Source organism: Roseburia sp. AF22-2LB (genome assembly GCF_003461125.1).
Classification (GTDB): Bacteria; Bacillota; Clostridia; order Lachnospirales; family Lachnospiraceae; genus Roseburia_C; species Roseburia_C amylophila.
The window spans coordinates 288356-403698 of sequence record NZ_QTWM01000001.1; the positions used below are offsets into that span (position 1 = coordinate 288356).

The 115343-nt window shown below is 38.5% G+C and carries 95 protein-coding genes and 3 pseudogenes (1 of these 98 cut by a window edge); 87 read left to right on the forward strand and 11 right to left on the reverse strand.

The annotated features are described in order from the left end of the window. The first annotated feature begins 364 nt into the window (after positions 1-364). From DWX96_RS14335 to DWX96_RS14210, 15 genes and pseudogenes are all read left to right on the forward strand, one after another. Complete coding sequence (locus tag DWX96_RS14335; RefSeq protein ID WP_197420790.1) at positions 365-637, forward strand: hypothetical protein; 273 nt, start codon at positions 365-367, stop codon at positions 635-637. Positions 638-1490: 853 nt separating this feature from the next. Next, positions 1491-2471 (forward strand): Cthe_2314 family HEPN domain-containing protein, encoded by a 981-nt coding sequence (locus tag DWX96_RS01320; RefSeq protein ID WP_118056558.1) that lies wholly within the window; start codon positions 1491-1493, stop codon positions 2469-2471. Positions 2472-2560: 89 nt separating this feature from the next. Then, positions 2561-3913 carry a hypothetical protein gene (locus DWX96_RS01325; RefSeq protein ID WP_118056557.1) on the forward strand — a complete coding sequence of 451 codons (1353 nt, stop codon included), beginning with the start codon at positions 2561-2563 and terminating at the stop codon, positions 3911-3913. 474 nt (positions 3914-4387) lie between these two features. Next, a complete protein-coding gene (locus tag DWX96_RS01330; RefSeq protein WP_118056556.1) occupies positions 4388-4792 on the forward strand; it encodes a transposase in 405 nt (134 codons plus the stop codon). 81 nt (positions 4793-4873) lie between these two features. Continuing rightward, positions 4874-5908 carry a hypothetical protein gene (locus DWX96_RS01335; protein ID WP_199535164.1) on the forward strand — a complete coding sequence of 345 codons (1035 nt, stop codon included), beginning with the start codon at positions 4874-4876 and terminating at the stop codon, positions 5906-5908. Between the two features lie 21 nt (positions 5909-5929). Next, a complete protein-coding gene (locus DWX96_RS01340; protein WP_118056555.1) occupies positions 5930-6268 on the forward strand; it encodes a DUF6061 family protein in 339 nt (112 codons plus the stop codon). A 105-nt stretch (positions 6269-6373) separates the two neighbouring features. Next, positions 6374-7180, forward strand: coding sequence for a hypothetical protein (locus tag DWX96_RS01345; protein ID WP_118056554.1), 807 nt, complete (start codon positions 6374-6376; stop codon positions 7178-7180). Continuing rightward, positions 7180-7797, forward strand: coding sequence for a ribonuclease D (locus DWX96_RS01350; protein ID WP_118056553.1), 618 nt, complete (start codon positions 7180-7182; stop codon positions 7795-7797). The genes DWX96_RS01345 and DWX96_RS01350 overlap by 1 nt, the downstream gene beginning before the upstream one ends. A gap of 580 nt (positions 7798-8377) precedes the next feature. Next, positions 8378-8815, forward strand: a pseudogene (locus tag DWX96_RS01355) (helix-turn-helix domain-containing protein); the annotation flags it as partial. Positions 8816-9429: 614 nt separating this feature from the next. Continuing rightward, positions 9430-9606 carry a hypothetical protein gene (locus tag DWX96_RS14340; RefSeq protein ID WP_181968100.1) on the forward strand — a complete coding sequence of 59 codons (177 nt, stop codon included), beginning with the start codon at positions 9430-9432 and terminating at the stop codon, positions 9604-9606. 94 nt (positions 9607-9700) lie between these two features. Then, the gene (locus DWX96_RS01365) at positions 9701-10825 is read left to right on the forward strand and encodes a hypothetical protein (RefSeq protein ID WP_118056550.1); all 1125 of its coding nucleotides are present in this window, start codon (positions 9701-9703) and stop codon (positions 10823-10825) included. Between the two features lie 531 nt (positions 10826-11356). Beyond that, entirely contained in the window at positions 11357-12208 is an 852-nt protein-coding gene (locus DWX96_RS01370) for a PRD domain-containing protein (protein WP_118056549.1), read from the forward strand. Positions 12209-12331: 123 nt separating this feature from the next. Continuing rightward, the gene (locus tag DWX96_RS01375; RefSeq protein ID WP_118056548.1) at positions 12332-14218 is read left to right on the forward strand and encodes a beta-glucoside-specific PTS transporter subunit IIABC; all 1887 of its coding nucleotides are present in this window, start codon (positions 12332-12334) and stop codon (positions 14216-14218) included. A gap of 70 nt (positions 14219-14288) precedes the next feature. Beyond that, on the forward strand, positions 14289-15716 hold the full coding sequence (locus tag DWX96_RS01380; protein ID WP_118056547.1) for a glycoside hydrolase family 1 protein: 1428 nt from the start codon (positions 14289-14291) through the stop codon (positions 15714-15716). Positions 15717-15897: 181 nt separating this feature from the next. Then, positions 15898-16725: a hypothetical protein gene (locus DWX96_RS14210; RefSeq protein ID WP_158561800.1), complete on the forward strand. Its 828-nt coding sequence runs from the start codon at positions 15898-15900 to the stop codon at positions 16723-16725. Here DWX96_RS14210 and DWX96_RS14860 read toward each other — a convergent pair. Beyond that, positions 16682-17068, reverse strand: a pseudogene (locus tag DWX96_RS14860) (plasmid mobilization protein); the annotation flags it as partial. The gene DWX96_RS14210 and the pseudogene DWX96_RS14860 overlap by 44 nt on opposite strands. Positions 17069-17091: 23 nt before the next feature. Between DWX96_RS14860 and DWX96_RS01390 the strand changes: the two are divergent. The 18 genes and pseudogenes from DWX96_RS01390 to DWX96_RS01470 all read left to right on the forward strand — a co-directional run bounded on the left by DWX96_RS01390 (position 17092) and on the right by DWX96_RS01470 (position 39087). Continuing rightward, positions 17092-17445, forward strand: a complete 354-nt coding sequence (locus tag DWX96_RS01390; RefSeq protein WP_118056546.1) for a hypothetical protein — start codon at positions 17092-17094, stop codon at positions 17443-17445. Between the two features lie 384 nt (positions 17446-17829). After that, positions 17830-17925, forward strand: a pseudogene (locus DWX96_RS14470) (IS200/IS605 family transposase); the annotation flags it as partial. A gap of 433 nt (positions 17926-18358) precedes the next feature. Then, positions 18359-18850: a GNAT family N-acetyltransferase gene (locus DWX96_RS01395; protein ID WP_117841274.1), complete on the forward strand. Its 492-nt coding sequence runs from the start codon at positions 18359-18361 to the stop codon at positions 18848-18850. Between the two features lie 27 nt (positions 18851-18877). After that, positions 18878-19624, forward strand: coding sequence for a nucleoside phosphorylase (locus DWX96_RS01400; RefSeq protein WP_118056545.1), 747 nt, complete (start codon positions 18878-18880; stop codon positions 19622-19624). Positions 19625-19925: 301 nt separating this feature from the next. After that, positions 19926-21131, forward strand: a complete 1206-nt coding sequence (locus DWX96_RS01405) for an ABC-three component system protein (RefSeq protein ID WP_118056544.1) — start codon at positions 19926-19928, stop codon at positions 21129-21131. Continuing rightward, positions 21124-21612, forward strand: coding sequence for a three component ABC system middle component (locus tag DWX96_RS01410; RefSeq protein WP_118056543.1), 489 nt, complete (start codon positions 21124-21126; stop codon positions 21610-21612). The genes DWX96_RS01405 and DWX96_RS01410 overlap by 8 nt, the downstream gene beginning before the upstream one ends. A 1-nt stretch (position 21613) precedes the next feature. Continuing rightward, entirely contained in the window at positions 21614-23566 is a 1953-nt protein-coding gene (locus tag DWX96_RS01415; RefSeq protein WP_118056542.1) for a DUF3732 domain-containing protein, read from the forward strand. A gap of 177 nt (positions 23567-23743) precedes the next feature. Further along, entirely contained in the window at positions 23744-24907 is a 1164-nt protein-coding gene (locus DWX96_RS01420; RefSeq protein ID WP_118056541.1) for a DUF3800 domain-containing protein, read from the forward strand. A 250-nt stretch (positions 24908-25157) separates the two neighbouring features. Then, a complete protein-coding gene (locus DWX96_RS01425; RefSeq protein WP_118056540.1) occupies positions 25158-26651 on the forward strand; it encodes a DNA/RNA helicase domain-containing protein in 1494 nt (497 codons plus the stop codon). A 158-nt stretch (positions 26652-26809) separates the two neighbouring features. Next, a complete protein-coding gene (locus DWX96_RS01430) occupies positions 26810-29821 on the forward strand; it encodes an AAA domain-containing protein (protein ID WP_118056539.1) in 3012 nt (1003 codons plus the stop codon). Between the two features lie 86 nt (positions 29822-29907). Beyond that, the gene (locus tag DWX96_RS01435) at positions 29908-30531 is read left to right on the forward strand and encodes a TetR/AcrR family transcriptional regulator (RefSeq protein ID WP_118056538.1); all 624 of its coding nucleotides are present in this window, start codon (positions 29908-29910) and stop codon (positions 30529-30531) included. 125 nt (positions 30532-30656) lie between these two features. Next, positions 30657-31244 (forward strand): MptD family putative ECF transporter S component, encoded by a 588-nt coding sequence (locus DWX96_RS01440; protein WP_118056537.1) that lies wholly within the window; start codon positions 30657-30659, stop codon positions 31242-31244. Further along, a complete protein-coding gene (locus tag DWX96_RS01445) occupies positions 31244-31975 on the forward strand; it encodes an energy-coupling factor transporter transmembrane component T (protein ID WP_118056536.1) in 732 nt (243 codons plus the stop codon). Before DWX96_RS01440 ends, DWX96_RS01445 begins: the two co-directional genes overlap by 1 nt. A 17-nt stretch (positions 31976-31992) precedes the next feature. After that, the gene (locus DWX96_RS01450) at positions 31993-33537 is read left to right on the forward strand and encodes an ABC transporter ATP-binding protein (RefSeq protein WP_118056535.1); all 1545 of its coding nucleotides are present in this window, start codon (positions 31993-31995) and stop codon (positions 33535-33537) included. Between the two features lie 40 nt (positions 33538-33577). Beyond that, positions 33578-35344, forward strand: a complete 1767-nt coding sequence (locus tag DWX96_RS01455; RefSeq protein WP_118056534.1) for an ABC transporter ATP-binding protein — start codon at positions 33578-33580, stop codon at positions 35342-35344. 1 nt (position 35345) lies between these two features. Further along, a complete protein-coding gene (locus DWX96_RS01460) occupies positions 35346-37079 on the forward strand; it encodes an ABC transporter ATP-binding protein (protein ID WP_118056533.1) in 1734 nt (577 codons plus the stop codon). A 126-nt stretch (positions 37080-37205) separates the two neighbouring features. After that, complete coding sequence (locus DWX96_RS01465; protein ID WP_118056716.1) at positions 37206-38537, forward strand: uracil-xanthine permease family protein; 1332 nt, start codon at positions 37206-37208, stop codon at positions 38535-38537. A gap of 13 nt (positions 38538-38550) precedes the next feature. Further along, positions 38551-39087: a TIGR00730 family Rossman fold protein gene (locus tag DWX96_RS01470; protein WP_118056532.1), complete on the forward strand. Its 537-nt coding sequence runs from the start codon at positions 38551-38553 to the stop codon at positions 39085-39087. A gap of 117 nt (positions 39088-39204) precedes the next feature. Here DWX96_RS01470 and DWX96_RS01475 read toward each other — a convergent pair whose 3' ends face one another. Further along, positions 39205-41289, reverse strand: a complete 2085-nt coding sequence (locus DWX96_RS01475) for a methyl-accepting chemotaxis protein (RefSeq protein ID WP_118056531.1) — start codon at positions 41287-41289, stop codon at positions 39205-39207. A gap of 320 nt (positions 41290-41609) precedes the next feature. Here DWX96_RS01475 and thiE point away from each other — a divergent pair, with 320 nt between their 5' ends. The 5 genes from thiE to thiM all read left to right on the forward strand — a co-directional run bounded on the left by thiE (position 41610) and on the right by thiM (position 46000). After that, a complete protein-coding gene (gene thiE / locus DWX96_RS01480; protein ID WP_117698462.1) occupies positions 41610-42257 on the forward strand; it encodes a thiamine phosphate synthase in 648 nt (215 codons plus the stop codon). A gap of 400 nt (positions 42258-42657) precedes the next feature. After that, on the forward strand, positions 42658-43461 hold the full coding sequence (gene thiD, locus DWX96_RS01490; protein WP_117841259.1) for a bifunctional hydroxymethylpyrimidine kinase/phosphomethylpyrimidine kinase: 804 nt from the start codon (positions 42658-42660) through the stop codon (positions 43459-43461). Next, complete coding sequence (gene cytX / locus DWX96_RS01495; protein ID WP_117698459.1) at positions 43454-44638, forward strand: putative hydroxymethylpyrimidine transporter CytX; 1185 nt, start codon at positions 43454-43456, stop codon at positions 44636-44638. Before thiD ends, cytX begins: the two co-directional genes overlap by 8 nt. Positions 44639-44680: 42 nt before the next feature. Beyond that, on the forward strand, positions 44681-45196 hold the full coding sequence (gene thiW / locus DWX96_RS01500; RefSeq protein WP_118056529.1) for an energy coupling factor transporter S component ThiW: 516 nt from the start codon (positions 44681-44683) through the stop codon (positions 45194-45196). A gap of 3 nt (positions 45197-45199) precedes the next feature. After that, a complete protein-coding gene (gene thiM, locus DWX96_RS01505) occupies positions 45200-46000 on the forward strand; it encodes a hydroxyethylthiazole kinase (RefSeq protein ID WP_117946333.1) in 801 nt (266 codons plus the stop codon). A gap of 21 nt (positions 46001-46021) precedes the next feature. Here the strand turns inward: thiM and DWX96_RS01510 are convergent, their stop codons facing one another. Together DWX96_RS01510 and DWX96_RS01515 are read right to left on the reverse strand one after the other, a co-directional pair. After that, entirely contained in the window at positions 46022-46900 is an 879-nt protein-coding gene (locus tag DWX96_RS01510) for a YitT family protein (RefSeq protein ID WP_118056528.1), read from the reverse strand. Between the two features lie 18 nt (positions 46901-46918). Continuing rightward, positions 46919-48871: a helicase-related protein gene (locus DWX96_RS01515; RefSeq protein ID WP_118056527.1), complete on the reverse strand. Its 1953-nt coding sequence runs from the start codon at positions 48869-48871 to the stop codon at positions 46919-46921. 793 nt (positions 48872-49664) lie between these two features. Here DWX96_RS01515 and DWX96_RS01520 point away from each other — a divergent pair. Further along, entirely contained in the window at positions 49665-51050 is a 1386-nt protein-coding gene (locus DWX96_RS01520) for an MATE family efflux transporter (RefSeq protein WP_330416122.1), read from the forward strand. A 160-nt stretch (positions 51051-51210) separates the two neighbouring features. On the opposite strand, the gene DWX96_RS14215 is transcribed toward DWX96_RS01520, so the two are convergent. Both DWX96_RS14215 and DWX96_RS01530 read right to left on the reverse strand, forming a co-directional pair. Further along, positions 51211-52035 (reverse strand): TPM domain-containing protein, encoded by an 825-nt coding sequence (locus tag DWX96_RS14215; RefSeq protein ID WP_158561564.1) that lies wholly within the window; start codon positions 52033-52035, stop codon positions 51211-51213. Beyond that, the gene (locus DWX96_RS01530) at positions 52028-53623 is read right to left on the reverse strand and encodes a zinc ribbon domain-containing protein (RefSeq protein WP_118056525.1); all 1596 of its coding nucleotides are present in this window, start codon (positions 53621-53623) and stop codon (positions 52028-52030) included. The genes DWX96_RS14215 and DWX96_RS01530 overlap by 8 nt, the downstream gene beginning before the upstream one ends. Positions 53624-53781: 158 nt before the next feature. On the opposite strand from DWX96_RS01530, the gene DWX96_RS01535 reads away from it, so the two are divergent. Continuing rightward, positions 53782-54048, forward strand: coding sequence for an RDAC family protein (locus tag DWX96_RS01535; RefSeq protein WP_117698453.1), 267 nt, complete (start codon positions 53782-53784; stop codon positions 54046-54048). A gap of 50 nt (positions 54049-54098) precedes the next feature. Here DWX96_RS01535 and DWX96_RS01540 read toward each other — a convergent pair whose 3' ends face one another. After that, a complete protein-coding gene (locus DWX96_RS01540) occupies positions 54099-55217 on the reverse strand; it encodes a DUF4422 domain-containing protein (protein ID WP_118056524.1) in 1119 nt (372 codons plus the stop codon). Positions 55218-55352: 135 nt separating this feature from the next. On the opposite strand from DWX96_RS01540, the gene DWX96_RS01545 reads away from it, so the two are divergent. Together DWX96_RS01545 and DWX96_RS01550 are read left to right on the forward strand one after the other, a co-directional pair. Beyond that, complete coding sequence (locus tag DWX96_RS01545) at positions 55353-56114, forward strand: LysM peptidoglycan-binding domain-containing protein (protein WP_118056523.1); 762 nt, start codon at positions 55353-55355, stop codon at positions 56112-56114. Between the two features lie 168 nt (positions 56115-56282). Further along, complete coding sequence (locus DWX96_RS01550) at positions 56283-56711, forward strand: hypothetical protein (protein WP_118056522.1); 429 nt, start codon at positions 56283-56285, stop codon at positions 56709-56711. A 784-nt stretch (positions 56712-57495) separates the two neighbouring features. On the opposite strand, the gene DWX96_RS01555 is transcribed toward DWX96_RS01550, so the two are convergent. After that, on the reverse strand, positions 57496-57759 hold the full coding sequence (locus DWX96_RS01555) for a TIGR03905 family TSCPD domain-containing protein (RefSeq protein WP_022244527.1): 264 nt from the start codon (positions 57757-57759) through the stop codon (positions 57496-57498). 709 nt (positions 57760-58468) lie between these two features. On the opposite strand from DWX96_RS01555, the gene secA reads away from it, so the two are divergent. From secA to recD2, 9 genes are all read left to right on the forward strand, one after another. After that, entirely contained in the window at positions 58469-61039 is a 2571-nt protein-coding gene (gene secA / locus DWX96_RS01560; protein ID WP_118056521.1) for a preprotein translocase subunit SecA, read from the forward strand. A gap of 82 nt (positions 61040-61121) precedes the next feature. After that, a complete protein-coding gene (locus DWX96_RS01565) occupies positions 61122-62321 on the forward strand; it encodes an FprA family A-type flavoprotein (RefSeq protein ID WP_118056520.1) in 1200 nt (399 codons plus the stop codon). A 173-nt stretch (positions 62322-62494) separates the two neighbouring features. Next, complete coding sequence (gene uvrB / locus DWX96_RS01570) at positions 62495-64477, forward strand: excinuclease ABC subunit UvrB (protein WP_118056519.1); 1983 nt, start codon at positions 62495-62497, stop codon at positions 64475-64477. Positions 64478-64499: 22 nt separating this feature from the next. Continuing rightward, positions 64500-67337, forward strand: a complete 2838-nt coding sequence (uvrA, locus tag DWX96_RS01575; RefSeq protein ID WP_118056518.1) for an excinuclease ABC subunit UvrA — start codon at positions 64500-64502, stop codon at positions 67335-67337. Positions 67338-67815: 478 nt separating this feature from the next. Further along, entirely contained in the window at positions 67816-68811 is a 996-nt protein-coding gene (locus tag DWX96_RS01580; RefSeq protein ID WP_022244522.1) for a rod shape-determining protein, read from the forward strand. A gap of 19 nt (positions 68812-68830) precedes the next feature. Continuing rightward, positions 68831-69631: a flagellar hook-basal body protein gene (locus DWX96_RS01585; protein ID WP_118056517.1), complete on the forward strand. Its 801-nt coding sequence runs from the start codon at positions 68831-68833 to the stop codon at positions 69629-69631. A gap of 111 nt (positions 69632-69742) precedes the next feature. Continuing rightward, positions 69743-70558, forward strand: coding sequence for a flagellar hook-basal body protein (locus DWX96_RS01590; protein ID WP_117698443.1), 816 nt, complete (start codon positions 69743-69745; stop codon positions 70556-70558). Between the two features lie 20 nt (positions 70559-70578). Next, positions 70579-70938 carry a rod-binding protein gene (locus DWX96_RS01595; RefSeq protein WP_118056516.1) on the forward strand — a complete coding sequence of 120 codons (360 nt, stop codon included), beginning with the start codon at positions 70579-70581 and terminating at the stop codon, positions 70936-70938. 197 nt (positions 70939-71135) lie between these two features. Continuing rightward, positions 71136-73340 carry an SF1B family DNA helicase RecD2 gene (gene recD2, locus DWX96_RS01600; protein ID WP_117946354.1) on the forward strand — a complete coding sequence of 735 codons (2205 nt, stop codon included), beginning with the start codon at positions 71136-71138 and terminating at the stop codon, positions 73338-73340. Between the two features lie 180 nt (positions 73341-73520). Here the strand turns inward: recD2 and DWX96_RS01605 are convergent, their stop codons facing one another. From DWX96_RS01605 to DWX96_RS01615, 3 genes are read right to left on the reverse strand one after another with little or no spacing between them, the layout of a single operon-like run. Continuing rightward, entirely contained in the window at positions 73521-74318 is a 798-nt protein-coding gene (locus tag DWX96_RS01605) for an ABC transporter ATP-binding protein (RefSeq protein WP_118056515.1), read from the reverse strand. Beyond that, positions 74311-75240 (reverse strand): ABC transporter permease, encoded by a 930-nt coding sequence (locus DWX96_RS01610; RefSeq protein WP_117698468.1) that lies wholly within the window; start codon positions 75238-75240, stop codon positions 74311-74313. The genes DWX96_RS01605 and DWX96_RS01610 overlap by 8 nt, the downstream gene beginning before the upstream one ends. Before the next feature lie 50 nt (positions 75241-75290). Further along, positions 75291-76301: an ABC transporter substrate-binding protein gene (locus DWX96_RS01615; RefSeq protein ID WP_330415642.1), complete on the reverse strand. Its 1011-nt coding sequence runs from the start codon at positions 76299-76301 to the stop codon at positions 75291-75293. Positions 76302-76526: 225 nt separating this feature from the next. Between DWX96_RS01615 and DWX96_RS01620 the strand changes: the two genes are divergently transcribed. The 36 genes from DWX96_RS01620 to DWX96_RS01795 form a co-directional block, all read left to right on the forward strand. Then, positions 76527-77225, forward strand: coding sequence for a ComF family protein (locus DWX96_RS01620; RefSeq protein ID WP_242988681.1), 699 nt, complete (start codon positions 76527-76529; stop codon positions 77223-77225). 11 nt (positions 77226-77236) lie between these two features. Beyond that, positions 77237-77638, forward strand: coding sequence for a flagellar protein (locus DWX96_RS01625; protein ID WP_117698439.1), 402 nt, complete (start codon positions 77237-77239; stop codon positions 77636-77638). A gap of 98 nt (positions 77639-77736) precedes the next feature. Continuing rightward, positions 77737-78159 carry a hypothetical protein gene (locus DWX96_RS01630; protein WP_117842149.1) on the forward strand — a complete coding sequence of 141 codons (423 nt, stop codon included), beginning with the start codon at positions 77737-77739 and terminating at the stop codon, positions 78157-78159. A gap of 1 nt (position 78160) precedes the next feature. Further along, positions 78161-79162 carry a hypothetical protein gene (locus tag DWX96_RS01635; RefSeq protein ID WP_117698437.1) on the forward strand — a complete coding sequence of 334 codons (1002 nt, stop codon included), beginning with the start codon at positions 78161-78163 and terminating at the stop codon, positions 79160-79162. A gap of 21 nt (positions 79163-79183) precedes the next feature. Further along, positions 79184-80095 (forward strand): diadenylate cyclase CdaA, encoded by a 912-nt coding sequence (cdaA, locus tag DWX96_RS01640; RefSeq protein WP_330416121.1) that lies wholly within the window; start codon positions 79184-79186, stop codon positions 80093-80095. Then, on the forward strand, positions 80061-81443 hold the full coding sequence (locus DWX96_RS01645) for a CdaR family protein (RefSeq protein ID WP_118056512.1): 1383 nt from the start codon (positions 80061-80063) through the stop codon (positions 81441-81443). The genes cdaA and DWX96_RS01645 overlap by 35 nt, the downstream gene beginning before the upstream one ends. Before the next feature lie 3 nt (positions 81444-81446). Continuing rightward, the gene (glmM, locus tag DWX96_RS01650; protein WP_118056511.1) at positions 81447-82796 is read left to right on the forward strand and encodes a phosphoglucosamine mutase; all 1350 of its coding nucleotides are present in this window, start codon (positions 81447-81449) and stop codon (positions 82794-82796) included. Positions 82797-82813: 17 nt separating this feature from the next. Then, entirely contained in the window at positions 82814-83077 is a 264-nt protein-coding gene (locus DWX96_RS01655; protein ID WP_022244507.1) for an HPr family phosphocarrier protein, read from the forward strand. 3 nt (positions 83078-83080) lie between these two features. Continuing rightward, a complete protein-coding gene (gene rfbD / locus DWX96_RS01660; RefSeq protein WP_022244506.1) occupies positions 83081-83956 on the forward strand; it encodes a dTDP-4-dehydrorhamnose reductase in 876 nt (291 codons plus the stop codon). A gap of 11 nt (positions 83957-83967) precedes the next feature. Next, positions 83968-84798, forward strand: a complete 831-nt coding sequence (locus tag DWX96_RS01665; RefSeq protein ID WP_118056510.1) for a glycosyltransferase family 2 protein — start codon at positions 83968-83970, stop codon at positions 84796-84798. A gap of 16 nt (positions 84799-84814) precedes the next feature. Beyond that, positions 84815-85756 carry a glycosyltransferase family 2 protein gene (locus tag DWX96_RS01670; protein WP_117842154.1) on the forward strand — a complete coding sequence of 314 codons (942 nt, stop codon included), beginning with the start codon at positions 84815-84817 and terminating at the stop codon, positions 85754-85756. 105 nt (positions 85757-85861) lie between these two features. Then, positions 85862-86947: a dTDP-glucose 4,6-dehydratase gene (gene rfbB, locus DWX96_RS01675; RefSeq protein WP_022244503.1), complete on the forward strand. Its 1086-nt coding sequence runs from the start codon at positions 85862-85864 to the stop codon at positions 86945-86947. Between the two features lie 210 nt (positions 86948-87157). Then, positions 87158-88036: a glucose-1-phosphate thymidylyltransferase RfbA gene (rfbA, locus tag DWX96_RS01680; protein ID WP_118056509.1), complete on the forward strand. Its 879-nt coding sequence runs from the start codon at positions 87158-87160 to the stop codon at positions 88034-88036. 42 nt (positions 88037-88078) lie between these two features. Then, positions 88079-88669 carry a dTDP-4-dehydrorhamnose 3,5-epimerase gene (gene rfbC, locus DWX96_RS01685; RefSeq protein ID WP_118056508.1) on the forward strand — a complete coding sequence of 197 codons (591 nt, stop codon included), beginning with the start codon at positions 88079-88081 and terminating at the stop codon, positions 88667-88669. Between the two features lie 33 nt (positions 88670-88702). Further along, positions 88703-90115, forward strand: coding sequence for an ABC transporter permease (locus DWX96_RS01690; protein WP_242988682.1), 1413 nt, complete (start codon positions 88703-88705; stop codon positions 90113-90115). A gap of 13 nt (positions 90116-90128) precedes the next feature. Next, positions 90129-91439, forward strand: a complete 1311-nt coding sequence (locus DWX96_RS01695; RefSeq protein ID WP_118056507.1) for an ABC transporter ATP-binding protein — start codon at positions 90129-90131, stop codon at positions 91437-91439. Between the two features lie 22 nt (positions 91440-91461). Next, complete coding sequence (locus DWX96_RS01700) at positions 91462-92361, forward strand: class I SAM-dependent methyltransferase (protein WP_118056506.1); 900 nt, start codon at positions 91462-91464, stop codon at positions 92359-92361. A gap of 6 nt (positions 92362-92367) precedes the next feature. Continuing rightward, positions 92368-93801, forward strand: a complete 1434-nt coding sequence (locus tag DWX96_RS01705) for a hypothetical protein (protein ID WP_118056505.1) — start codon at positions 92368-92370, stop codon at positions 93799-93801. Positions 93802-94010: 209 nt separating this feature from the next. Then, entirely contained in the window at positions 94011-96368 is a 2358-nt protein-coding gene (locus tag DWX96_RS01710; RefSeq protein WP_158561799.1) for a glycosyltransferase family 2 protein, read from the forward strand. Then, entirely contained in the window at positions 96365-97924 is a 1560-nt protein-coding gene (locus tag DWX96_RS01715) for a glucosaminidase domain-containing protein (RefSeq protein WP_118056503.1), read from the forward strand. The genes DWX96_RS01710 and DWX96_RS01715 overlap by 4 nt, the downstream gene beginning before the upstream one ends. Positions 97925-97951: 27 nt before the next feature. Beyond that, positions 97952-98950, forward strand: coding sequence for a metallophosphoesterase family protein (locus DWX96_RS01720; RefSeq protein ID WP_158561798.1), 999 nt, complete (start codon positions 97952-97954; stop codon positions 98948-98950). A 19-nt stretch (positions 98951-98969) separates the two neighbouring features. Further along, positions 98970-100694, forward strand: a complete 1725-nt coding sequence (locus DWX96_RS01725) for a hypothetical protein (protein ID WP_118056501.1) — start codon at positions 98970-98972, stop codon at positions 100692-100694. Between the two features lie 16 nt (positions 100695-100710). Next, complete coding sequence (locus DWX96_RS01730; RefSeq protein ID WP_118056500.1) at positions 100711-101706, forward strand: glycosyltransferase family 2 protein; 996 nt, start codon at positions 100711-100713, stop codon at positions 101704-101706. A gap of 63 nt (positions 101707-101769) precedes the next feature. Continuing rightward, positions 101770-102897 carry a glycosyltransferase gene (locus DWX96_RS01735; RefSeq protein WP_118056499.1) on the forward strand — a complete coding sequence of 376 codons (1128 nt, stop codon included), beginning with the start codon at positions 101770-101772 and terminating at the stop codon, positions 102895-102897. Beyond that, positions 102897-103898 carry a GHMP family kinase ATP-binding protein gene (locus tag DWX96_RS01740; RefSeq protein ID WP_118056498.1) on the forward strand — a complete coding sequence of 334 codons (1002 nt, stop codon included), beginning with the start codon at positions 102897-102899 and terminating at the stop codon, positions 103896-103898. Before DWX96_RS01735 ends, DWX96_RS01740 begins: the two co-directional genes overlap by 1 nt. A 3-nt stretch (positions 103899-103901) precedes the next feature. Continuing rightward, a complete protein-coding gene (locus tag DWX96_RS01745) occupies positions 103902-104759 on the forward strand; it encodes an NAD-dependent epimerase/dehydratase family protein (RefSeq protein WP_118056497.1) in 858 nt (285 codons plus the stop codon). A 2-nt stretch (positions 104760-104761) separates the two neighbouring features. Continuing rightward, on the forward strand, positions 104762-105799 hold the full coding sequence (locus DWX96_RS01750) for a GDP-mannose 4,6-dehydratase (protein ID WP_118056496.1): 1038 nt from the start codon (positions 104762-104764) through the stop codon (positions 105797-105799). A gap of 12 nt (positions 105800-105811) precedes the next feature. Beyond that, positions 105812-106681 carry a glycosyltransferase gene (locus DWX96_RS01755; protein WP_118056495.1) on the forward strand — a complete coding sequence of 290 codons (870 nt, stop codon included), beginning with the start codon at positions 105812-105814 and terminating at the stop codon, positions 106679-106681. Positions 106682-106702: 21 nt separating this feature from the next. After that, complete coding sequence (locus DWX96_RS01760; RefSeq protein WP_118056494.1) at positions 106703-107914, forward strand: glycosyltransferase; 1212 nt, start codon at positions 106703-106705, stop codon at positions 107912-107914. A gap of 8 nt (positions 107915-107922) precedes the next feature. After that, positions 107923-109743: a hypothetical protein gene (locus DWX96_RS01765; protein ID WP_118056493.1), complete on the forward strand. Its 1821-nt coding sequence runs from the start codon at positions 107923-107925 to the stop codon at positions 109741-109743. Continuing rightward, entirely contained in the window at positions 109744-110796 is a 1053-nt protein-coding gene (locus tag DWX96_RS01770; RefSeq protein WP_118056492.1) for a polysaccharide pyruvyl transferase family protein, read from the forward strand. Further along, positions 110793-111551, forward strand: coding sequence for an acyltransferase (locus DWX96_RS14475; RefSeq protein WP_242988684.1), 759 nt, complete (start codon positions 110793-110795; stop codon positions 111549-111551). The genes DWX96_RS01770 and DWX96_RS14475 overlap by 4 nt, the downstream gene beginning before the upstream one ends. A 24-nt stretch (positions 111552-111575) precedes the next feature. After that, positions 111576-112769 carry a Coenzyme F420 hydrogenase/dehydrogenase, beta subunit C-terminal domain gene (locus DWX96_RS01780; protein ID WP_118056491.1) on the forward strand — a complete coding sequence of 398 codons (1194 nt, stop codon included), beginning with the start codon at positions 111576-111578 and terminating at the stop codon, positions 112767-112769. Further along, positions 112759-114267: an oligosaccharide flippase family protein gene (locus tag DWX96_RS01785; RefSeq protein ID WP_158561796.1), complete on the forward strand. Its 1509-nt coding sequence runs from the start codon at positions 112759-112761 to the stop codon at positions 114265-114267. The genes DWX96_RS01780 and DWX96_RS01785 overlap by 11 nt, the downstream gene beginning before the upstream one ends. Positions 114268-114284: 17 nt before the next feature. Then, positions 114285-115247: a hypothetical protein gene (locus tag DWX96_RS01790; protein WP_118056489.1), complete on the forward strand. Its 963-nt coding sequence runs from the start codon at positions 114285-114287 to the stop codon at positions 115245-115247. Continuing rightward, positions 115244-115343, forward strand: the beginning of a protein-coding gene (locus DWX96_RS01795) for an SDR family NAD(P)-dependent oxidoreductase (protein ID WP_118056488.1). It continues 725 nt past the right edge of the window; only the first 100 of its 825 coding nucleotides appear in the window; it begins with the start codon at positions 115244-115246; its stop codon lies beyond the right edge, outside the window. Before DWX96_RS01790 ends, DWX96_RS01795 begins: the two co-directional genes overlap by 4 nt.

Below are 115343 nucleotides of genomic sequence, written 5' to 3' on the forward strand. Positions count from 1 at the left end.
CTAAACTCGGAGCATCCACCTTTGGAGAGGGTCTCTTTCATATTTTGAAAACTACTTGATACTCCATTTTCTACACTCTTACTCATTGTGTAAGTAATTGTTGTTGTAGAGAAATCTTTGCTATAAGAAACTTTAATTTTTAAAATTCCAATCCATTCTTGCATATTTATCTGGAACAGGGATATTGTGTGCCTTGCAATCATCTTTCATCTTTTGAAAGAAGCGGTAGAAAGCACAAGCAAAGGCATCTGCCATGTGGTTGTTGTAGAGGAGCTTTTCATCCTTAGGCAAGAAAGAGATAATCCAATGTGGGATGACCGCAGCTAGAGAGTTCCTTAAGAAAATAAATCATGAGGGACTGCCATTGTTTAATCCTTTGCATGGAGAGGGAGGAACAGGGAAGAAAGGCAGTAAGACCTCTGGAGGTAATGAATCCAAAGAAGTGAAGTGGAATCCAATTGCAAAACAGCTATATAATGCAATCATGTGGGTGATTGTAATTATATATGCTAAGCCAAACACAGCAATATATGAGGTCAGGGAAAAGGTGTGGAAATTTAAAAGCTATGAGCCATTTCCAAGTCAGGTGAAAGCTGTAAATACTATAATAAGTAAGAATATAGTTGGAAAACGTTGACCGAAGCAATTGATGAGCTTAGACATGATAATGACATTAGAGATGGAATGTGTGATTTTGATAAGCTGGTAGACATTATCGGTAACTATAAAGATAAAGAAGGAAACCCTGTTGTAATAGAAGCCAAGTTTTAAAGCAGGCAAGCAGACTTTAGATATGCAATATCCTTGATGCATATTCTTGTCGATTTAGAGTGATATTACATTGAAAATGCCAAGGGGCTATGATAAAATTTCATTGGGTGCCACCATAACGGTAGGCGGTTGGCCTTCTACGGAGGGACTGTGACCCTCCGATTACATAGAAACCCGCAAGGGAATCGAAAGAAGTCATTGATTTCTTGGAAAGGAGGGCTAAGCCATATGAGTATTGTTGATTTTATCGCAGTGGTAAGCTTCGGCTTAACCTGCTTTGGATTAGGGTATTCCTTTGGTAAGGATAATAATAAGACACAAAAATAGCCGCCCCGACCTAGCAAGTTGAGCGACTATTTTTAGTTAATTGATTTAATGGGTCAGCCGTCTATCGGTGGCACCCTTTTTGTATTATTAATATATCACGTATTGGTTTAAAATTCAACTCAAAAATGACTTTTGGGAATATGTGAGTCAATCTGATTTTTCCTTTAGAAGCTTTGGTGTTGGAATTGTGGTATAGACAAAAGAATACGATATGACATCTATGCAGTAAAAACATGTTTCGATAAAATCTAAATTTCGAGCGTGAACGTCATTAAGAAAGTTTCTATGATATAATAAACTTATACTATGAGAGACTCTTGTTGTTGACAAATAAGAACGGTAGAGATGGTGCCAGTTTATTTATATCACTATTATTAAAGGATGGGGATTGTGTGAAACAGTTTAATTCAGATAACGAGATTAAGGATTATATTGAAAAAAGTATTGATTCCATTAAAGTTTTAGATGAGTGTCGATTATATAGAGAAGAACAACTACAGATTACAGAAGAAGTAATGAGAGCAAGAAATTCAATAGAATGGCTTATCAGAATTAACAAGGTCATTAATAATTTTATCTATGCAATATCCAGGTCTTATGCATATGCAGTTAAAATGAATTGGCCATTGGAAGAAACGGAAAATTCTCAGATGTATGCGTATTATTTGGAGGATGCTGTGTATAGAGATATTGTATTATGGGACTTACTTCGGCAGTTTATAAACGAGTTTTTTAAGTGTGGATATGATAAGGATAGGGAAATAAGTATATTTTCTTTTTTGAATGATGCTACTGTTAGAAGAAAACTTGGTAATTCTGAAGTGAAAAAAATAAGAAAGTATTTAAACAGCGCAGACCATCAAGAAGTTAGGACAAAGTTAAGGAATCAATTTACGCATTCATTGGATGGAACATCTTCATATCTTTTTCATAGAAATAATAATGGAAAAATACAAGCGGATATGGGAAATGTATTTCCAAAACATCCATATGAAAATATTGTATATGTATTGGATGACATAAAGAAATATTTAAGGTTTGCGGAGCTGTATGTAAGTAAATTAGAAAATTTTTTGATTGAAAATATTATGATGGTTACAGTTGAGTGTAATATGAAGTGTGGTAAGGTGGCAGAAGATACAGAACCATGGAGCATAAATATTTTAAAAGATAAGGCGGAGCAGATTTTAGTTCCATGTGAAAATTCATGTGAATATGCAATAGATTATAAGGCGTGTAAAGTATGTAAACCTATGTTTGTTAAATATTGTAGGATAAATGAAGAAGATAAAAAGTATAAAGGTAAGATTGAATTACATATGAGCTATGAAAAAATGAGGGAAAAGTTTGGAGAAGATGCAACTATTTCTTGATGATTACATAGTTGGGTATTAAGAACTGATGGGTGACCAAAACAGATATAGTTATAAAGAAAGGGTGTATAATAATGGAAAGTTTGATAATGATTAATAATGAAACTGGAGACGAATTAAATCCATATACGTTGAGTAAGACTCAGAAGGAATCTGCATATAAGAAGGGGACAATTTATATATGTAAATGTTGTTATCCTGAGAAACAATTGAAATATCATTTTTCGGCAGATTTAAGACTAATACCATGTCATCCAGAATTTGCTAGACAACATGATGAGGCCTGTAGGAAAAATGAGGACTATCAAAAAAGAATAGCATATGCTAATCCGTTGCAGCAGGATGAAGATGGAAAATTAGTTGCAAGAGTTTATGAAAATTTATTTGCTAGACCCAAAAGAAGAGAAGTAGAAGCAGGAGAAGAACATAAAAAAAGAAGAGATATTGTACATACAGAACAACAAAAGATGAGATTGTCTGCTTTAGTAAAGAAGATTAACTTAGAAGTTTCGTATCGCCAAGCATGCAGATTTACTTTGAAAGAAGGCGATGCAGATGAAACGAAAATAAAGTTAAAATTGGAAAAAGAGTTTAGCAAAGAAGTCTATGGACAAGCAAAGGATGTAAGGATTTCCAATAGAGGAGGAACTGTTGCAGGATGTTCATTGGATAAAAATGGAGTTCAATTTTTTTATAATAGACTAACAAGTATTAAAATTGTATCTTATTCTATTAATGAAAAAAAATCTAATTATGAAGAATATACAAGTATATCATATCAAGAACTAGTAAATATAAAGACTAACAATGACAATAATGATATAAGGAGTTATTTTTCAGTAAAAATTAATGGTTACTATGTTAAAATAACATATGATGCGTTAAGAATTGCCATGAATCAATATGAAAGCACTTATAATAATAAAATCCTTGATTTGGAGAATGATATTATCATCGGAGCCGGATATCAATATGAAAGTGAAAAAACGTATAAAGATAAAAACAATAATATACGAAAAGAGGGAGAAATAGATAGGCTCACGTTGTTGCTTGTTAATAAATATGGCATTTTTTGTGAAAGTTCATATGAAGTAAAGTGTTTTGATGTAATTATGGATTATATTATGAATGGAAAACTATACCAAGAAGTTAAATTTTACAAACCATATTCATTTACTAAAAATGCATATGGTGATGCTGAATGGTTGGAAGATGGAATCATAACAGTTAAAGGATGTAAAAAAGTTGGCATTGTTGAAGTTTTTGGCATGATGAGAAATGAGGAATATCAAGAGAAAACAAGATTGAAAGAACAATACGCAAAAGAAAATGAAGATAAGTTTGTTTTTTTAACATGGAAACCACAAAATGAATCGGAGGAAGACCTGTTAAATAGGCTTATTAGATGTATTGCAGATATTAGAAAATCAGCATATGCATAATTTTATAACTCGACAAAACATAGTGAACACGTTATAATGCTCATACAAGGTCAAATTCTCCTTATCCCAAGGCAACGCCCTTTATCCTCAAGGGGCAAAAATCTTTAGCCTAGGGAATGAATAAAATAACGAGAAAATAAAGACCTTGTAGAGCGGAAAAACCGTTCTATGAGGTCTTTTTCTTTTACTTAAAACCATGGAGAAAGCCTTGAAAATAGAGGAATATCGAGAGATAAGAGAGAAGAAAGAGAGAGTAAGCCAAGAACTTGAAGGAAGTCCTAAGAAGCCTTGAAAGAGAAAATAGGTGAGGATAAAGGATTTTGCCTTTTGAGGATAAAGAGGGTTGCCTGAATATAGATTAGAATGCCGAAAGCCTGTATTTATGCGGGCTTCCGGCATTTGTTTTATCAAATGGCTCTAGTTTGGCTCTATTTGTGGGGAGAGTAATTGAAATTGATTGGAAGGGAGATAAAAATGAAACAGTTATCCGAGAATGATGCATATGAAAATTATTATCAATTTGTAGGTGCTACAAAATACAGAAAACCTCTTTTTTATGACAATGAGATTCGTGATAGATTAAGTTGCATTATAGCAGACATTTTTAATAAAAAAGAAGAGATAGAGTTAGTTGAAAGTACAGTTGCATATAATCATATTCATGTTTTGATAAAAACGCAAGTAGATCCTTCTAAAGTAGGACAACTTTTATTTGGGGCTTCGTCAAGAATATTGAGAAAAGAATTTCCTGTTCTTGTAGAACAAATACCAAAAGGTTTATGGGGTGGTAAGTCATTTGAACCTATTGTTGATAAAAAACACCTTGATAATTGCATTTCATATATTAGAAGACATCAACCTGATAACACAAAGATATAAACAGGTTTATTGCAGAATGAAAAGAGGAAAATGTTATTGTGCCATTAGGATTAAAAAGAGAAGCAGGAACTTGCTGCAGTCATGGAGCGATATGGTGTGGAATGGCTGCAAAAGGGTACACATGAGAAGCATTTGTCAGTGCTTGAATTTGAAAAGAAAGAACGATCAAAGGAAGTAGCAGAATTGGATAGCCAGAAGCAGGAAATATCTTCGGTAGTTGCACAGCTTGGAAAAGCGGTTTCTGCAAAGAAACAGGAATTGCAAAATGTTACTATAGAAAAGGAACTGGCTGAGAAAGCTATACAGAGGGCAAACGAAGAGAGAACTACAGTACAACAGGAGAAGGGAGTATTGCTTGCAAGTAATCAGAATTTGAGAATGGAAAACTCAAGACTTGAAAGCTACAAGGACAGACTTCGCATGGAAAATCATGATTTGAAGCAGAAACAGTTACAGTTGCAGACAGATAATGAAGAACTGGAACAACGGCATGAAGATTTACAATATACGAATAGTGAATTAAAGAATGTGAATGATCAGTTGTCTATTGATAATTATTCCTTGGAGCAAAGGAATGATGCGTTGCAATCGGATAATCAGGCATTAAGACAGAAATACAATGATTTGCAACAGAATAATGTTCAACTTGAAAGGCAACAGAATGAGCTTAAGAACAATATAGAGCAGATGGTGCAGTCAGAGCAGTTATTACAGCGTGATGTAAGGAAGTATGATGAAGCACCTGAATGGCAGTTGCCGGAACCGGGAGCATTTGCAAGTGCTAAGTCATTTCGGGATAAGGTAGTGATGCCATTTATGAATAAGCTTAAGACATTGATAAAGAATCTGACAATCCAGTGCGTAAGGTTGAAAGAGGAAGTAATACAGCTTCGGAAGGAAAAGAAGAGATTGTCAGATGATGTGGAGTTTTTCAAGGGCAAGATTAAGGATATGAGTGATAGGACAGAGCTGTTGCAGGAAAAGGCTGATGATCTGGAGCGTGTGAAGAGATATGCTGGCGCAGAGCAGATTGATACGATTATTCGTAAGGTAAGGGAACAGGAGCGTGCAGAACAGCAAATAAGGCGGTATGACAGGTCTTATGGAACAAGATAATGGGAAGGATGGATTGATGAGATGAAAGATAATCGAATGGATAATATCGTGGAATGTGCTTATAACATGGATAACGGCTATGTTGAGGTGTGGTTTACAGATGGAAATATGTTGCGGATAAAGTGCGAAGAAGTAGAGGCTGCTCTGAGGACAACAGAGCAGTCACTGGCGAAGCTACATAAGCTGTTAGATAACAAGCCAATAGAGTATGTGGCAATGGCTTTGTCAGGGGAGATGCAGGCATATTGTGATATTGAGGATGATATGGTTAAGGGAATGCTCGGGACGATTGTGCAGGGGTATCTGAAGAAAGGGTATAATAGGGCTACGGCGGAAATGATGGCTAGGGAGTTTTTTTAGGTATGAGAGTTGGGAAATCTATTACGAAAATTGCCTATATAATTTTGGGTGATAATATGTTAAAATTAAGTATCATACTAGATTTTATGAAGGAGAGGAGAAAATATGAAAGAAGAGAATAAATTTTCATTGAGACATATAGTAGTAGCACTTGTTTGTGCAATTGTTGGAATTTTGTGTATGTGGTGTGGAAATCCATTAATTAGCAATGTTGGGTCTGTATTATTAGTATCCGGTATATACACGATTATTGATAATATGTACCTAAAAAAAACGTTAATAGAATTGGTAATACAAAAGGTTAGCCTTGATAAGGAAATAGATGATACTGGGTTAATAAAAATTGATTCTACTTTAACAGATATAAACTATAAAGAACAATTTGAAAATGCAAAGACCAATATTGATATTGTTCATAATTATGCAAGGACATGGACAACAAATAATTTTGATTTTATAAAGCAAACGGTACTAAATACTGAATGCCAATTACGGGTTGTTTTGTTGAATCCAAAATCACCTTTTGTACCAGCATTGGAGAAACATTATAACTATTCAGAAGGACATTTAGTCGAACTCATCAATGAAGTTTCGGATAAATGGAAATCTCTATATGATGAAGTGGAAGAAAAAAGACAAAAGTGTTCAAAAAGAAGTAATAGTTCATATAAAAATAAGAAATGTGGTACAGTGGAATTGTATTATTTTAATGGTCAACCAACAAATTCTTTGTATCGAATAGATAATAAAATGATAGTGGTAAGTTGTAAAAGTTCAAAGGAAAAAAGTGTATTTTTACCATATTCAATATATCAGAATAACGGAGAAAAAGGCTTATATAAAGTGTATTTGGAAGAAATCGAAACTATTATAAAAGAAGCTGAAAAAGTTGAATTCAAGGAGGCTGACTGATGTTACAAATAATTGAAAAAGAGTGTGATATATCACAAAAAGAGAAGGATTTTTTTGCTTCAGCGGGGTATGTTTGCATTGATACTGAAACAACAGGATTGGATTATTTGAGAGATGAACTTTGTACTATACAGCTTTTTTGTGATGGATGCAGCATAATTATTAGATACAATTGCAACTTTGAATATTTGAACTTAAAAGAACTGTTATATTCAAAAGATGTGCTTAAAGTTTTCCATAATGCAGTTTTTGATGTATCGTTTTTAATGAAAAATCTTAATATGAATTGTTTTGGAAAATTAGTATGTACAAAAATTGCTTCGAAAATTGTGAACGGTTTAGAGCATAATAATTCATTGAAACCGCTATTAAAGGAATATTTGAATGTTGATATTGATAAATCAGAGCAGTTGTCTGATTGGTCTCAAGAGATATTAACCGAGAGACAAAAACAATATGCAGTTAATGATGTTCAATACTTGTATTGTTTATGGAAAAAATTGAAAAAAGAACTTATTGATAAGGAATTGGAGGAAGTGGCAGTAAATTGTTTTCAATTTATTCCCTGCTACAAGAAAATAACAGATTTGGGAATAGATAATATATTTAAATACTAAAATATGATGGTTTTAGATTATTATTTTATTTGGCTCTATATTGGCTCTAAAAATTTTAGACGAGGTACACAAAAATACAAATTAGGATGAATATGAAGAATAAAACATACAAATGTGTACAAAAAAACAGCTAGATAAATCTTTTCGCCCAAGAGTTTGAATAATTTGATATCCCAGGGCAATCCCCTTTATCCTCAAGGGGCAAAAATCTTTAGCTTAGGGAATGAATAAAATAACGAGAAAATAAAGACCTTGTAGAGCGGAAAAACCGTTGATATGAGGTCTTTTTCTTTTACTTGAAACCATGGAGAAAGCCTTGAAAATAGAGGAATATCGAGAGATAAGAGAGAGCAAGCCAAGACCTTGAAGGAAGTCCTAAGAAGCCTTGAAAGAGAAATAAGGGCTGAGAAAAGTGATTTCTTTGGTGAATTGGAAAATTAAATTCCAGTCCATTCACCCAAAAACTGGAACTTAGTATTGCAAAATATATCCTAGAAGTTAGTGTTGCAACCCTCTTGATATCTGGTTATAGTTGTGGCTCAGCAATAGAGTCCGGATGGCGTTATCCAAGGAGAATACCATGGCTAAGAATGCACATCTGGTTCTTGATGAAAGAGCCACAATAGAAGTTCGCTTAAGAGAACGAGCTTCATTTACTGAGATAGGTAGGGAACTTGGCAAGGACCCTTCTACTATCTCAAAAGAAGTCAAACTCCATAGTCAGACTGTACGTAAAGATTCCTTCAATCCCTGCAGCAAGCGAAGTACCTGTGATGAATACGGAACAGCATGTTCAAAGTGCAAACTACAGTATTCAAAAAGCTGCAAGAGATGTCCTCGTGTAAAGTGCTACGAGCATTGCAAGCAGTTTGAGGTATTGGTTTGTAACAAACTGAAGAAACCACCATACGTTTGCAACGGCTGTATCCAACGGCAATCCTGTAAGCTAGAGAAGCATATTTATTCTGCCAAATCAGCTCAGAAGAATTATGAGACTATGGTAAAAAGTTCCATCCAGTTAAGAAGTATGCAATTGATTTAGCTGATATGACCCCGTCAAATCGCGATAAGTGGTTGCCATCTACACGCAAGTGGTATCTGAAGATAGAAGGTTTATATCGCGATTTTATTGAAAAGGAAGCTGTGAAAAAGGATTTTCAGTTAAGTCAGGAATACTGTATGATTTTAACTATTCGAGATCCAGAACATACAGCTCCGGTTTATGATGAAGTGACGCAACAACTTACAAATCGCAACTTTATTCATCATGATGTGAGAGTAAGAAATGTAGTTCATGTAACCAATGAATAAAAGTATGTTTAGGGCTCGAATAATAGAGCTTTAAATATAAATGCGGTATTGCTCTGCAAAGCAATACCGCAACATCGGATACACAGTTGGTATTCCGAATCTTGATAGTTCAAATAAATTATAGCGAAACTGTACTTCTATTTCAAGATATAATTCCCAACTGAGAAAGGTATGGTATTGAAAATGGGAAAGACAATTTGAGTAAGAGTCACTGCAAAACCAATATCAAACAGAAGAGTAAGAGTTAAGACTTCGTTGAGTAGCGGTGGGACAACCAGAACAAAACACAAACAATCAAAATGAAATAGGAGGGCTATTTTTATGGCAACAAACAGACCAGTTGGAGATAATTCTCGAGTGGGAGCAGTTAGAGGTAGATCGCAGGTATATAATCCGACAACGGGATTATGGACTAAGCGAGATGCACAAACAGGAAAATTCATGGATGTAAAAACATCTAGTAACACACCTTTTAAAGGGGTAAGAAAAGAGAAGTAATATAGTAAAGTATCAGGCAAGGAAGTAATATGGCAAAGTCATTTTGCTTCCTTGCTATGTTATAATGAAAACTGTTGTTTTTATGGAGGAATATATGAGAAAAAAGAAACACAAGAAGAAAAATAAAAATATGAAAAAAAGAGAAATACAAAAAATGCAGGTAGAAAATCAGCAGGAGGTGTTGGGTGCTGATGTTGATAAAAATCAGGTAGAAAACCAGCAAGAGATATTGGTAGATGCTGCTGAGAAAGAGCAAAGAAGAACAACCCGATTAGGAGCAATTATAGCTATTGTTGCGGTGATAGGAACGTTGTGTGCTTTTTTATTTAAGATGACGATTAGTTTTTTAAATGTGTGGTCGGAGCAGGGGGTAATGTATTGGTATTTGCAAGCACTTTTTTCATTTGCATTATCAACATCAGTTATTATATTTATTGACATAGTGTTGTATGTAATAAGTGATCTAAAAAGGTACAATACGCTGGATCAAAATTATAAGCAGTATGATCAGGAATCAGACAACAGATACATGTACTTACTAAGTGATTTTAGAATATATACAATAATGATTATTTTTGTATTCATTTTATCTATTCCATTATCTGCAATTTATGGAGAGGAGAGTCAAAAATGGAGTGGGATTTTGGTCTCTTGTCTGTGTGCAGTTGTTGGAATTGTTCTTGTTGTGCATTGGGTAAAACATAAGAGTAAAGAGGAAATTAAGAGAATTCTTCTGAAGGTAGGAGGAAAAATTGCAGAATGGATGTTTGTAGCATTATTATGTTTTACTATAAGTGCTATATTTATTGTGAATAATAAAGCAACAATTAGTGTAAGTTATAATGCTGATGGTATAGTGGAAATTTGTAATACATCAGCAGAAAACTATAATGGACTGGATATAGAAATATGGAATATGGATGGAGAAAAAATTTACACAGAGTCTGTTGAAAAGGAAAAATTGTTGTTTGCACGAGAAGATAAGTACGTTAATAATGAAGTTGAAGGTGAAAAGGTGGCAGAAGGAATATTAATAAACAGTGAATGTTTACATTGGAAATATATGTTTGATTTGAAAGAAGTAATAAATGAATCGGGTGAGTATTGTGTTTCAATAACAGTATATCAAGATGGTAAAAGTGCTTTTTTGATTAATTCATTATCTGTAGAGAATAAAGAATATATTTTTGCAAAAGACAGTATGGAAAAAGACTATTAAAAATGGTGCTGGGTACAATTTGGGTACAGTAGTTTAGAAATCACATTGACGAGATGTAAAAATGTATCAAAATGATACGACTTCAACACCTGATAACATTAGATTAATATGAAAAATCAAACCCGAAAAAGAGTTTGAGTAGTAAACTGTAAATTAGCAAACTCTATTATCCTGAAATTAGTAAACTTCATTATCCCGTCATAGGTAGAGTCCTAAACATATTTTTTGGTATGTTTGGGGCTCTTTTTTTAATGGAGAAAGTGGGTACATATCAATCCGTATGGCAGGATCATCAGGGGATTTTGTCAAAGTTAACAAAAATATTATAAATATTTTATTAAATATTCCAGATAGACAACATATATTTTTTCTGATACTATTACATGCAGTTATTAAATAGTTACGAATCAGAAGGATTGTTACTGAAATATTTATTTATCGTCAGGCAAGACCTTATAGTAGTATAGGAATAGGTTTTCTATATACTGTAATGGCCTTTTTTTATTTGTCTGGCAGCGGGGGAACAGGAATATGGTTATCTATAAGATTTTGAATAATAATCTGATACTGTCCAGGGATGGACAGGGACATGAAGTTATTGTAAAGGGCTGCGGAATTGCCTTTCAGAAAAAGAAAGGACAGCAAGTGGAGGAGTCCAGGATCGAGAAGATCTTTACTGCGGAAAATGCCCAGATCAGCAAGGAGATACAGGGTTATCTGACTGCTATTCCGGAAAAATATCTGGATTTTGTGGGAGCTTTTGTAAATGAAGTGAAGGAAAAAGAGGGGATGAAATTAAATGACAGTATTTATTTTTCCCTTAGCGACCATATCATGGGTGCAATCTCCAGACTTGAAAACGGGATCCGCCTTCAGAATATGCTGCTTCTGGATATCAAGCAGCTTTATCATAAGGAATATGAGATCGGCTTGGAATTACTGAAAAAGGTAAATGAGATGTTCGAGGTAGATCTTTCTGCAGATGAAGCAGGATTTTTTGCATTGCATTTTGTGAATGCGGAAGATGGCGGCAAGACGGACAGCTATCAGATTTCCATTATTGTACATCATATCCTGGACATCGTGGAGAAGTATTATGACAATATGGAATTTCAGGAGGATAATCTGTATTATCAGCGGTTTCTCACGCATCTGAAATATTTTGCCCAGAGATTCCTTCATAAAGAGTTTCACTATGATGAGAATCAGGAGCTTTTCAAGATCATCAAGGAGCAGTACAGAGAAGCTTATGGCTGTGTAAAAATGATCTATCTTATGATGGAAGAGGAATATAAATACGCTATGACTGAGGACGAAATGCTGTATCTGACGATTCATATCCAGAAGATCACAGAAGACCATAAACGTCTGAAAAATCTGTGAAAAGAGATTGTTTTATAAATTAGGTGTTAATGGATTGTTACTGAAATACGTGCCATGTGCGTATCTTTTCAGGCAAGACCTTTAATATAAATTTCAATATTTATTATTAAAGGAGGTCCCCAAATGAAAAAGGACTATGCAAAAACTGCAGACACACTGATTGCAGCGCTGGGCGGAAAAGATAATATCACCCGTCTATTCCACTGCATGACAAGGCTTCGTTTCTATGTGAAAGACAGATCGAAGATCAACGAGAAAGAGATCTTAAAGCTTTCTGAGATCTCCGGCGTTAACTGGCATGAAGATCAGTTCCAGGTTATCGCAGGAAACGAAGTAAACGCTGTTTACAAGGCATTGGAAGACAAAGGCGTTCCTACCGATGATGCACCGGCAGCGAACTCTGACAGCTCAAAGAGTGTTGTTTCAAAAGTTATCGATGCCATCACCGGATGTATGACCCCGATGATCCCTGCCCTGACTGCAGCCGGTATGATCAAAGTTGTACTTACCCTGCTGACAACTTTTCATCTGGTATCAGAAACAAGCAGTACCTACCAGGTGATCAGTTTTATCGGAGATGTTACTTTCTACTTCATGCCGTTCCTGATCGCAGCAAATGCTGCCAAGGTTTTCCGCGTGAACCAGTCACTGGCGCTGTTTATTGCCGGTGTTTACTTAAGCCCTACCTTTGTAACTATGGTAGCTGGTGATGCGGCCATCACACTGTTTGGTCTGCCGATCACAAAAGCAACTTATTCTTATTCCGTTATTCCGGTTATCCTGATGGTATGGATCACACATTATATTGAGATTCTGGTTGATAAGATCACACCGAAAATGGTAAAACTGATCCTGAACCCGACACTGGTAATTCTGATCAGTGCACCAATCGCCCTGATCGTAGTTGGACCGATCGGAACAATTATTGGTAATGGACTTGCGGTAGCCATCAACTTCCTGTCCGTAAAACTTGGTTTCATTATTGTAGGTATCCTTGCAGCAACCTTCCCGTTCATCGTTATGACCGGTATGCACCATGCGCTGACACCGATCGGACTGAATGCCATTGCAACCGGTGGTAGCGATACACTGATCTTTGTATCTCAGGTATGCTCTAACCTTGCACAGTCCGGAGCTTCTCTTGCAGTAGCTGTAAGATCCAAGGACAGCAACATGAAACAGCTGGCAAGTGCAGCCGGTGTTTCCGCTCTTATGGGTATCACAGAGCCTGCTCTGTATGGTGTTACACTGAAACTGAAAAGACCGGTTGTAGCAGCTTCCATCGCAGCCGGAATCGGTGGTATCGTAGGAGGACTTCTTCAGGTTTCTCTTTACATTGCACAGAATTGTATCATGGCAATCCCGGCGTTTATCGGCGAGAAGGGATTAAGCAATCTGATTTATGGAATCATTATGATCGTGGTATCTTTTGTAGCTGCTTTTGTTCTTACACTTATCTTCGGATTTGAGGATGTAAAGGCTGAGACAGAGGATGAAGTACAGAACACAGATACAGAAAAACAGCCGGCACAGCAGAACGCTCCGCTTGTAGATAAGATCGAGCTTTGTGCACCGGTAGCAGGAACTGTAAAAGCACTTTCCGATGTTCCGGATAAAACTTTTGCTGATAAGGTTTTAGGTGACGGAGCAGCGATCGTTCCATCAGAAGGAAAGGTTTATGCACCGGCAGATGGTACGGTGGCAAATATCATGGAGAGCAAACATGGAATCATGTTTGTGACAGAAAGTGGAGCAGAAATTCTGATCCACATCGGACTTGATACTGTAAATTTAAATGGTAAATATTTTAAATCCCATGTTTCTGAGGGAGATAAGGTAAAAAAAGGAAAGCTTCTTGTGGAATTCGATATGGATGCCATTAAGAAAGAAGGATATGATCTGATCACACCGGTTGTTGTGACCAATATTTCTGATTATATCAAAGCAGTATGCATGGAAAAAGAAGATGCAGCTGTAAATGCAGGAGATAAATTTCTGACTATTGTATAAGAATAACAACGAAATATCAGGCGGAGATAACAGATCCGCCTGATGTTTGTAAAAAGGAGAAAATTAAAAAATGAAAAATTATAACCGTATGCCGGAAAAATTTCTCTGGGGCGGAGCAACTGCTGCAAACCAGTATGAAGGCGGTTGGGATGAGGATGGCAGAGGCCCGTCCATTGCAGATGTCCTGACAGGAGGAAGTGTGGATAAGGAACGTCGTCTTACACCGCCGGCACCGTTACCGGAAGAATTTTATCCCAATCACCAGGCAACTGATTTTTATCATCACTGGAAAGAGGATATTGCTCTTTTTGCAGAGATGGGATTTAAGGTATATCGTTTTTCTATTTCCTGGTCCAGAGTGTTCCCAAATGGGGATGAGGAAACTCCAAATGAGAAAGGCCTTAAGTTCTACGACAATGTGATCGATGAGTTGAGAAAATATAACATTGAGCCGCTGATAACGATCTCTCATTATGAGAATCCCCTTCATCTTTCTCTGGAGTATGGCGGATGGAAAAACCGTAAGATGATCGATTTCTATCTTCGATTTGCAAAGGTCTTATTTGAGAGATATAAAGGTAAGGTAAAATATTGGCTGACTTTTAATGAGATCAATATGCTGACGCAGGACTTTGGTGCGGTATTCTGTGCAGGAATGCTGGACCCGAAGGATGTATGTGAGCAGAGCCGTTATCAGGCAATGCATCACCAGCTGGTAGCAAGTGCACTTGCAGTTTCCATGGCTCATGAGATCAATCCGGAGTTTATGCTTGGCTGTATGCTTGCTTATCACAATGGTTATCCATATACCTGCCATCCGGATGATATCTTATATGCACAGCAGTTTGGGCAGATCCACAATTCCATTGCCGGTGATGTTCATGTAAGAGGATATTATCCGGGATTTGCAGCGAGATACTTTGAGGAGCACGGAATCCAGCTGGAGGTTCTTCAGGAGGATAAAGAGATCCTCAAGAAGGGTACGGTGGACTTTTTCACCATCAGCTATTATTCCAGTAGCTGTGTCAGCGTGACAAAGGACGGAGAGAAAACGGCCGGAAATGGAAGTGACAATCTGAAAAATCCATATCTGAAAGCTTCCGACTGGGGCTGGCAGATCGATGCAACTGGTCTTCGCTATGTTCTGAACCAGATCTATGACCGCTATCAGATTCCAATCATGATCGTGGAAAATGGTCTTGGGGCGGTGGATCAGCTGACAGAGGATGGAAAGATTCACGATGATTACCGTATTGAATATATGCGCCGCCATATAGAGCAGATGAAGGAAGCAATCCATGACGGAGTAGATCTGATCGGCTACACCTGCTGGGGCTGTACAGATCTTGTCAGTGCCTCCACCGGAGAATTCAAGAAGCGTTATGGTCTTATCTATGTAAATAAAAATGATGACGGGACCGGAGACTTTTCCAGAATCCGCAAAGATTCTTTTTACTGGTACAAAAAAGTGATTGAATCCTGCGGGGAAGAGTTTTAACTGAATCAACTGCGAAGCAGTTATCTGGTGTAGAATTATGTAGCGAATGCGGTTGCTTTTATCCGGTTGACGATAAAATCCTGGAGTATGACAATGTACTCCGGGATTTTTTGGGAAGGTTGACTTTTACACGGTAAAGTGTAATACTTATTGTAAGTGACGAATGTGATGAGTGTTTTTTATGCCGGATGAAAAAGTACTGCAGGTAGCGATACTTATATGGGGATGTGTATTTTGTGCCATAGTTGCATTATGTATATTTCTGAGCAGTAATTATGACAGGGAAAAGCGTCGGTATCTTATCCTGATGGAGAGTTTTGCTTCCCTGTTATTGCTGATGGATGCCATGGCACATATTTTCAGCGGATATCCCGGAGTTCCGGGCAGTGTGATGGTCTGTATTTCGAGTTTTCTCGTATTCCTTTTAAGTGACGTATTCCTGCTGTGTTTTCACATTTATGTGTGTGTTTATCTGTTTTCGAAGAAAGAGCGGAGAACATTAAAAAGAGTAAAAGCCGGATATGTTATTGCTGCCGCAGGGGCTGCTTTTGTGGTGATCTCGCAGTTTACTCACTGGTATTATTACATAGATGGGGATAATTGTTATCATCGGGCATCGTTATATATTATGTCAATTCTTCTTCCGGCAGCAGGCTTGCTCATTGATCTTACGCTTCTGTTCCAGTACAAAAAGAGAGTCAGTCGGAAGCTCCTGTTCTCTATGCTGTCATGCGTTGTACTTCCGGCAGTGGCGGCAGCTGTGCAGGCATTCTGGTATGGAATGTCGCTGATCGAGTTTTCTGTTGGTATCTCCATGATCATTATGTTTATCGTGACGATGACGGAGCTGAATCAGGAAATGTATCAGCTGATAAGCAGAGAGGGCAAGATAAAGGAAAGACTTGAGATCGCAACGATACTGAATAAATGTATTGCTGAGCTGATATCAGGAGAAGATGAAGATGCGGCGATTTTGTTTCATGGTGTTCTCCTTCCCAAAGATACTTAGCACCATCAAGCAGATCAATGATAGCTGTAAGCATATTGTTATAGTCGGTCTGTAGTTCCTTAATTTCATCATTGGTAGGAAGATTGCTTAAATTTTGTTGATTACAGCAATTAGTAAATGCTTTCTGTATTTCAAGTAATTGCAGATATAATGCATTAACAGTCTGCACAAGAGGATATATAGTTTCTTTCTTGCCGACAACGCAGATGCGGTTATAGATGCAGGAACGGACAAAGTAATCTTTCTTCATCATGCCACTGGCAAGAATGCGGGCTTCGATTTATTTGCGTTCAGCATCGCTGATTCTAAAACTTATAGTTGGATGTTTGTGTTGATTGCTCATGGTAAAGCTCCTTTCATAGTGGGGTGACAGCAGGTACAGTTAAGCACCCGCAAGCCATATTTGATTATTCTGAAACGCTTGAAAGGATATATGGGGTATGCAAACATAATATCTGTCATATACATGGGATAAGAGAGATAAATTATGAAGAGCAAAAACGTAAGGATATGGTTTCAATTGGCAAGGATTATAGTAAACTGATTATTGGATATGAGGAAAAATTATTAAATTTAAAAGAGCATAATTTACTTTATAATGATGAAAACATAAGAAATGCTATTCATATTGCTAAAACGGGATTAATAAACGATACGAATCAAAATATATTTCATGAAAAAGAATTTTTTGAAGATATCGAAAAAGCAGATATTCAGTAGGTTTATCGTATTCAGATGTAGATATGCCATATGTTAAGGAAATATGTGATAGACTTAGAAAATCGAAAAAAATGAGAGCGAGTAGGTGGTATCTTGAAGAATATGATTCAGTTGAACGCAGAAATGAATTTAAAAGAAAAATTACAAAAGTAGGATATAGTGGTAATTTCGCAGAATTTAAAATGTAGATGTATTAGAGTATATGTTAAGACTTTAAACCAGTCTCTTATGTAAAAGTGAGACTGGTTTATTCGTATAAGATATAATTGAATCATCAGCTGTGCAGGTGTGCCAACAAACGTTTTAACTTACAATAAAAAATCGCCAATGTTATACTAAGTATAGGTTTGCCAACTATATTAAAGACAAAGGAGACTATCATAAATGAATGTTAATAGTTTGGCACATACAAAGTGGAATTGTAAGTATTATATTGTATTTGTGCCCAAATACAAGAAGTCATATCTATACAGCAGAGTAGTATGCATGGAAGAAAAACAGAGTATGGTGAAATAATATTTAAAAATATATTGTTGCCTATTGTTGACATGAATTGCCAATAATGGTATATTTACCAACAAAAAAAGGAGAACATACACATGAATCAGAACTTATATTCAAGACGTTATATGTACATGTATTACGGACGTACACAGCTATAAATATGCAAGGTTAGTGCATTAGTTTATGGCGTGTAGGTCTTTTAGTCTAGTGCATAAAACCAGAATATAAGAGATGATTTAACACATTTTATATCTTAGATTGGAAATATCGCACTGGACTTTGAGGGTTTAGTGCGATTTTTTTTATGCTACCAGGCATCTGGAAGGAGCTGCCGGTGGCAGGTTTTGTAGGTGAAAGAGCATTTGTAAAGAACTGTTGGAAATAGGTTTACAAGAAGGAGAGATAAAAAATGAATGATGTAATAGAATTGGAACTCATAACAAGTGGAGAAGCAGAAGGTTTGCGTAAATTGCAGGTAGAAGCATTTATAGCGTTATATGAAAAATATCGGGATGATATTACAAGCCCGGCAAAAGAAAGTCTTGAAAAAATAACACAGAAGATAATTGAAGACAATTCGGATTTCTATTTTATTTTGTTTAATGGTAAGAGAGTAGGTGGTGTAAGAGTTAAATGGCATAATGGGAGAAATGTAAAATGGATTTCCCCTATTTTTGTTATTCCGCAATTTCAAAATAAAGGAATAGCAAGTGCTGTAATAGAACGATTATTTGAAATGTATTCTTCTGATACAATAGAATGGCGGTTAGATACTATTAAGCAAGAAGAAAAAAATTGCTATTTATATGAAAAATGTGGATTTGTCAGAGTCGGCGATGAAACAGTTATAAACGAAAAAATGACTTTAGTTGAGTATACAAAAACTTGTAAAAAATCATGAGGCAGAGTGACCTAAGGAGCCAGAAAAATGATAACAGAGGCATTTGATAATTCAGAGGCAATAATTAGACCGAAGGATTTTTATGGGGAGAAAAGGCAGTTGTGTGATAAGTGTATTATTGTTTTTTCAGAGCAGATATTTGACTATATACTGAAAACATATGCACATGAGCAGGCTGGTACAATAAAGTGTTGCAATGGAATTACAAAGGTATATGTTTTTGAAATAGATAATATGAAAATTGCGGCATACTTAAGCCATATAGGTTCTTCAATGGCAGGGAGTGATGTGATAGATGCAAATTGGCTGACGGACGCAAGCAGGTTTATTATGTTTGGTTTAGCAGGTTCGCTGGATAGTGACAAGACAACAGGAAAGTTTGTTATTCCAATAGAAAGTTACCGGGAAGAAGGAATGAGTTATCACTATGCAGAACCATCAAATTATATGAAAATTAGAAATTATCAGATTGTGAAATTCATATTTGATAATTTAGGACTTCCTAATGTGGCAGGAAAAGTCTGGACAACGGATGCAATATATCGGGAAACGAAAGCGAAGCTTGATGCAAGGAAAAAGGAAGGATGTATTGCCGTGGAGATGGAACTGGCTGGAGTTCAGGCAGTCTGTGATTTTTATGGTTGGGATTTATATAATTTTCTGGTTACAGGCGATGTGCTGGACCGGGCAATTTATGATGCAACTGGACTGGCGGCAGCAAACCATAACGTGGACAAATTATATATCGCAATTGAACTTGCCAAGAGAATTTGACACGTTGATATTTATTGATGAATCCAGTAGTAAAATATTATTTATAGATAGAAAAATCAGACAATTTGTCAATAAAAGGGTTGCAATTTGTAAAAAATAGTCGCATAATATCTATATCATATTTGGGAGAGTGAGTTATGAGAAATGAGCGCAGATATTATAATAAGAAAAAAATTAGAAGTTCACAAAAGAGACAATGCTTAAGGTGTTGGTTTTTTTGTGGACTTTTTTGTATTTAAAATTTGCAAAAATAATAGAGTAATTATTAAAGACAGTACTATAAGTGAGAGAGGTGATAAACGTGTCGGATGAAACAAAAATTTCTATCGCAAATACACATGTACCGGATAAATTATATGGTTATGGATTGCAGGTGCGTCAGATGTTATTTGAATTATTAAATTGTGAAATTAACAGCGTGGTAAGTGTCGAAAAATTCGATGATATAGGTATTGAAAATGGAAAAGAAAAAACAGCTATACAAACAAAAAGTGCATTGTCAAATAGAAATCCTGTTTCAGACAGGGCTATTGATTTGTGGAAAACCTTGTATAATTGGCTTCTTGCACTTAAGGAAAATGAACTGCCTATAGGTTTTACATTATTTACATTGGTTATTAATGTGAATAAAAGTGGAAATATCGTTACATGGTTAAATCAAGCACGTAATGAAAAAGAAGCAGAAGTGGAATACAAAAAGATAAGAGGAGAATTTATAGGAAAAAGTGGAGAATATATTAAGCAAAATGATTCTATTAATAATTATATAATGACATTTTTGGCAGAGGAAAACAAGAAGTATGCATTGGATATTATTGAGAAATTCAAATTAGTTGTAATAGGTGAGGGGCACACCGATAAAATATATGATGAATTTAGAGCAAAGACTTATTTGCCATCAGATATACAACAATTAGTTTTTGATAAAATGTTAGGCTGGATTGATAAAACGACAGCATTGCAGATTGAGAGTGGACAAGTTATGCAAATAGCTAAAGAAAGGTTTAATAAAGAGCTGACATTAACACAAACATTGATTAATCAAAATAAAGCTTTGATTGAATTGGCTCCAGGTCCAACAAAGGCAGAAATAGAATTGCAGCAAAATGAATGCAAGACATATATTAGACAACTTCAGATAATTAATTTAGATTATGATGCACAGTTAGTAGCAATAAATGATTACTTGAAAGCTTTTACAAATAGAACAATGTGGGCTGTAAATGGGGATATAAATGAAGAAATATTACAGGACTATTACAAAGAATTAGAAGAGCGTTGGAAGACAAAAAGAAATATTATAGAGTTGGATAAGGATGAATGGGAAGAGTCTAGAAGAGGTAAATATTTATATTATAAGTGCCAAGATGAAGATGTAAATATGGGAATAATGGTGATTCCAAGGAGCTTTAAGAATGGCTGTTATCATGAATTGGCAGATCAGCAACAAATTGGATGGCATCCAAATTATGAGCAAAAATTGAAAGAAGATGATAAAAATGTTTGATGAATATGATAATGTGCGAAATCCCATGTTGGGTGCATACCTTTTGTGGAACTTTATATTAGGATATTTTTCAGAAAAGAATGAAGCAGTACCACTTGAAGAACTATTTATTGTGTTGCCGATGACAATGAAAGAGGATATTGCAGAGCAGATTAAGTCTACAAACAAGGTGTCTGGAATGCGCATTATGTCTGACAAATTTATGAAAAAAGATGTTTTGAAAAATGACTTAATTAGCAATCTTCATAATGATATACAAAATATGAAAGATATAACAGCAATGTCAATAGCAGAAGCGATAAAAGCTGGATTGATTTCTATGGATATAGAAAATAACACATTTTTTCCACTGGAATTGAGAAAACGAAACAAGGAATCTGCTAATATTTTAAAAATGGGTAAAAATGCTGAAAAAATAGGGCAATGGTGTGCAGAAATGGATTTAATGCAGATTGAAGAAATTTTGAAAGTGAGGTTTTAGAATGCAATTTCAAATAGAAAAACTTTTATTGTGGCCTAAAAATCAAAAATACGCATATAAAGAGATTGCGTTAAATGAAAATTCAGTTAATGTAATTTCGGGTGATTCGAGAACTGGCAAATCAGCGATTATACCTATAATAGATTATTGTTTGGCAAGTGGAGAATGTTATATTCCCACGCAGACAATAAGGGATGCATGTAGCTGGTTTGGTGTAGTTGTAAAACTTGAGAAGAATAAAGTCTTATTGGCGAGGAGAGAACCAGGTGCACAAAAGTCAACAAGCGATATGATGCTTATTCAAGGTGAAAAAATCGAAATACCTGATATACCAGAGAAAAATTCAAATTGCCAAGTAGTAAAGAGATTTTTAGATGAGTATGCAAAGCTGAGTTTTTTAGAAACAGAAGATAATTATTATAGTAGTAGACCGGCGTTTCGCGATTTGATGTCGTTCTGCTTTCAACCTCAGAATGTGGTGGCAAATGCAAATATATTGTTTTATAAAACGGATAAGACAGAGCATAGAAATAAACTAATAAATATATTTCCGTATGTGTTAGGGGCTGTTACTCCAGAGGTTTTGTCGGCACGTCAGGAATTGATGGATTTACAGAGAAAATTAAAGAAGAGAGAGCGCGATTATAAAAAAATATGTGAATTAACTATTCAATGGGAAAATGAAATTAAAGCATGGATTTCAGTTGCAGTTGAATTAGGGTTATTAGAAGAAAATAGTAAAAATATGAGATTTGAAGCACAAATGAGGTTGCTTCAAGAACTTGTAAAAGATAATACGGAAGAAAAAGTAATCAGAGGTAATGCAATAATAAAGAGTTCAGAGGAAATGGTGAAGTTAAGAGAAAAAGAAAATGAACTTGCCATAGAACTTACAAAATATAAAAATCGCTATATTGAAATGACGCAACTGATGAAAAGTGTATCTGAGTATAGAGATGCACTTTCAATACAAGTTGAGAGATTAAATATTACAGAATGGTTGGATGAAAGAGCAAAAAGGGAACATATATGTCCTATATGTCAACAAAAGTGTTCTGATAATATTCAAAGAAATATGTATTTAAGCAGGCTAGAAGATAATAGGAAGAAAAAGAAACAGATGGAAGAAATTCCGGCAGCATTTGAAAGAGAATATGATATGGTAAAGGGACAGATTCAAAAATTGACTGATGAGCTTGCTGCGGCTCAAAGAAGAATTAGAATTGAGGAAAATAAACATTTAAGAGAGGCTGATGAACATAATCCAAATAGATACACATTGGATGGTATATCAAGATTTTTAGGGAAAATCGAATATGCGAGCCAAACTATAGCATCTTTGGAGGCTGATGGTGAGTTGAATGGAGAGATATTAAAGCTTAGGGAAAGAATTGATAAATTGAAAAAGATTGCAGATGAAGTTGTAATTAAAAGAAAAATTGAAAATGCAATTACAAAGATATCAGAAAAACAGATGGAATTATTGAAGTTGATGGATACAGAACGTCCAGATAATCCGTTTAGATTAGATTATAAAAATTTGACAATAGAGATAGATGGAGAAGATGATAGAAAAGATTATTTATGGGAAATTGGTAGTGGTTCAAATTGGTTAGCTTATCATGTTTCCACTATACTTGGATTGCAAGAGTTTTTTTCTACTTTTCAGTCTTCTGTACCTAATTTTGTTGTATTCGATCAACCAAGTCAGGTGTATTTTCCACATGGTGCAACAGATGATAGCCAAGTTAGGGAGTGGAAAGATTTGGATAGAGAGGCTGTGAAAAGTATATTTATAACTATGACCCAGAGTATAGCAAATGTTAACAACAATATGCAGATTCTTGTATTAGAACATGCTGATGCGTCAATATATGGTGATGTGAAAGGGGTCAATGAAGTTTGCGTATGGAGAAATGGTGAAAAACTGATTCCTGCAGAGTGGATTCAATAAAGCTTGAAGTAGTAGAGTTGGGAGAAAATAAATAATGTATATTTAAAAATTTTGATTGAAACAGAAAAATAAAGTTGTAAATTTACAATATACTTTGAAAGTGCGTGAATAATACATAAATGATTAAAAAGCAGAAAAAATAATTAAATAATTTTTTTGGTTGGAGGTGCTTGTTCCATGGCAAAAGAAGAAGATATAGATCCATTTGTTTCTATGCAACAGGAATTGTGTGATATGTGGAGAATTAACAATCAAAAAAAGTATGTCTTCTATTATGATGAAAGTAATAATTGTAGAAAGTTTTGGATTGATGATAGCAAGCAACAGTTTAATAGCGATTACAAAGCTGATTTTGTGCTGGGAGGATTAGTTAGAAAAGAGGAAGAAAAAGTAGAAGCTTCGATAGAAACATTCCGAAAACCTTTAATGTTGCAAGCGAATGTAGAGGAGATTAAGTTTAAAAACTTATATGCCAAAGGTAATTTTTTGCAATGCGTGAAGGAAAGACGATTATTTGAAACTTTATCATGGATAGATAAATCGCCCTTTTATATTCATTACACTAATGTGAACAATTTATTTTATACACTTGTTGAAATATTCGATTCTATTGTAGAATTTGATGAAATAAGTGAATTTGGATATGACTATTTTAAGTTGAAGAGTGTATTTTATTACATGTTTGAAGGAAAAGCAGATACATTACAAGCATTGATGTTTAAATATAAGTATCCAAATATACAGAAGGAAGAGATAGGATCATTTTGCAATGACTTACTGTTTCTGCTTGGGAGAAGGAGAGAAATGAGAGAAGAGGAAAAATTTCTTGCTGGAATGCTTGCTAGGGCTGCCGAGTTAGATGAATTAATATTTTTACATGAAAATGATGATTATGTTATGCAGGATAATTATGTAGAATTCTATATTGACCCTATCCGAAAATATCAGAAGTCAAAGCATATATTTGATGAGGAAACGACAGTGCAGGACATGGTAAAAAAACAGATAGCAATGGGGGATAATATGGCAGATAATTTTGAGTTTGTGAAATCTGAGACTGATGTATTCGTTCAGCTATCAGATGTTATAGCTGGAATTTTAGGGAAAATGTTTAAATATATAAATTCCACAAGTGTAAATCAGCGTAGAAAAGACGTTGAAAGTTTGGCAAAGCTTCAGATTGATAATATTTTATTGATTGATAAGTTGCGTACGGAGGCAAACAGGGAAAATTCTGGGTTTTTATGTTCGATTGGTCCATGTGATGCGATAGGAACACTTGATAGATTTTTTGAAATGGTAAAGGTAGAAAGGAAAAGTAGATTAAATAGGGAGTCTTGATAGTATGAATGCCTTTGCAATAGAAAAAAGGAAGGGTATTGAAAATTTCAGTGGATGAATTTGAAAAGTAGACATGTTGCAGATTTTCTTATTACAGAACCAAGAAAAATAAAAGACTTTCAATATATGTAATTTGCTCGAAGTGCGAAAATTTAATACTAATTGTTAGTTTGCATGGAGAAAAAAGGATATGGTAAAACATATGATAATATTGTTTGAAGTAAATTGTAGATAAAGGAGAGTTTATGAAATGAAAGCAATTAATTTAGCAATACTGTGTTTGGGAAGAAATTTACAGAATTTTTGTGAATATAAAAATTCGATGGCTGAGTGTTATAAGGAAAAAAGGGTTAAAAAGGATGAAATTGAAACTTTAATGGATTTTGTAAAGGCACTATCATTAAAAGGATTAGAAATGTCTGATTTGGATAATTTCTTTTATGGTTTTGCTATTCCTCAAATTTCTAAGGAATTTGATTTACTAAAAATATATGAAGACGGACCGGTTGTAAATATTGAATTAAAAAGTCGGGAGATAGAAAGTGAAAGGATTGAATATCAGTTAAAGAAAAATAGATATTATCTTTCTCATTTAAATAGAAAAATATATACTTTTTGTTATATAAAACATCAAAAAGTATACTTATATGATGGTAATAACTTGGAGAAAGTAAGTATTGATAATATAGTAAAATTGATAAAGTGTAGCAAAAGGTGCATTCAAAATAATATAGAAAAGTTATTTACAGCAAAGGATTATTTAATCTCACCAATAAATATGCCGGTGAAATTTTTACATGAAAGTTATTATTTGACTGCTCAACAAGAAGAAATTAAGAATAAAATTATTAATGGTATTAGAAGCGGAGAACAAAAGATATGGGGAATTTGTGGAACTGCAGGAACAGGAAAAACTTTATTGCTTTATGATATAGCCAGAACTTTAGGGGATGAAATGAAAGTATGTATTATACATTCAGGTATTCTTTCACAAGGACATATTGAACTAAAGTCTAGACAGAAGAAATTTGATATTATTTCAGTAAGGGATTGTAATGAGGATGTAGTATCAAATTATGAATGTGTTTTAATTGATGAGTCACAAAGATTGTATCAAATTGATTTTGATTGTTTAATAAAAGCTTTTAAAGAAAAAGGAATCAAATGCATATTTTCGTATGATTTTTTTCAGGTTCTTTCATATACGGAACAAAACCGTAATATTCCAGAACAATTAAAACAACAAGAGGAATTTGTTGAAAATAAATTGTCTGATAAAATCAGAACGAATGCGGAGATAGTATCTTTTATAAAAAATGTTATTGATTTGAAAAATAAACCCAAACGATATATTGATTATAGCAATATAGAAGTATTATATGCAGATAATTATGAAACCGCAAAAGAAATAGTAAGGCATTATGTAAATGATAAAAACTATAAGTTTATATCATATACACCTTCAAGGATTAGGTCGGATATAGATCAATTTAGAGATTATGTTAATACACACCATATAATTGGACAAGAATTTGATAATGTAATTTTTTCTATGGATAGAAATTTTCGATATACAGCAGAAGGAAGATTGCAAGGTAAGAAGCATCCGAATCCTGACTATATATTTTATAAACTATGGTATCAGGGAGTTTCTCGCGCAAGAGAAAAATTGTGTATTCTAATAATTGATAATGAAGAATTGTTTGAAAAAATTTTAAGTGTTAAATTGCAATTTGAAAATTAGGTTGAGAATAACAGTTGATACAATACCTAGAGTTTTTTATTATGAAAACGTCTGGTGAGGGAGAAAGTGAACGGGTGAAATATACAGTTTCAGATGCAGTACGATGCGGGTGGATAAAATCATATTCAGAAGAGGGAATGGAAAAACAATTATAAACCATGAACACAATTTGCAGAGATATCTTCCGGGCCATTCATGAGAGAAAATGGCTCAGTATAGAGTACAGAAACGGAAAAGATGAAGTAACAAAATATTGGATTGGAATTATGGAGATAGACCCTATCCGGAAATCCATGCATGTAATGGGACTGCATTTGGGGCAGTATACCACAATGAGCCTTTACATTTATATTGATTCCATACTGTCATCGGCAGTAATAGAAGGCTCTTATTTTGAAACAAAGCAGGAGCTGATAGATGATATTACATATAACCAGGGAAAATACCGGAGAATCTTTGATAATATTGCAAATCTGAAGGTGCTCAATTATCTTGTTGACTGCAATAAAATGGATTCTGTACCTTACAAAACAGATTATGCACTCATTGAGCATCTGGATGGTGAATGGCAGGGAGCTTATAAGCTCGCACCGGAGCAGTTTAAGCAGATTGTATCGAAGTTCCAATATGGAGCAAAGGATGCTGCATCCAACAAGAAAATGAAGCAGCTTGCAATAAATGTATTAAGTATACACACGCCGAAGGGGATTTATGTGCTGGCGTACAGAAAGCTGCGGTTGGATGTGTTGAAGAGAACCCTAAGGCAGGATGAAGAAATAACCGTCTGTATGGAGTTTGCGTTGGAGAAGAATAAGCCGGAAGCAAAATTCGGAATAAGGAAATTCCTAGATGCAGATGACTATGAACTTTTAAATGATTTTGAAAAGAATCAGGAGCTGATAAAAGATAAAATAACGAAGTCCAATCCCCAGATAAACGGTGTAGATGATATGCCATATGTAATTGCAGTCGGCAGGGATTTGCTGGTGGATCTTCATCAGGAGTATGAAGCAATTCATAAAATGTATGAAAAAGATGAAGTGACCATTCCGATAAAAGCATTTTTCGGAGAACTGTTAAAACAGGTAGACCGGAGAAAAAATTATCCGATAACACTTTTAGATCGGAAAATCAATCTGGATCAGCTTCTGGCAATTCATAATGCCATGAAATATCCGCTGGCATATATCCAGGGACCGCCGGGAACCGGCAAAACAAATACCATCGTAAATACTATGGTGACTGCTTTCTTTAACGAGAAAACGGTCTTATTTGCGTCTTATAACAATCATCCCATTGATGGAGTGTGCGATAAATTAAAGTCCATTCCTTATCGGAATAAGGGGATGATACCATTTCCAATTATCCGCCTTGGGAATGATAAATGTGTGCTGCAGGCACTGGATGATATTCGGGATTTGTATAAGCGGACAAAGGATATTTCCATATTTGACAGTACCCTTGAGAAGAACAAGGACGATAAGACGAGAAGGACGGAGAAGCTGACCAAGCTTTTACAGAGGCATGAAGAGAGAATCGAATTAAAGGAGCGGGAAGAAGCGATTCTTAAAATGATAGAGACTAATCAGCATCTGACCTTTCAGACAGAATTGCAGGGTGTTCAGCTTCAGGAGGTACGGAAAAAATTAGCAGAAATTGGTGAGATTACAGATGAAGAAGCATTGAAACTTGTAGTGGAAGATGAGGAGCTGTTTAAGAAATATCTCTACTATACGTCTGCAAAATATATCCAGCGTCTGAAGGAACCGAAAAATCAGGATTTAATGGAGATTGTAAACTGTCCGGATGAGGAAAAGAAAGTCAAGCAGTTTAATACCTATATCCGTCAGGAAGAAAATTTGAAGAAGTTCCAGAGAATTTTCCCGATTATTGCAACTACATCCATATCGGCACATAAGATTGGTGAGCCGGGAACTTATTTTGATATGGTCATCATGGATGAGGCAAGCCAGGGAAATATTGCCATGTCATTAGTGCCGATTATCCGGGGCAGAAGTCTTATGTTAGTAGGTGACCCGCAGCAGTTGAGCCCGGTAATTCTGCTGAATTCCATAGATAATGAGAAGCTTAAGCGGATTTATGGAGTGACAGATGAGTATGATTATATAAAGAATTCCATTTATAAGACCTATCTGGCATGTGATGCAGTCAGCGAGGAAATTCTGCTCAGCCACCATTACCGCTGCAATAAGAAAATTATTTCATTTAATAATAAAAAATATTATAACAACAAGCTGATTATCAACAGTCCGGATAAAGAAGCTAATCCGCTGATTTTTAAGAATATTCCAGCAAATACCACCAACTATAAGAATACAGCGCCGCAGGAAGTGGAAGAGATTATTTCGTTTATCAAAGAACATCCGGATAAGAGTATTGGTATCATTACTCCGTTTACCAATCAGAAAGAGCTGATTAACAAGGCGTTGAAAGACAATGGGATGGAAAATATTCCCTGCGGAACGGTTCATGCATTTCAGGGAGATGAAAAAGATGTTGTGCTTTTTTCGCTGGCAATCACCCAGCAGACTTATCAGGGAACTTATGACTGGCTGAAAAATAATAAAGAACTGATTAATGTGGCAACCTCCCGGGCAAAAGACCAGTTGGTAATATTGTCGGATATCAAGGAACTGAAGCGTCTGCATTCCGCTGGGGATGATGATATTTATGAGCTGGTAGATTATGTCCAGACCAACGGTGAGGCGCAGGTGACAGCAAGAGAGACCTCTTCCAGGGCATTGGGAATCAAGCCGTACAGCACGCAGACAGAGGCTGCATTTTTAACCACATTAAATCATGCACTAGATAATGTGCTGAATACAAATAACCGCTGCGTTGTGCAGAGAGAAGTCAGCATTGCACACGTATTTCAGGAAAATGAATCCTATGACGACCTTTTTTATACCGGAAGATTTGACTTTGTGGTATATGAAAAAGGATACCGGGGACAGGACATGCCGATACTCGCCATTGAGTTAGACGGAAAAGAACATAAAGAAAATGCCATTGTACGGGCGAGAGACGAGAAGAAAAATGCAATTTGCCGGGCACATGGATTTGAGTTAATCCGGGTGGAAAATTCTTATGCCAGAAGGTATAATTACATTAAGAATATACTGATACAGTATTTTAAGAGTGTAAGGTAACGAAAAAACCCTTGACATCTCCCACAAAACTAATTATATTTATAACAGTGTTATATAACACTGTTATAAATGAAACGGAGGCATCAGTGACTAAACCAATCGAAGGCGTATCGGAAAGAATTCTTTCCTGCGCAACGGAAGAATTTTTAGAAAAGGGTTATTCCGATGCATCGCTTCGCACCATTGCGGCGAAAGCGGGAACAACCACAGGTTCTATTTATTCCAGATTTAAAGACAAAGAAGGGCTGTTTGCAGCAATTGTAGGACCGGTGGCAGAGTATATGATGAATCTTTTTGTGAAGACGCAGGAAGAATTTCATGCAGTAGAGCCGGAGCGGCAGCCGAAAGAAATGGATGACTATGTAATATCCGGAATGGATGAAATGCTGGATTACATCTATGATAATTTTACCGCATTTCAGCTGTTATTAGAGGCGTCCTATGGAACGAAGTTCCAGAATTTTGTAGAACAGTTGGCAGAAGTAGAGGCAGAATATACCTACAAGTTCATGGAGGTTATTCATTTTCAGAATGATGAGGAAAATGAAGTGACGGGAGAATTCATCCATATTATGACAAGGGCATTATTTGACAGCATGTTTGAAGTTGTGCGTCATAAGATGGAGAAAGAAACTGCACGGAAATACGTTCATATGCTGGAAAAATTCAACTATGCAGGCTGGAATACCATTTTAAAATTCGAAGTGTAAAAGATAGTAAGACTGCTTATCTTGTAACAGCAGGAAGCAGTCTTTTCTTAAAAATATTGGTTAGTCAAACCTAATTTTCGTTAGACAGTGCTATATAATAAAAAATATCAAAAGGAGCATTAGAAATGAAAAACAATGCAAAGTTAAAAGGAAAAGATCTGATTAATGTAGGTATTTATGCAGCAATTTATTGTGTCATTATGACAGCTGTTGCCATGCTTGGCTTCATTCCGATTATGATGCCAATGTTATGTGTTCTGGTGCCGTTACTGGGCGGAATTCCAATGATGCTGTTTATGACCAAAGTCAAAAAATTTGGAATGATTACGATTTATTCCATAATCGTAGGACTGTTCCTGTGGGTTACCGGAATGGGATACTGGCCGTTTATCTTTGGAATTGTATTCGGTTTCATTGCAGACCTGATTGCAAAGAGCGGTAATTATAAGAGCAGTAAGAAGACCATTGCAAGCTATGCCGTATTTTCGCTGATTATCTTTGGAAACTTCGTTCCGCTTTTAATCAATGCAGAAGAATATTTCCTGACCCGCCAGAGTTTTGGTGAGGCATACATCACCAGCCTTACTGAAATTATGGGAAATACCTGGCTTGCTCCATTACTGGCAGTTTCCTGTCTGGTCTGCGGAATTATCGGCGGCTTCATCGGTAAAGCAATTTTGAAAAAGCATTTCGTAAAGGCAGGAATTGCATAATGCAGGGTAGCTTATTACAGCCCGATGAGAAAAGAACAGGAATAACCTTTGACCCGCGGACGAAAATGTTTCTGCTTCTTACGGTAGCAGTATTTGTTTTAGGCGGCGCCGGAGGGAAAAATGTGGATTTGCTGGCACCGATGTTGTGTGTGCTGCCTGTTGTTCTTTTTTTACTGGCTGGAAAATGGAAACGGGCATTTACCTATGTCCTCATTTATGCGGCGGCGTATCTTTGTTTCTGGTATTTCGGACCACGCACCACAGGCATTGTAAATTTCCTGCTGCTGGCACTCTGCGGCATCTTATCCCGGTTCCTGCCAGGAATCATGCTGGGCATGTATTTGATTGAGACAACAACGGTAAGCGAATTTACGGCAGCTATGTCGAAAATGCATGTGACAGATAAAATAACGATTCCGCTGTCCGTCATGTTCCGCTTTTTTCCAACGGTAGCAGATGAATTTTCATCCATCAATGCAGCCATGCGGATGCGTGATATCCGGCTGGGCGGCAAAAACGTGACGAAAATGATAGAGTACCGGCTGGTTCCGTTGATGGTCTGTTCTGCAAAAATAGGGGAAGAATTAAATGCGGCAGCGCTGACCAGAGGCTTAGGCGGAGAAGTGCGGCGCACCAATGTATGCAAAATCGGTTTTCATATGCAGGATATATTGCTGTTTCTCATTGCATTAAGTCCGTATGCGGCATGGATTGCAGGGCTTGTAGCATAGAAAGGTGGAACGGACGAATGATAGAGATTTCAAATGTTAATTTTCAATATGGAACCGCTGACATAGGCGCACTCCATAATATTAATCTGTCTGTTGCGGACGGCTCCTGCGTCTTATTGTGCGGAGAATCCGGCTGTGGCAAGACTACGATTACAAGACTTTTAAACGGACTGACTCCACATTTTTATGAAGGTACATTAGAGGGCGAGATAACAGTAAACGGGCTTAAGGTAAAAGAAGAAGAGCTTTATATCATTGCATCGAGGGTCGGAAGTGTATTCCAGAATCCAAGAAGCCAGTTCTTCTGTCTGGATACCAACAGCGAGGTGGCATTTGGATGTGAAAATATGGGATTGCCGGAGCAGGAAATCCTAAAGCGGAGAGAACAGGCAGTCCGTGATTTAAACATGGAAAAGTTAATGAACCGCAATATCTTTCGATTATCCGGAGGTGAAAAGCAGAAGGTTGCCTGTGCGTCAGTGGCAGCCATGCAGCCGGAAGTGCTGGTGTTGGATGAGCCTACCTCAAATCTTGATTTGGATGCCATTGAAGATTTAAAAGAAACACTAAAACTGTGGAAGGCGCAGGGAAAGACCATCGTGATTGCAGAACACCGGCTTTACTGGCTGAAGGAAATCTGCGACCGGGTTATATATTTAAAAGAAGGCAGCGTGTTATTTGACATATCCATGGAAGAATTCCGGACATTTCCACCGGAACGGTTAGAAGAATTGGGACTGCGCCGCATGACAACGGTTGCAGCAGATTTCCCGGAGGAGCCGAAAACTGCAAACTTATGGAAAACAACAAACTTGCATGGAGCAACAGAAAAATCGGCAATAACAGAAGCAGTAGAACCGGGCGTACAGAAGCAGGCAACTCTCCCGGCAATAGAATTCCACAATTACAACTTTTCCTATGAAAAGCTGCCGGTTCTTAAAGTGAAAGATTTTTCGCTCCCGGAGGGAAGCATTGTGGCAGTTACCGGACATAATGGAGCAGGAAAATCCACATTTTTACGGTGTATGTGCGGTCTTGAGAAGAAGTTTAAAGGACAGACAAAGCTGCATGGAAAATGGCAGAAACCGGGACAGATGTTAAAGGAATGCTATATGGTCATGCAGGATGTGAACCATCAGTTGTTCTGCGAGACCGTGGAGGATGAAATCCGCCTTGGCATGAATGAAGCAGAAGAAGCAAAAGTGCCACAGGTATTAAAAGAACTTGATTTATCAGAACTTACAGAACGGCATCCCATGTCTTTGTCTGGCGGACAGAAACAGCGGGTGGCGATTGCATCGGCACTATTGGCGGATAAGTCGGTACTGATTTTTGACGAACCTACCAGCGGACTGGACTACCGCCATATGAAGCAGACGGCAGACTTATTTTTACATCTGAAGAAATACGGTAAAACAACATTTATTATTACCCATGACCCGGAGCTTATTGCAATGTGCTGTACCCACATTTTACATATCGAAGAGGGAGAAGTGGCAGAGTATTATCCGCTGACAGCAGCACACCGGGAGCGGTTTTTAAAACAGTTTTCGTTTCAATAAGTAGAAAGAATCAATTATTTTTAAAGGAGGAGAAGAAAAAGTGAAAAAGGAAAGTTCCTTATCAAAGCTTTTTGTCTATGCCGGTAAATTCCGCTATCTGACTATAGCATCCTGGATTTTATCGGTAATCAGCGTATGGCTGGCTTTGGTACCATTTTATTACATCTGGAGAATTATGAAAGAAGTGCTTTCTGTGGCACCGGATTTTGGCAAAGCAGCTCATTTAAAAGAATATGGCTGGGCAGCCGTTGGATTTGCCATTTTATCCATGCTGGTTTATGTGTGCGCGCTGATGTGTTCCCATCTGGCAGCATTCCGCGTCCAGGCAAATATCCGTACCAGCCTGATGCGGCATATCCTGACACTGCCAATGGGATTTTTAGATAAAGACGGAACCGGCAAAATCCGTAAAATCGTCAATGAATCCAGCGCAGCAACAGAGACCTATCTGGCGCACCAGTTACCGGATCAGGCAGGAGCCATCGCAACACCGGCAGGTCTTTTGGTATTGCTTATGGTATTTGATTTCCGGCTTGGTCTTTTGAGTCTGATTCCTGTGGTGGCAGCATTTTTGATTATGGGAACCATGACCGGACAGCGTATGAAAGATAAGATGGAAGAATATCAGAATGCATTGGACGAAATGTCCAGCGAAGCAGTGGAATATGTCCGTGGAATCCCGGTAGTAAAGACTTTCGGACAGTCGGTATTTTCATTCAAACGCTTTCAGACCTCTATCAGGAAATATGAAAAATGGACGATTGCGTACACGAAGGAAATGCGGGCACCGATGACGGGCTATACAACAGCAATCAATGCGGTATTTGCAGTGCTGATTGCAGCAACATATTTTTTTGCCGGAAAAGGAGGAGATAATACCTTTTTATTGAATCTTTTGTTCTATATTATCATTACGCCGATTATCACTGTGACCATGAATAAAATTATGTATTCCAGTGAAAATCAGCTGATTGTAGCAGATGCAATTTCCCGTATCGAAAGTATTTTAGAAAAGAAACCGTTACCGGAAACCGCCCATGCACAGGAGCCGGAGAACAACTCCATTACCTTTGAAAATGTATCCTTTCGCTATGAAGATGCCGGAAGAGATGCACTGCATCAGATTAATCTTGTCATCAAAGAGGGCGAGCATGTGGCATTTGTAGGACCGTCCGGCGGCGGAAAGACGACGCTGGCAAGCCTTGTGGCAAGATTCTTTGATACTACGGAAGGGCGCATCCTGATTGGAAATAAGGATGTGAAGGAAATTTCTTCCAGGCAGTTAATGGATATGGTGTCTTTTGTATTTCAGGACAGCAAATTATTAAAAACTTCCATTTTGGAAAATGTTCGCATGGGAAAGAAGGAGACAACCAGAGAAGAAGTCATGCAGGCGTTAAAGGAAGCCCAGTGTGAAGATATTATTGCGAAGCTTCCGGATGGAATTGATACAGTAATCGGAAGTAGCGGAACCTATGTATCCGGTGGAGAAGCCCAGCGGCTTTCCATTGCAAGAGCCATGTTAAAGAATGCACCGATTCTGATTTTGGATGAAGCAACAGCCTTTGCAGACCCGGATAATGAAGCAAAGGTGCAGGAAGCGTTTTCCAGACTGTCTAAGGGCAAGACCGTAATTATGATTGCCCATCGTCTGTCCTCTATTGTAGACGCAGACCGGATTTGCGTTTTAAAGGATGGCAGTATTGCAGAAGAGGGAACCCATGAGACGTTACTTCAGAAAAATGGTGTATATGCTCATATGTGGGAAGAATACAACAAATCGGTACAGTGGAAGGTAGGTGCGTAACATGAGCTGGAAAGAAAAAATACAACATAAATATGCACTTTCAGAGCAGGGTGCAAATGACATGATAAAGGCATTTCTGACAGCAACCGTTTCCAATATTGTGTTGATGTTTCCGGTGGGACTGCTGTATTTTCTGGTGGAGGATTATCTGAATGATAACTTGAGCGGCAGAGGCGTGTTCTACCTTGTGGGAAGTATTCTCTGTCTGGTTCTGATCGCAGTGACAACGTATATCCAGTATAACTGCACCTTCCTTGCCACCTATGTGGAAAGTGGTGTGCGAAGAATTACGCTGGCAGAAAAATTAAGAAAGATTCCATTATCTTTCTTTGGCAAAAAGGATTTATCCGATTTGACCAGCACCATTATGGCGGACTGTGCCACGATAGAAACGGCATCCTCCCACTATATTCCGGAGCTTTTTGGAGCCTGTGTTTCCACCGCAATTATTGCTGTCAGCTTATTTTTCTTTGACTGGCGGATGGCACTGGCTGCGCTGTGGGTACTGCCGGTATCTTTTCTCATTGTGCTGAGTGCCGGAAAATTTTTAAGATACCTTAGCAGAAAACAGATGAAGCTGAAAATGGCCTGCGCAGATGGCATTCAGGAATGCTTAGAGACTGTCCGTGATTTACGGGCAAATGATGCACAGGAAAATTATATGGCTGGTCTTGAGAAGAAAATTAAAGCAGTAGAAAAGCATGCAGTGGCAGCAGAACTTGGAAATGCAGTCTTTGTATCCGGTGCCCAGATGATTTTAAAGCTTGGAATTGCAACAGTAGCACTGGTTGGCGGAATTTTACTTTCGAAAGGAAGTATTGATTTACTGACTTTCTTTATGTTCTTATTACTGGTATCAAGACTTTATGACCCGATGCAGATTTCCCTGCAGAACCTTGCTGCCATAATCAGCGTGGATGTGCAGTGCGAGCGGCTGGATGAAATTTTATCCCATCCGGTACAGAGTGGAAGCACCGAGATGAAATATGACGGATATGACATTGCATTTTCCCATGTGGGATTTTCCTATGACAGTCAGGAAAGTGTGCTGAAGGATGTGACCTTTACCGCAAAACAGGGCGAAGTCACTGCATTAATCGGACCATCCGGCGGCGGTAAGACCACGGTCTCAAGACTTGCCTCAAGATTCTGGGATATCGATAAGGGAACGATTACGGTAGGCGGCATGGACATTTCAAAGATTGACCCGGAAACACTGATGTCTCTTTATTCCATTGTCTTTCAGGATGTTACACTTTTTAACAATACGATTATGGAAAATATCCGTATTGGACGTTCCGATGCAACAGACAAGGAAGTCATTGCGGCAGCAAAATTGGCACACTGTGATGAATTTGCAGATAAACTGCCGGAGGGCTGGCATACCATGATTGGGGAAAACGGTTCTGAATTATCCGGTGGAGAACGTCAGAGAATTTCTATTGCAAGAGCATTTTTAAAGGATGCGCCGATTATATTCTTAGATGAAGCAACCGCATCCTTAGATGTAGATAATGAAACACTGATTCAGGAGGCATTGTCCCGGTTGATTCAGGATAAGACGGTTATGATTATTGCACACCGCATGCGTACGGTGGCAGATGCAGATAAGATTGTGGTATTAAAAGATGGAGTGGTAGCCGAAGAGGGTGCGCCGGAAGAACTTACAGCAAAGGATGGCGTTTACCGGCATATGGCAAAGACACAGCTTCAGGCAGCAGGCTGGAAATTGTAAAAAGAAGTTGACCTCCCCTTTGTTCCGTCATAAGATAAAAAAGATAGCGAGCATGCTATTGCGGAAATAGATAACGGAGGAAAAAAGAAAATGAGTTTTTTAGAAAGAAAAAACACAAAAGATGGTATGGCAGCAGGTCAGAAAGCCAGCGTAGATAATATTTATGCGCTGGATGGCAAAGTGCCGGTTTTAAATGCAATTCCATTTGGCTTGCAGCATATTTTAGCTATGTTTGTAGCCAATATTGCACCGATTCTGATTGTGGCAGGGGCCTGCGGAATGGATGCAAAGAATACGGCAATGATTATTCAGAGTGCAATGATGATTGCTGGAATCGGAACATTGATTCAGTTATTCCCAATCTGGAGAATCGGTTCGAGACTTCCGATTGTCATGGGAATTTCCTTTACCTTTGTATCCATTGCCTGTGTCATTGGCGGACAGTATGGCTATGGAGCAATCATGGGAGCGGTTCTTGTTGGAGGTATCGTAGAAGGTGTCCTTGGACTTTTGTCCAAATACTGGATGAAGCTGGTAACGCCGATTGTTGCAGCAACCGTTGTAACAGCAATTGGATTTTCCCTGCTTGAAGTAGGTGCAGATTCCTTTGGTGGTGGCAGCAGCAGTGCAGATTTTGGATCTGCAACCAACTGGATACTTGGAACTGTGACACTGGTATGCTGTATCGTATTTAATATTGTAGCAAAATCCTATTTCAAACAGTTATCCGTACTGTTCGGACTGATTGTAGGATATATCGTGGCACTGTGTATGGGGGTAGTTGATTTTTCTGCACTTTCCGATACAAGTCTTCTGGCACTGCCACATCTGATGCCTTTTAAAATGGAATTTCATGCAGATGCCATTATCGCATTTGTTCTGATATTTTTAGTATCGGCAACCGAGACAATCGGAGATACTTCGGCACTGGCATCATCCGGCTTAAACCGTGACGTTACTACAAAAGAAACTGCGGGCTCGCTTGCCTGTGACGGATTTGTCAGTGCATTATCTTCGGTATTTGGCTGTATGCCGATTACATCCTTCAGCCAGAACGTAGGTCTGGTTGCCATGACCAAGGTTGTAAACCGTTTTGTCATTGCAACAGGAGCTATAATTATGATTCTGGCAGGAATTTTTCCGGTAGTGGGCGCAGTGCTTGCCACACTGCCAAGTGCCGTTCTGGGTGGATGTACGATTATGATGTTCGGAACTATCGTAATCAGTGGACTGCAGATGATTGGAAAATGTGGATTTTCCCAGAGAAATATCACCATATCGGCACTGTCCTTAAGTATCGGATTAGGCTTTACCCAGCTGCCGGATTTATTTGCAATCTTCCCAGGCATTATCCGTTCTATTTTTGCGGAAAACTGTGTAGCAGTTGTATTTCTTACTGCCATTATTTTAAATCTTGTATTGCCTAAAAATATGGAAGTAGAACGTCAGGAAAAGTAGCAGAGGAGAGCATATGAATATAGCAGTATATTGCGGTTCATCCGCAGGAAGTAAAGAAGCATATACCATCGGTGCAGTAGCCCTTGGTATGTGGATTGCAGAGAACGGACACACGCTGGTATATGGTGGAGCTCGTGGTGGATTGATGGGAACCATAGCCAATTCCGTCTTATCCAATGGTGGGAAAGTAATCGGTGTACTGCCGCAGGTGGAATCCATTCAAAACCGCAGACACCAGTTTTTAACAGAGTACATAGATACGAAAGACATGGCAGAGCGGAAAGCGAAAATGATAGAATTAGCGGATGCTTACATTGCACTGCCGGGCGGGCCGGGAACCTTAGACGAGTTATCGGATATCATATCCCTGCAGCGTGTTCACATCAATGAGAATCCATGTATTCTTTATGATATTGATGGCTTCTATCAGCCACTGAAAGCATTTTTCAAAGAAATGCAGACCTCAGGCTTTGCAGCAAAAGAAGATTTTAACCGGGTACTGATTTCAAAGGACTTATCGGAAATTGAGACATTTATTCAGAGTCGTTGAAAGAAGATTCTGGAAAGTCAGGGCAGAGGTCAGCAATATAAAATACAGACAGAAAAGAAAACTTATAGAAAAAAACTCATAGTAAATTCCGACTGGGAATCTGCTATGAGTTTTCTTTTATCCTAGCAACTGTTCTACATAATCTTTAATTGCCATATTGTCTTCCGGCATCTGGCAGCCGACGATATACATGCCTTCGTCGTCGGAACTTCGGATAATATGACCTTCCAAAGCAGCCTGATCTGGTAAATCAAAGGAAAGGATATTTAAGAGAATATCAGTCCCTTTGCTATCTGCAAAGAACGGTGCATCGCAAAGGAAAGCAAATCCGTTGGCACTGATATTTTCCATACGTCCATGGAAGGTTTCTCCGGTGTTCTTAACTGTAATATTACAGAAATTGGAAAGGTCGGCACGAGGATATTTCCGTCTGTTTAAAATATTTGGACTGCCGGTGATTTCTACGACGAAATCAGAGGTTATTTTATCTACATGGATGGAAGCATTATCCCAGCAGTATAGTACATTTCCAACAGTAATCTGGATGGAACAGGATTCACTGTTACGAAGAGAAAGCTTTTCTTCCAGGGAAAGTATAATCTGGTTGGAATACTGTTTCAGAACTTCACCATGGAAATCATGGTCGGGGTTTTTCGTCAGGCGGATAGTTGCTTTCATACCAGGATTGATATCTTCAATACCCATGAAGCCGCCGATTCCAAGCTTGCACATTAACGCCTGGATTTCATTTTCTATGCTGTTAATATTGTTAGCACTTTCATCATATTTACTTACCATACGCTGACTGATATCATCGGAATCATGAATGCAGAGTGTCATGGTATCGACAATTTCAGAAATATACTTCATGTTTTCTACTAACTGTCGGTTTGATGTTTCCACTTCTTTGATTGCATTGTCAATGACCTGTATATGCTCACCCATCTGAGATGAGTCAGCGGTAATTTTATTTACGTTTTCGCCGGTCAGTGTGACTTTCTCAAGAGTAAGCTGAATAAGTTTTAAGGTCTCTTCAATGGATTTTGTCATCTTGCCGGAGATTTCATCCAAACGCATCAGCGCATCCTGGATCTGTTTGGATGAAGCCTTGGTTTCAGTGCTCAAGGTACGGATTTCTTCAGCAACAACAGCAAATCCTTTTCCTGCTTCTCCGGCTCTTGCAGCTTCAATGGAAGCATTTAAGGCAAGGAGATTGGTCTGACCGGAGATATTGTCAATGGTTCCGGTTTCAGATTTTACTTTTTCAAATTCAGAAGTAAATTCCGTAAGAACCTGTTCTACTTCGCTGGAAAGATTTGACATAGTGCCGGCAGTTGTAACCAGACCCTCTAAGTCGGCAGAACTAATCTGTGCATGGTGAATGGATTCATCCGTCAAAGATACCATTTCGTGAATCATGGATACAACATGCTCAACCTGGGAATTGATGTCAGTTGTCATATCAAGGGAAGAAGTCGTACGGTTCTGTAATTCCTGATTGTTGTTGGTCAGATTATTCATTCCTTTTAAGACAACGTCAGAACCGTGTTTATTTTCATTAGCCAGTTCCCGGACAACGGTAATGCCGTCCATAACGTTATTGCTGGCAGTTTTTACTTTTTCTACGGTATTTACCACACGGTGTAAATCATCCTTGATGCTGTCTGTCAGTGCACCGTCAGCCTCATTTAAGTGGCGGATGGACATGATATAACAGATATAGCACAGAATCAGGCAGGATATCTGCAGCTGATAATTCTTTACGTCAGTAGCAGTGGTGCAGCTTAATACCATATAGCGGTAAATAATACTGATTACTACGCTGATAGTATTTGCAATACCGCACTGCAGCATGAATTTCCGGTCTTTAAAAATAATTAAAAGACTGGTTACCGGCAGAATGTAGGTAAATGCAATTGGGGATGCTGTGGTACATAAAAGATAAGTATAAAAGATACCGTAACCAAGCACCAGTATATAGCGATAGATGTCAGTAGTTTTGCCTTTGATTTTTAGAAATAATTCTCCAATAAAAAATGGAATCCAGCAGAGCAGAACAAAATAGAGATACTGCTTCGATGGATAGAGACCGTTGGACATATCGGCACCATAGTTAGCGGTCAGCAGCAGGGAAAATACAAGCCAGATTCTGCGGGCTTTGATATTGGCCTTGGCTTTAAAAACATTTTCATCATAATTCATAGATATTCTTAATCCTTCTCTTTCGTACAATGATATAATAAGCTAAACTAATTCTAAGCCATTTTTTTGTGGTTTTCAAGGTATTTTATGGAAAACATAGCTTGCTTTTTTGTGGGGAATGTGTATAATGAAAATCGTTGAAAAACGGGGTGCTCGCACAGGCGGGCTGAGAGTAAGCAGAAGCTTTAACCCAGAACCTGATTTGGATAATGCCAACGTAGGGAGATAACGAAACGCAGGTGCGATTACTTAGTGTGCAGGAATCTTTTTTACAGAGGTCCTGCACTTTTGTTTTTGCAGGTAGTGAGGAGAAATCACATATGAATATTACAAGAGAACAGCTTCTTCTTTATGCCGTTACCGACCGTAGCTGGCTTAAGGGAGAGACCTTATATGAGCAGGTAGAAAAAGCATTGAAGGGCGGAGTTACTTTAGTGCAGCTTCGGGAAAAAGAATTATCTGAGCCGGAATTTGAAGCAGAAGGCAGAAGCCTTTTGGAACTCTGCCACCGTTATAGGGTACCATTGATCATCAATGATAATGTGGAACTGGCAGAAAGGATAGGAGCCGATGGCGTGCATGTGGGACAGTCCGATATGGAGCTGACCCGTGCAAGAGAAATTCTTGGAACAGATAAAATCATCGGAGTGACTGCGAAAACAATAGAACAGGCACAGGCAGCAGAAAAAGCCGGTGCAGATTACTTAGGAAGCGGAGCCGTATTTGGCAGCAGCACCAAGACTGATGCAAAGCCGATGGAACTAAGCCTCCTGCAGGAAATCTGCCAGAGTGTCACCATCCCCGTAGTCGCAATTGGCGGCATCAACCACGATAACATCCTGAAATTAAAAGGATGCGAAATTGCAGGAGCAGCAGTTGTAAGTGGGATCTTCGCATGTGAAGACATCGAAGAGGGAACGAAAGAACTGTTGCAAAAAGTAAATATGGTAGTAAAAAATCATGAATAAGATAGGACATAAAAAAGTCTTACTTATATAAAGTGCAGATGATGATAAGATGAGTCTTATTTTGAATGAGGAAACACGCTGTCCTTGGAATACCATTTCTTTGTCTTTCCTGGGACACTTGGATTTCCCCTATTCAACAGGCAACGCCGGCATCATGGATGTGCCGGCGAGGCGGAATGGAGCATGGATGCAACTTTTCGCCGTTTGCCGGAAAAAAGATATACTTACGGGAAATTCTAGTGACCCTGAAAGACAAAGAAGGTATGCAAGGGCAGCGGGATTGCTCATTGGAAATATAGTAAGATATATCATCGCCTGCAATGTAATAACAAACCACAGCGGCAGATTGGGGGCACCACCTTAGGTCGCTATACAAAATTAATGCAAAGGAGACAAATGTATGAACACAGCATTAACAATCGCTGGAAGTGATTCCAGTGGAGGCGCCGGCATCCAGGCAGATATTAAGACGATGACCGCCAATGGCGTATACGCCATGAGTGCGATCACGGCACTTACTGCCCAGAATACAACCGGCGTAACAGACATTATGGAGGTAACTCCAGAATTTTTGGCAGAGGAGCTGGATCGTATTTTTACGGATATATATCCGGATGCAGTGAAGACCGGAATGGTCTCTTCCAGTGCTCTGATAGAGACAATTGCGGACAAACTGACAGCGTACCACGCAAAAAATATAGTCGTGGATCCTGTTATGGTAGCGACCAGCGGAGCAAAGCTCATCAGCGATGACGCTATCGGTACATTGAAAACTAAATTATTGCCTCTGGCAACTGTTATAACCCCAAATATCCCGGAAGCGGAAGTGCTTTCCGGTATGGAGATAAAGACAGAAGCAGATATGGAAAAAGCAGCAGAAATCATTTGTAAAACCTTCGGTTGTGCCGTGCTGTTAAAAGGCGGACATCAGTTAAATGATGCCAATGATTTGCTCTGGCAGAAGGACAAAGAGCCGGTATGGTTCCACGGAAAGAGAATTGACAATCCAAACACCCACGGAACCGGTTGTACCTTATCATCTGCCATAGCATCTAATCTTGCCAAGGGACGCAGCCTGGAAACATCCGTGCAGTATGCAAAGAATTACATATCCGGCGCACTGGCAGCCATGTTAGACCTTGGAAAGGGAAGCGGCCCGATGAATCACGCATTTGCAATAGAAGGAGAATATACCAATGAATGAGAAGAAGACATCTGTATTCAGTAACGGATTAATCTGGTTTGGAGCCGGTGTATCCATAGCTGAAATTTTAACCGGAACTTATTTTGCACCACTTGGATTTGGCAAAGCCATGGCAGCTATCTTATTGGGACACTTAATCGGTGGACTGATGATGTTTGCAGCAGGAATGATTGGTGCAAGAGAACGAAGAAGTGCCATGGAAACCGTAAAAATGAGCTTTGGAGAGAAGGGAAGTCTTCTTTTTGCAGCGTTGAATGTATTGCAGCTGGTAGGCTGGACTGCCATAATGATTTATGATGGCGCACTGGCAGCCAACGGTGTCATTCCGGTAGCAAACTGGTTCTGGGCAGCCATTATCGGAGTCCTCATTATCCTTTGGATCCTGATTGGACTTACCAATCTTGGAAAGCTCAATACCGTTGCAATGACCGCATTATTTATCCTGTCACTGGTATTATTTAAAGTGATTTTTATTGGAAATGGAGCCATTCCGGCAATCGTGGATGATGGAAGCCTTACCTTTGGCGCAGCCGTAGAGCTTGCGGTAGCAATGCCACTTTCCTGGCTGCCATTAATCAGTGATTATACAAGAGAAGCAGAAAAACCATTTGCAGCAACCGCAGTCAGCGTTGTTGTATACAGTCTGGTCAGTATTTTCATGTATGTCATTGGTATGGGTGCAGCACTTATTACCGGTGAATATGATATTGCACAGATTATGTTAAAGACCGGATTTGGTATCGTAGGACTTGTGATTATCATTTTCTCAACAGTAACAACGACTTTCTTGGATGCTTATTCTGCAGGTGTTTCCAGTGTATCCATTTCTGAGAAAATCAATGAGAAATGGGCAGCAATTATTGTAACGGTAATCGGAACTGTTGCAGCAATTGTATATCCAATGGATAACATTACAAATTTCTTATATCTTATCGGTTCTGTCTTTGCTCCGATGATTGCCGTACAGATTGCAGATTACTTTATTTTAAAGAAAGCCAATGCAAAAGACATGGCATTTCAGTGGCGTAATCTTGGTGTCTGGCTTATCGGATTTGTGCTTTACCGTGTGCTGATGCACATTGATACTCCGGTTGGAAATACACTTCCGGATATGGTGGTTACCGTCATTCTCTGCGTGATTGTGGAAAAAGTTGCAGAAGCAGTAAAGAAAAACTAAGAGGTTCCCATCCTCTCGGATGGGAACAGAAGAGAGGACAAAATGAATCACAGATCAAACTTAAAGAAATTAACCGTAACCGCAATTTTTGCAGCAATCGCAGTCGTAGGAAGCCTGTTTTCATTTCCGGTATTCGGCTCAAAATGTGCCCCGGTACAGCATCTTGTAAACGTACTGTGTGCTGTTCTGGTAGGACCTTGGTGGGGACTAGCCCAGGCATTTATTGCATCCTTAATCCGTAACCTTTTAGCATTGGGAAGTCCACTGGCATTTCCGGGAAGTATGTGTGGAGCACTTCTTGGCGGACTTCTTTATAAATATGGAAAGAAACTCCCATTTGCATATATCGGTGAGGTAGTAGGAACCGGAATTATCGGTGGAATGCTTTCTTATCCGGTTGCTTATCTGGTAATGGGAAATACAGCAGCTGCATTATTTACTTTTGTAGTACCATTCTTAATCAGTACCTGTGGCGGAACCATTATTGCAATGATTATTACCATTCCTTTAAAGAAATCAGGAATGTTAGCAAAGATGAAAGACAGTCTGGAGAACTAGAATATGGAATTAGAAGCCGGAAAAATTGCAGAACTGCATCATGAGATAAAAAAGAAACGTCCGGTCATTCACTGTATAACCAATGCGGTGACCGTCAATGACTGTGCCAATATTCTGCTGGCAGCAGGCGCATCTCCGACCATGGCACATCATCCGCTGGAAGTGGAAGAGATAACAGAAGGGGCAGCAGCCTTAGTCTGCAATCTTGGAGCTATTGCGGATTTTGAAGCTATGGAAAAAGCCGGAAAGAAAGCGGATGAAATGGGACATGCCATTGTATTAGACCCGGTAGGAATTTCCGGTTCTACTTACCGGCGGATGAAATGCCAGACTTTGATAAAAGAAATTCACCCGACCTGCATTCGGGGAAATTATTCTGAGATTCGTGCACTGTTAAAGGACTGCAATACCGTAACCGGTGTGGATGCATCGGATAAGTCTGTTGATGTGGAAAGCATGAAACAATATGCGAAGGTACAGAAGACCATACTGATTGCATCCGGTGCAGTGGATGTGATTACGGATGGCGTAGAAGTCTTTGAATGCAGAAGAGGCCATGAAATGATGGCGCATATTACCGGAAGCGGTTGTATGTCATCGGTTATGCTGGGTGCATTTCTTGGAACAGAAGCAACCATAGAAGCGGCAGCAGCCTGCTGCAGTTTTATTGGATTGTGCGGCGAGGCAGCCGCAGAAAAAACAAAGGAATGTCAGGGCGGTACCATGACATTCCGAAATGTTTTCATCGATGAAGTTTCACTGATGACACCGGAGAAAATTTATGACCGGTATCAGGAAAAGTAGTTTTGTATACCAGATGATGCATTAATCATTTGGCGTATTGTGGAACCGGCCTTCCAATTCTTCTGTCTTTACAATATTGATAAAGGCATGTGGGTCGATGGAACGTATCATAGGAATTAACTGGCGCTTAGCCTCCGTATTAATGACGGAGTAGATAAGCGTCTTTTCTTTTTCTTCATAACAGCCAATGCCCTGAAAGAGGGTGGCATCGTGGTTGGTGGTTTCCCGGATCGCATGATAAATTTCATTGGATTTATCAGAAATAATAAACAGAGTCTCTTTCTTGTAACGCTTATAAAGCATCTGAATTACCTGTGTGCTGCAGAACTGGTAAATAATGGAATAAAGTGCAATAGACCAGCCAAAGAGAGCACCTGCAATGGCAAGGATAATGACATTGCCAAGGAGAATATAATTCCATGCATCAATTCCCTTCTGGGAAGAAAGATAAATACTGATAAAATCGGTTCCACCGGTAGTAGTTCCAACGTTTAAGCACAGGCAGATGGCAAATCCGTTTAAAAGACCACCGAACACACTGATTAAAAGAACATCCTGTGTAAATACATAAGCCGGCAGCAGGTCTACGAAAATACTGGATAAGAAAATCGTAAGAATCGAGTACCAGGTAAATTTTTTCCCAAGGAACCGGAAACCGATATAGATTGGGAAAATATTTAAAGCCACGTTGAAAAAGGTATATGGAATATCAATATGGAAAAAGGTCAGTCCGATTTCCTGCAAGAGCAGGGATACTCCGGAAAAGCCACCCGGAAATAATCCGGCAGTTTTCGCAAAACAACGCAGGTTCCATGCATACAGAATCGATGCAAAAAATACGACGAAAATCCGGAAGACCTGATAAAATTTTGGATGTTTGGACTCAATGGAAAGAAACATAATGATTACCTCCTGTTATCAGATTTTTTTATAGGGACTGTGTCCATAACACTTCTCACAGACCCGGAACGGATAACCTACCGGCAGCGTTACGCCGCAGTATTTACAGGTGCGGATATAATCCTTCTTATCTTTGGCAAGAAGCTTCATAATTGTATCTTCTGTCTTTTCCCGTTCCCGGTTTAATCGCTCGCTATCAGAAATTTTTCCCATTCTGGTGGAAAACTGATGGTACAAGTCCAACATTTTATAAAAAGTTTCGTAACGCATCAGTCCCTTGTCATTACACATAATCAGTGATGGAAAATGAAGGGAGACATCAGCAGTATAGGTTTTACAGTAATAGAGCCACAAATCAACGATATCCCGGTTTTTGATATCAATGGAGCAGGTCAGCATCCGGTAGAGGGTATGTTTATCCTCAAATCCATCGATTTCTTTACGGGCTTTATATGCCTTATCATATAGAAAGAGAATTTCGTCAATGCTGATTTTCTCAAAAGGAGCAGAGGGCTCTACGGATTTCCATATTTTTAAAATGGCATTTAATGGCTCGTCCATATCTAAAAGGACATGTGGGAAACCAAGGCTTACCTTCTTAATAACCGGTTCCGGCTGGTCAAAACGTTTGGCAATATAATTTCTGGCATCCTCGCCCATGGCATTGACATAACCGGTGTCATACATGCCAAACCGTCCGGCACGTCCGGCAATCTGCCGTATCTCCGGAATATTAAGCGGGCGGGTGGAAATGCCGTCATACTTTTCTGTCTGGATAAAAACAATTCTTCGTACCGGAAGATTCAGTCCCATACCGATGGCATCGGTGGAAACCACTACTTTTGTTTTGTGGCTTAAGAAAAGACGAATCTGTCTTCTGCGGATTTCCGGTGGAAGACTGCCGTAGATGACACTGGCACGAATTCCCTCACGTTCTAATCGTCCGGCAATGTCTAAGACAGCACGCTTGGTAAAAGTGATTAGTGCATCACCTTCTGTGACATCATCCGGAAAAACAAATGCCTCTTGCTCACAGACCAGTGCAGTTTTCCGTTCATAGTGGCGAACCTCAAAGGTATCCTCACAAAGGGCTATGAGGTGGGTAACAACTTCCTCGGCAGCAGGACTCATGCAGATATGGATTTCATCTGCTTTTACCCCCAGAATAGCGCGGGTCCAGGAGTGCCCACGGTCACGGTCTGCAATCATCTGTGCTTCATCAATAACGGCAATATCATAGTGCTGTTCCATGTCCAACATTTCAATGGTAGAAGAAGTAATCCGGCTGTTTTCCTCCGGAATGCATTCTTCTCCGGTAAGCATTGTACAGGCAATGCCGGCATCTTTCATTTTTTCATAGATTTCCAGCGCCAGAAGACGCAAAGGACCAAGATAGACTCCGCACGAAGCCTCTTTTAAACGCTCTAATGCGTGATAAGTTTTGCCACAGTTGGTAGGACCAACATGCAGGATAAAATGCCGCTGCATGCCTCTGGTCTGTGGAAATTCTGTTTCCGGTTTCAACGGAACCATCCCGACAATCTGATGACGCATTCCAAATTGTCCATACTGATGGCACAAATCCTTTAAGGTGCGCCGGCAGATTGCAAGGGGCATTTCCTGATATAAAAAGTTTAAGAAACGCTCTGTAATTAATTCCGGTTCCTCGTCCCGCAGGGAACTGATATCAAGACGGACCAGCTCAGCAACAAGATAAGTCTCAAACTGCATAATATAAATGGGATTGGCATCCCGATAAACAAAATAGGAAAGATTACGGAGCTGACGGTGATAATTCTCCAGCTGCGGCTGTTTTATCTTCGGAGAATGGATAGTCAGCAGTTCCTTGGAAAGCCGCTGCATCCGCTTCGGATAAGGGCCTGTTTCCGGTATCGTTTTTTTATGCTTCTTTTTTGCAAAGGTTTTATACTGGGCACAATAGAATTGTACTAATTTATCTGTCTGTATCATACGACCTCCATATCTATGCTAAGTATACCATTCTTTGGGTATGGTTGCAAAAGACATATTTTTCACTTTACAGGAAATTGCTTTCCTGTAAAGTAAGAAACGCTCCGCGAGGATGCGCACTGCGGCGTATAAGGTAGATGTCGCAAGCGACCGCCGCAGGCGCGAGAATGTGCCAAGGCACATTCTATGTTCTATGAAATCTCTTCCACCGCTGGTTTGACTTCGGAGAAAATGGGTGTTACAATCGTTCGGTATGAAATGCTTTATGCAGGCGATGGGGAAAGCTTATAAGATACAATAAATATCATTGGTATTTAGAGATTGACTGGCTTTGACCTAAAATGCCTACAGTTCTTACACATATGTTTTTCTTGATTGTAAACTGTCTTTTGCCTGCTTTGACTGGAATACTGTACTGTCCGCTGGATACGGATGCCACATAAGTCCTGCAAGGGGCACTAGGAATTTCGATTTACAGCCTGCTTTGTCTGGCAACCGGCACAAATTCACATCCATGTTCATCTGTGCCTCGCTGGTACATCCCTGTACCAGCGTTGCCTGTTGCCAGACGAAATTCCAAGTGCCCCTAACAGTCCTTGAAATGCATCCGCATTTCAGCGAACGGTGCAGTATTACTGTCAAACATGAAAAAGACGGTTTTCATAGCAGAAAGAAAAACATATGTAATAGAACTGTGGTATTTTATGGTCAGGTCAGACAAGCTATGAATACCAAGGATATTTCTTTTAACTTATTGTCTTTCCCCCTCGCCTGAGAAAGAAAGGAGACCATGATGGAACACACAGTAGAAACTACGAAGAATCCGCTGGCGGAAGAAAAAATCGGGAAACTGATTGCCCGCTTTGCAATACCGGCAATCATCAGCATGCTGGTAAGTTCCCTTTATAATATAGTAGATCAGATATTTATCGGACAGGGCGTTGGCATGCTTGGAAATGCTGCAACAAATATTGCATTTCCGGTATCAATTATCTGCACGGCAACGGCATTGTTACTTGGAATCGGAAGTGCATCCAATTATAATCTGGAGACCGGAAAAGGAAATGTAGAAGAAGCAAATAAGATTGCAGGAACAGGACTGGGTCTTCTGTTTATCTGTGGAGTGATAATTGCAGCAATCGTATTGCTGTTTTTAAATCCGCTGCTGTATTTATTTGGTGTAACACCGGATGTGCTGCCATATGCACAGGATTATACATTTATTACAGCCTTTGGAATCCCGTTTCTGGTATCCACAACCGGTGGAACGCATCTGATTCGTGCGGACAGAAGCCCGACCTATTCCATGACCTGCATGCTTGTGGGCGCAATTATCAACACGATTTTAGACCCGTTATTTATTTTTACATTTAACTGGGGAATCAAAGGAGCCGCATGGGCGACTGTAATCGGACAGTTTGTATCAGGTCTGCTTGTTATTATATATTTTGTAAAATTCCGAAAAATGGAACTTCGGTTTTCCATGCTTCGTCCAAGGGTAAAATATATGAAAGTGATTGCAGCATTGGGAATGGCTTCCTGCATCAACCAGATAGCCATGGCAATCGTGCAGATTACCATGAATAATACGCTGCGTCATTACGGAGAAATGTCTGTATATGGAACAGATATCCCCCTTGCCTGCGTTGGAATTATCTCAAAAGTAAATATGGTATTTATGGCAATCTGTATTGGAATTTCCCAGGGCTGTCAGCCAATCTGGGGCTTTAATTATGGAGCGGGAAGTTTCGAGAGAGTAAGAAAAACATTCTGGCGTGCCTTTGAGATATCTATGCTGGTGGGTGTTGCATTTTTTATTGTATTTCAAATATTCCCACATCAGCTGGTGGCGGTATTTGGTGATGGAAGTGCAGAATATTTCCAGTTTGCAGAGCGGTATTTCAGAATTTTTATGTTTATGACATTTATCAATGGAATCCAGCCAATGTCTTCTGGTTTCTTTACATCCATTGGAAAAGCCAGACTTGGTATTGTAGTATCGCTGACCAGGCAGGTGCTGTTTTTGCTGCCGCTGATTCTTATTTTCCCTTTGTTTATGGGAATCGACGGAGTAATGTATGCAGGACCAATCGCAGATGCAGCTGCAGCTGTCGTTGCCATTTTCTATGCATTGCGTGAATTAAATATCATGAAAAACTTAGAAAAGAAAGCAATATAAAAAATATCAATATAAAGAAACGTCAAAAAGAATCCCATGGAAAACAGAAATATTCTCCATGGGATTTTTGCTATTGCCGGACATCTGTAAGAATTTGCCGGTGGCAGGTTCTACAGGTTATGAAATAGCGGTATGAAACGGCAAAAGGCAGGTCTTGGGATTAGAAGCTGTGACCGCCGCCACCGCCGCCACCGCCACTGCTGCTGCCACCGCCGCCACCGCTGCTGCCACCGCTACTGCCACCGCTGCCGCTGCTGGAAGGCGGACTGTAGACACGGGATTGCCGGATAAAACGGACATTTGGATTGACAATATTGCACTGTGTAAATACCTTTCCTAAAAGATCTGTTTTCGATGGTCTCTTCGCACGGGAGAAGGAACGTACCAGAAAATAATTTAACAACAAAGCAATGATAACTGCTAAAAAGGCATTACTGATATATTTCATCGGCTGCGCAATTTTTCGCCCTTCGAGCAATGTATTAATCTGACCAAAAGCGGTAAATGCACAGGTGTAATAATCACCATCAGAGGCATATTTGTATACATTATCGGTGATAGTGTTGGCATAACTTTTCGTAATGGTTTCATAAATGGTTCCGTTGCTGTGAATCCAGATGTTCCGATTGTCCATATCAATGAGAAATACGGTTGCACTGGTGGAACCGAAGGTGTCGCGGTAATAGCTTCGGATATAATCCTCAGTAGAATAGTAAGGATTGTAATCGATGGATTTAAAAGCAACACTTCCGTAAGTGGTAATCGGAGCCATCTCTTTTCCAAGGGTGGTTTCTTCCTCGTCTGTTAAAAGGTTGGCATCGTCCTCAACGATAACCTGATAACCGGTGCTTTTATTGGTATAGGTCTTGGTTTCGGCTTTGCAGGTAATACTTCCGTTAAGTAAGAGGAAGAAACATGCAAGCAGGCAGCCAAGAATTATTTTTGCAGAAAAAGAGCTGTATTTCTTCTTATATGTATCAGGCACGGTCATCACCTCCCTGTCGGTTAAACTGCGGCAGTTTCCGCATGGTAAGCATATTGTATTCCTTTAAAATGCTAAGAAGCGTAAAAATAATACCGGCAAAAGATACAATTGCACCACCATAGTAATAAAGGTCGGAAACCGGATGCAGGAAAGTAATCATTCCAGCAGCAGCAATGGAAATTAAAGCTCCTAGGAATCCCGGAATTTTTCCACGGGTGGTTGTTTCGCTGAACTGGGAAAATCCAAACAGCGAAGTCAGAACCCCACCGCCGATAACAATAAGCATGACAATTTTAGAAAATGAAAAACCGCCGGAACTAAAGATTCCCATTAGAACCTGAATTGCAAATACACCTAAAAACAGATAAGGAATTATGTTTTCGAATTTAGATTTCATGCTTTTATGGGGCTTTAAGTTTACTTTTACTTTGGCTTCTTTCTTGACATTTCCCTGTTTGGACTGATATCCCCTGTCATGCTCATAGGTTTCCTGACTATGGATTTCGCTCAGCTCCACAAAATAAATAATGGAGGCAAAAAGTGCCAGTGCCGCAGAAAGTATCAGGGTTGAAGCAGGCCGTATGGTAAAGAAAAGATTTAAAAGCAGAAAAACCGGGATAGCCAGTAGAAAGGAACCGAGTAAAAATTTACGTCTATCTACCGGGATATCAGCAGCAACCTTTCCGGTCTGTCCATTGACCGTAGCGTAGGCAACGCGGTCTTTGTTACGGTAGGATAAGAACCATACCGGAAGCATGGCGCTGGCAGCTTCCTTGCATTCCGTATTTAATGCATAACTCATATAATGGTTTGTTTCCGGATAAATAAAATTAAATTCCTGGAAGGCAGGTATTTTTTTGACTTTGGAATAAGTCTGTTCATTGGCAATGGCTTTTGCGTCCTCCAGATAAATATCGCTGTCCACATCGGCAGTATCAGCATAGAAACCACACAGAATGGACGGAGTAAAACTTTTCATGCCGCGCACATCAAAGGGAGCAATATTCTCGCTGATAACATCCGAAAAAGAAGAAGACGCATCATAAGAGAGCCCTTTATAATAGGCATCCGTCTGGCAGAGCAGATTATAGTGGTCGGTTACAATATAGTTACCTTCCCGGTGGCTTTTTTCAGCCGGCAGCTGTACTGTACCTTCGTGGGTAATGTTATATACCCAGTAAGGCATATAAATCCCACGGAAATTGTCTACATTGCGTGGGTCTTTCAGTTCCTTAGGGGCAAAAATGGCATGGCGCATCATTTTGCCATAAGCCTTCTTGCAGTCCTCCTTGGTAATCTGGAAAGGAACAATGTAGTCCGGACGTTTTTCCCTGGCAATCCGGCTGTCAAGAATCGTAGAAGCACCACAGAAACTACAGAATCCGGTTGCAGCATTCTCGGTACTTAAGATTTCACCGCCGCATTGCGGACAGGTGAAAATGTTGACATCATAAGTAGATGTCTCCACAGCATCGTGATCCTTCTGATAGCTGTAAGGATTCAGCTGTGTGTGACAGTAGTCACAGAAAAGTGATTGTGTTGGAATATCAAACCTCAGATTTCCGCCACAATTGGGACATTCATACATAACATTCTCCTCTTTTGATTTAATATACTAATATGGTAATAGAAATATAACAGAAAGTAAATACATTTTACTTTATATTTTCAGAAAATTGAGTTATAATATATATATCTAGAAGTAATACGAGAGAGTTGTCATACGACCGTAGAGGAGGGGTGCTTATGAGACAGGAATTTACTTATAACCAGATTGCACACCTGAATGCAGCGTTACATGAACAACGCCTGCCATACCGTATTAGCTTTCATGATGCGGAGACAGCCGTTGTAGAACCGTTAGGATTTTGTGCATGTGATGGTAAAGAGGGTATGCTCAAAGCGGCAATTGAAGCATTTTTTGAAAAAGAGGGAATGACCGTAACATTCTCTGACCATTGCGAAATTATTTCACCGGGATGCCGGACCGTTTCTGTGGCAGCCTGCCAGTAGAAACAGGTAAGACCGGAAAGATGGGCAGATTAGAATGATAAAGCTGGAATTCAAAAATCATTGAGCTGGGAACAGATTTTTGAAAATACTTTCTCTTTTAAGTCCTCATCAGAACAGAACATCTGAATCGCTATATCCACTGCTTTCGGAGAGAGAGCAGTGGATTTTTTGAGCCATGAAATATCAGCGGCAGACTCTGTTCCTGTAAGAAAATGATTTACAATTTCATTTAACCGGTGACAGAATTCCATCAGGGAATGATAATCATGAATCATATCTAAAAGGTTATGCCCGTAAAGTTCCTGTTCGAAGGAACAGGTAGAAATCACCTGCATGCAAAGGTGCAGTTCGCCGGTAATATCAGAAGCTTCCATCAGAATGTCCGGACGTTTCACATAGTTTTCCATGAAAATGGACTGGGCTTTCTGGTAGTCACCATCTGCGAAACATTTTGCCAGAGATTCCCGGAGCACTCTTGTTTCATGTTTTTCGCCGGACATCCCCACCATACATTCATAAGTGGAGAGATTCTGCTTCACAATGTAAACTGTTAACAGAAATTCCGACAGGAATCCAAACAACCGCTTGCAGTAATTGTCATAGCTGCTGATATCGACCCGGCGTTCCACTTCAAAGAGAATGTCAAACAGCCATTCACAGTAGGCATCAAAGCGTTCCTTTGAAGCAATGAAAATATTTCCAAAATAAGTATGCACATCATGAACCATATGGTGAAAAACAGGCAAATAGTCAGGGTATTTTTCAGAAATGACCTGCTCAGTAATCAGCAGATCCTTCTGGTGATGGTTCTGACTGAAACCATTAAAATAGGAAGTATTTAAAGTCAGAAGCTTTGGTGTAATCATGTCATGATTCTGAAGCAGCCGCATCAGCTCTTTTTCCGTGAAAATAAGCCCCTGCCTATTTATGAGATAACGGCGGTAATGACAGATGCCGATATAATCGCAGGCATGGTAATTTTTCCAGAGCCAGTAAATGCCGGTCAGCTCGCAGAAACTTTTGTTTTTCCGGGAAATATTGTCTCCGGTATCATCCGCAAGATAGCCCAATTCCGGAGAAATTGCATGTCCGACCTGCAGAGGAACATACATGGAATCGGTGGGAGCTTCAAATTGTTTGTGGGTCATAACGAATATTTTAATGGACATAATACACCTCGCGAAAACATGCTTTTCCCTTACTGTATACGCAATCGCATTCCTTGACAAGAGCAAATCAGGGAACCAATCAATATTTTTGACATAAACTAATACGAAAGTAAGAAAGAATGGAAAGAGGTCAGCGTGAACTGCAGCAATTCAATTGAACATACCGTGGAAGCGGGGGATACATTATACAAACTTTCCCGGCAGTATAAGACGACGGTATCCTCTATTATTTTAAGCAATCCAAGGATAAATCCTTACAATTTACAGATTGGAATGAAGATAGAAATATGCCCGGGCAGAGAATACACAAGACCGGAAATGCTGGGAAATACCGAAAATTCCGGGATTTCCAATAACAACGGAAAAGGAAATTTAAAAGAACTGATGCGGATGGCATGGCTGAATCATACTTACCTGCTCCGGATGCTTTTGGTCAGCATGGTGGCGGATTTGCCAGATCAGCAGGAGCTGGTTACTGCATTAATTGATAATGCAGAGGAAATAGCAGACCTTTTCGGCAGATATTATCCGGAAAATACGGTGCACAGCCTCAGAGATTTACTGGTGCGCCATGTAGAACTTACCGGTGGACTGATTACCCAGAAAAAAGAAGGGAGAACGAAGGATACGGCGGAGCAGGTACGCCGGTTAAACGAAAATGCAGACCGCATCGCAGAACTTTTAGCATCTGCAACACCGGAATATGAAGAAAGTGCATTAAAAGAAATGTTCCGTATGCATGTAGAACTGATTGGACAGGAAATCAGTGAGCGGCTTGCCAGTAATTATGAAAAAGATTTACAGACATTCTGGAATATCCAGCGGCAGATTATTGCCATGGCGGATTATCTTGCCAGCGGACTGGAAACAGAGGCAAAGGAATCCGGGCTTCGTTAAAGAAAAGGCATTAAAAAGTATTATTTCTTATGGTTTCACAGCAGAAGCGGCTGTGTTATAATAGAAAAACAGGACAAAAATAACCGAGGCTGTCCGAATGCAACTGCGGACAGCCACAACATAAAAGTACAGAACAAAAACAATAGTAAATAGAAGGAGACAGCAAAAATGACACCAGAATTTTTAAACAGCACATTAGAGCATTTATATGAGAGAACCAAAGAAGGAAAGCAGCACTGGAATGTTGAGATGAAGACCAGCGAATATAAAGAGGAATCCGAAAAGCCGGTTGTAGAAGCCGACGGAAAGCAGTGGGTAGTAGATGAGTGTTATACAGCCTATTCCTGCGAAGAGCATGGAAATGAATTTGTGATGATTACCTATGAAAATATTGAGACCTGCGGAGAAGAAGTGCGGAGCACCAACATGGTATTCCTGCCGGATCCGAATGTCCGCTATTTTGATTTGGACCGGCTGGCCCAGTATGCAATTCTTCCAAGCCAGAAATTGATGGAGACCATTCATCAGTTATTTACTCTTCTGCTTTCTCTTCAGAAGGAAGAAAGTGCCCAGGTAGAGTGGAAAGTCAGCGAATAGGAAATGGCATTATCGGCAGACTGCAAATATACTCGTTTCCTAATATTTGTTTTAACAATTGGAATAAAACTGAAAATTCAGATAATTTATACAATACATGTAATATAATAAAGTAAATACGAAAAATAATTAAGAAAATTCTAAAAATAGTGTTGACAAATGAACTATAGTTAGATATAATCAAATCATCAAAAGAAACAAATGAATGGAAACAAAGTAAGGAGGAGATTCCACCAGAAAGAGAAGGAACAAACTCATAATAATGTACGAGGAGGTCGATACCACCAGGATATTAAATCAGAATCGGACAAGCGTTTAGATGAAGGAAAACGCAATAGTAAGAAAGGAAGGTATGGTCCAATGCAGAGTTGAGAGATATTATGAAACCTGACATAATAAATAATAAAATCAGATTCAGTTCATGGATTCAGAATCGGAAGGAAAACCTGAGGTAAATACAAAAGAAAAGTGGATGGAGAATCAGAACGGCAACGTAAAGATATGGTTCCAGTCCAACAGGACTCAGAAGCGAACGGATTCAGGAGGAAGGGTTCAGGGATTGAAGACGAAATATACGAAATGAGGTAAAAGTCCAATGGACGAAATAGTATGAAAGGGCATCATCTTAAGAGAATTTAGATGATGCCCTTTTTCACTTTACAGGGAATTGCTTTCCTGTAAAGTGAAAAACGCTCCACGAGGATGCGCACTGCAGCGTATAAGGTAGATGTCGCAAGCGACCGCCGCAGGCGCGGGAATGTGCCAAGGCACATTCTTTGTTCTGTTATGCTTCTTTTTTCTGCGCTTCAAGGGCTGCTAAGCATGCCTGGGCAAGCTGGTCACCACAGGAAGTGGATTTGAATCCACAGGTGATGCCCTTTAATTTTTCTTCTACTTCTTCTACCGTTAATCCCTCTACCAAAGAAGAGATAGCCTTTAAATTGCCGTTACATCCATTGGTAAAGGTAACATGTTTTAAAACATTTCCCTCTAAATCCAAATCAATCTGGGTGGAACAGGTTCCTTTGGTTTTGTATGTGTAATGCATAAGAAACTCCTTTCTATACCTGGACTTGTTGCCAGGCGATTGCAAAATGAAAAATAGTGTATGACATATTTTTTATGAGGTGAAAGGCTCCTCTTCTTTTCGGATATGAAATATTGTAACACTAAGCACTTTATTTTTCTTTCTGTTATATCGACTGTCTTTCCAATGTTTGACAAGAAATTCCGGAACTGTCCGCCGGAGTGCGGATACCTTGGCAAAGCTGCTAGGGGCACTTGGAATTTCACCGGCAACCGGCAACACTGGCACAGGGATGTGCCAGTGAGGTGTATCTGAACATGGATGTGAATATACACCGGTTGCCGGACATAATCATGATTTCATCGAAATTCTTAGTGCCCCTTGCGGTTTTGACGTTGCATCCGCAACCGGCGGACAGTTCTGGAATCCTATGTCAAAGCAACCGGAAAGACAGTCTTCAATCAAGAAAAATAAAGTGCTAAGAGTTACGAGATATTTCATATCCATTAAAAAGAAGTGAAGTCTTTCACCTATAAAAATATCTTATTCTGTTTTTCCATTTTGCAATCGCCTGTTCAATCTTTGCCTATTATAGCATCTGTTTGTAAAAAGTCCACTGATTTAACAAAAAGTTTATAAAACGTTCATGGGATTAGATATTGTGAAGAAAGGCAGATAGTGGTACAATATTTCATAGTTGCGTAAGCAAAATTATGGATAGGAGCATTATATGAAAGCAATAGAAAAAATCTTTGGAACACATAGCGAAAGAGAATTAAAAAGAATTTATCCGCTTATAGATAAGATAGAGTCTTATCGGCCTGCCATGCAGGAACTGACTGATGAGCAGTTAAAGGATAAGACAAAAGAATTCAAAAAGAGACTTGCTGATGGTGAGACATTGGACGATCTGCTTCCGGAAGCATATGCAACCGTTCGTGAGGCAGCAAAGAGAGTGCTTGGAATGGAACATTACCGCGTTCAGCTGATTGGTGGTATTATTCTGCATCAGGGACGTATCGCTGAGATGAAGACTGGTGAAGGAAAAACACTGGTATCTACCCTGCCGGCATACTTAAATGCATTGGAAGGAAAGGGCGTACATGTTGTAACTGTCAACGAATATCTGGCAAAACGTGATGCTGAGTGGATGGGACAGGTTCATGAATTCTTAGGACTGACTGTTGGCGTTGTGTTTAACGGCATGGACACTAAGGAACGTCAGGATGCATATAACTGCGACATTACTTATATTACCAATAATGAATTGGGATTCGATTACCTGCGCGATAACATGGTAATTTACAAGGAACAGTTAGTACAGCGTGGGCTTCATTTTGCGATTATCGATGAGGTCGATTCTGTGTTGATTGACGAGGCAAGAACACCACTTATCATTTCAGGACAGAGTGGAAAATCCACCAGCATTTATGAGGCATGCGATATTCTGGCAAGACAGATGAAACGTGGTGAAGATCAGAAGGAATACACCAAGATGGATGCTATCATGGGAGTGGAAATCGAAGAAGATGGAGACTTCGTGGTAAATGAGAAGGATAAAGTAGTCAATCTGACATTAGAAGGTGTAAAGAAGGTAGAACAGTTTTTCCACATTGATAACCTTGCAGATCCGGATAATCTTGAGATTCAGCATAATATCATTTTAGCACTGCGTGCACACAATCTGATGTTCCGTGATCAGGATTATGTGGTAAAAGATGATCAGGTATTAATCGTAGATGAATTTACCGGACGTATTATGCCGGGCCGGCGTTATTCTGATGGATTACATCAGGCAATTGAAGCAAAAGAGCATGTAAAAGTAAAACGTGAGAGCAAGACCCTTGCCAATATTACGTTCCAGAACTTCTTCAATAAGTATGATAAGAAAGCAGGTATGACCGGTACCGCTTTGACAGAGGAAAAAGAGTTCCGTGACATCTATGGAATGGACGTTATCGAGATTCCTACCAACAGACCGGTTATCCGTGTGGATAAAGAGGATGCTGTTTATAAGACCAAGAAAGAAAAATTCCATGCTGTTGTGGATGAAGTAGAAGAAGCATACAAGAAGGGGCAGCCAGTTCTGGTTGGTACCATCAATATCGATACTTCTGAGCTGGTAAGCTCCATGTTGAATAAGCGTGGTATACCACACAAAGTTTTGAATGCAAAATTCCATGAGTTAGAGGCTGAAATTGTAGCACAGGCCGGTGTACATGGTGCGGTTACCATCGCAACCAACATGGCTGGTCGTGGTACTGATATTAAGCTGGATGATGAAGCAAAGGAAGCCGGCGGTCTGAAAATCATCGGTACTGAGCGTCATGAATCCAGACGTATTGATAACCAGCTGCGAGGACGTTCCGGTCGTCAGGGAGACCCGGGAGAATCCCAGTTCTTCATTTCACTGGAAGATGATTTGATGCGTCTGTTTGGTTCTGAGAAACTGCTTAGCATGTTTAATACTTTGGGTGTGCCGGAAGGCGAGCAGATTCAGCATAAGATGCTGACCAGTGCAATTGAAAAGGCACAGAAGAAGATTGAGGGAAATAACTTTGGAATCCGTAAGAATCTGTTGGAATATGATCAGGTTATGAATGACCAGAGAGAGATTATTTATGCAGAACGTCTCCGCGTATTGAATGGCGAGAGCATGCGTGATGTTATCTATAAGATGATTACCGACAGAGTGGAAAATACAGTAGATACCTGTATTTCGCCGGATTTACCACCGGAAGAATGGGACATTAATGAACTGAACCAGTTATTGATTCCAATTATTCCACTTCGGCAGGTGACACCGGAGCAGGCAAAAGAATACAAGGATCAGAAGAAGTTAAAACATGCTTTAAAAGAACAGGCTGTAAAACTCTACGAGGAGAAGGAAGCAGAGTTCCCGGAGCCGGAAGCTGTCCGTGAATTAGAGCGCGTTATTTTACTGAAAGTTATTGACCGTAAGTGGATGGATCATATTGATGATATGGATCAGCTGCGTCAGGGAATCGGTTTACAGGCTTATGGGCAGAGAGACCCGCTGGTAGAGTATAAGATGAGCGGTTATGATATGTTCGAAGAGATGATTAACAGTATTCAGGAAGATACCGTCCGTCTGTTATTCCATGTCAGAGTAGAGCAGAAGGTAGAAAGAGAGCAGGTTGCAAAAGTAACCGGAACCAATAAGGATGAAACAGCACAGGGCGTGCCGAAGAAACGTGCGGCAGCAAAGGTTTACCCGAATGACCCGTGCCCATGCGGAAGTGGCAAGAAATACAAACAGTGCTGCGGAAGAAAAGCTTAAGAATAAAAATACTAAAAATTAAATCAACTTATAATAATTAAATTACGTTATAACAGTAAATATGACAAAAGGAGGAAAATAGATGCATTGCACAAGAAAAGTAACAGAAGATATAATCTGGATTGGTGGAAGTGACAGGAGACTTGCTTTATTTGAAAACATATTCCCGATTCCAAGAGGCGTATCCTATAATTCCTATCTTTTAAAAGATGAAAAAACAGTATTATTAGATACCGTAGACCGTTCCATTGCAGGACAGTTTTTAGAAAATCTGGCATTTGCACTGGATGGAAGAAAACTGGATTACATGATTGTGAATCATATGGAACCGGATCACTGTGCATTAATTGAAGAAATTGTAAGAAGATATCCGGAAGTAAAGGTTGTGGGAAATGCCAAGACCTTTGGCATGATACAGCAGTTTTATACCTTTGATATTACAGACCGTTCCGTTACCGTGAAAGAAGGAGAGACATTAAATACCGGAAAACATACCCTTCACTTTGTAATGGCACCGATGGTACACTGGCCGGAAGTAATGGTAACATATGATGAAACGGACAAAGTATTATTTTCAGCAGATGCATTCGGAACTTTTGGCGCATTGAACGGAAATATTTTTAATGATGAAATTGATTTTGACCGTGACTGGCTGGATGACGCAAGACGTTATTATACCAATATTGTTGGAAAATACGGCGGACCGGTTCAGACAACCTTGAAGAAAGCGGCAGGACTGGATATTTCTATTATCTGTCCGCTGCATGGACCAATCTGGCGTTCCAATCTTGGTTACATTCTGGATAAATACAATACCTGGAGCAGCTATGAGCCGGAAGAGAAAGCAGTTATGATTGCTTATGCGTCCATGTATGGAAATACAGAAAACCTTGCAAATGTACTCGCAGCAAAGCTGGCAGAAGCAGATATCCATAATATTGCAGTATATGATGTATCCAATACACATGTTTCCACTTTGATTTCAGAAGCATTCCGCTGCAGCCATATTGTACTGGCAGCGCCAACCTATAATGGAAATGTATATCCGGTTATGGAGAATTTCTTAAATGACATGAAAGCACTTGCCGTACAGAAACGTACCGTTGTAATTCTGGATAATGGTACCTGGGCAGCAACAGCTGGAAAACAGATGGCAGATAAGATTGCGGAAATGAAAGACATGAAGATTATTGAACCAAAGGTAAGTATTAAATCTTCATTAAAGAACGAACAACTGGAACAGCTGGATGAGCTGGTGGCAGAGATTAAGAAAGATTTCTAAAGCACTGGCATTCATCAGAAGAGCAAATGAAATAGAAATAAAAAAGGTCAGAGTAAAACGAGTACAGAACAAACATTCGATTTTGTTCTGTACTTTTTTGTTGAGGGATGCTATAATGAGCGGAGAAACGTGGTAATACTAAAGGAAGAGTAAATGAACAGAGGAGAAATTGAGTGGATCATTTTAAATTAGTTTCCAAATATCAACCCACTGGAGACCAGCCGCAGGCAATTGAGAAGCTGGTGAAGGGATTTAAAGAGGGCAATCAGTTTGAAACACTACTGGGTGTAACTGGATCCGGTAAGACATTTACCATGGCAAATGTCATTGCCCGGATGAATAAACCGACATTGATTATTTCGCATAATAAGACGCTGGCGGCGCAGCTCTATGGAGAATTCAAGGAATTTTTCCCCGAAAATGCAGTAGAGTACTTTGTCTCCTATTACGATTACTACCAGCCGGAGGCATATGTGCCATCCACGGATACTTATATCGCAAAGGATTCTTCTGTGAATGATGAGATTGATAAACTGCGTCTGTCTGCTACAGCAGCATTGACGGAACGGCGGGATGTTATTGTCGTTTCCAGTGTATCCTGTATCTATGGACTGGGTGAACCGGAGAACTTCCAGAAGATGATGGTATCTCTGCGGCCGGGCATGGAACGGGATCGTGATGATGTTATCCGGCAGTTGATTGATATACAATATACAAGAAATGATATGGATTTCCAGCGAGGCACCTTCCGGGTACGGGGAGACGTTTTGGAAATCTTTCCGGCAGACCGTGGAGAGACTGCTATCCGGGTAGAATTCTTTGGCGATGAAATAGACCGGATTACAGAAATCGATGTATTGACCGGCGAGATTAAGAATAGTCTGAATCATATCAGTATTTTTCCGGCATCACATTATGTAGTGCCAAGAGAGAAAATCCTGCGTGCATGCGATACCATTGAAGCAGAGCTGGAAGAGCGTGTGAAATACTTTAAGGGGGAAGATAAGCTCTTAGAGGCACAGCGGATTGCCGAGCGGACGAATTTTGATATTGAAATGTTAAAAGAGACAGGCTTCTGTAGTGGAATTGAAAACTATTCCAGACATTTATCCGGACAGCCGGCAGGTTCGAGACCGTTAACACTGATTGATTATTTCCCGGATGACTTCCTGATTATGGTAGATGAGTCCCATATTACAATTCCGCAGATTCGTGGAATGTATGCGGGAGACCAGTCCAGAAAGACAACGCTTGTGGATTATGGCTTCCGTCTGCCTTCGGCAAAAGACAACCGTCCAATGAATTTTGAAGAGTTTGAAAGCCAGATAGACCAGATGCTGTTTGTATCTGCAACGCCAAATGATTATGAAGAAGAACATGAACTTTTGCGGGTAGAGCAGATCATCAGACCGACAGGACTTTTAGACCCTGACGTGGAAGTGCGTCCGGTAGAAGGCCAGATTGACGATTTGATTGGAGAGGTCAATAAAGAGACTGCGGCAGGACATAAGGTGCTGGTAACGACACTGACCAAGAAAATGGCAGAGGATTTGACAGAATATATGCGTGAAGTGGGTATTCGTGTGAAATACCTGCATTCGGATATTGATACTTTGGAAAGGGCAGAGATTATCCGGGATTTACGGCTGGATGTATTTGATGTGCTGGTGGGAATTAACCTTTTGCGGGAAGGACTTGATATACCGGAAATTACATTAGTGGCAATTATTGATGCGGACAAGGAAGGTTTCTTGCGTTCCGAGACTTCACTGATTCAGACTATCGGACGAGCGGCAAGAAACAGTGAAGGTCATGTTATCATGTATGCAGATAAGATTACAGACTCCATGCGGGTTGCGATTGATGAGACAAAGCGCCGCCGTGAGATTCAGCAGAAATACAATGAAGAGCATGGTATTACGCCGACTACCATTCAGAAATCTGTCCGTGAGTTAATCAGTATTTCCAAGAAGGTAGCCAAGAATGAAATGGAATTCAAGAAAGATCCGGAATCCATGGATAAGAAGGAATTGGAGAAGCTGATTGCAGATATTCAGAAGAAGATGAACCATGCTGCTGCAGAGTTGAACTTTGAGGCTGCGGCAGAATATCGTGATAAGTTAATTGAGTTAAAGAAGATGCTTCGCGATTTGTAAGGTAGAGAAAGAGGAAGAAAAAGTGGCAAAGAAAGAGAGAAAATATATCAGGATTCGTGGCGCAAGCGAACATAATTTGAAGCATATTGATGTGGATATACCAAGAGATGAATTTGTGGTACTGACGGGACTCAGCGGCTCCGGTAAATCCTCACTGGCATTTGATACGATTTATGCAGAGGGACAGCGGCGTTATATGGAGAGCCTGTCATCTTATGCAAGGCAGTTCTTGGGACAGATGGAGAAACCGAATGTAGAGAAAATAGAAGGTTTGTCTCCGGCAATTTCCATTGACCAGAAATCCACAAACCGTAACCCGAGATCTACTGTAGGAACGGTAACGGAGATTTATGATTATTTCCGTCTGCTCTATGCGCGGATTGGAATTCCGCACTGTCCGAACTGCGGCAAGGAGATTAAGAAACAGACCGTAGACCAGATGGTAGACCAGATTATGAAGCTGCCGGAGCGTACCAGGATACAGCTTTTAGCACCGGTAGTCCGTGGAAGAAAGGGTGAACACCAGAAGCTCTTTGAACAGGCAAAGCGAAGCGGCTATGTGAGAGTACAGGTGGACGGAAATACCTATGAACTGACGGAAGAGATAAAGCTGGATAAGAACAAGAAACATAATATCGAAATCGTAGTGGATCGTCTGGTGGTAAAGGAAGGTATTGAAAAGCGTCTGACGGATTCTATTGAAAATGTGTTAGAACTTTCAAACGGACTTCTGATGGTGGATATCATTGATGGAGAGACCATGCAGTTTTCCCAGAGCTTTTCCTGCCCGGATTGTGGAATCAGTATTGATGAAATCGAACCGAGAAGCTTTTCCTTTAACAATCCATTCGGAGCCTGCCCGGAATGCTTTGGCCTGGGCTATAAGATGGAATTTGATGAAGAACTGATGATACCGGATAAAAGACTGAGTCTTGCAGAGGGCGCAATTCAGGTAATGGGCTGGCAGTCTTCTACCGATAAGAAGAGCTTTACTTATGCAATCCTTAAGGCACTTTCTGAGGAATATGGCTTCAGTCTTGATACACCATATAAGGAATTGCCGGCAGAAGTCCGGAATATGCTGATTCATGGAACCAATGGAAGGCCTGTAAAGGTATATTATAAAGGTCAGCGTGGAGAAGGTGTATATGACATTGCCTTTGAAGGACTGATTAAAAATGTGGAACGCCGCTATCGTGAGACCGGCTCTGATACCATGAAACAGCAGTATGAGGAGTTTATGCGGATTACACCATGTAAATGCTGTGGCGGACAGAGGTTGAAGAAGGAGTCACTGGCAGTAACGGTTTCCGGTAAAAATATATATGAAATAACAGCGATGTCCATCCGTAATCTGGATGCCTATTTAAAAGAAATGGAACTGACGGAACAGCAGCATCTGATTGGTGACCAGGTTTTAAAAGAAATCAGAGCGCGGGTAGGCTTTCTGATGGATGTGGGACTGGATTATCTGTCCCTTTCCCGCGCGACCGGAAGCTTATCGGGTGGTGAAGCACAGCGAATCAGACTGGCAACCCAGATTGGCTCCGGACTTGTAGGTGTGGCTTATATTCTGGACGAGCCGAGTATTGGTCTGCACCAGAGGGATAATGATAAACTTTTGAATTCCTTAAAGGGATTAAAAGACCTTGGAAATACACTGATTGTAGTAGAACATGATGAAGATACCATGCGTGCGGCAGATTATATTGTGGATATCGGACCGGGAGCCGGTGAACATGGTGGAGAAGTCATTGCTACCGGAACAGCAGAAGAGATTATGAAAAACAAGAACTCAATTACCGGTGCTTATTTAAGTGGAAGAATCAAGATTCCGGTACCGGAAGAAAGACGGAAACCAACCGGCTTTATTACCGTAAAGGGTGCAAGAGAGAATAACCTGAAGAATATTGACGTGAAGATTCCGCTGGGTATTATGACCTGTATTACCGGAGTGTCCGGTTCCGGAAAGAGTTCCCTGACCAATGAAATCCTCTATAAACGTCTGGCAAGGGATTTAAACCGGGCAAGATGTATTCCTGGTGCCCATGATGATATTGAAGGTCTGGAACAGCTGGATAAGGTAATTGATATTGACCAGTCTCCAATCGGAAGAACGCCCCGTTCCAATCCGGCTACTTATACCGGTGTGTTTGATATGATAAGAGATTTATTTGCTTCCACTCCGGATGCCAAGGCAAGAGGCTATCAGAAGGGGCGTTTCAGCTTCAATGTAAAGGGCGGACGATGTGAAGCCTGCTCTGGCGATGGTATTCTTAAGATAGAAATGCATTTCCTGCCGGATGTATATGTTCCGTGTGAAGTGTGTCAGGGCAAACGATATAACCGTGAAACGCTGGAAGTAAAATATAAGGGCAAGAGTATCTATGATGTGCTGAATATGACAGTGGAAGAGGCACTGGAATTCTTTCAGAATGTGCCTTCTATTGCAAGAAAGATACAGACCCTTTATGATGTGGGCTTATCCTATATCCGTCTGGGCCAGCCATCTACTGAACTGTCTGGTGGAGAAGCACAGAGAATTAAGCTTGCAACAGAATTAAGCAAACGCAGTACAGGAAAGACTATTTATATTCTGGATGAGCCGACAACAGGACTTCATTTTGCAGATGTCCATAAATTAATTGAAATTCTGAGGAGATTGTCTGATGGTGGCAATACCGTAGTTGTAATTGAACATAATCTGGATGTAATCAAGACGGCAGATTATATTATTGATATGGGACCGGAAGGCGGAGACGGTGGTGGAACTGTGGTTGCCCAGGGAACGCCGGAAGAGATTGCCAAAGTACCGGAATCCTATACCGGACAATATGTAAAGAAATATCTGGAACAGTAATACCGGATAAGCATAAGACAATGAAGAATGGCATCTGCTAGAAACTGCCAGTGGCGGGTTCGGCAGGTGCTATTTTCTATAGGCACATTCTTTGTTCCTGTTATGAGCACAAAAAAACTGCTGAAACATTCAGCAGTTACTATCTTGGGGAGTACCCTCCGGACATCCCGAAGGACATCCGAAGGGCTGAGTTATGAAAAATTATATTAGCTTAATAGCTAGTACATATATGATACTATAGAAGACGTGTGACTATTATGTGAACAAAAAGTTAAGACAATTAGAGAGCAAAAGAAAGTTAAGAAGATGTTGCGATTTCATTAAAAATAAGTAAAAACAGAAAAAAACATTTGAAAAATGCCATTTATTGTATATAATGTGATTATATATGTAAGAATATGATTGAATGCGTAGTCTGTCTTTTTTTGAGATAGATTACTCCACATATAATGAAACAGATGAAAGGGGAAACATTGACATGGTTTCAACAGATATTGGAATTGATTTAGGAACAGCCAGCATATTGGTTTATATTAAAGGAAAAGGCGTAGTTTTAAAAGAGCCGTCCGTAGTAGCGTTTGACAGAGATACAAACAAGATTAAAGCGATTGGTGAAGAAGCAAGACTGATGCTTGGTAGAACACCAGGCAACATTGTAGCAGTAAGACCACTCCGTCAGGGCGTTATTTCTGATTATACTGTAACAGAGAAGATGATTAAGTACTTTATTCAGAAAGCACTTGGAAAGAAAACATTCCGTAAGCCAAGAATCAGTGTCTGTGTACCAAGTGGTGTAACAGAAGTTGAGAAGAAGGCAGTAGAGGATGCGACTTATCAGGCAGGAGCAAGAGAAGTTGCAATTATTGAAGAACCAATTGCAGCAGCAATTGGAGCAGGTATCGATATTGCAAGACCTTGTGGAAATATGATTGTAGATATCGGAGGAGGAACCGCAGATATCGCAGTAATTTCACTGGGTGGTTCGGTAGTAAGTACATCAATTAAAATTGCCGGAGATGATTTTGATGAGGCAATTGTCCGTTATATGAGAAAGAAACATAATCTTCTGATTGGAGAAAGAACTGCAGAAGATATTAAGATTAAGATTGGAACCTGTTTCCCGCTGGCACAGCCGGAAACGATGGATGTCCGTGGACGTAATCTGGTAACAGGACTTCCTAAGACAGTAACGGTTTCTTCTGAAGAGACTGAGGAAGCATTAAGAGAACCGACTTTACAGATTGTAGAAGCAGTACACAGTGTTCTGGAAAAAACACCACCAGAGCTGGCAGCAGATGTTGCAGACAGAGGAATTGTGCTGACAGGTGGCGGTTCATTACTTAGAGGACTGGAAGAGCTGATTGAAGATAAGACAGGAATTAATACAATGACAGCAGAAGAACCAATGACCTGTGTAGCAATTGGTACAGGTAAATTCGTAGAATTCTTAGCTGGTAAGAGAGACGACGATTAAGATTTCGGGAGGACTGTAGATGGTAAAAGGATTATATACCGCATGGACCGGAATGTTAGACGAACAGAACCGTCTGGATATTCTGACAAATAATCTGGCAAATGCCGACACAACCGGATATAAGAAGGAAGGTACCACAAATCATACATTTGCTGATACACTGGCAATTAAGATTAAGGATACTTCTGATTATGGGCAGCCGCGGGTACTGGGAAATATCAGTATGGGTGTGCATATTGGCGAAGTATATACCGATTTCAGCCAGGGAAGCTTTAAAGTGACAGACAGAAGTACCGATATGGCATTGGATGGAAATGGTTTTTTTACGGTATCATTTACCAATAAGAATGGTGAAACATCTATGAAGCTTACCCGGGATGGAGCATTTACACTGACCAGAGAAGGCTATCTGGTGACCAAAGACGGTGATTATGTGCTGAACCAGAATGGAGCTTCCACTGGCAATCCTGGTGCAGAGAATTATATCCGGATTAATCCGAATCTGGATTTTGAAGTGCTTTCCGATGGAAGTATTATGCAGAATAATCAGGTGGTTGCAAGACTTGGTGTGGTAGATGTAGATAATTATGACTATATCAGCAAATATGGTGAGAATCTCTATGATGTAGTAAATGGCGGACAGCTTGTGACATCGAATGCGAGAGTAGAGCAGGGTGCATTGGAAGCTTCCAACATTAATGTAGTATCCGAAATGGTAGATATGATTACAATCACCAGAGCTTACGAGGCTGGACAGAAGATTATCCAGACGATGGATTCAACACTGGACAAAGCCGTAAATAATGTAGGTAAAGTATAAAAAGAACTAAAGAAAAGAGCAAAAGAAGCCGATATAAATAAGTAGGAAACAGGTACGTTTCATAAAAGGCTGGCCACGGATGGCGCAAGAGAGATAAGGAGCGCAGGGCTTATGATGAGAGCATTGTGGACTGCTGCATCAGGAATGATTGCACAGCAGACAAATATTGATTCGATTTCTAATAACTTATCGAATGTAAATACAACAGGTTACAAATCCGAACAGGCAGAATTTAAATCGCTGCTGTATCAGACACTGCAGTCTAAGACAACTTCTGCAAATGGTGATGAAAAGCCGGTTCCGGTTCAGGTAGGACTGGGAACCAGAGTAGCCTCTATTACATCTGATTTTACCAATGGAGCATTAATTGCCAATTCCAGCAATACAGCATTTGCGTTGGAAGGAAAAGGATTTTTCTCGGTACGTGGAGAAGATGGACAGACATACTATACCAGAAATGGTAAATTTGGCTGGGCAATCGGAACTAATGGAACGACACTTTGCAATGAAGCCGGACTTCCGGTATTAGATAGTAATGGAAATGAAATTGTTCTGCCGGATGGCGTGACTGCATCATCTATCGAAGTATCAAATGATGGAAAGTTCTATTATAAAGATGCGGCAGGCAATACCATAGATATGAACAGACAGATTGGCGTATATCAGTTTACCAATCCGGCTGGACTGGAAAAGGATTCTGGAAGCCTTTTGGTTGCAACAGCAGCATCCGGTAATCCGATGAATGAGCTGACTACTCCGGGACTGACCAGAAGCAAGGTATGCCAGAATTATCTGGAAGCATCCAATGTCCAGGTGGCAGACGAGATGGTTAATATGATTATTGCACAGCGTGCATATGAATTAAACTCTAAGGCGATTCAGGCAGCAGATGAGATGCTTGGACAGGCAAATTCATTAAGAAGATAGTTCTAAAGGCAGGGTAAAGTATGAGTATATCGATGGATAATATTCCGGCATTGCTGAATACAACTTCATCACAGGCAAGTGACAGTTCCAATGGACTGGAGAAGACATTGAATTCAGATTTATCAGGTGCAACGGATGACGAACTGATGGATGTCTGCAAGGAATTTGAGGCATATTTCTTAGAACAGGTTTATAAGGAAATGAAGAAAACCATTCCGGAGAACGAAGACCAGGATGCCAGTATGAGTCAGATGACGGATTATTTTGAAGACGAGATGATACAGAAGCTGGCAAGCCAGTCAGTAGAACAGAGTGGCGGAAGTAACAGTCTGGCACAGCAGCTGTATGAGCAGATGAAGCGTAATTATAATATGGAATAGAATTTAAAAAAGACGATAAAAGGGGCTGTCATATGATGACAGCCTTCTCTTACTTTACAGGAAATTGCTTTCCTGTAAAGTAAAAAATGCTCCGCAAGGATGCACACTGCGGCGTATAAGGCAGATGTCGCAAGCGACCGCCGCAGGCGCAAGACTGTGCCAAGGCACATTCTTTATTCTGTTGGAAAGGAAAGACGATGGAGACGATAACCGGTTATGTAGATCATATCATATATCGAAATGCTGACAATGGCTATACGGTACTGGTGCTGGTTTGCGAAGAAGAAGAGATTACCTGCGTGGGAATCTTTTCGGGAATCAGTGAAGGAGAGAATATCGAAGTGACCGGTGAATATACGGCACATCCGACCTATGGAAAGCAGTTTAAAGCTGAAAGTTATGTGGAGAAAGAACCGACAGATGAACTGTCCATTGAACGTTATCTTGGCTCTGGAGCAATTAAAGGGATTGGTGCGGCACTTGCAGCAAGAATTGTAAGAAGATTTAAAGGCGATACCTTCCGGATTATCGAAGAAGAACCGGAGCGGTTAGCAGAAGTGAAAGGAATCAGTGAACGGAAAGCAATGGAAATATCAGACCAGGTCTCTGAAAAACGAGATCTGCGTCAGGCAATGATATTTTTGCAGCAGTATGGCATTACACTGAATCTTGCGGTGAAAATCTATAAAGAATACGGACAGGAAGTATACGGCATCATTCAGGAGAATCCATATCGTCTGGCGGATGATATCAGTGGTGTGGGATTTCGGATTGCAGATGAAATTGCTAAGAAAGTCGGTATTCATACAGATTCTGATTTTCGAATCCGAAGCGGTATATTGTATACACTTTTACAGGCATCCGGGGAGGGTCATACCTTTCTGCCGGAGGAAGAACTGACAAAGCGGGCAGGAGAACTTCTGGGTGTAACAGAAGAAGCAATCGAAAAGCAGTATATGGATTTGTCGATAGAGCGGAAAATCATTATGAAACAGGAGGGTGAACAGGTTCAGATTTATGGCGCACCACTCTATTATACGGAAGTAAATACAGCCATGATGCTTAAGAATCTGGATATTGCCTATGATGTGTCAGATGCAGAGATTGCCCAGCGAATCCATAAGATTGAGAAGCAGACCGGCATGGAACTGGATGAACACCAGAAAGAGGCTGTTTCGGAGGCAGTAAGAAACGGACTTCTGGTAATCACCGGTGGACCAGGAACTGGTAAGACGACGACAATTAACAGTATTATCAAATATTTTGAACTGGAAGGCCTGGACATTTTCCTGGCAGCACCTACCGGAAGAGCTGCAAAGCGAATGAGCGAAATGACCGGATATGAAGCTAAAACCATACACCGGATGCTGGAATTAAACGGTGGAATGGAAGGAGCGGTAGGATTCGAACGAAATGAAAGTAATCCACTGGAAACGGATGTTGTAATTATCGATGAGATGTCTATGGTGGATATCAGCCTGATGCAGTCCCTTCTGAAGGCAATGGTAGCCGGAACAAGACTGATTCTGGTAGGAGACGTAAACCAGCTTCCGAGCGTAGGACCGGGAAGCGTATTAAAGGATATTATCGACAGCGGACAGTTCCATGTGGTACAGCTTACCAAGATTTTTCGACAGGCATCCCAGAGTGATATCATTGTCAATGCCCATAAAATCAACCGGGGAGAAGAAGTAGTGTTAGATAACAAGAGCATGGATTTCTTTTTCCTGAAACGATATGATGCAGATGTGATTATCAATGTGGTACTGCAGCTGATTATGCAGAAACTGCCTAAATTTGTAAATGCACAGCCTTATGATATACAGGTGCTGACTCCGATGAAAAAAGGAAATCTGGGCGTAGAACGACTGAACAGTATCTTGCAGCAATATTTAAATCCTCCTGCTCCGGATAAGAAAGAAAAAGAGTATGGCGATAAAGTGTTCCGCGAAGGGGACAAGGTCATGCAGATAAAAAATAATTATCAGCTGGAGTGGGAGGTCTTGAGTAAATATGGATTTGCCATTGACCGTGGAACCGGTGTGTTTAATGGGGATACGGGAATTATCCGTGAAATCAATGATTATAAAGAGACAATGACCGTGGTCTATGATGAAGACAAGGTGGTAGAGTACTCCTTTAAAATATTAGAGGAACTGGAACTGGCATATGCCATTACAATACATAAATCCCAGGGTAGTGAATATCCGGCAGTTGTAATTCCGCTTCTTGGGGGGCCGAGAATGCTGATGAACAGGAACCTTTTGTATACAGCGGTAACCCGGGCAAGAAAGTGTGTAACACTTGTGGGAAATGAAATGTGCTTCTATGAGATGGAACAGAATATTACAGAGCAGACCAGATACAGCGGTCTGCGGGCAAGACTGGAAGAAAATGTGTAGAGGTGGTTGACTGTGCAGGCATGCGGAACCTTCCACCGACCGCTTCTTACGGGTGTCTGGAAAGAAAGAAAAACCAGCCGAAATTCTGTATTTTGCAGAATTCCGGCTGGTTTTTGCGTGTTTGACAACTTGCAAAGCAAGTCATTTGTCAATTTTCGTTTAAAAACCGGCAGATACCAATTACTTGGATAATAAAGCTTTGTCATTGGCAAATTCTTCGCCACTGATTTCTTCAAATTTCTCTAATAAATCTTCTACGGTAAGATTCTTTTTCTCTTCTCCGGAAATATCTAAGATAACCTGACCTTCATTCATCATAATCAGACGGTTGCCATGAACAATTGCATCACGCATGTTGTGTGTTACCATCAGAGTGGTAAGGTTCTGCTCTGCAACTATTTTATCCGAAAGAGTAAGAACCTTTGCAGCAGTCTTTGGATCCAAAGCAGCGGTGTGCTCATCTAAGAGAAGCAGCTTTGGACGGTTTAAAGTAGCCATAAGAAGAGTCAGTGCCTGACGCTGACCACCGGAAAGCAGTCCGACTTTAGAGGTAAGACGGTTCTCAAGTCCTAAATCCAGCTCTTTTAACAATTCTTTGTAATGTGCTCTTTCTGCCTTGGTAATACCGCTTCCAAGACCTCTGCTTTTGCCACGACGGGCAGCGAGGGCAAGATTCTCATCGATTCCCATGGTAGCAGCGGTTCCCATCATAGGGTCCTGGAATACGCGTCCTAAGAAACTGGCACGTCTGTGCTCGGACATTCTTGTAACATCTACGTCATCAATAGAAATGGAACCTTCATCTACAAGAAAGACTCCTGCAATGGCATTTAATAAAGTGGATTTTCCGGCACCATTTCCACCGATGACAGTAACGAAATCACCTTCGTTTAAAGTAAGGGTAGTGCTGTTAAGAGCGGTTTTTTCGTTAATGGTTCCCGGATTAAATGTTTTGTAAATATGATCAACTTTAAGCATTGGTTTTGGCTCCTTTCTTTACTGGTTTTGTAAAATATTTCTTCTTCCAGTAAGGAACTGCAAGGAAGAAAGCAACCACAAGTGCAGATAACAGCTTTAAGTAGTTGGTATCAAGACCAAGCCAGATAACAATCTGAAGTACAGCGTAGTAAATAACAGCACCGATAGCGACAGATAAAAGCTTCAACGCAAAGTTGTGGAAAATCTTTTCGAACAATACAGTACCGATAATAACGGCAGCAAGACCGATTACGATAGCACCACGTCCTGCATTGACATCAGCAAATCCCTGATACTGTGAGTAAAGAGCGCTGGCAAGACCAACAAGACCGTTGGAAATCATTAAACCGATTACGGTATTGAAATTTGTGTTGATACCCTGGGCACGGCTCATATTCGGGTTGCATCCGGTAGCACGGATAGAACAGCCTCTTGCAGTTCCGAAGAACCAGTACAGGATAGCTATAATGGCGATGACAAAGATAGCAACGATAAATATGGTGTTTTTATAAAAAGCCACATTTTTTACATATCGTAAAGATACAATTAAATCGTATTTGTCAGCGCTGATTGCCTGGTTGGATTTGCCGCCAAGAATCTTTAAGTTAATGGAGTATAATCCAAGCTGGGTTAAAATACCTGCAAGGATTACCGGAATTCCCATTTTTGTATGGAAGATTCCGGTAATTAATCCTGCCAGCATACCGGATATGGTAGCGGCAAGGATTGCTACCCAGATATTCTGTCCAGAAGCAATCAGAGTAACACAGACAGCACCGCCAAGACTCATGGTTCCATCCACGGTTAAGTCTGCCACATCCTGTATTTTAAAAGTGATGTATACACCGATTGCCATAATACCCCAGATTAATCCCTGGGCTACAGCACCGGGCATAGCGTTTAATAAATCAGCAATTTGCAATTCCACAATAAGTTCCTCCGGTTTCTAAATAAATAATTCAAAAGTAAAAATTACTCAGACATGTCTAAAGCTTCGTAATCGTCTGGAACAGTGATGCCAAGCTTCTCGCAGATGTCAGGGTTGTACTGTTTGGTAACTGCTGGAGCAAATTCAACTTCCATAGTGGATGGGTCTGCACCATTTACTAAGATTTCGTATGCCATTTTACCTGTCTGATATCCAAGGTCATAGTAGCTGATGGATAAGGTAGCAACACCACATCCTTTGCAGATACCGGCTTCCCCTGCAATAATTGGAACACCGGCTTCACCTGCAATGTTATTGATGACTTCTGTATTAGAAGCGGCAGTGTTGTCGGTAGGAACGTAAAGAACATCGTTTTCATTTACAGCACTCTGGACAACACTTGCAATATCGTTGGAATCAACGAAAGAATATGCAGTACAGGTGTAATTTAATTTTTCTAATTCTTCTTTGATAACATCAATCTGATACTGTGAGTTTGCTTCTGCGGAGCAGTAAAGCAGTCCGACATTTTTAGCGTCCGGGAATAATTCATTTAACATAGCTGCCTGCTCGGACAGAGGAGCTAAGTCAGAAGTTCCTGAAATGTTACGTCCTGTTGTGCCTGACCAGCCGGAAATGTCAAGAGCGGTTGCGTAATCTGTTACGGAAGTTCCAAGAATAGGAATATCTGTAGTTGCAGCAGCTGCAGACTGAAGAGGAGCAGTTGCATTTGCAAGAATCAGGTCTTCATTTTTGGAAACGAAGGAGTTGACGATAGTTGCACATGTGGCAGAATCACCCTGGGCGTTCTGCTCGTCAAAAACAACGTCATCACCTAATTTCTCGGTAAGATAGTCTTTGAATCCTTTTGTTGCAGCATCTAATGCCTCATGCTGTACGAGCTGACAGATACCAACGGTGTACTTTGCGTTGGATGAACTTTTCTCTGTAGCGTCAGCGTTTTGGGTATCTCCTGCTTTGGAGCCACAGGCGGTCATGCTGAGCGCAAGAACTGCTGCAACTGAAAGAGAGAGAAATTTCTTCATTTTTTTCATAATAATTTCCTCCTGAAATATGTAATGTTTTTTTGATTTAACGCGTTCGTGCGTCTGTGCGTTTATGCATTAAAGCGTTAATTCGAATAGACTAATTATAATAAGTAGAGAAAAATAAGTCAATAAATTAAATCCTATTTTTATCAGGAAAAATTAAGAGAATGTTAATGTTTTTGTAAAAGGGACTGTGCTAATATGTGCAAAGAGAGTTTTGGAAAGGAAATAATGAATATACTGGATATTATATTCCCAAGAAGATGCCCGCTGTGTGATGAGGTGATACCGCCGGATGGGGAAATCTGCCCGGAGTGCATCGGAAAGGCAGAACTGGTGCAGGAACCGGTCTGTAAACGGTGCGGAAAACCCATTGGGAATGCCAGGAAGGAATATTGTGGTGACTGTGACCGGAAAAAACATTTTTTTGATTCGGGAAAGGCAGTATTTGTTTATCAGGGGGCAGTGCAACACTCGCTGTATCGTTTTAAATATGCCAATCGGCGTGAATATGCAGCTTTTTATGGAAAAATGGCATGTATACAGTATGCCCGGTGGATTTCAGGACTGGGGATAGATGCAATCATACCGGTTCCGCTGCATCGGAAACGCAGGAGGGAGAGAGGGTATAATCAGGCAGAACTCTTTGCAAAGGAAATAGGAAAACGTACCGGAATTCCGGTAGAAACGAAATTGCTATATCGGTGTATAAATACCAGACCCCAGAAGGAACTTAATGACCAGGAACGCAAGAAAAATCTGAAAAAGGCTTTTACAATCGCACAAAATATAGTACAATTAAGAAAAGTTCTGCTTGTAGATGACATTTACACAACTGGAAGTACCGTGGATGCAGCAGCAGAATGTTTGAAGGTATCAGGAATACAAGAGGTTTATGTGCTTTGCATTAGCATTGGCAGGGGACATTAGGAGGAGAAAGAATGGACGTAAGAAACTGCAAAGGATGCGGAAGATTATTTAATTATTATGGGGGCGTACCGTTATGTAAAGCCTGCAAAGATAAACTGGAAGAGAAGTTCCAGGAGGTAAAAGAATATTTGCGGCAGAACCCGAATACTCCGATACAGGTTGTATCGGAAGATAATGATGTTTCTGTAAAACAGATTAAACAGTGGGTGCGTGAAGAAAGACTTGTCTTTTCAGAAGATTCACCACTTGGTCTGGAATGTGAAGGCTGTGGAACAATTATCAAAACAGGACGTTTCTGTGAAAAATGCAAACGTAAAATGGAAACGGACTTCCAGAGTGTAATAAAGAAAAAACCGGTGGAGCCTCAGTTGGATAAGAGACCGAAGGAAAGAGATAAGATGAGATATCTGTAACTGTAGATTAAGAACTGCCGCAGTGACTGGTGGCAGTTTTTTCTTTTCAGAAGATAATATCTATGTTATACTAAAGAGAGTTTGTTTAGGAGCAGAGTATGATTAGTAAAGAACGCGTCAGACATATGACAAAGCTGTCAGAATTCGAAAATGAAGAAAGTAAAGCCTGCCAGAAAGCAACACAGTATTTTAGAAGAGATTATGTTGCCATGGAGTTGATAAAAAGCTTTTTTGCCGGAACCATTGCGTTCGGACTTCTTTTTGTGCTGTGGCTTTTTTACGACATGGAGAATCTGGTAAAGAAAATTAATGATATGGATATGATTGGATTTGGCATCCGGATTGTAATGGTGTATCTGGTATTTCTGGCTGCTTATCTGCTTATTACTTATATTATCTATAATCGCAGATATACAAAGGGGAGAAGACAGGTAAAGGAGTATTATAACAGACTGAAGAGGGTGAGCAGTCTGTATCGTGAGGAAGAAAATATATCTAATACGGATGACTGGGAGGTTTAGAATGACGGGTTTACTCGAACTGAAGGAGCGGTTAATCCGCTTTTTTGGAAAAAATGAAATATATGTTGTGCCGGTACTTAAGTTTATTCTGGCAACAGTGGTATTTCTGCTGATCAATCAAAATATTGGCTATATGACCAGACTGGCTGGACTTCCGGTAACACTGGTACTGGCACTGTTATGTGCGGTGCTTCCGGTCAATGCTATCCTGTTGTTTGCGTTCATTCTGATTGCTGCACATTTATTTGCACTGTCTATGGATGTATGCGTGGTAGGACTGATTCTTATGCTGGTTATCGCACTGCTGTATTTACGGTTTTCACCAAAAGATGGTTATTATGCAGTGCTGACACCGATAACATTTACATTACATATCCCGTATATTATGCCAATTTCAGCAGGATTGTTACGGACACCGGCATCTGCTGCATCTATTGTGAGCGGAACTGTGATGTTTTATTTCCTGAAGGGAATAAAGGAAAATGAGGCAGTATTAAGTGCAGTGGAAGAGGACAGCAATGCGGCTTCAAAAATGGTGGTAGCAATCAACCAGCTGCTGGGTAATAAGGAAATGTATCTGGTACTGGCAACTTTTATTGTGATTTTACTTGTGGTTTATGTAGTGCGCCGCCTGTCCATAGATCATGCATGGACAGTGGCGTCACTGGCTGGCATTCTGATTGGACTTACTGTGCTGATCAGCGGTTTTGTAATGCTGGGCATCAAGGGACGAATCGTCTGGATTATTGTAGGAAGCGTAATTTCTACGGTGATTGCATTGATACAGCAGTTCCTGTTCTTTAACCTGGATTATAGCAGGACAGAACGGGTACAGTTTGAGGATGATGAATATTACTATTATGTAAAAGCGGTACCGAAGATTTATGTTACAACCAAGGAGAAAAAGGTAAAACGTATCGCAGCCAAGGATGAGGAAAAAGAACGTATTTCCCGCAAAGCATTGGCAGAGGAAATGGATATAGACGAAGATTTGCTGAAATAAGACAGAGAGGAAGTGGAACAGGTGCAGTCATTTTTGACAGTGTTGGAAAATTTTAAAGAAAATTATCTGGCGTGGGTAAGCGTTTTGAACATTACGGTATCAAAGACTGATATTGTAGAAATGCTTATTATTGCGTTCCTGTTTTATCACGTCCTGAAATGGATTAAGGATACACGAGCATGGATGCTGTTAAAAGGAATTCTTGTGATTTTAGCGTTTGTACTTGTGGCAGCAATCTTCCAGATGAATACAATTCTCTGGATAGCAGAGAAGACGATTAATGTAGCGATTATTGCAATCGTTGTTATCTTCCAGCCGGAGCTCCGGAAAGCACTGGAAGAATTGGGGCGAAAGAAATTTATTTCATCCCTCTTTTCTTTTGATTTTGGAAAAAACGGAGTGGAACGTTTCAATGACCATACGATTGGAGAACTGGTAAAGGCAAGCTATGAGATGGGTAAGGTGAAGACCGGAGCCCTGATTGTAGTGGAAAATGAAATTATGCTGACAGAATACGAAAGAACCGGTATTGCACTGGATTCCCTGGTATCAAGCCAGCTTCTGATTAATATATTTGAAAAGAACACTCCGTTACATGACGGAGCTATTATTGTACGTGGGGACAGAGTTGTCTCTGCTACCTGTTATCTGCCACTGTCTGACAGCCTGGAACTGAGCAAGGAACTGGGAACCAGACATCGTGCAGCAGTTGGAATTAGTGAAGTGAGTGATTCTCTTACAATTGTGGTATCAGAGGAAACCGGAAAGGTTTCTATTGCGATGGGTGGACAGCTGTACCGTAATGTGGATGCGGAGTTTCTGCGCAGCAAACTGAAATTTCTCCAGAGCAGCAATATCGAACCAAGGCGCTTCCAATTACTGAAGAGGAGGTTACGCAATGTTAAAAAAGCTGACAAAACTGGTGACAAATAATTTTGGACTGAAGGTTGCAGCATTATTCTTCTCTGTTGTGCTGTGGCTCGTTGTTGTCAACATTGATGATCCGACACAGGCGAAGAACTTTACCACGTCTATTACGATAACCAATTCGGATTATATGACACAGCAGGGCAAATACTTTGAAGCAAAGGACAGTAATCTACAGGTAACCTTTAAGGTTTCTACTGTGCGTTCTGTTATGAAGAACTTGAGCAATACTGACTTCCGGGCAGTAGCAGATATGGAAAATGTTGAGCAGGTAGACGGTGTATACCGGGTACCGATTGAGATAACTGCAACACGATATGCGTCTGCGGTGAACTTCCAGGGCAAAACACAGTATATGGAAGTAAATGTAGAAGATCTGATGCTGTCACAGTTTTCTATTAAGGCAAAAACAGTAGGAGATACAGCTGAGAATTATGCGGTGGGAGATGTGCGGGTATCTCCGAACATCTTAAAAGTAACCGGACCGGAATCGGTGGTGAATCAGATTGATCATGTAGAAGCAACTATTGATGTAACAGGTGCATCCGCAGACTTGACGGATAGTGTAGTCCCGGTTGTATATAATGCAAACGGTGAGGCGGTAGATACCTCAAAGCTGAATTTTAATATTGATAAAGTGACAATTTCGGCTACGATACTTAATATCCGTAACCTTTCAGTAGAAATTGAACCGAGTGGAACGGTTGCAGATGGATTTGTATGCACCGGAGTGACGATTAATCCGAATAAGATAGCGATAAAGGGAACACCGGAAGCACTGAACGCAGCCGGAAGTATTGTGATTCCGTCAGACCAGCTGGATATCAGCAATGCAACTGGCAATGTAGTGAAGACAATTAACATTTCTTCTTATCTGCCGGATGATGTAGAGGTGGTCGATACTGACAATCTGAATGTTGAAGTAACCGCAGTGGTGGAGCAGATTGTATCAGAATCTTATAGCATACCGGTTGAAAACATTGCAATTCAGAATCTGAAAGAGGGTTATGAAGCAGTCTTTGCAGAGCGTACAGTTACAATAACCTTAAAGGGACTGCGGAATGATCTGGATAAACTTATGGCAGACAGCATTAAGGGAAATGTAAATGCAGCAGGGCTGGCAGAAGGTAATCATACCGTAACAGTTACCCTGGAGCTGGATGACAGCTTATATTCCGTAAATGGAACACAGTCTGCAGTGATAACCATAACAAAGAAATCAGAAGACACATCAGATACTACAAATACTGGAAATGACAATGGAACCCATACGGGTTCGAATGGTGGTACAGAAACGGGAACGGGCAGTACCAATGGAAATAATACGAATAATGGAAATTCGGAGGAAGATTAGAAAATGAGCAGAATGTTTGGAACAGATGGTGTAAGAGGTGTTGCAGGAGCGGAGCTGACTATTGAACTGGCAACAAAGCTTGGGCAGGCAGGTGCCTATGTGCTGACGAAAGAGCAGGAACATCAGCCGACATTAATTGTAGGATGTGATACAAGAATTTCAGGTGGAATGCTTGCCAATGCACTGATGGCAGGAATCTGTTCTGTAGGAGCCAATGCAATCTATGCAGGGGTAATGCCGACACCGGCGATTGCCTATCTGACCAGAAAACATAAAGTAGATGCAGGCGTTGTGATTTCCGCATCCCATAATCCGATGGAATTTAACGGAATCAAATTCTTTAATGGAGACGGATATAAGCTTTCTGATGCGTTGGAGGATGAAATCGAAGAGCTGATCCACAATAATATGAAAGATGTTGTACTGCCGATTGGATCCGGTGTGGGAAGAATTGACTATCGTTTTGATTTGCGTGATGAATATGTGAAATTTATGAAGAAATGTGTGCCGGTTGATTTGACCGGTATGAAGATTGTGATAGACTGTGCAGAGGGTGCATCCTACTATACATCGGTTAAGACATTAAAAGACCTGGGTGCAGATCTGGTTGCTATCCATACGAAGCCCGATGGAACCAATATCAATGCCAACTGCGGTTCCACCCATATGGAAGAACTTCAGGCAAGGGTTGTTTATGAAAAAGCAGACGTTGGCCTTGCATTTGATGGCGATGCTGACCGTATGCTTGCGGTAGATGAAAAAGGTAACCTGGTGGATGGCGACCAGCTTATGGCAATCTGTGGATGCCATATGAAGAAAAAAGGAACTTTAAAGAAAAATACCATTGTAGTAACCGTTATGACCAATCTTGGTTTCAGTCTGATGGGAGAGCGGGAAGGCATCCATGTAGAGAAAACCAAGGTCGGAGACAGATATGTCCTTGAAAATATGCTGGAGAATGGCTATAATATCGGGGGTGAGCAGTCCGGACATATTATATTCTTAGATGATAATACAACCGGTGACGGACTTCTTTCCGGACTTCATTTATTACAGGTAATGAAGGAAACCGGCAGGAAATTATCTGAGCTGGCAGAGGTGATGGAAGTATTGCCGCAGGCACTTGTAAATGCCAAAGTGCCGAATCACAAGAAAGAAAAATTCATGGAATATACTGAGATTGCAGAGGCAATCAAGGCATTGGAAGAGAAATTCAATGGGGAAGGAAGAGTGCTGATTCGTCCATCCGGAACCGAGCCGCTGATAAGAGTTATGATTGAGGGAAAGAACCAGAGCGAGATTGAAGAAGAAGCACAGAAGCTGGCTGAATTAATTACCAACACAATGCTGTAATCAGGAGGGGAATAGAAATGGTAAGTCAGAAAGTTAAAATAAAGAATCCAACAGGATTACATTTGCGTCCGGCAGGAATACTCTGCAAGGAAGCAATGCAGTATAAATCATTAGTAACATTTCATTATCGCGGAAATACCGCTAATGCCAAAAGTGTTTTAAGTGTACTGGGTGCGTGCATCAAATTTGGAGATGAAATCGAATTTGTCTGCGAAGGTGATGATGAGGACGAAGCATTAAAGGCAATGGTAGAAGCCGTAGAAAGTGGATTAGGAGAATAAAAGATGAAAAAAATACTGGTAACTGGATGTAATGGACAGTTAGGAAGAGCAATTCGCAAGGAATATGCAGCAAGTGATGTGGAATTTATCAATACAGATGTAGTAGAGGGAGAAGGTGTTGTATCTCTTGATATTACTGATGTAGATGCAGTGCTGAAGCTGGTACGTGCAGAGAAACCGGATGTTATCATCAACTGCGCCGCACATACCAATGTAGACAAGTGTGAGGAACAGTGGGATCTTGCATATAAGATTAATGCAATCGGACCAAGAAACTTAAGTATTGCAGCAACCGAAGCAGATGCAAAAATGATTCATGTATCTACGGATTATGTTTTTGAAGGAAATGGGACAAGACCATACACAGAGTTTGATGCACCAAATCCGGTAAGTGCTTATGGAAAGACTAAGTTAGAGGGTGAAAACTTTGTAAAGGAATTTGCAAAGAAACATTTTATCTTAAGAACAGCATGGCTTTATGGGGATGGAAAGAACTTTGTCAAGACAATGCTGGCATTGGCAGAGAACCATGATGAATTAAATGTAGTCTGTGACCAGGTGGGAACACCTACCAGCGCAGTGGAATTAGCAAAAATGATTCATTATCTGGAAGGCACAGAGAATTATGGAACCTTCCATGCAACCTGTGAAGGAGATACCAACTGGGCAGATTTTGCAGAAGCAATCTTCAAAAGAGCAGGAAAGAATGTAAAAGTAAATCATGTAACCAGTAAGCAGTACAAAGAGATGAATCCGGCATCCGCTAACAGACCGGCATACTCTATCTTGGAGGATTATATGATTAAGCTTACCAGTGACTTTGTAATGGCAGACTGGCAGGATGCACTGGATGTCTATATGAAAGAACTGTTGGGATAATAGGTGAAAAAATGGAACCATTAGTAAGCGTATGTATTCCGGCATATAATAATGCGGAATACATTAAAGATACGATTGATTCAATTCTAAATCAGACATATCAGAATATAGAGCTTGTAATTGTGGATGATAATTCAAAAGATAATACTTATGAACTGATTCAGGAAATCGGGGATGAGAGGATTAAGCTTTATCATAATGATAAGAATCTTGGAATGTCAGGAAACTGGAACCGCTGTCTTTCCTTATGCACCGGTAAATATGCAAAGCTTGTCTGTGCAGACGATATATTATCACCGGATGCATTGAAAAGAGAAGTAGAAGCTTTAGAGGCAAATCCTACAGCAGTGATTGCAGAAAGTGATACTAAGCTGATTGATTTGAATGGAAAAGGGAAAGGCTTTTATAAACGCTATAAGAAGAGCGGACTGGTAGATGGAAAAGAAATCTGCCGGAAGGGCTTCTTTTCACAGGATTATTTCGGAGCACCACAGGCAAATACTTTCCGGAGAGATGTGGCAGAGAAAATCGGAGGATTTGATACAGATTATACCTATATCTTAGACTATGATTTCTTTGTTTCCATGGCGTGTGAAGGCGATGTTTATATCATACACGAACCACTGAATTTCTTCCGGGTACGGAAAGGTTCAAATACCGGAGAAGTTATGGGGGGCAACAAGGAAAAAACAAAAGTATATGTAGCGGAACATCTGCATTTACTGGAGAAAAACAAAGAACGCTTGAAACTGACACCGAAAGATATCAGACGCAGTGTTATGATTCGCAAGTTCCGCTGTTTTGCGGCATCTGTATATCTGAAACTGTTTGTGCATAAATAAGCGAGAGGGGACTAAAATGGATAAAATTGCAGTATTGATTCCCTGCTATAACGAGAGTAAAACAATCGTAAAGGTAGTAGAGGATTTTAAACGGGTAATTCCGGAAGCTGTTATTTATGTATATGATAATAATTCCAATGATGGAACGGACGAGCTCGCAAGAAGTGCCGGTGCGGTCGTACGTTATGAATATCAGCAGGGAAAAGGAAATGTTATTCGAAGAATGTTCCGTGAAATTGATGCGGAATGTTATATCATGACAGATGGAGATGATACCTATCCGGCAGAATCAGCACCGGAGATGATAAAACAGGTGCTAGAGCATGGAGCAGACATGGTAGTAGGAGACAGACTTTCTTCTACTTATTTCCAGGAAAATACCAGACCATTCCACAATTTTGGTAATTCCCTGGTGCGTAAATCTATCAATCTTTTCTTCCGCACGGATATTAAAGATATTATGACAGGTTATCGAGCGTTCAGTTATCAGTTTGTAAAATCATTCCCGGTATTATCCAAGGGATTTGAAATTGAAACAGAAATGAGCATTCATGCAGCAGATAAGAATATGCAGGTAGACAATGTGATTATTGAGTACCGTGACAGACCGGAGGGAAGTGTATCCAAGCTGAATACCTATTCAGATGGATTTAAGGTACTGCGTACCATTGCAAGACTGTACCGGACCTATAAGCCAATGTCATTCTTTGGCATTATTGCATTTATACTGGCTGCTCTTGGAGTTGGTTTCCTGATACCGGTATTGGTAGTATATGCAAAGACCGGAATGGTGCCGAACTTCCCGACTTTATTTGCTTGCTGTTTTACGATATTGGCAGCAACCCAGGCATTCTTCTCGGGACTTATCCTGCAGACCATTGGACAGAAGAATCGGCAGGATTTTGAAATGGAACTGCAGGCAATCGAAGAGAGAAAGAAAAAACTGGATAAAGAATAGAACTGTTAAATTATGTACAAAAATGTGCACAAACTTCTAAAAAGTTGACAAACAAATGAAGACTGTGCCATAATAAAACGATTTTTAAATCAGGAGGAGAATAAGATGAGAACTTATTTAGTAACTGGAGGAGCCGGATTTATTGGCTCAAACTACATTCACTACATGTTTCGTAAATACGACAATGAGATTCGTATTATCAATGTAGACGCATTAACTTATGCAGGAAACCTGGAAAATTTAAAAGACATCGAGAACAGAGACAACTATACATTTGTAAAAGCAGATATTACAGACAAAGAAGCAATCCGCAAAGTGTTTGCAGAAAATGACATTGACCGCGTGGTACACTTTGCTGCGGAAAGTCATGTTGACCGTAGTATCAAAAACCCTGAAGTATTCGTTCATACCAATGTAATGGGCACTGCAGTTATGTTAAACTGCGCAAAAGAAGCATGGGAACTTCCGGATGGAAGCTTCAAGGAAGGTAAGAAATTCCTTCACGTATCCACGGACGAAGTATATGGTTCCCTTCCGGATGATGGAAAGAGCTTCTTCTATGAGACAACACCATATCAGCCACACAGCCCATACTCTGCAAGTAAGGCATCTTCTGATATGTTAGTAAAATCTTATATTGATACTTATCATTTCCCGGCAAATATTACCAATACATCCAATAACTACGGACCTTACCAGTTTCCGGAGAAACTGATTCCGTTAATCATCAACAATGCTTTACACGGAAAGAAACTCCCGGTATATGGTGATGGAATGAACATCCGTGACTGGTTATATGTAGATGACCATGCAAAGGGAATCGATATGGTTCAGGAGCAGGGACGTCTTGGACAGACTTATAACATCGGTGGACACAATGAGAAGCGTAATATCGAAATCATCAATATCATTATTGAAACCTTGCAGGAGATTCTTCCGGATGATGATCCAAGAAAAGCAAATGTAAGCAAAGATTTAATCACTTACGTAGAAGACCGTAAAGGACATGACAGACGTTATGCAATCGCTCCGGACAAAATCAAAGCTGAGATTGGCTGGGAGCCGGAGACCATGTTCAAAGATGGTATCAAGAAGACAATTGCATGGTATCTTGAGCATGAAGACTGGATGAACAATGTAACCAGTGGTGACTACCAGAAATATTATGCAGATATGTATAAAGATAAATAAATAGAAGTATAGAAAGAGAAGCGGATAGGAAAATACAAGACCTGTCCGCTTTTTTTGTGCGTTTTCGCCAGTATTTCCACGGGTACTACAGAAATTATTAAGGAAAATATAGATGAAAAATACGATGTAATATGTTATAATTAAATGATTTATTGAGTGAAAGAATGCGTTGGAGAACGTAAACAATATGATTAAGGAGGAGATTATTCCATGAAAGGTATTATTTTAGCCGGAGGATCCGGAACAAGACTTTATCCACTGACAAAGGCAGTATCGAAACAGATTATGCCGGTATATGACAAACCAATGATTTATTATCCATTATCTACACTGATGTTAGCAGGAATCCGTGAGGTGCTGGTTATCTCTACACCAAGAGACCTTCCGGTATTTGAGGAGTTATTAGGAGATGGAAGCCAGCTTGGAATGTCTTTCTCTTATGCAGTGCAGGAACAGCCAAGAGGACTTGCAGATGCATTTATCATCGGTGAGAAATTCATTGGCAACGATGCAGTAGCATTGGTATTAGGCGATAATATTTTTTATGGACAGAGCTTTTCTAAAGTGCTTCGCAGTGCAGCAGAGCGTACAGAGAGCCAGCCGGGAGCAACCATTTTCGGATATTATGTAAAAGATCCAAGAGAATACGGTGTAGTAGAATTTGATGAGCACGGTAAAGCATTGTCAATTGAAGAAAAACCGGCTCAGCCAAAATCCAATTATGCAGTTCCGGGACTTTATTTCTATGACAATGATGTAGTAGAGATTGCCAAGAATGTAAAACCATCTGCAAGAGGAGAAATTGAAATTACAAGTGTTAATAATGAATATCTGAACCGTGGAACCCTTCAGGTTGAGACATTAGGAAGAGGATTTGCATGGTTAGATACCGGAAACCATGACATGCTTCTTGATGCAGCAGATTTCGTAGCAGCATTCCAGAAACGTCAGGGATTATATATTTCCTGTATCGAAGAGATTGCATACAAGAGAGGATTCATCGATAAAGCACAGTTAGAGAAGCTGGCGCAGCCATTACTTAAGACTGCATATGGTCAGTATCTGATGGACGTTGCTAACGGATTATAAAATAGAGTTGGGTATTATTGTAGAAAAGCGAGGAAGAGAAAAATGGGAAAAATCAAAGTAACAAACGACTGTAATGGAATCAAAGGATTAAAAGTAATTGAACCTGCAGTATTCGGAGATGCAAGAGGATACTTCATGGAGACCTATAACTATAATGATTTCAAGGAAGCAGGAATTGACTGTGAATTCGTACAGGACAACCAGTCTGCATCCAAGAAGGGTGTACTTCGTGGACTTCATTTCCAGTTAAACTATCCACAGGACAAGCTGGTGCGTGTAGTAAACGGTGAAGTATTTGACGTCGCAGTTGACTTAAGAGAAGGTTCTGAAACCTTTGGAAAATGGTTTGGAGTTACTTTGTCTGCTGAGAACAAGAAACAGTTCTTCATTCCAAAGGATTTTGCACACGGATTTATCGTATTAAGTGATTATGCAGAATTCTGCTATAAAGTTACTGATTTCTATCATCCAAACGATGAGGGCGGACTTCTGTGGAATGACCCTGACATCGGAGTAGATTGGCCGATGCCGGAAGGAATGACAGAGGCAGACTTGATTTTATCCGACAAAGATAAAGTATGGCATGGCATCAAGGCATATGCAGAGAATAAGAATAACTGCAAGAAAGACTGATAGACAGTTGAAGTAACATAAGGAGTAAATGATATGTCTAAGAAGAGACTCGCAGCCAGCCTGCTGGTGGTACTGTTTGGTATATTGGCGAACATCCTGGTTTTCAGATATGAACCGGCTTTAAGTGAGAAGAAGGTTACGGTAAAGGTAACACTTACATCCGATGAAGAAAATTATATGGAGATGTTCTATCTGACAGACGGGCAGAAAATGCCGGATGATTTCAAGGCAGAACAAAGCAGCGGAGTAAATTATAAAAAAGCTGGAACAGAGAAAACGTTAGAATATACCGTGCCGGCAGATGCTTCATATCTTCGCTTTGATTTGGGAAGCGGAGCATCCGAGACAACTATTTCCGGCATAACCATTGAAAGTAATGGAAAAACTGCGGTAATAGATCAGAATGTTTTTTCAGAAACAGTGCGTCTGCAGGAAGTAAAACAGAATAATGTTTCAGACGGTATTAACCTGACAGCAGAAAAAGAGGATCCTTACCTGGTATGGAATACAGAGAACTGGGGAATTGCGAAGCTGGTAAAGGACAGCCTGTGGCTTCAGTATCTTCTGGTTAAAATCCTTGCGTGTGTTGTATTAGATATCATTCTTATTGTTGCATTAAAAGCAGGTAAAAAGCTGATTGTTCTTCCGAAAGAAGTGTATCAGAACAGAAAGCTGCTCTGGAATTTGTCAAAGAATGATTTTAAAACTAAATTTGCAGGTTCCTACCTTGGTATTATCTGGGCATTTATACAGCCGATTGTAACGGTAGTGGTATACTGGTTCGTATTTGAAAAAGGATTAAAGGCTGGCGGAATCAACACCAGAGCAGGAATTGATGTTCCGTTTGTACTCTGGCTGGTCGCAGGTCTGGTGCCTTGGTTCTTCTTCCAGGATGCATTAAATGGTGGAACCAATGCACTGATTGAATACAGCTATCTGGTTAAGAAGGTTGTATTTAAGATAAGTATTCTCCCAATTGTGAAAGTAGTATCTGCACTGTTTGTACATGTATTCTTCGTAGTATTTACGCTGGTGCTGTATAGTGCATATCACTATTATCCGGATTTATATACATTGCAGATTGTGTATTATACCTTTGCCATGTTTATTATGGTATTGGGAATCGTGTATGCAACCTGTGCGATTGTAATCTTTTTCCGTGATTTAACACAGGTGATTAACATTGTTCTGCAGGTTGGGATGTGGATGACACCGATTATGTGGAACATTGATACCATGGAATTATCTCCAGTGCTGATTACCATATTCAAACTGAATCCGATGTACTATATTGTGGCAGGATACCGGGATGCGTTGATTAATAAGGCGTGGTTCTGGGAAAATGCACCACTGACTTTATACTTCTGGCTTCTGACAGCGGTATTATTCGGTATCGGAACCATGATATTTAAGCGGTTGAAGATTCATTTTGCAGATGTATTATAGGAAGGCATAGGATATGAGCGAAGTAGCAATTAGAGTAGATGATGTAAGTAAATTATATAAGCTTTACGATAAACCTTCAGACAGACTGAAGGAATCGTTAGGCTTGACACGAAAGAAATTATATAAGGAACATTATGCACTGCATAATGTTTCTTTTGATGTAAAAAGAGGAGAAACCGTTGGCATAATCGGAACCAACGGCTCCGGAAAATCTACGATTCTTAAGATTATTACCGGAGTCTTGAATCCATCCGGTGGTCATGTAGAGATTGATGGAAGAATTTCTGCACTGTTGGAGCTGGGCGCAGGCTTCAATATGGAATATACCGGAATTGAGAATATCTACCTTAATGGAACCATGATTGGTTTTTCCAGGGAAGAGATTGATGCAAAGATGCAGGATATTCTTGATTTTGCAGATATCGGTGACTTTGTGCATCAGCCGGTCAAGACATATTCCAGTGGTATGTTTGTACGGCTGGCATTTGCGGTAGCGATTAACATTGACCCGGAAATACTGATTGTCGATGAGGCGTTGTCGGTAGGAGACGTATTCTTTCAGGCGAAATGCTATAAGAAATTTGAAGATTTTAAAAAAATGGGAAAAACCATCCTTTTTGTCAGCCATGATCTGGGCAGCATCAGCAAATACTGTGACAGAGTTGTGCTTTTAAACAGAGGAAAGAAACTGGCAGAAGGTTCACCGAAGGAAATGGTGGGCATGTATAAACGTATCATGGTAAACCAGGATAAGGCAGAAGAGATAGCTGCACATCAGATGGATATGAGTGCATTTGACGAAGAGGAAGAAAAAGAAATTAAAGAGGCGGTTTGTGAAGGTCTCTGGAAGAATCATTATAATCTGAATCCAAATGTGGATGAATATGGAAATGGTGCGGCGGAAATAGTTGATTTCGCAATTGTAGATGAGAATGGGAATTACAACAGTGCAATTATGAAAGGAAGCCGCTTCCGGCTGAAATCAAAGGTGAAGTTTAAACAGGATATACAGAACCCGATCTTTACTTATACATTTAAGAATATCCAGGGTGTGGCGATAACCGGAACCAATACCATGTATGAAAAGAAGGATGTTCCATTGGCAAAAGCTGGGGAAACCTATGTGGCAACCTTTGAGCAGGATATGTTTTTGCAGGGAGGGGAATACCTTCTGTCTATGAGCTGTACCGGATATCAAGGCGGTGAGTTCCAGGTATACCACAGATTATATGATGTATGCAATGTGACGGTGGTTTCAGATAAGAATACCGTAGGTTTTTATGATATGAATTCTGTTACGACAGTGGAGAAGATAGAAGAGTAAGAGAAAGTTGTAGGGTCAGGATTTGAATATAGTAGAAAAGGTAGGAAAAAATAATACTGAAAACCAGAAAATGAAAGAACTGCTCAAAATAGTGCAGCAATATACTGAGGATGATTTTCAGAAAATTATATCTGAAAAGAAGGACTTCTTTTTTCTATATCATCTTTCGCCTATGCGAAGAAATATTCTGGAATGGTATCCTTTTAAGAAAGATGCAAAAGTATTAGAAATAGATGCAGAATGCGGGGCTGTTACAGGATGTATTGCTGATAAAGTATTACAGGTGACAAGTCTTGAAAACAATGATTTGCAAAGACAGATAAATGAATGCAGAAATAGTAAAAAAGAAAATCTCAGAGTGTTTACAGGAACATATGATAAAATGGAAAATGAGTTAGAGAGAGATTATGATTATATTGTAATGGTCGGCTCATTTTCGAAAGCACCTGATTATTTTGCTGATGAAAAACCATATCATACATTTATAAAAAGTGCATTTAATCATCTGAAAGACGGTGGAGAAATACTAATAGCGTGTGATAATCGTATAGGAATGAAGTATTGGTCAGGTTGTCAGGAAGAATTATATTCTGATTATTTTATTGGAATACAGGACTATATAGGTTTTGATAACCATAAGATGAGAAACTTTTCAAAAAAAGAAATAGAGAATATATTACAGGAAATAAGCAATCTGGAATATAAATTTTATTATCCATATCCGGATTATAAGTTTCCGATGGCAATATATTCTGATGAATATCTGCCTAAGAAGGCGGAATTAAGTATGAATATAAGAAATTTTGACAGAAGCCGTCTGCTTTTATTTGATGAGACAAAAGCATTCGATGGAATTATTGGTGCCGGACTTTTCCCGGAGTTTTCCAATTCTTTTTTGCTTAGGATAAAAAAAGGAGACTAAAAGAGAATGGATAAAATTCTTTTTGTTAAATATTCTAATGATAGAGCCAATCAATTCGCCATTTGTACAGAGATTTTTGCAAATGGGGATAAGAAGCTTTTAAAAAAAAGAGCGACAACGGAGAGCGCAAGAGAACATATAAAAAATATAGCATCATATTATGCACCTTTAAAAAGACAATTTGAAGGAGCCCTTAATGTTGCCGGATGCCAAAAAGAGTATAATGAAATAAACTTTGAGATGGTAGAGGGGAATGGATTAGATAAAATTATTGACTCATATTTTGAAAAAAATGAGATGGACAAAGTTTTTCAAATCATATCAGAGTTTGCTCAAAAAATATATGGATTAAAAGATAAGGATGTATTTACAATTACACCCTCTTTTGAAAAAGTTTTTGGTATGGTGCATTTTGAAGAAACACAGTATGCTTTAAAAATAACAGATATTGATATGCTGTTTGATAATATTATCGTAAAGGATAATAACTGGACAGTTATTGATTATGAGTGGAGCTTTCAATTTCCTATACCGGTAAAATTTGTTGTATATCGTACATTGGCTTATTGGTATGCCCGCCTGGAAAATAGAAGAAATATGGAACAGGATTTTTTGATGGAAATGGTTGGAATAACTACACAAGAACAGATTCAATTTGCAAAAATGGAAAAGAAATTTCAACAGTATATCATGGATGATAATATTCCATTACGCGATATGCCGAAAATGATGAACCATAAAACTGTAGATTTAAATCACATCCTTTCCGCAGTTGAACTTGAAGAAACTATGCAGGTATTCTATGGAAAGGATAGAAATTTTAAAGAAGAAAATTCTTACTTTAAAAAAGTGCAGGAATTAGAAGATGGAAACCTGAAGGTGAAAGTAGAAATTCCAGAGGGAATGCAGCAACTCCGACTAGATCCGGTTGAGGAGCCATGTATCATTAGCATAGAACATATTTATAATGCACAGGGCGAAGAAAAAGAAAAGATAGAAACAAATGGTGTTGAACTCTCCAATAAGATTTTTTTCTTTGAAACGAGTGATCCGCAGATTTTATTGCAGGCAAGAGAAGAAGATGGATGCTTAAATATCGTTTATAGAAAAATAAATTTAAATGCTTTTTCAAAAGATATCGTTCATAATATAGATTTTATCATTAGGAATGAGAGAGAAAAGAATCGACTGGGACAAGCTGCATTACAATTAGAAGTAGAAGAAAGAAAGAACAAAGAAGCTTTATTGAAGAACCAAATAGAGATAAATAATGAACTGTCAAAAAACAATGAGAATTTAAAACTTGAAAAGGAAAATTTAAATTCCCAGATAGAACAATATAAAGAAATGTATGAAGCAATCATAAATTCAAGGTCATGGAAAATAACAAAACCTATCCGTGATATGGCAGATAAAATGAAAAGGGTTAAGAAAAAATGATAAGAGAACATGTTGCAATTGAAGAAAAAGAATATATTTATAGTATTGATAAAATTTGTTGCTATGTCAATGATGATAATAGGGCATATTTACAAATTGTAGGTTGGGCATTTCTTAAAAGTGGCAAAAACAAAAATTTGCAGGTTTATATAAATAATAAGCAAACTGAAATGTATATGAAATATATAGACAGAGCAGATGTCCAAAAAATGTATAAAGACTATAATATTAACTTAAATTCCGGCTTTGTAATAGACGTGGAATTTGAGGTGGAGAATCAGAACGAGTGCAATATTGGTATTGGATTTGAAAGTGGACAAATATTGTTTGAGGCAAACTTAAAGGAATATATGGAATTCGAGGTAGAGCCTGAAATCAAGTATTATATCGAGCAAACCATATATAATAATGAAATTATATCTATTGATGGCTGGGGATTTGCCACATCAGTTATTGATATGCAGAAAATAGACAGTGTACCAGTAGAGTTGAGTGTTATAAATGAAGATGGTCAGCAGGAAACGATTATGTTGAAAAGAAAGTATCGGGCTGATGTAAATGAAAATTTTGGGTTAGAGAAAAGTAAAAAAGAATTTGGATTTGAGGTAAAGTGGAAAAATACGCAAAAAAATAAAGGCATTTATACTGTTGTTTTAAAAGGTGGAAAAACTTCTGAAAAATTTATTGTGGAATGCAATAAATTAGTAGATCAGGCCAGAGAAGAAAACAGAAAATATGAAAATCTTTTCGATATGTTAAAGAATAGAGATGAAGAATTGTTCATAGATGATTGGCATTATCTGGTAAACTTTGGATGGAAGAAGTATTGTGGCAGAATAAAAAAGCGGTTTCAGGATACAGAAGAGGTTTATAATGTATGGAGAAAAAAATATATCCCGAATGCCAAGAAATTGAAAAAACAGAGGGCGGAAAAGCTGGATTATGAACCATGTATCAGTATTATAGTGCCTACATATAAAACACCGGAAAAATTCTTGAAAGAGATGATTGATTCTGTAAGAAATCAGAGCTATGAAAACTGGGAATTGTGCATTGGAGATGGCAGCGTTACAGAGGATACCGTTAAAAATGTTGTTGAAAGTTATCAGAAAAAGGATAAGCGGATAAAGATGCTTTGCCTTTCAGAAAATCTCGGAATAGCAGGAAATACCAATGCGGCGTTGTCTATCGCAACGGGAGATTATATGGCATTACTGGATCATGATGATATACTGGCACCAGATGCACTTTATGAAGTCGTAAAATGGATGAATGAGCATTATAAAGATGAAACAGATGTCATTTATACCGATGAAGATAAAGTTTCTTTTGATTTAAAGGATTATTTTGAACCTCATTTCAAATCAGATTATAATTTGGATTTGATTCGGAGTAATAACTATATCTGCCATTTATTTGTGGCTAGAAAAAGTATTGTGGACCAGGTGGGTGGTTTCCGAAAAGAATATGACGGTTCACAGGATTATGATTTTATATTGCGTTGTATAGAACAAAGCAAGCATGTAGAACATGTTCCGAAAGTATTGTATCATTGGCGTTGTCATCCGGGCTCAACAGCAGCAAATCAGGAAAGCAAAATGTATTGTTATGAAGCTGGAAAAAGAGCAATAGAAGACCACTTAAAACGCATGGGAGAGGATGACTGTCAGGTTGTAATGACAGAGCACCTGGGATTTTATCATGTGATATATCCAATACGTGAACAGAAGAAAGTATCAATTATTATACCGAATAAAGACCAGAAAGAAATACTGGAGCGTTGCATAGAGTCGGTTATACAGAAAACAGATTACAAAAATTACGAGATTATTATTGTAGAGAATAATAGTACAACAAATGAAATATTTGAATATTATAAAACAATAGAGCAGCGTGAAAATATCCGGGTTGTAATATGGAAGGACAAGTTTAATTATTCTGCAATAAATAATTTTGGAGTAAGGTATGCGAATGGAGAGTACCTTCTGTTTTTGAATAATGATATAGAAGTAATCAGGGAAAACTGGTTGAGTGAAATGCTTGCAAATGTTCAACGTAAAGAAGTTGGAATCGTAGGAGCAAAATTGCTTTATCCGGACAATATGGTGCAGCATGCCGGTGTTATTATTGGCATGGGTGGAATTGCCGGGCATCCTTTATCCAGACATCCGGCAGATGATTGTGGTTATTTTGCAAGAGGAATTATCCAGCAGAATCTGAATGCTGTAACAGCAGCATGTATGCTCACGAAAAAAGAAGTTTATGAGAAAGTGAAGGGATTTGAAGAAAAGCTGGCAGTGGCTTTTAATGATATCGATTTATGTCTGAAAGTAAGAAAAGCGGGCTATTTAATCGTATATGATCCAGAAGCGTTATTGTATCACCATGAGTCTATTTCCAGAGGAAAGGAAGATACTTTGGAGAAACGAAATCGTTTTGAGGGCGAAGTAGATTATATGGCGAAAAAATGGAAAGATGTTTTAGAAAAAGGTGACGAGTATTACAATCCTAATTTAAGCTTGTTATCCGGAAATTTTGAACTGAAGAAAGAATCGGAGATGCAATGAAGAGAAAAGTAAAGAAAAGAGCGCAAAGGTTATTAACATTAGTGCTGGCAGCATGTTTCATGCTGGCACAACCGACAGAAGCTACGCAGGTAGTAAATGGGGTCAATTCTACTATAAATACATATTATGACGGTGGATATAGTATTATGGGACCGACAACGGTTACCATTGGACAGATGATTAATTATTATCAGGCAAATCAGGCGTATCCGGCATTTTACGCCAATACGGATGCACCAAATATTTATGTATTCTGCATGATGTATATGGAAGAATGTAATGCAGAGGGCGTCCGTGCCGAGGTGGCATTCGCACAGGCAATGAAGGAAACAGGATTTCTCCGTTACAGAGGAGATGTCCATATTGAGCAGTTTAACTTTGCAGGACTTGGTGCCACCGGTAATGGCAATCCGGGTAACAGCTTTCCAACCGTTCGTATGGGAATCCGTGCCCAGGTGCAGCATTTAAAAGCATATGCGACATCGGAACCATTGAATCAGGAAGTCGTAGACCCGCGTTACAGCCTTGTAAATAAAGGCAGTGCACCATATGTGGAATGGCTTGGCAAACATGAGAATCCAACGGGAATCGGCTGGGCAACTGCATGGGGCTACGGAAACAGTATCGTCAATGATTATATTGCAAGAATGCGGAATTATTCTACCTATTCCACCTGGTATCAGGGAGTGAACTATGAGGCAGTATACAACCCGGATTATTATATGTTACATAATCCGGATGTGGCAGCCGTATGTGGCGGAAGTTCCGACAGTCTGCTTTCTCATTTTCTGAATTATGGAATGAAGGAAGGACGGCAGGGAATTGTATATTTTGATGTAAATTCTTATAAACGCCGGTACAAGGATCTTCGAATGGCTTTTGGGAATGACCTTAAATCATATTATCTTCACTATGTATATTACGGACAGAGTGAACACAGAATTGCCTCTGGTGCGGTAGACCGGCTGGATGCGGTGACAGTTTATAATGGTGTGGACTATTCGGCAGTTTATGATTATTACTACTATATTAGTGCATACCCGGATATCCGGGCAGCCTTTGGAGATGATGATATGGCAGTTCTTGCTCACTTTGTAAATTATGGAATGAGCGAAGGACGGCAGGGTAATGAGGCATTTGATATAAATTCTTATCGGAATGCGTATTCTGATCTTAGGGCAGCTTTTGGAATGGATTTAAAGCAGTATTATCTGCATTATCTATATGCCGGCAAATCGGAAAAACGTGTAACCAGTGGCGTAACAGAACTGGTTAATCCGTTGACTGTATATAATGGGGTAGATTATTCTTCTGTATATGATTATAATTATTATATCAATTTATATCCGGATATAAGAGCAGCCTTTGGAAATGATGACAGAGCAGTCCTTGCACATTTTATAAATTATGGAATGACAGAAGGAAGAAGAGGAAACGCAGCCTTTGATGTAGCCGCTTATCGTAATAAGTATGCGGATCTGCAGCAGGCATTCGGAAATGACTGGAAGGGGTATTATGGACATTATGTTCAATATGGAAGAGCAGAAGGCAGATAAGAAAGCGATGTAGATGAAATGGGCAATATGAAGAGTAGAAAACGAGCAGCAATTCTTATTTTGATAAGTGCATTATGCTTAAGTGGATGTGGAAAAGAAGTACATGAAACTGCATTTACAGACAGTATTGCACCGGAAGATTATGGCTTGGAAATGGAGACAGTTCCTATTTCTATAGATGGAGTAAAGGGAAGTTATATTTTTCTTTATATGACAGATGACCAAGCAATTTTTGAAGATAGAGAAGACTTAGGTTGGTTTGGAAATACAGAAACGAGGGCTTTTCGTGATGAGAATGGGATACCATCCGGAGAAAATATAGAACATTGGATACAGTATGCCAATGACAGTAAAGTCGATGCATTTCTTACCGGCGGAGACATGATTGATTATGGTTCTGCAGAAAACATACAGACCGTTCAGAAAAAAATGTCAGAGCTTACGATGCCATACTTATATACCTACGGAAATCATGATTCCTATATTCCGTGGGAGAATACCTTTGCGGATACGGATGAAACATTCCTTAAAGTATTTAAAGATAACAACTGCGAGTTCCAGAGCCTTGATATGGGAGAGTTCTATGTTGCTTCTATCCGGGATTATCAGGTAGATGGAATTGCACAGATTTCAGCAGAAGCTCTAGAGGGCTTTCAAAGCTTATATAAAAAGGGAAAACCGATTATTTTAATCTGTCATGTTCCAATTTATACAGCCGGGGCAGAAGATTTGAGGAAGACACTTCAAAATGAGTATGGAGAACTGGTTGTGCAGTATGATGCCGGTGATTTTGGAACAGTAAATAAATCGCTTCTTTTAGGAGAAGATTGTGGCTATGAATTAACGCCGGAAACAGAAGAATTTTTAAAACTGCTGACAGCAGATGACAGTCCGGTGGTAGCAGTTCTGGCGGGACATCTGCATGCCGGATGGAGTGGAAATCTGACAGATAAGATATATGAGTATGTTGGACAGCCTGCTTTTTTAAATCAGGGGGCATTAGTTAAGGTACAAGGAAGTGAGTAGAAAGGATTGGGATAGATTTATGGAATGGATGATACAATGGACAGATAAAAAGAAAGAGAAAGTTGCAGTTGGTCTGGCGGTTCTGTTCTGCTTTATTGTACATCTCCTTACAAGCACACAGTTTACTGGCTGGTTCTCAGGTGATGTATATGGGTATCTTTCCCATGCAGCAACGTTCACTGGAAGAAACTGGTCAGGCGTATTGAGAAATGCAAGTTCTTTTTATTCATGGGGATATAGTGCCTTGCTGGCAATTCCGATGGCATTTAGCAGTAATATAATAACAGTCTATCGGGTGGCAATGCTTTTCAATGTGCTGATAAGCTGTGGAGTACTGCTTTTGTGTTATAGTATTGCAAAAATGTTGGCGCAGGATGTAAATAAGTACCTGTTACTCTTATGTGCAACAGCAGTATCACTTTATACCAGTTATATTTTCCAGGGAGCAGTTATGCTATCGGAGATGTGGCTTTATTTCTTTGTACTATTAAGTATTTATTTTGTGCTTAAATATTTAAAAACATATGCTATACGGTGGGGAATCTGCGCAGGGTTGGCAGTTGGATACACTTATATTATTCATAACCGTTCATTGGCAGTTGTGATTGCTTATGCAATAGTTGTGCTGGCACGGAGTATCCGGCAGAAAGATTGGAAGAGCTTGCTGATTCTTCTGTTGCCGCTGGCATTTATGCTTGCACTGAATCAGGGAGTATTGCAGTACCTGAATGTGCATGAGAAACAAGGACGTTCTTATACATATAATACATATGCAAGTCAAGCACAAAATGTTGGAAGCAAAGTTAATTTTTATTTTTTGATTTCCGGAATACAATGTATATTGGGAGAAATTTGGTATGCAATAATAGGGTCATTTGGCATTGTTTTGATTGGAATTTGCAGTGGAATAAAAACGTACATTAAAGAAAAAAAAGAAAAGAATGATTTGAAATATTTCTATGTATTTGTTGGACTGGCATTGGTCGGAACAGAGATGGTTTCAGTTTTAGATTTGGCATTAGCAAAGGTACCGCTTGATACATTGAGATATGATGTTTACATATATGGAAGATACTGGGAAACAGTATTTGCTTTCTTTTTGCTGCTAGGAATGATAGAATGTTGTAGAGGCATTGAAAGAAAAACCTGGATAGCGATTATTTCAGGTAGCGTTGTATTGTCTGTTTTTGTAGAATATATGACGAGGATATATCAGAATAATGCATTTAATTATTGGGCAATCCCAGCAGTGTTATTGCCATATTTCTCGACACAGAATCGCTTTACAGTAATGCAAAGCAGTATTGTTGGAATTACGTTTATGATATTTATTGCAGTCATATATTATAATTATAAAAAAATGGGAAAAATCGCTTTGATAGGCATATGGACTGGTATGTGTGTATTTAGTGGATATAATGCAAATTATCATGTAGCGGAATTGTATAAGGATACACCAAATGTCATTAATATGCCGCTTTATGAGACTCAGTTTCAAGTAGCGTGTGATTATTTGAGTGAGAATGGAATAGAAGAGTTTGCTGTGTGTGCAACAGATGGTTATCGTGCGGTTGCTTTCCAGATAAAATTTATGGAAGCAAAAGTTACTGGAATCACGGAAGGTGAGCTGGATGAAATAGAAAGTGGAAAGACATATGTTGTGGATAAAATGGCATGGGCAGAACCAATGGAAGGTACCGTGTTATATGAAAATGAAAATTATTACATTATAAGAAAAAAATAAAGTGAGGAACTAAAAGATGAAATTGATTATACAGATTCCCTGTTATAATGAAGCAGAGACACTTGAGGTAGCATTAAATGATTTACCAAAACATATTGATGGAATTGATAAAATAGAGTATCTGATTATCAATGATGGAAGTAAAGACAACACCGTTGAAGTAGCAAGAAATTGGGGCGTGCATTATATTGTGAGCTTTAAGAGAAATAAAGGACTTGCAAAGGGGTTTATGGCAGGTCTTAACGAATGCCTGAAACATGGAGCAGACATAATAGTGAATACGGATGCGGATAATCAGTATTGCGGTGAAGATATAGAGAAACTCGTAAGACCTATTATTGATAAAAAAGCAGATATAGTCATAGGGGAAAGACCTATTGATCAGACAAAACATTTTTCGCCGCTTAAAAAGAAATTACAGCATTTTGGAAGCTGGGTTGTGCGTAAGGCTTCTAATTCAGATATACCAGATGCACCATCTGGATTCAGAGCATATAGCAGAGAAGCAGCTCTTAAAATGAATGTAGTGAATGAATATACATATACACTGGAAACAATTGTACAGGCTGGGCGTGGTAAGATTGCCATGACATCAGTGCCGATACGTACGAATGCTGAACTGAGACCGTCAAGACTGTTCAGCAGTATGTTTGGTTATATAAAGAAATCCATGCTTACAATAATCAGAGCTTATATGATGTATAAACCATTGATGGCATTTACTACACTTTCTACAATTCCTATTTTAGGTGGAATTATATTGGGAATCAGATATATTGTTAGATTAGTGAACGGTGTAGGAGGAGGAAATGTACAATCGTTGATTTTATGTGCTATGCTTATCATTATAGGGGTACAAACTTTTGTAATGGGTATGCTTGCTGATGTAATATCTGCAAATAGAAAAATAATGCAGGATGTACAATATAAGGTAAGAAAAATGTACTATTCTTCTGATGCATGCATGGATAATACATTTGATGAGGCAAAAGATGAGGCTCCATTATCATAAAGAAAATTTTATTTATGCATAGGATTATGTATTTAATCTAAGAAAGTAGGAAGGAAAAATAAAATGAAAATAGTAATGGTTGGCCCTGTGTATCCTTATAAAGGTGGGATAGCACACTATATGGGAATGATGTGCAAGACTTTTGCGAAAAAACATGAAGTGATTGCATTATCATATAAGATGCAATATCCTAAATTTATGTATAAAAAAGAACAAAAGGATTATGAAAGCGATACGTTTAAGGTTGAAGGTACGAACTATTGTATAAATACAGCAAACCCTTTTAACTGGGTTCATGTTGCAAAAAAGATAAATAAGTTATCTCCGGATTTAGTGGTTTTTCAATGGTGGCATCCGTATTTTGCGCCGTGTTATCAAATAATATGCAGCTTATTAAAGACAAAGGAAATTTTATTTGTGTGTCATAATGTTTTTCCACATGAAAGATTTCCTATGGATAGACTGTTGACTCAAGCTACGCTGAAGAAGGGAAAGTATTATATTGTTCATTCCAAATTAGATGAAGAGGACTTACTTTCGGTAAAAAAAGATGCACGTTATAAAAAGGCTGTAATACCCACATATAATGTTTTTAATAAGAGTCAACTGGAAAAAGATGATGCAAGAAAAATATTAAATGTTGCTCAAAATGAATTTGTGTTATTGTTTTTTGGATTGGTTAGAGAATATAAGGGATTGAAGCACTTATTAAAAGCATTGAGCATTATAAAAAATAAAATACCTAATGTAAAGTTATATATTGTAGGTGATTTTGGAGGAGAAAAGGATCATTATTTAAAAATAATAAAAGATTTAAACATAGAGAATTATATATTAATAGAAGATGCATATGTCTCGGATGATGATGTAGAAAAGTACTTTACAGCAACAGACATGGTTATTCTACCATATGAATCTGCAACACAAAGCGGAATTGTTCAAATTGCATATGAGTTTTTAAAACCTGTAGTTGTTACAAATGTAGGGGGATTGCCAGAAGTTGTTGCGGATGGAAAGACAGGCTATGTTGTTTCGCCATTTAATGCAGAAGAACTTGGACAGGCGATAGTTAAATTTTATGAATGCAATGATAAACGGCATTTTGAAAAGGAAATAGAAAACGAAGCGTACAAATTTAGCTGGGATAGAATGAACGAAATATTAGATGAAATCGTAGAAGGAGGCAATTAATGGTTATATCACAAACTCCGTTTAGAATGTCATTTTTTGGCGGGGGAACGGATATGGAAAATTATTTTAGAAAGTATGGAGGGGCAGTTTTGTCAACAACATTCGATAAATATTGTTACGTTACTGTTAGACATCTGCCGAGATTTTTTGATTATAAAACCCATTTAACATATTCTAGAATGGAATATGTAAATACATATGATGAAATTCAACATCCTGCAATTAGAAATGCAATGAAAATGTTGGATATGCATGAATTACGATTGACATATGAAGCTGATTTACCAGCACAGTCAGGACTAGGTACAAGTAGTTCATTTGCGGTGGGAATGTTAAATGCCTTTTATGCATTAAAAGGAAAATATGTAGATAAGAAAAAATTGGCAGATGAAGCAATTTACTTAGAAAGAGAATTATGTGCGGAAGCTGGAGGCTGGCAGGATCAGATAGCGGCAGCATTTGGAGGCTTTAATAGAATAGATTTTAATGAGGATGGATATAAAGTAAGTCCGGTTATTATTTCACCAGAGCGAAAAAGTATGTTGAATTATAATTTAGTTATGTTTTTTACTGGATTTACGAGATTTTCATCTGATATACAAAAAGCGAATAATGCAGGAGAGTCGAATGAAAATAAAATAAAAAAGTTAAAAGAAATGTATTCTTTAGTAGATGAAGCTGAAAAGATTTTGGTGGAAAAGAATAGCGATTTAGATGAATTTGGCAGACTGCTTGATTACACATGGAAACTCAAAAGAACTACCGGGGAAAAGGTTAGTACAGAAAGCATTGATGCATTATATAAGAAAGGAATCGAAGCAGGTGCATTAGGAGGGAAACTACTTGGCGCTGGTGGAGGAGGTTTTTTGATTTTTTATGTTAAGCCAGAAAATAAACAGAATTTAATTAATGCAATGAGTGGTTTATTGCATGTTCCGTTCGAATTTGAAAATGGTGGCTCGAGAATTATACAGTATACAGCAGAAGATTATGAGGGATAAAAAGTGAACATAGGAATAGTTGGGAGCACAGGATATATCGCACAATTCTTAATTGAACATTTTGAGACTTGTAGCAATATTGCCAAGGTGGTAAAATTTGATAAAAGCGATTTAGCTGATATATATTTAGATTTACAAGATTGCGAAAAATTTAATTTTGATTTATTGGATGGATTATCATACCTTATTTTTACAGCAGCAATTTCTGGACCGGATATGTGTGCAAAGGAATATGAAATGTGCTGGAATATAAATGTAATAGGAACAACAAAATTTATAAGTGAAGCAATAAAAAGAAATATAAGAGTACTATTTTTCTCAAGTGATGCAGTATTTGGAGATATTGATGGATTCATCTATAATGAAAAAAGTGAAACAATGGCAAAGACTCCATATGGTAGAATGAAAAAAGCGGTTGAGGATGAATTTAAACAATCAGCTTATTTTAAGGCTATTAGATTATCGTATGTAGCTTCGGGCAAGGATAGATTTGTATCGTATTGTATGTCCTGTATGGAGAAGGGAGAGATAGCAGATGTTTATCATCCTTTTTACAGAAATTGTATTGTGGTATCTGATGTTGTCAAGGTTGTAGAGTGGATGATTAATAACTGGGAGAAATTTACGGATTTTGTGTTGAATGTTGCTGGAAATGAGCTGGTAAGCAGAGTGAGAATTGCAGATGAAATCAATAGAATTAAGAAAGGTAAGCTAAAATACACAATATCTGTACCAGATGAAAGTTTTTATCAAAATAGGCCAAGCATAACTCAGATGGAAAGTTTATATCTATATGATATGAATATATTAAAAAGAGAAAGTTTTACAACAAAAATACAAAGAGAAATGGAGAATGAATAAAAATGAAAAAGAAGGCGTTAATAACAGGAATTACAGGAATGGTAGGTTCACATTTGGCAGATTTTCTATTAGAAAATACGGATTGGGATGTTTATGGTGTCTGCAGATGGAGAAGCCCGTTAGACAATGTTAGTCATTTGTTAGAAAGGGTAAATGAGAAAGACAGATTATTTTTTGAGTATGCCGATTTGAATGATCAGGTATCATTAATTACTGTAGTAAATAAAATAAAGCCTGACTATGTGTTCCATTTGGCTGCACAGAGTTATCCATTAACCAGTTTTACAGCACCAATTGATACACTTAATACTAATATACTGGGGACTGCCAGACTGTTAGAATCAATACATTTGGCAATGGAAGAAGATTCTTCATATAAGCCGATTATTCATGTATGTGCATCTTCAGAAGTGTTTGGAAAAATTCCAAAAGAAAAAAAACCAGAAGCAGGAATTAATGAGGAATGTCCATTTCATCCAGCTTCGCCATATGCAATATCAAAAGTTGGAACAGATTTGTTAGGAAGATATTATGCAGAGGCTTATGGGATGACAGTTATGACTACTCGCATGTTTACTCATACAGGACCACGAAGAGGCGATGTATTTCATGAGTCCACATTTGCAAAGCAGATTGCTATGATTGAGGCTGGATTAATAGAACCAAAAGTTATGGTAGGAAATTTGCAATCACTTAGGACATATGCTGATGTCAGAGATGCTGTAAGGGCTTACTATATGTTAGTTACTGTCAATCCTATTGCAGGAGAATATTACAATATAGGTGGATCATATACATGTGAAGTTGGTGATACATTGAATACTTTGATTTCATACTCGACAATGAAGGATAAAATAGAAGTTGTTACTGATCCGGAAAGATTAAGACCGATAGATGCTGATTTACAGGTGCCTGATTGTAGAAAATTTAAAGAGCATACTGGATGGGAACCTCAGATTCCATTTGAACAGACAATGCAAGATTTGCTAAATTATTGGAGAAAAAGAATCAGCAATGGAGAAAATTTTTTGACAAGATAATATGTATTATTAATGGAGATCATAATCTTGAAGAATTTTTTGATAGTACTGAATTATAACGATGCGGAGACAACGTTGGAGTTTGTAGAAATGGCAAAAACGTGTAATGCAATTGATAAAATTGTTGTTGTAGATAACTGCTCGACGGATTGTTCATTTTCTAAATTAACCTGTTTGAAATCAGACAAAATAGATGTTATACAGACTGATAAAAATGGTGGATATGCATATGGAAACAATTTTGGATGCAGATATGCTGAAAAAAATTATAATCCCAAGTTGTTCTTTATATCAAACCCAGATGTTCGGTTTGAGAATCATGTATTGCAAGAAATGGATAAGCTATCTAATAACCACAAAGATATAGGGGTTGTTGCACCGATAGTAAATCAAGGATATAATATTTGGAATTTACCGAAGTTTTGGGGGCTGATAGAATCTATTTTTTTGGTTTGGTTCAATCTGGACAAAAGAAAGATAAAAAGCAAAATGCTAGGTAGTAAAAATCATTTTGAAACAGTTGGTGTAGTTGAAGGCTCTTTTTTTGCTATTTCGCGTGAGGCATATGATAAGATTGATGGATTCGATGAAAAAACATTTCTTTATTGCGAAGAAAATATTTTGGCAAGACGGCTTCTGTGGAACGGCTATAAAGAGGCCGTTTTGCCAAAATGCAGGTATGACCATTTTCATTCGGTATCAATAAAAAAACATTACGGTGGAAAGGTAAAGGCATTTAAAAATTTTCATAAAAGTATGCTTATATATTTGCAAGACTATTTAGACGGAGGCATTGTTGAACGAATAATATTTGAGATATGTTTTGGTCTGGGATACATTGAAAGATATATGTATGATATATATATGAAAGTTAGAAAGTAAGTTACGGAGGTTAGTGTAAGTATGAAAAAAGTCTTATGGGTTTCGCTAATGGTTCCATATGATTCGGTATCACATGCAAGCGGTAAAACACAAAATTGGTACTTAAAACAGATGGCAAAAGAAAAAAACATTAACTTAAGGTTAGCTACTTTCTGCAAACCAGATGAGATAGGTAAAATAGATTTGGATTTGTATGGAATAAATTATAATATGTATGTCAGACCTAGAGGTGGAATTGTTAATGAATTAAAAAGAGGATTGGCATGGATATCGAAACTGGAAATTTGCAATAAATATGCGGGATTGACAACAATTGATTATAGAATTGGAATGCGAAGAATGCTCCGGGAATTGGAGAACGAAAATTATGAACCGGATATAATAATAATGCAATGGACAGAAATACTATTCTTTTTGCCGATTTTCAAAAAAAAATGGGTAAACGCGAAATTTGTTGCTATAGAAGAAGATGTTTCTTATCTGGGAATGCAGCGGAAACGTGATTTCTATAAAAATGTGTTTCAGAAGGCATTTTTTGCATGCAAAGCTAGACGAGTAAAAAAATTAGAAATACGGTATTTAAATCAATGTAATCTTGTGGTTTTTAATAATGAAAAAGATTATAAATTATCTTGTGGCGATGGATATGTGGGAAAGAGCATGGTATGGTCTGTTTTTTACCAAAATTTGTCTGACAGAAAATTATGCAATAACGGTAGTAACGAAGTAGTTTTTTATGGAGCAATGGCACGGGAGGAAAATTGGAAAAGCTGCGTATGGTTTATAAAGAATGTTTTGCCTGGAATTGAAGACAAAGAAATTAAATTTGTTATTGTTGGAAGCGGACCAAAGGCTAAACTATTATCATATGCTGGTGACCGGGTCGTAATCAAAGGATTTGTTGAGGATGTAGGTAAAGAACTAGCGCAATCCATGTGCCTGGTGGCACCATTGGTTATGGGAGCGGGAATAAAGGTGAAAATATTAGAAGCAATGAGTTTGGGACTCCCCGTATTGACTAATGATATTGGTATAGAGGGAATTCCAATGATTGATCAAGTTGACTATTACCATTGTGAAAAACCTCAAGATTATATAGATACTATTAATAGAATATGTAAAAAAAGAGAAGATGCAAGTTACATTGGGTGCAATGCAAAACAGAAAATAATTAGTAAATTTAATTATGATAATGATGCAAAAAAATTCATAGAACAAATCTTAGGTTTGTAGGAGAGAGGATGAAGATAATAAATGGCTTAAAAGTTAAAGAAAAAAAATATAGTGGAGTTTTAATGGTATTAATTCTGAGCTTTTTATTACATTTAATTCCGATTTTTATTGTTAAGACTCCAACATCAGGACCAGATGAGGTGCTTTCTTTAGCATCAGCCGCAAAACTGGCAGGATATGACTGGAGCTATTTAGTTACAAAATTTGGCACAAAATATGGATGCGGCAGTGCCTGGTATTTAGCACCATTATTTTATTTTATAACAAATGGGAAAATTATATATAATCTTGCAAGAACTGTATTGGCTTTCATACTGGCGTTACAGTCGGTCGTTTGTTGGTTAATCTTGAAAAAAATTTTTGAATATGATAATGAACTTGAAATAGCTGTGGTTTCATTAGCGGGTTCTTTTTTTTCAAATGCTACTGCTGATATTTTCTGTAACGAAGCCATATTAACACTTAGCACATGGTTATTTATTTATTTTATCCTAAAAATTTATAAATATGGAAGCAATTTAAAATATTCTCTTATATTGATAGGCGTATTTTCATATTGTTGTATCTGCCATGCAAGGACATTGATTTATTTACCTTCAATCTTGGTGGTTGTATTTTTTTTGTCTTTAAAAAAGAAGAAAAGTTTTCTTGATTATCGAGCAATTATTATTGGTAGTGCTTTTCTGCTTATTGCATGGAAAATTAACCGATATGTTGGAATGCAACTGTATAGAAATGAACAAGCTCTTAATGAATTGGCTTCGGCAGCAATCGGTCAGAGTGGTAATGTGGGATTAGTAAAAAATTTTATTCTGACGATTAAAACGTTTGGAATACGAGATACTTTAAAAGGAATATTAACCGTATCCGCTACTAATGCATATGCAATCTTAATTTTTACTGGTTTTGGTTTTGCAGCTTCAATTGTATGTTTTTTCTTTTTCTTGAAAAAAAGAAAAAACACAGAGGAAATGGCGAATATTGTTAGTATGTTTTGCATGATCGGTCTGGGCGTTAGTATTTTGGCAATGGGAGTTATAAATTGCTGGCATGGAATAAATTTAATGCAAGGTGATGTTTACAATGATGGAAGATTTTTTTTCTATTTAAGGTATTATATTAATTTTTTACCGCCAATGGTTATATCTTTATATGTATACATGAAAGAAAATGACACAAAAAAATTACTTACAAAAGCTATATTGCTTGCATTAATTTTATATTTATTATTTAGAGTGGTATTTTTAAGAACTTTTGATATAAATGGAATGGAAGAATTTGATGTTGGAAAATTCTTTGAAGCATTTTCAATGGGCAAAGTAATTTCTTATTCTTTAGCATTTAAGATAAGCTTGCTGATAAGTATTATTTTGATAATGGTTTGTAAAAAATCGAACAGTATTTATATTTATTTTACATTAATAGTCAGCTTGCTTTTTTATCAACAGTTGTATCAGTGTATATTTTTCAGGGGAAATATTTCTGAAACAACACAAGAATATACTGACAAATTTGTGGCATATAGCGAAAATGAAACATTAAGAACATATTTGGATAATTTCGGCAAGATTTATGTACATTCAAATAAAGTATATAAATTAGAATACTATATACAATTAATTATTCCGGAAATACAAGTTAAGCGATATGAAGAGAACTATGAGGATGATAATGAAGTAAAAATAGTATTTTCTAACGAAGATTTAACTACTTTTTTGGATAAAAAGTTATATTGCGTTAAATTAGATACAAATGAATATCTTTATACAGATACATATAAGGTATATAAAGATATAAATATGATAATAGCACAGATAGAGGAAGGATAAATGAATATAGGAATTTTAACATATGCAGGTGGATTGAATTATGGTGCACAGGCACAACTGTATGCGATGACAAATTATTTGAAGGAAAAAGGACACAATATTACAGTATTAATGTTTAAACCCAAATATTATTTTGTAAAAAATATAAAAATTGCATTGAGGGTAGAACCAAATTGGCAGAGGCATCCAAAGCATATTATGCAATCAATAAAAAGAATGAAAGCATTTAATAATTGGATAAAAAATATTCCTAATCAAATAGAGGTGAAAGACGGAAAAGAAGTAGATGGTTTGGATTTAGATTTAGTGATAGCAGGCAGCGATGAGATTTTAAATTGCAAACATCCTTTTTATGATGACATATATATAGGAAAAGATATAGATAAAACTGCATTGATTTATTATGCTCCAAGTACAGGAGCTTTATCAGTTGATTATGTGTTATCAGATGAACAGATAACGTGGTTTCAAAAATTTAAAAATTATTCCGCTAGAGATGTAGTTACAAAAAAATTTATTGAAAATAATGAACATCAAGAAGTTACTGTTGTATTGGATCCTACATTTTTATGGGAATTTAATGAAATTACATGTAAAACAAAGCTAGGGGAAAAAAGTATTGTATTATATTCATTTGATTCAATCGCTGATTATGCAGACGAAATAATTGATTATGCAAATAAACATGAATATGAAATTGTTTCTCTTGCAAGAGAATATAGATGGGCAAATATTAATTTGCCAGCAGCAACCGAGCAAGAGTGGATAACGTGTTTTCGTAATTGTGAAGTTGTTATTACGGATTCGTACCATGGCTTAGTTTTTGCTTTGAAAAATAAAAAGAAAGTTGTTTTAATATCGAGAGAAGACAAATTAAATAAGAATAATGGATTACTGGAATTTTTAGGAATACAAATGAGTTATTATAAAAAAGGCAGTATTGATAGATATTTACACACTGAGACTCTTGATTATTCAATAATAAATGAAAACATAAAAAAAAGAAAAATTGAATCTGAAAAGTATTTAAGTGAGGCATTGGAAAATTTATGAATATAATATTAAAGATAATAATAGTTGTTTTGTTAATATATCTATTAAACATTTTGTTTTTATCGGTTTATTGCAGAATAGAACGAAAAATAGATAGCATGGTAAAACAAAAAACTAAAAATTCTAATCAAAAAACAGAAGAAATAAAAAATAGCAAGTCTTCTTTGAAAGAAAGAAAACTTGTGAATGCATTAAAAACTTTTTATAAAAATGCGGATCATTATTTTTATGGATGGATGCGGTATTGTCAGATGCGCATGAGTAAATATCCGAGTAATAGAATTAGAAAGATATTATATAAAAGAGTTTTTTGCATGGATATAGACAAAAAAACTGTTATAAGTGCAGGCTGTGAGATTCGTTCTCCGTGGAATGTGCACATGGGAAATTGCATAATTGCGGGCAACTGCATAATTGATGGAAGATCAGGAATTATAATAGAAGACAATGTTGTTTTAGGCATGAATGTACATATTTGGACGCAAGAGCATGATGTCAATAGCCCAAGCTTTGCAGTTACACCTGAACATAGAGGTGAAGTTGTAATTGGTGAACGGGCGTGGGTGTGTTCGGATTCTACCATATTGCCAGGGGTAAAAATAGGAGAAGGCGCTGTAATAGCAGCAAAGGCATTAGTCTGTAAAAACTGTGAACCATATGGCATATACGGAGGAGTACCGGCAAAAAAAATATCTGATAGGACAAGAAATTTGACATATGTTTTGTCAGGAAAACCGCATTGGCATTTTAATTAAGCATAATCATAAGGAAGGTGTATTTTGGAAGAAGCATTTACTTTTAATTATATAAAAAAAATAGAATGCACTGGATGTGAAGCATGTGCGAATATATGCCCTGTTGGAGCTATGGAGATGCGAAAAGATGAAAGTGGTTTTTTCTATCCATATACAAATTATAAGAAATGTATTGCATGTGGAAAATGTACTAGTGTATGCCATAGGGCAAAAGATAAGCAGGAGAATAACATAGATGAAATTGAAACTTATGCAGGATACTCAAAAAAGAAACAGATAGTATATAGTAGTTCTTCAGGTGGGTTATTTAGAATTTTTGCAGATGAATTCATGAAAATGTATCCCAATGGAAAGGTATGTGCCGTTATTTGGGATGAAGATTTTAAGGGAGTTCATCATGAATTGGGCGGAGAAGAACTTCTAGAAAGGATGCAACGCTCGAAGTATGTGCAAAGCAGGAAGAACCTGATATATAAAAGAATAAAAGAATGTTTAGAAAGAGAGACTCCTGTATTATTTGTGGGATGTCCTTGTGAAGTTGCAGCTTTATCAACATTTTTGGGAAAAGAATATGACATTTTGTATAAGATTGATCTTGTGTGTCAGGGACCAACGGCACCTTCAGTTCTAGAAAACTATATAGAAAATTTAGAAAAAAAATACAAGTCTTCTGTAAAATCTATTAATTTAAGATTGCCTGCAGGAACAAATTGGATACCTCAATGGAGTGATATTAGATTTGATAATGAGAAGAGATATGTCAGGGTATTTTATGAAACTGATTTGGGGATAGCGGTTCATTATATGCAACGGGAGTCATGTTTTTCTTGTAATGTACGAGGAAAAAATAGGTATTCAGATATTACATTAGGAGATTATCATGGGGTATCGCCGCAAGAACCATACTATAACGCTAAAGGAACATCAATTTTATGTATAAATACAGTTAAGGGAAAGACATTGCTAAATCTTGTTAAAGAGCAGGTTTATCTGGAAAAAGTAGAATATTCAAAGGTTGAAAGACATAATAAGCGTTTGACCGAACCAAGGGTAAGAGATGAATCGGATAAAATTTTCTTGGATACTTATAAGAAAGAAGGCTTAAAAAGAGCAATTAAGAAAACCTTGTCATGGAAGCAAAAGGTAAAATATTACTTACCAACGGTATTGGCAAATAAAATTAATGGCTATAAAGGTTGTGGAAAAAATGAAGAATAAACAGATAGTATATGGAACAGTCATTAACTATGCTACAGTTTTTGTGCAAATGATCAGTACAGTTGTTGTAACACCCTATTTGATAAAAATATTTGGCGATAATGATTATGGAATATATAAAATTATAGTGTCGTTAGCGGCATATTTGATTATTTTAAATTTTGGCGTAGGAAACACATTGATACGTTTTTTGTCAGAATTAAGAGCGAAGGGTGAAGATAAAGGAGATACAGCAAAAGCATTAGTTTCATTTTCAACAGCATTGAATTTTGGGGCGGGATTATTTGCTGTTTTAGTTGGATGTCTGATATTCCGTTTTATCCCTAATTTTTTTTCTACCAGCTTATCAACGAGAGATTTGCAGCTTGCCAGAAATATTTTTATTATATTGTTAATTAGCGCTGTTTTTTCAATTCTAACAGATTTATATATGTCTTATCTGTTTGTATATGAGAAATATACATATGTAAAAACAGTGGATTTGTTGAAATATCTGTTGAGGGTAGCATTGATTTTTTCGTTGATAAACAAAGGAAAGTCGGCTACACTTATAGCGTATATAGATTTGTATGTTTCAATATTTACATTTGGTGCAAACTTTTTATATGCGATTTGTAAAGGAAAAATGAAAATTGGTTTCTGCAATCTAAATAAAAGGATGCCTATTTCACCTAAAAAATTCTTTTCGTATTCACTATTGTTTTTTTTAAATCTTATTATTGAACAGCTGATATGGAATACCGATTCGATAATAATTGGTATGCGCTTAAATGCATCAATGGTTTCTATTTTTTCATCAGGAGCCATTATTTCAGCAGCTTTTAACAGTATGACACAAATTGTTAGTACAATGATATTTCCAAAGATAGTTATGAAATTTAGTGAGAACAACCCGAAAGAAAAATCTACAGAAGTGATGATAAAGATAAGCCGGTTACAAGCATTTATTGCGTTCTATATACTGGGTGGATATTTAGTGGTAGGGAAGTTTTTTGTAACAGATATCTGGCTTGATTCTAGGTATGAATTGGCATGGACTACTAGCATGATAGTGATGGTAGGAACATTATTTAGCTCATTAATGGGAAGCGGACACTTGATTTTAAGAGCTATAAATAAACAGACATATTTTTTGGTGTGTGAGTTTGTGATATTTTTGGCTAATGTTGTGACAACATATGTATTAGTTAAACCATTAGGAATAAAAGGCGCAGCCTATTCTACAACAGCAGCGTATGTTATAGGAATGTGTGTATTTATAGTCCCATATCTCAAGAAAACGATTGGCTTGGATGTAAAAAGATATTTCCAAAATATTGTGCCAATTGTTGCTTCAATGGTATGTATGAGCATAGTATTATATGCTATTTCTAATAGAATTGGTATTACAAATAAGTTTGAAATGATTATATGGGGAATAATTTATACAGTGTTATATATAGCACTTGCTTATATGGTAAGTTCTGATGAGGAAAAAAAGGCATTAAAATCCATATAGATGAAGGAAGTAAATAAATGATAGTTTTAGGAATATTATGTTTGATAATAATGGTATTCATGTTATTGAATTATAGATATAAGAATTCGTTTTATTATCAAAATTTAGTTGAATTTGAGAATCGTCCTGTGAGAAAAATATATTGGTCCGACAAAATCAAAATGGTTAATTTGGGAAGTGTACATGCCAGATTTGCATTTCAGTACTTTAAAAATGAGGGAGTTAGTCTGGCCCGTGCACCACAATCTTTATATTATGATATTCAGTTACTGGAAAATTATTCGAAGCATATTCCACGAGATACAATTGTGGTTGCTTTTTTTCCTATTTGTTTATTTGCTTTAAAAAATTATACATCATTGAATCAAATTGCAAAGTATTATTATGAGCTGCCCAAAGATAGAATAGAAAAATATTCGCTTCTCAAGTATATAATTGCGGTAAAATATCCAATTTTGTATGCAGGGAAAAAAGCAATATATAGTATTGTAAATAGAAAAATTGACTCAGAATGGTCATATCAAAAATGTGTTGTATCTGAAGACAGATTGAAAAAAATAGCACAGGAACATTGTGATGTCTGGAAGAAACAGTTTCAATTAGAGAATTTGACAGATGCAGATACAACTCATTTAATACCATGCTTTGAATATAATCGAAAGTTACTAGAAAGATTGGTGGATAAATGTAAAGCACAGGGATGGAAACTTGTTTTTGTGACTGGCCCTATGGCACGGCAGATGAATGAAATGTTTTCTGAAAAATTTTTACACAATTTTTACTATTCGAATTTCCAGGATATAGCAGAAAAAAATAATATTCTACATTTAGATTATAGACTGGATAATACATTTCAAGATGATAATAATTTGTTTTGGAATGGAGTTGATTGGTTATCTGAGACTGGAAGACGAGTTTTTATGGAAAAATTAGAGAATGATTTATATAAAAATGGATATTGGAAAGGAGACCAGCCATGAATAAAATTAGCCGTACTTTAAAAAAATTGTTTGGTAAAAAGGTTTATGTAAATATTTCAACTACTCAAAGTGGAAATTTGCTAAGAGATAAATGCG

What these genes read in the sequence shown, in the direction of transcription:
- DWX96_RS01345 (WP_118056554.1), top strand. Translation starts at nt 6,374, where the DNA reads ATGAAAGAAGAGAATAAATTTTCATTGAGACATATAGTAGTAGCACTT.
- DWX96_RS01590 (WP_117698443.1), top strand. Translation starts at nt 69,743, where the DNA reads ATGATGAGAGCATTGTGGACTGCTGCATCAGGAATGATTGCACAGCAG.
- DWX96_RS01370 (WP_118056549.1), top strand. Translation starts at nt 11,357, where the DNA reads ATGGTTATCTATAAGATTTTGAATAATAATCTGATACTGTCCAGGGAT.
- DWX96_RS01585 (WP_118056517.1), top strand. Translation starts at nt 68,831, where the DNA reads ATGGTAAAAGGATTATATACCGCATGGACCGGAATGTTAGACGAACAG.
- DWX96_RS01535 (WP_117698453.1), top strand. Translation starts at nt 53,782, where the DNA reads ATGAGACAGGAATTTACTTATAACCAGATTGCACACCTGAATGCAGCG.
- DWX96_RS01555 (WP_022244527.1), bottom strand. Translation starts at nt 57,759, where the DNA reads ATGCATTACACATACAAAACCAAAGGAACCTGTTCCACCCAGATTGAT.
- DWX96_RS01695 (WP_118056507.1), top strand. Translation starts at nt 90,129, where the DNA reads ATGAGCGAAGTAGCAATTAGAGTAGATGATGTAAGTAAATTATATAAG.
- DWX96_RS01395 (WP_117841274.1), top strand. Translation starts at nt 18,359, where the DNA reads ATGAATGATGTAATAGAATTGGAACTCATAACAAGTGGAGAAGCAGAA.
- DWX96_RS01670 (WP_117842154.1), top strand. Translation starts at nt 84,815, where the DNA reads ATGGATAAAATTGCAGTATTGATTCCCTGCTATAACGAGAGTAAAACA.
- DWX96_RS01475 (WP_118056531.1), bottom strand. Translation starts at nt 41,289, where the DNA reads ATGAATTATGATGAAAATGTTTTTAAAGCCAAGGCCAATATCAAAGCC.
- DWX96_RS01330 (WP_118056556.1), top strand. Translation starts at nt 4,388, where the DNA reads ATGAAACAGTTATCCGAGAATGATGCATATGAAAATTATTATCAATTT.
- thiE (WP_117698462.1), top strand. Translation starts at nt 41,610, where the DNA reads ATGAATATTACAAGAGAACAGCTTCTTCTTTATGCCGTTACCGACCGT.
- DWX96_RS01580 (WP_022244522.1), top strand. Translation starts at nt 67,816, where the DNA reads ATGGTTTCAACAGATATTGGAATTGATTTAGGAACAGCCAGCATATTG.
- rfbA (WP_118056509.1), top strand. Translation starts at nt 87,158, where the DNA reads ATGAAAGGTATTATTTTAGCCGGAGGATCCGGAACAAGACTTTATCCA.
- DWX96_RS01770 (WP_118056492.1), top strand. Translation starts at nt 109,744, where the DNA reads ATGAATATAGGAATTTTAACATATGCAGGTGGATTGAATTATGGTGCA.
- DWX96_RS01790 (WP_118056489.1), top strand. Translation starts at nt 114,285, where the DNA reads ATGATAGTTTTAGGAATATTATGTTTGATAATAATGGTATTCATGTTA.
- DWX96_RS01655 (WP_022244507.1), top strand. Translation starts at nt 82,814, where the DNA reads ATGGTAAGTCAGAAAGTTAAAATAAAGAATCCAACAGGATTACATTTG.
- DWX96_RS01510 (WP_118056528.1), bottom strand. Translation starts at nt 46,900, where the DNA reads ATGTTTCTTTCCATTGAGTCCAAACATCCAAAATTTTATCAGGTCTTC.
- DWX96_RS01460 (WP_118056533.1), top strand. Translation starts at nt 35,346, where the DNA reads ATGAGCTGGAAAGAAAAAATACAACATAAATATGCACTTTCAGAGCAG.
- DWX96_RS01400 (WP_118056545.1), top strand. Translation starts at nt 18,878, where the DNA reads ATGATAACAGAGGCATTTGATAATTCAGAGGCAATAATTAGACCGAAG.
- thiW (WP_118056529.1), top strand. Translation starts at nt 44,681, where the DNA reads ATGAATCACAGATCAAACTTAAAGAAATTAACCGTAACCGCAATTTTT.
- DWX96_RS14340 (WP_181968100.1), top strand. Translation starts at nt 9,430, where the DNA reads ATGGCAACAAACAGACCAGTTGGAGATAATTCTCGAGTGGGAGCAGTT.
- DWX96_RS01615 (WP_330415642.1), bottom strand. Translation starts at nt 76,301, where the DNA reads ATGAAAAAAATGAAGAAATTTCTCTCTCTTTCAGTTGCAGCAGTTCTT.
- recD2 (WP_117946354.1), top strand. Translation starts at nt 71,136, where the DNA reads ATGGAGACGATAACCGGTTATGTAGATCATATCATATATCGAAATGCT.
- secA (WP_118056521.1), top strand. Translation starts at nt 58,469, where the DNA reads ATGAAAGCAATAGAAAAAATCTTTGGAACACATAGCGAAAGAGAATTA.
- DWX96_RS14210 (WP_158561800.1), top strand. Translation starts at nt 15,898, where the DNA reads ATGCCGGATGAAAAAGTACTGCAGGTAGCGATACTTATATGGGGATGT.
- DWX96_RS01465 (WP_118056716.1), top strand. Translation starts at nt 37,206, where the DNA reads ATGGCAGCAGGTCAGAAAGCCAGCGTAGATAATATTTATGCGCTGGAT.
- DWX96_RS01410 (WP_118056543.1), top strand. Translation starts at nt 21,124, where the DNA reads ATGTTTGATGAATATGATAATGTGCGAAATCCCATGTTGGGTGCATAC.
- DWX96_RS01415 (WP_118056542.1), top strand. Translation starts at nt 21,614, where the DNA reads ATGCAATTTCAAATAGAAAAACTTTTATTGTGGCCTAAAAATCAAAAA.
- thiD (WP_117841259.1), top strand. Translation starts at nt 42,658, where the DNA reads ATGAACACAGCATTAACAATCGCTGGAAGTGATTCCAGTGGAGGCGCC.
- DWX96_RS01725 (WP_118056501.1), top strand. Translation starts at nt 98,970, where the DNA reads ATGGAATGGATGATACAATGGACAGATAAAAAGAAAGAGAAAGTTGCA.
- DWX96_RS01645 (WP_118056512.1), top strand. Translation starts at nt 80,061, where the DNA reads ATGTTAAAAAAGCTGACAAAACTGGTGACAAATAATTTTGGACTGAAG.
- DWX96_RS01340 (WP_118056555.1), top strand. Translation starts at nt 5,930, where the DNA reads ATGAAAGATAATCGAATGGATAATATCGTGGAATGTGCTTATAACATG.
- DWX96_RS01425 (WP_118056540.1), top strand. Translation starts at nt 25,158, where the DNA reads ATGAAAGCAATTAATTTAGCAATACTGTGTTTGGGAAGAAATTTACAG.
- DWX96_RS01530 (WP_118056525.1), bottom strand. Translation starts at nt 53,623, where the DNA reads ATGTATGAATGTCCCAATTGTGGCGGAAATCTGAGGTTTGATATTCCA.
- cytX (WP_117698459.1), top strand. Translation starts at nt 43,454, where the DNA reads ATGAATGAGAAGAAGACATCTGTATTCAGTAACGGATTAATCTGGTTT.
- DWX96_RS01665 (WP_118056510.1), top strand. Translation starts at nt 83,968, where the DNA reads ATGGAACCATTAGTAAGCGTATGTATTCCGGCATATAATAATGCGGAA.
- DWX96_RS01785 (WP_158561796.1), top strand. Translation starts at nt 112,759, where the DNA reads ATGAAGAATAAACAGATAGTATATGGAACAGTCATTAACTATGCTACA.
- DWX96_RS01755 (WP_118056495.1), top strand. Translation starts at nt 105,812, where the DNA reads ATGGAGATCATAATCTTGAAGAATTTTTTGATAGTACTGAATTATAAC.
- DWX96_RS01335 (WP_199535164.1), top strand. Translation starts at nt 4,874, where the DNA reads ATGGAGCGATATGGTGTGGAATGGCTGCAAAAGGGTACACATGAGAAG.
- DWX96_RS01440 (WP_118056537.1), top strand. Translation starts at nt 30,657, where the DNA reads ATGAAAAACAATGCAAAGTTAAAAGGAAAAGATCTGATTAATGTAGGT.
- DWX96_RS01365 (WP_118056550.1), top strand. Translation starts at nt 9,701, where the DNA reads ATGAGAAAAAAGAAACACAAGAAGAAAAATAAAAATATGAAAAAAAGA.
- DWX96_RS01735 (WP_118056499.1), top strand. Translation starts at nt 101,770, where the DNA reads ATGAAAATAGTAATGGTTGGCCCTGTGTATCCTTATAAAGGTGGGATA.
- DWX96_RS01550 (WP_118056522.1), top strand. Translation starts at nt 56,283, where the DNA reads ATGACACCAGAATTTTTAAACAGCACATTAGAGCATTTATATGAGAGA.
- DWX96_RS01710 (WP_158561799.1), top strand. Translation starts at nt 94,011, where the DNA reads ATGTATAAAGACTATAATATTAACTTAAATTCCGGCTTTGTAATAGAC.
- thiM (WP_117946333.1), top strand. Translation starts at nt 45,200, where the DNA reads ATGGAATTAGAAGCCGGAAAAATTGCAGAACTGCATCATGAGATAAAA.
- rfbD (WP_022244506.1), top strand. Translation starts at nt 83,081, where the DNA reads ATGAAAAAAATACTGGTAACTGGATGTAATGGACAGTTAGGAAGAGCA.
- DWX96_RS01450 (WP_118056535.1), top strand. Translation starts at nt 31,993, where the DNA reads ATGATAGAGATTTCAAATGTTAATTTTCAATATGGAACCGCTGACATA.
- DWX96_RS01720 (WP_158561798.1), top strand. Translation starts at nt 97,952, where the DNA reads ATGAAGAGTAGAAAACGAGCAGCAATTCTTATTTTGATAAGTGCATTA.
- DWX96_RS01620 (WP_242988681.1), top strand. Translation starts at nt 76,527, where the DNA reads ATGAATATACTGGATATTATATTCCCAAGAAGATGCCCGCTGTGTGAT.
- DWX96_RS01565 (WP_118056520.1), top strand. Translation starts at nt 61,122, where the DNA reads ATGCATTGCACAAGAAAAGTAACAGAAGATATAATCTGGATTGGTGGA.
- DWX96_RS01635 (WP_117698437.1), top strand. Translation starts at nt 78,161, where the DNA reads ATGACGGGTTTACTCGAACTGAAGGAGCGGTTAATCCGCTTTTTTGGA.
- DWX96_RS01730 (WP_118056500.1), top strand. Translation starts at nt 100,711, where the DNA reads ATGAAATTGATTATACAGATTCCCTGTTATAATGAAGCAGAGACACTT.
- DWX96_RS01540 (WP_118056524.1), bottom strand. Translation starts at nt 55,217, where the DNA reads ATGTCCATTAAAATATTCGTTATGACCCACAAACAATTTGAAGCTCCC.
- rfbC (WP_118056508.1), top strand. Translation starts at nt 88,079, where the DNA reads ATGGGAAAAATCAAAGTAACAAACGACTGTAATGGAATCAAAGGATTA.
- DWX96_RS01765 (WP_118056493.1), top strand. Translation starts at nt 107,923, where the DNA reads ATGAAGATAATAAATGGCTTAAAAGTTAAAGAAAAAAAATATAGTGGA.
- DWX96_RS01605 (WP_118056515.1), bottom strand. Translation starts at nt 74,318, where the DNA reads ATGCTTAAAGTTGATCATATTTACAAAACATTTAATCCGGGAACCATT.
- DWX96_RS01430 (WP_118056539.1), top strand. Translation starts at nt 26,810, where the DNA reads ATGAACACAATTTGCAGAGATATCTTCCGGGCCATTCATGAGAGAAAA.
- DWX96_RS01690 (WP_242988682.1), top strand. Translation starts at nt 88,703, where the DNA reads ATGTCTAAGAAGAGACTCGCAGCCAGCCTGCTGGTGGTACTGTTTGGT.
- DWX96_RS01760 (WP_118056494.1), top strand. Translation starts at nt 106,703, where the DNA reads ATGAAAAAAGTCTTATGGGTTTCGCTAATGGTTCCATATGATTCGGTA.
- DWX96_RS01740 (WP_118056498.1), top strand. Translation starts at nt 102,897, where the DNA reads ATGGTTATATCACAAACTCCGTTTAGAATGTCATTTTTTGGCGGGGGA.
- DWX96_RS01375 (WP_118056548.1), top strand. Translation starts at nt 12,332, where the DNA reads ATGAAAAAGGACTATGCAAAAACTGCAGACACACTGATTGCAGCGCTG.
- DWX96_RS01595 (WP_118056516.1), top strand. Translation starts at nt 70,579, where the DNA reads ATGAGTATATCGATGGATAATATTCCGGCATTGCTGAATACAACTTCA.
- DWX96_RS01420 (WP_118056541.1), top strand. Translation starts at nt 23,744, where the DNA reads ATGGCAAAAGAAGAAGATATAGATCCATTTGTTTCTATGCAACAGGAA.
- DWX96_RS01715 (WP_118056503.1), top strand. Translation starts at nt 96,365, where the DNA reads ATGAAGAGAAAAGTAAAGAAAAGAGCGCAAAGGTTATTAACATTAGTG.
- DWX96_RS01445 (WP_118056536.1), top strand. Translation starts at nt 31,244, where the DNA reads ATGCAGGGTAGCTTATTACAGCCCGATGAGAAAAGAACAGGAATAACC.
- DWX96_RS01380 (WP_118056547.1), top strand. Translation starts at nt 14,289, where the DNA reads ATGAAAAATTATAACCGTATGCCGGAAAAATTTCTCTGGGGCGGAGCA.
- DWX96_RS01350 (WP_118056553.1), top strand. Translation starts at nt 7,180, where the DNA reads ATGTTACAAATAATTGAAAAAGAGTGTGATATATCACAAAAAGAGAAG.
- rfbB (WP_022244503.1), top strand. Translation starts at nt 85,862, where the DNA reads ATGAGAACTTATTTAGTAACTGGAGGAGCCGGATTTATTGGCTCAAAC.
- DWX96_RS01470 (WP_118056532.1), top strand. Translation starts at nt 38,551, where the DNA reads ATGAATATAGCAGTATATTGCGGTTCATCCGCAGGAAGTAAAGAAGCA.
- DWX96_RS01520 (WP_330416122.1), top strand. Translation starts at nt 49,665, where the DNA reads ATGGAACACACAGTAGAAACTACGAAGAATCCGCTGGCGGAAGAAAAA.
- glmM (WP_118056511.1), top strand. Translation starts at nt 81,447, where the DNA reads ATGAGCAGAATGTTTGGAACAGATGGTGTAAGAGGTGTTGCAGGAGCG.
- DWX96_RS01325 (WP_118056557.1), top strand. Translation starts at nt 2,561, where the DNA reads ATGATTAATAATGAAACTGGAGACGAATTAAATCCATATACGTTGAGT.
- DWX96_RS01625 (WP_117698439.1), top strand. Translation starts at nt 77,237, where the DNA reads ATGGACGTAAGAAACTGCAAAGGATGCGGAAGATTATTTAATTATTAT.
- DWX96_RS14475 (WP_242988684.1), top strand. Translation starts at nt 110,793, where the DNA reads ATGAATATAATATTAAAGATAATAATAGTTGTTTTGTTAATATATCTA.
- DWX96_RS01630 (WP_117842149.1), top strand. Translation starts at nt 77,737, where the DNA reads ATGATTAGTAAAGAACGCGTCAGACATATGACAAAGCTGTCAGAATTC.
- DWX96_RS01515 (WP_118056527.1), bottom strand. Translation starts at nt 48,871, where the DNA reads ATGATACAGACAGATAAATTAGTACAATTCTATTGTGCCCAGTATAAA.
- DWX96_RS01750 (WP_118056496.1), top strand. Translation starts at nt 104,762, where the DNA reads ATGAAAAAGAAGGCGTTAATAACAGGAATTACAGGAATGGTAGGTTCA.
- DWX96_RS01705 (WP_118056505.1), top strand. Translation starts at nt 92,368, where the DNA reads ATGGATAAAATTCTTTTTGTTAAATATTCTAATGATAGAGCCAATCAA.